This is a genomic window from Methylomonas sp. PHL2-19, from assembly GCF_059331595.1.
In genome coordinates this window covers 2,882,427-2,997,769 of sequence record NZ_CP196839.1, presented here as the reverse complement: position 1 = coordinate 2,997,769, position 115,343 = coordinate 2,882,427, and the positions used below count along the sequence as shown (strand labels likewise).

Genomic DNA, 115,343 nt, shown 5'->3' with positions numbered 1-115,343 from the left:
GCTAACCACAGTCTCCACCGCACCTGCCGCACCCAGGGTATGACCCAGCAAACCCTTCACGCCGCTGCAGGGCGGCGGGTTTGGAAACAGGCTGGCCACGGCTCTAGCTTCGGAAAGATCGTTCAGCGAACTGGCTGTGGCGTGCAGATTGATGTAATCGACCGAGCCAACATCGCGTCCCGCCAGACGCAAGGCTTGAGCCATTGCTGTAGCGGCACCGGCACCGTCCGGATGAGGGGCACTCATGTGGTGGGCGTCGGAAGATTCGCCTACTGCCAACAATCTAGGCCTGTCGTCATGGTCGGCGCGTGGCTTTTCCAGCAATAGCAAAGCAGCGCCCTCCCCTATGTTGATGCCTTGGCGCTCGGCATCCATTGGTCTGCAGGCGTCCGGCGAGATAAGCTGTAAACTGCTGAAGCCGTGCAGCGTCAGACGGCATAAACTATCCACGCCAGCCACCAACACCGCGTCGCAACAATCTACGTTAATCAATCTTTGCGCCGCCGCCAAGGCTTTGGCGCTGGACGAACAGGCCGTGGAAATGGCATAGCAAGGCCCTTGCAAACCAAACTCCAGCTTTAAAAACTCGGCAGTCGCTTGGGCCGTTTGCACCTTGGTAAAGTAAAAATCGTCAGGCATTACGCCGTCTTGTAGCAGATGAGAATACGCATTCTCGGAGTCGTAGATGCCGGAGGTGCTAGTGCCCAGGACTAAACCCACACGTGCCTTGCCGTAGCTTGCGATTGCCCGCTCCACGTTGGCGCGAAAATCGCCTTGCGCCAGCGCTTTTAAAGCCAGTCTGGCGTTGCGGCAGTCATAGGCCTGCAAGCTAGGGCGAATTTCCGGTAACGGTGAAGCCACCTCGCCTACCAAGGTATCAAAAGGAATAGCAAATAGCGTCAGCGGTTTCAGGCAAGTACGGTTGGCGATCAGGCTGGCATACAAGGCTTCTACATCGTCGCCACCGGCACTAACGCACTGGTAGGCCGTGACGGCGACTGGAGAAATCAGCGGGGAAATACTCATTAATTCTTCGGTTTCTGGATCAGTAAAGGGCAGAGAAGAAAACCCAAGGTCACCCCCAAGCTTACCGAGAGTGCCAGAATTGGCAAGGTCGGCGTCTTGCCCAAACCCAGCGCGCCGAATGAAGCGATTGTGGTCAGTGTGGATGAGGCGATCGCATGGTAGGTAACATCGGCATCCTTACCGCGATTATCGATAAAGAATATGCCATAATCCACGCACAACGATACCGACAATAACAGGCCGATCACGTGTAGAAAACTGACTTCTTCGCCCATCAGCGCCCACGTCGCGAAAATGAACAGAACGGATGCCACCGAAGGCAGCAAGGTCAAAAACACCTTGCGCAGATTGCGTTGTTGCAGCCAGATGAACAAGGCCATCACCGCGATGCCAACGCCCAGCATAAGCAAGGATCGGTCTCGGTATTTACCCGCCAAATGATCCAATTGATCTTTTTGACTGAAATAACGCGTACCTTCCAAACCGGCCAGGCCCGCTATCAGTTTCTCGGGATCGTGTTCTCCCAACCACAGCGACAACATCACCCCGGTTTGCCCACTGACTATTTGCCCGGACAGAATATGTCTGACCGGCGAGTCCATCACCGACTCAGGTTGCAGCGCTGCGGGGGACGCCGGGGCTAACGTCCCTAACTTCTCGACCGACAAGCCCGCCTGAGCTAAGCCGGCTTGCCAAGCTTGCTGAAATTCCGGCGTCAGGCCACGTTGGTAAACCTGGCTGTTCTCGGTTTGCAACTGCTTGGATACCAACCACGGAAACAGGCCGTGATATTCGCTAATGACTCCGGCTTGCTTTAAAGACTGCAACCGGCGTTCGGCGGCTTCGGACCGTTGCAGCGCAGTTTCCCAGTCGTCGGCTTGTATCAACACAAAACGGCCCGGTTCGATACTGGAAAAATGCGCGCGCACTGCCGCATCCTGCTGTTTTAAGCTATCCATATTGACCGCCAGTTGCTGCATATCGCTCATCCAACGAATTTGCGGCAGACATAGCACAGCCATGACGACGCTTGCGGCGAACAGGCCGAGCAAGATTTTCCGGTGCCGGCCGCAAAAATCCACCCAAGCGCCGATGCCCGGCAAATGTGCGGCGTGCAACGATGAATTGATCAGCAAAGCCGGCAATACCCAGCGGGTCAAGCCCAGCGAGCCGACGACGCTGGCCAAGGCAAATACGGCAATTTGCTCGAAGCCTGGAAAACCGGTAAAGCCCAAGGCGCCGTAGCCGATCACCGTGGTCAAGCCGCCCATCAACAGGCTGGGCCACAACAGCTTGGCCGCCGCTAGCGGAGTATTGCGATGCTTAGCGCAATGCACCATCACATGAATCGGGTAATCGGAGGAGATGCCGATCAAACTGGCGCCCAAGGCCAGCGTCAGACTGTGGACTTGCGGAAAGACTAAAGCCGTTGCCAGGGTGCCGATTACAAACGACGCGCCCTGCACCATCATCACCCAATGCAAAGCCGAGAACGAGTGAAACAGGAATAAAAATACTAAGGCCACCGCCAGACTGGACACCACCGACACCAGCGTCACATCCTGACTAATCTCGCTCTGCGCGGAGACGCTGAACACCGGCACCCCGGCCATCGACAACTTAAACGCGCCGCCGGCTTCTGCGTTCAAATTGTCGAAGCCGGCCCGAATCGCCGCTTGCAGGCGCGTCTGCGCTGCCGAATCCAGCGCCGCCGGCCGGCTTTGCAAGATTAACGCGCCACCCTGACTGCGTTTGGCTTGCTGCTGAAATTGCCCCTGTAACGCCTTGAAGCCGTTGAGCGACAGCAACAACGGATCTTGCTTGGCAATGGTTTTCACAAAGCTACCTTGCGGCGACAGCAAGGCTTGCTTCAATCCTGCGGCTTTGGCCGGCAACTGGGTTGGGTCGAACAAATCAGGCGCGTCTTGTTCGGGGTTTAGACTGAACAACCGGGCGTGGTATGGCGCATACGAAGCTACGGCATCGACCCAGTCGCGGGGCGGCTGATCGGCCGGCCACACTTGCTCCACGTCACCCAGCTTAGCTAACTGACTAAGCAGTCTGGCACTGAATGCGGCCAGGGAAATTGGGGTTTCGCCGCCAATCGTGGCGTCTGTCACTGGAGGGTGATCGGACTTTTCCACCACCAGCAAATAGCGCCGCGACAGCTCGCCTGACTTCAACAAGCCGGCCAACAGCCTGGAGTCTTCATCGTCGGTCGCGGTAAAAAAAGCGTTCAGGTCTGTCTCGACCTTGATCTGCCAGAACGTGATGGCCAGGAATAAGGGAAACAGCAGCACAAACCAGCGCTTTCGCCAGACAAAAGACATGCCCTATTCTCCGCTGGCTTCCCGCAACAAACTGGGGAGCGAATAGTCCTGTATTTGTGCTGCCGTGGCTTTGTGCATGCGGTATTCGGTGGATTCGCCGTCCGGCTGTTTGATTAAAATGCGCCGTTGCTGGTCTTGGTCATCGCCGGATAATTCAATGGAAGGGAGATCATCACCGCTCAACTCGGGTTTCGGCGTCAAGCGCAAAGTCCATTGCGGGCCTTGCTTGTCGGCGGCGATGGCATAATTAAGCTGCAAGTCTTCGGTGCGGCCTTGCAGGATGCTGCGAAACACTTTGATTTGCTCGCCCGCCGGCCCCGCCGAATCCAAAGCCGCGCTGTGACGCTGGTTTTGCTGCGGGTCCCAGTAAAGCATGCGCTGTTCGGCGATAGCCATAATCACCCGCGCCGGTTGCAGTTGCAATTTGACCAGGCTACCGTCGGTGCCGGACAGCATGACACCTTGTCCGTGCCATGGCGCGTCTGCCAGTTCCAGCACGCGGGTTTCCTCATACTGAAACTGCGCCTGACCTGTTTGGCGGATTCGAGTCAATAACTCGCTCAGGACCGCGTCATCAGTCCATCCAAGCACGGGTAATATGGCTAAAAGCAAACACAGCGTGCGCTTTATCGTCATCCCTTGAATACCTTATGGCCTTTCATGGCGATGCATTTGAAGGTCTCCAGAGCCGGTGGAATTTCCAAATCCGGAAAGCGCTTGTGCCGGTAAAACCATTCACCGGTTCCGAGTAACCCCATCAACCCATACACCACTACACCGGTGTAAAGTGCCCAAGCGGTCTGCCCAATGATAGCCGGCAGCGCGGCGCAGATCGCGATGTTGACGGCAAAGAACAAGGTCCAAACCCAGGTCAGGTTCCGGCAATATTCGGCTATACCCGGCACTAACTCGGGAAACTGCAAACGCACCAAGCGTTCAATGAAAGAAGGCGGCGACCACAGGGTATGCCCGAATAAAAAAGTCAGCCACAAATAGGCAAACGACGGCACCAGCCAGACAAAATAGGTCTTGGCAAAATAGGCGCCGGCCAGCAACACTGCTGCCAGTAAAAAACTAAGCAAACGCGAGATTAGCCCGGACGATGTAAAACCGCGCCACAAGGTCAGCGCAGCGAAGACGATGAGTTCAAAGCTGGCAAATCCCAGACCAGCCAGATAGGCACTCAAAAAAGGATAAGCGACGACGATACCGGCGATAATCAGCGGTTTGACGACCTGCCCCATGGTTAACGGGTGCGATTAGCGGCGACGAATTCGGCGAGCGAGCGGAGAGAGAGAAAGATCTGATTATTGCGTTCGTCGCCGGAGGTGATCTTGATGCCGTATTGCCGGTCCAGCATCACGCCGATTTCCAGCGCGTCGATAGAGTCCAAACCCAATCCACCGCCGAACAAAGCATCATCCGGTGACAGGTCATCCGGGACGATGTCTTCCAGGAGCAAGCCCTCGATAAGCATGGTTTTCAATTGGCTGATCAAGTCTTCTGACATGGCTGTTCAAGTTCCATTAACAAACGCCGGATTCTACACAAATTCCCGCAGCGGTTCAAAATCACTTGGATTGCGGCGTGGGGAATGCCAAAATTGCTGCGAGCTTAGCCCACCCGAACTTCCAACTCCGACAAACCGACACGTGCGTCCTTTCCTGGCCTTCAAAGTCCTGCTGTTTACCCTGATAGTCCCCGGCGCGGTGCTGATTTACCTGCCTTACTACTTACTTTCGGATCCGGAGAACTGGCAGACAGTAAATGCGGCATGGGCGATACCTGCCGGCTTGTGTATCATGCTGGGCCTAGCTATTTACCTGCGCTGCGCCTGGGATTTTGCTGTCGCGGGCTTGGGTACGCCAGCGCCTATCGATCCACCGAAGAAACTGGTAGTGAGCGGCTTGTATAGGCGAACCCGCAATCCGATGTTTCAAGGCGTATTGCTGGTGCTGCTAGCGGAATGTTTGCTGTATGCCGATCCGGGCCTGATAGGCTATGCCGGCTCGATTGCGCTGTTTTTTCATATTACCGTGGTGTTTCGCGAAGAACCGGATTTGACCAGCCGGTTTGGTGCGTCTTACAGCCACTATTGTCGGCAAGTGCCGCGCTGGGGTTTTGCGTTAAAAGCCTTTTCCCCGGAGCCGATTTAACGCACGTGCTGCGCTTTGACTAGGATTTGTTTTTAACTCACCCACCTTTTGCTGCCATGAAGGAAATACTCAAGCATTTCATCTTTGCCGAACTGATTTACCACGAAGACCCGGCCACATTCGGCGACGACGACAACCTGTTGGACGCCGGCCTGGATAGCATGGGCATCATGCGTTTAATCATGTTCGCCGAGAAAGAATTCGGCGTGACGCTGCCTGACACCGAAATCGAACCGGATAACGTCGGCAGTCTGAACTCGCTGGAAAGCTGGATCCGCCGTAGCGGTTACAGCGGATGACGGACTCCGCGGACAAACTGTTCAATCCTGGCGATTACTTTACTTACGTTCTCGATCAAGAAATTCGTAACGCAGGCATGCCAGGCGGCTATTGCGGCTTTGCCTTGCAATTGGCCCAAACGCCGGACTTGTCCGATCTGCAAAAGCGCCTGGATTTGCTGGTGGAGCGCTTTCCTCAATCTTCAGCCGTTATTCAGCCGCGCGGCAAGCGTTTTGCCTGGGTCGCCACCGGCGACCCGATACCGCTGGAACTACATCAGTGCCAACCCGGTGCGGATCAGGCGGACGAATCGCAGCGTTTGCTGTTGGACATTTTCAATCGCCCGGAATCCCGGCCGCTGACCGTGCACTGGATAGCCGGCGCTGAAGGCGGCACTTTGCTGCTGATCTGGCTGCATCCTCTGCTGGACGCGCGCGGTTGCAAGATATTGCTGGACTTTCTGTCGTCCGAGCGGCCGGAAAGTTTCAAGGAATCTTCGTCCTTAATCGAAGCCAAACTGGCGCAATGGAGCTTCTGGAAAAAACTGCAGTTATTCTTCAAAGCCAAACGCCACAATACCGCCGCCAATAGCCTGGATAGTTGCCTGCCCACACAAATTGAACAAGGCCCGCAGCGCCTGCACTTAAAAATACAGCGCTTCGATGCTGACCAATCGCAACGCATCGCCAAGTTGGCGCAACAAGCCACTGGCTTGACCGGGCGTACCTTGTACTATCTCGGCTGCTTCATGCGGGCGATGGAACTGGTCGGCCCGCCGGCCGCTAAAGACGGTTATTGCATCCCTTATGCGTTTAACCTGCGCCGCCAGAACGCTCCGACGCCGGTATTCGGCAATCATATCGGCTGCCTGTTCGCCCGCGCCACTCGCGAGCAAGTGCGGGATAGAACAGGCTTGTTTGCACACTTACTCAGCGAACATCAGCAAGTGGTGCGCGATGAACTGGACTTGGCCTACCTGCCGTTGATGTGGCTGGGCCAATGGCTATCGCCCGACAAATACGCGAAAGTGCTGCGTAAACAACACAGCGGCGGTGAGTTGAGCTCCTTGTGGTTTTCCGACATTGGCGAATTGTCCTGGAGCAAGAAAGGCTTTCTAGGTGTCCCAGTGACTGATCTATCGCTGATGTGCTGGATGACCTTGCCGCCCGGTCTGGCACTGCTGGCCAGCCAACTCGACGGCAAGCTGGTTTTGTCCTATAGCTACTTAGCGCCAGCGATCGATGAAGCGTGGTTGGATGCGGTGATCGCGCGGATGAATGTCGAGTTATTGGATAGCCCATAATACTCTCTCATCTCCACCTATCGTTCCCACGCTCCAGCGTGGGAATGCAGTTAGAACCGCTCCAGCGGTTCTGGACGCTGGAGCGTCCCTGACCGGGTTCCCATTTATGCCCCGTGGGTACGCGGGAGCGTGGGAACCATAAAATCGTCATTTTTTAGCGAAACCTAAACCGATGTTGCTAGCGCCTTTTCTACACCAATGCCAACTCCAGCCCGACGCCCCGGCTTTGCAAGAGCAAGACCGGCAAGTCAGCTATCGGCAATTACTGCAACAGGCCCAAACCATTGCCGCTGCCTTGCAAGCAAGAGGCGTCCGTCCAGGCCAGCCGGTCGCGGTACATCTGGATCGCGGCATAGATGCCGCCTGCGCGCTGTTCGGTGTCTTGTTGGCGGGAGCCTGCTATGTGCCTTTAGATCTGAAGAATCCGGCACCCAGACTGAGCTTTATCGTCGCCGATGCTCGGGTTTGCGCAGTAGTAGGATCGGATTCGGCGCCTGACTGGCTAGATGAAAATTTGTGGCTGGACATCGCCAACTGTAACGAAGGTGTGTCAGCTCCAGTTGAAACTCCCGCCGAATCGCTGGCGGCGATTTTGTATACATCAGGCTCCACCGGCCAACCGCGTGGCGTAGCGCTCAGCCATAGAGCGGTATCAGCATTCGCATCGTGGGCCGCCGATTTGCTGACTTTAACGCCTGCCGACCGCATCGCCAGCAGCGCACCGTTTTTCTTCGATCTATCCACCTTCGATCTTTACGCCGTGTTAGGTAGCGGTGCCAGCCTGCATTTCATCCCGGCCGGCTTGACCATGGCCCCAGCTCGGTTAAGCGCCTGGCTGAGCGAACACGCCATCAGCGGCTGGTACACCGTGCCCTCCTTGCTGGCCTTCCTCACTTACAAAGGCAATTTGGCACAAACCCCGCTGGCGGCTTTGCGCTTCATTATTTTCGCCGGCGAGGTGTTCCCCACCCCGGCGCTGATCGATCTGGCCGCCAGTTTGCCGCTGACCACCTTGTACAATTTCTTCGGCCCCACCGAAACCAATGTCTGCTGCTATTGGCCGGTACAACGCGAGCGTTTGATCGCCGAGCAAACCATCCCCATCGGCCTCCCTGCCGCCGGTTGCGAACTGCGCATAGCCGCCGACACCGGCGAGTTATGGGTTCGCGGACCGACGCTAGCCAGCGGCTACTGGCGCGACGGCGGTGTGCAGTCCTTTCTAAACCCTGACGATTGGTATCCTACCGGCGACCGCGCCAGCCAGGAGCACGGCGAATACCGCTTTCACGGCCGCTTGGGACGCATGCTGAAATGTTCCGGCTACCGCGTCGAACCGGCGGAAATTGAGGCGGTCATTAATGCCATCACTGGTGTCAAAGGTTGCGCCGTGATCGGTGTGGACGACCCAACCGCCGGCCAGCGCCCGGCTTTGGCAGTGGTTTTGGAACCGGGAATGAGCATCGCCGAGATTCGGAAGTTACTCAGCCGCCAATTGCCGGCCTATATGCACCCGAGTCGTTATCTGATTTTGGAAGAGTTGCCGCGATTGGCGAATGGGAAGGTGGATTATCGGCATTTGATGTTGCTAGAAACTCAAGGATGACTCCGAAATTCGCTAACCCTTGGATTGTCTAGGTTGCGGCAATCGGAGATGATATACAGAAACTTCATAATCACTTGTTGGGCATCGCTATGCCACTAGCCGAGAATTTCCTTGCTTCCCTGACATGCCCTCACCCGAAGTTCATCTTTGATCGCCTTCGGAAAGGGCCAACGCACAGGGGTATGGTGGTCTGGAAATGGCGGTCTGAGGTAAGTCCGGCTGATCTTTACTGCTACCTTGGTGCAAGATTTGGTAGGCCGAATGGTCCGCAAAACTTCTTACGCAATAACAGTTCCGACAACTTGATTCACTGGGAGTGGGTTCTAGATCACCCATCTGGGACTATCCACATTCAAGGGATGAACTTCAGAACCGAAATATGGGTTTCCAGTGGACTGAACGTATCTGATGTCGATAGCGAAATCTTCGCCGCGCAAATCAAGGCAGATTTTGCAAACTATGGGCAGAAAATCGGCGAGATTCGAAAGTCGCTTGAAAAGTGGACGGAATTTGTGAACCCCTATCAGCGGTTACGCCGCACGATCGAGAAGATGCTATCCGATGTTCACGCCTTGGACCTTCAGCCAGAAACGCAAGCGATCCCCGATATCACCGAGATCGATGACATCCAGCAAGACAGATGTGGAGAAATTCTCGGCAGATACAGCAAGGGGCTTGGTCTTTGCTTTGGTATTCGCTCTATGCTGCCAGTGATGGCAGAGGCGTATGTCAACTTTTTGCTGTTCGCACTAATGCGCCCAGAACTCAAGAGTGACGAACGGCTACGAGAAAACACAATTCGACAACCAATCGATGTCCGCGTGAAATCGCTGCATATAACTTGCGTTGGTTTTGAAAACCCAGTGGACTATACATCGCCAGCATGCAAGGCCTATCACACCCTTGTCAACGAACGGAACGATTTGTTGCATGGCAATGTTGTTCTCGAAAAACTCCGTTTCAATGACGTCTACTTCCACGGAAGAGTTCCGGTATTCAAGGAATATCGAAGCATGTGGGAGCGTACTGTGGGTGTTGAAATCAATGCGGTTGGGTTGCAGCGTCTCTCTGAAGAGGTGGCAACAGTAAATACTTTCATTGAATATTTGACATCCTGCATGAAGCCCGATGTTAAGAAGAACATCGACATGATGTCAAACAAGCGCAACCTTGGATTGAACCAGCAAAATGGAAGAATTGGCATCTTGTTCTCTGATCGGCTTGTCGACATGCACATGGGGATGGATAGCCAAACCACTGACCCTAACAGTGATGCCCAACCCTGCGACCCACCGGGCGCTGCGTGATAAAGCCGTGCAGTGCCCATTAATTCTACGTTTCCATCGTTCCCACGCTCCGCGTGGGAACGTAGCCCCGGACGCTCCAGCGTCCTAAACCAACAAACAGCCAATGGCCCGAAGTCGTTACATCATCACTGAACCCCAGCAAGCGCATTTCATGACCTGCACGGTCGTGGAATGGCTGCCGGTCTTTACTCGGCCGGAAACCGTGCAAATCCTGCTCGACTGCTGGCAATTTCAACGGCAACAGGTCGGCTTGAAACTGTATGGCTATGTGGTTCTGGAAAACCATCTGCATTTCATCGCGCAGAGCGCCACGCTGGATAAATGCGTTGCCAGTTTCAAAGCCTATACCGCGCGGCGGATCATCAATCATCTGCAAGCGAAACGAGCCGAACATTTATTGCAGAGATTACGGTTTGCCAAATGCGCTCACAAGCATGATCGGGAGTTTCAGTTCTGGCAGGAGGGTGTGCATGCGGAGCTGATTCTTAATGAAGCGATGATGCGGGAGAAGTTAGATTATATTCATGCCAATCCGGTGAAGCGGGGTTATGTAAATTTGCCCGAGCATTGGCGCTATTCCAGTGCTGCGAACTATGCGGGATTAGGCGGCTTGATCGAAATCGATACTTGGTAGCCGTGACGCTGGAGCGTCTGGGGCGGCATTCCCACGCTGGAGCGTGGGAACGATAAGAAAAACCGGCCGTCACGGATTCGCCATATAGTCAAAAAACTCCCGCAGCCAAGCCTCGCCACGCTTTTTTGGAAATTGGTTGGGGTGTTTCTTGACCCATTGCAAGGCGTAAATCATCGGCACCGAATCCAGGTCTTTGATATGGCTGGTGCGCCAAAGTTTGCGGACAATTTTGGACACCTGAAATTTTAACTCGATGTGCCTGACGTGTTCCTGTGTCGGGTTTTGGCAATGTTCGGCCGGCGATGTCACCAGATATTCTCGGCAAGCCAAGGGCCGGACCGGGTGGATGGAGCAGCTTTCTGCCTCCAAAAACGGACAGGGGACGCCTTGCTGAAAATAAGTCAGCGCGTGTTGCTCTACCGCTTCGTGGCTGGTGCCTTCAGCCAGCATCTGTTCGAGCCGGCTCAGCCACTGGATAGCGTCCAGTTTTTCGCAAGCGTCGGCAAAGCGCTGCTTGACCGTGGAACGCCTGGGCTCGGGCAATTGCTCGACCACGCCGGCGATTTGGTAGGCTTCGAATTCCGCCAACGGCACGACTTGTCGGCAGCAGGCGCCGCAGCCGGCTTGGCAGGAGATGGTCTCCTGGTCCGTAACAAAGGCAGCCACTGCGGTTTCGACAAAAGTGTTGTTGATGCGATGCAGTGCCGGCAGCATCGCTACCGGCGTCACTTTTTCCGTTGGCGCGCTGAATTTCAGCTCGATAGGCTTACCGTAAAGCGTTAGTTTGACGTTGGCGGGTGTGGTTTTGCTCATACGTGCTTTTAAGTTATTGATAATTTTCTAGCCAGGCTTACTCTGGTTGACCAATCGCAAGCGGTGGGACCTGGCGTTCCAAGCCTAACCAGCATAGAAGCTTTTGCGAAAAACAGAAACTTTGTCTTTGCAAGCTTGCCTCGACGCTGTATGCCTTCGTTCCCACGCCGGAGCTTGGGAACGATACAATAGAATGCAAATTCATTGCGTTTGCTCAAATCCTAAACCATGACTATAGCCACTGATTTTTCCGAGATCCTTGCTTACGCAGGCCGACCGAATGAAACCCAAATCAAAGTCCGTTTGCGTGCCGTCGCTGAACTTGGTGTATTTCGACATGCCCTGCCCTCTGCCGTCGGCGGTTTTGGCGATAACTTTGCCTCGTTAGTCGAAACCCATCGCCGCCTTGGCGAAACTTGTCGCGATCCCGGTCTGATGCTGGCGATCAACGCCCATCTGTGGGGTTCTGTATACCCTATCTTGTTGTACGGCTGCGAGGCGCAGAAAGAAAAATTTCTGCCGGCTTTGTTGAGCGGAGACTGGCTGGGCGGGCATGCCATCACCGAGCCGTCTTGCGGCTCCGACGTGCAAGCGATGACTACTCATGCCAAACAAGCGGGCGACGGTTATCTACTAAACGGCGAAAAGCGTTATATCACTAACGTGCCAATGGCCGACTGGTTGGTGATTTACGCCAAATTGGACGGCAAGATTTCCGCTTTCCTGGTGTCCCGTGAAGATGACGGCTGCCATTTCAGCAATGAAAGTGCATTGGATGGCTGCAGGGGCAGCGCCACCGGCAGCGTGAGTTTGCAAGATTGTCGAATCGATGCCGATCGCCTGCTCGGAAAAATCGGCGCCGGCACCCAGATGATCCAAAAGGCTTTGGAGTACGAACGGGCCTTCGTGTTCGCCGGCATCGCCGGGCTCATGGATTGGCAATTGGCGGAAGTGGTTCGTTATAGCCGGGAGCGGCGCTCCGGCGGCGTGCATTTGGGTAAGCATCAGGCCGTCAGCCATCGCATCGCCGAGATGAAGTTACGGCTGGACACCGTCAATTTATGGCTGGGGGAATGCGCGCGATTGTGCGACGCCGGCCAACGCCTGACGATGGCGTCGGCGCAAACCAAGTTGTATGCGGCCGAGGCTTTCTTGCAATCCAGCCTGGATGCGGTGCAGATCATGGGCGCGGCCGGCTTGGAATCGGGGGGCGCGATGGCTGAATTGGTCCAGGATGCGCTAGCCGGGCGGCTTTTTTCTGGCAGCTCGGAAGTGCAGAAAAATCTGATCGCCGCCCTGCTCGGTACCGGCGACGCTTACCGGTTAAACACGCACCCCCATTCATGATGAATTTTTCCGCTTACCGCAACTGGCAGCCTACGCCGCTAATGAAGGTTTCATTGGCAATAACAATAGCCGCTCCGCTGGCGATAGTTATTCAACCAAGCATTTGGCCTTGGGCCTTGATGACTTTTATTGCCGATCAGTTGGTTTTAACCTTTGCCGGGCTTTGGCCGCGTTGCTCTTGGGTAGGCTCGAACTGGACCTCGCTGCCGCCTGCCGCCGCCGCGCGGGGCGACATTGCCATTACCATAGACGATGGCCCCGATCCTGAAATCACCCCCGCCGTGCTGGACCTGCTGGATCGCTTCGGCGCCAAAGCCACGTTTTTCTGCATCGCCGATAAAGCCCAACGCTACCCGGATTTGTGTCGGGACATCGTCAAACGCGGCCACGCGGTCGAAAATCACAGCATGCATCACCAATATCATTTGCCGTTTCTGCTGCTAAATGGCTGGATGGCCGAACTAAACGCGGCCCAGGATACTCTGACTGAGGTGACCGGCATTCGGCCCCGGTTTTTTCGGCCGCCGGTCGGTTTGCGCAATCCTTTGCTTGATCCGGTGCTCAGCCGCCTGGGTTTGCAATTGGCTAGTTGGACCAAGCGCGGCTTTGACACGATTGAAGGCAATCCGCAAGTCGTCTTGGCGAAATTGTTGAAAGACCTGAAAGCTGGCGACATTCTGTTGTTGCATGACAGTAATGTTGCCCGCACAAGCAACAATCAGCCGGTAATTCTAGAAGTGCTTCCTCCCTTGCTGGAGGCCATTGCTGTCGCGAATTTGCAACCGGTCACGCTGAGTGAAAGCTTGGATCGTTGCCAAAATCCCTAACGCATTTGTCTGATTTCGGAGAATTAAGCCATGAAAAAAACCTATGCCAGTGCAGCTTTAAGCCTGTTCTTGAGCGGCTGCGCGTTTCAAGCACCCGATTATTTACAAATGGTCACCGCGCCGGAACTAAATCAGCTGATGCAACAGCAGGATATTTTTCTGGTGGACGTGCATACCCCGGAGCAGCGGCATATCAAAGGCACCGATGTGTTTATTCCTTACAACAATGTCGAGAAATACCTGGATAAACTGCCGCAAGATAAAACCACTCCGATTTATCTGTATTGCGAAGGTGGGCCGATGGGCAATGCCGCAGCTAGAACGCTACACGAACTAGGTTACGAGCATTTGCGCAATTTGGAAGGGGGAACCAAAGCCTGGGCTAAAGCCGGATTTGGGTTTGAATAGTCCAATGATCGCTACTGGAACCGGAACTGCAACTGCCGGCTCCAGTACATCAAAAGCCCCGGGCTTATTCGACAATGCTATCGACTTTGCCGTTTTTAAATTTCACCAAAAAGCGGTTGAATAGATTGGACCAGTAAGTCCAGTCGTCGCTATCGAGCGAAGGCGTGACATGCTGCGGCGGGTAGCCGATGGCGGCCAGCACGGCTTTTTTGCTCATGCCTGTCTTCACCTGCCCTGCCAAAATACTTTCGCGCTCGGTGGGAGTATATTGATTGAGGTCTACCTTACTGGTGCCGGCAATTTTACTGAAAGCAATCGGCATATCGTCTTTGGTAAATTTTTGCACGTTTTCGATGGTAATCAGTTGGCCGCTGGATTCCACTCTAAGCACCGCCTCGTCGGAGGTCAGTTTCAGCAGCGCTACTGGTGTATTGATTGGAATCAACTGGCCTTTACGGTAATTGGTGGTGCGGAACCGGTTCTGCTCTTGGAACAGGCTGAACTGCGTATAGTAAACCTGCGCGGGCTGGACAGCCGCTGCCGCACCTTCACCTGGCTTAAGCTCCTTCTTGCAGCCCACCGCCAACACAGCCAAGCAGAGCAACATCACAATGTAGTTTTTTCTGAACATAATCAAAATCCCTCGAGCAAAAGGTTAAGAACAGGCTGACGCTAGGCAACAGGCGACGCGACAGTACAACAAAGACGACAAACCGGAACAGCCCAAAACACAAACGCTACAGTAAGCACCTAGCTAGGGCGAATCAGATTTAATCCCGAGCTTTTCCAAAAACACCGCCGGCGAAGCGAAACACATTTCGCGGCTGTCCGCGTCCACAGCGGCCTGGATGGTATGGCCCTTGGCCAACACTTCGCCGGTTTCGGCGTCGGCGACCCGGTATTTAATCTTCATCCGGTATTCCCATTCCACCAACTCCGCTGATACCTTGATCCGCTGTTCGAACTGTGCCGGACGCACATAACGTAATTGCAAATCCACAATCGGCCAGACGTAACCGGTTTCCTTCATCGCCATATAACCGTAGCCGATTTTATCCAGCATCGCGCAACGGGCAATCTCGATGTATTTGCAATAATGGCCGTGCCAGGCAATGTTAAGTAAATCAATGTCGTGAAACGGCACAGTTAATTCCACTTCGGCGCGCAACATATTAGTTGTCCTCGACGGCTATCTGACTGGTATCGCCCGCAGTTGTCTTGCTCCAATACGGGTAAAAATTAAACCATTGTAGCGGCGCTATTCGGCAATAGGCTTCCAGTCGTTCGGCATATTGTCGCGCCAGATTTTTCAGCATGTCATGCCTTTTGGGTTCACCGCGCGGGATGCGAATAGATTCCGCGAAGTGTTCCAGATGGATCTTGAATCGACCGTTCACCGGAAAGCAAAACAAGGTATAGACCGGGCAACGCAACAGCGAAGCCAGCAGATACGGGCCTTGCGGAAATTCGGCGTCCTCACCCAGAAAGCCGGCCGACACCGTACGGCCGCCTTGCACCGGAATCCGGTCGCCAACCATCACCAGAAATTCGCCGCGCTCGATCTTTTCCTGCAAGGTAATCGCGATGGCGGGACTTAACTCCGTCACTTGAATTAGTTGGATGGTGGCGCTGCCGCGGCTGCCGAGCAGGCGGTTGAATTTCTCAGCATGTTTGGTATGCACCAAGATGTTGAGATGGATGTGGCCGCGCATCGTGGCGATGGCCTGGCAAATTTCCAGGTTACCGATGTGTCCGGACAGCAGCATGGCTCCGCGCTTTTGTTCGATCAAATCCAACAGGAGCTGACGATTGGGAAAGTCTACTTGCTCAGGCGTGATGTTACCGGTCCACACCACGATTTTATCCAGCAAGGTTTCGCCAAAGCTCAAAAAATGCAGGTAACTTTGCCAGAGTCCGCTGCCCAAACCCAACGCCGGGTAAAAATCGGCCAAGTGGCGCAAATATTCTCGGGAAGACTCGCGGGCAAGACGCCCGGCCAGAAAGTAGTAACTCACCACCGGCCGCAAAAATAGCCGAAACACCCAGCGTCCGAATTGCCGATACACCCATACCAAAGCCTGTATACCCCAAAGCAGGCTGTTTTCCTCCACGGCTGCCCAATGCCGGGCGGCGGTGTTCTCGGGCTTCATTGAAAATGCCTCAGTAGCAGTTTGGGCCAGCGTAACAACATACCGAAAAATAAACGGGCATGAGTCTGACTGAGCAGCAGATTGTCCTCCAAAGCCCGGAAATGCGATAAGCCGTCCAGCGGGTAGCGCACCTGAGTGGGAATGGAGATGACTGTCACGCCTTGCCAATAAAGCCGCACCAAAATCTCCGTATCAAAACCCATGCGATTTTCCATGGCTTGGCTTTGAATCAACTTTGCACAAGACTCAAGCGGGTAAACCCGGTAGCCGCACATCGAGTCGGGGATGGCGAAAGACAGTGTGTTGATATGTACCCAAATATGGGTCAGGTAGCGGGCGTAGTAGCGCAGTTTAGGAATCGATGCGTCAAATAGCGCTCTACCGATAACTGCCGCTTCCGGCGCTTGTTTGGCGGCGTTTAGAAATTTATTCACATCGTTTAAATCGTGCTGGCCGTCGGCATCGATTTGCAGCCCGTGCGAATACCCTTGGGTTTGAGCGGCCAGAATGCCGGCTTTGACCGCCGCGCCCTTCCCTTGGTTATTCTCCAGCCTGATACTTTGCACCCAGGCATATTGCTCGGCTAAGCCACGAATCACCTCGGCGCAAGACGCATCGCTACCGTCATCCACCAATAGGCAAGGCAGTTGATGCGCAGCCAAGCGCTCGATAATGCCGGGGAGCGGCTTTTCGTGGTTATAAACCGGAATCAGGATACAGGGCTTAAACGTCGTGGTCATGAAAGTAAATTCTACCCGAGCTGTATTCGCAGGCTGCCGAACGGTAACAAAAAGTGAGTTTGCCGGCTTGTTGCAGGTAGTGCAATGCCAGTTCCAGCTCTTGTCCAGGTAACAATAGTTCTTTGAATTTTACCGATTCCATATGACTGAAGTCGCGGCTTAAACCCAGGTATTGCCGGGCATAATGCACCGCCCATTGAATTTGCACGACGCCGGGTACCACCGCAATTTCGTCGAAATGACCGCTGAAATAAGTCAGATCTTTGGGAATGCGTAACACCAGCACCACGCCGTCGGCCTGAATTTGTTTGGTTAGCGTTTCCGGAAACAAAACGCCTGCTTCGCTTCGCTGATTTTCCATACTCAAAAGCTGGCCTTCACTTTGCGGCGTACCGCCATTTCTGCTGCCATCAACAAACCCATCAGCACATAAGAGATGCAACCGTTGTAAAGACTCCACAGCCAGCGGTCGCCATAGCAAATCGTCAGCAAGGAAATTGCTGCGTTGCCGAGAAAAAAACAGCTCCAAACCAGGGTGACTCTGCGGGTATACAGCACGCCATGGGCGGGCAGATCCGGAAATTCCAGCCTGGCCAGCCTTTCCACTACCGTCGGCGGATGGATCAAACTGAAGGCAAATACCGCAAAAAACAGCAGGCTGACGAACACCGGATAAGCCAGTAGCCAGCCGGCATCGTTGACCAGTGCGCCCAGCAACAGAAATAGCGCGCACGCCAATATCAACCTAGATTCGGCTAAGCCCGCCGATTTGCGCTGCTTTTGCAGCCAGTAACGCAGCAAGAACAAGCCTGCTAGCCCTAAAGCCATGGAACGGGGTTGAAAGTAATCGGCGGAAAACCAAATCAGAAAGGGATAGCTGACCGTCACGGCCCCGATAATCACATTCAGGATGATTTGCCGAGGCTCTGCTTTGGGTTTTGGACAAATACTGGTGTTTGAGTTTGCTTGGATCTTGGTCGGGACCCGATTGGTGAAAAAATCTTTAAACATCCAGGCTTATTCAGCACTGATCCGGTAAACAGTATCCACCACGTCCTGGATGGTGCGGGCATTTTTGAAATCCTCGGGATTGATGCGTTTGCCCGTAATCTCGCGTAGCCTGACCATCAAATCCACCGCATCGATGCTGTCTATGTCCAAATCCTGCCGCAAGTTAGCCTCCAAGGTGATCTCCTCGGGCGTTAACTCGAACATTTCCGACATCAACTCTCTTAAGGTGGCGAATACGTCTTCTTGGGTCTTCATACGGGTGTTATTTCCTGTTGCGATACTCGATTCGGCCTGACAATCGCTCTAAAGCCTCGATTTAGCGAGTATCGGTTTGCTATTGTATAGTCCTCTGGCACCACTCCAAGCGCCAAAGTATCTGTGCCAACCGCGCGATAAATTACTACGCCAAGCGTGGATTATACCCTGGGTTACGGCAGATCGCTCAGGCCGCTGGTAATCGAGTTATGAAACTCGTCCAAACGCCAATGCCAGATCGCCCTGTCCTGCCGACAATATCCGCTTTGCCGGCCGGACAGGACTGCTTGCACGAAATTGGGCAAGCCCTTTTCCGGCATTGCCGGGCCATTTGCCGGCTCGCGCGTCAGCTGCAATTGCGGCCCGGCACTGGCTGATCGCCCCAGCGTCATTGCCAAAGCCCAGGTCGTTTGACTGCCGGGCAGATAAGACAAATAAGCCTCCGGCAACGGCTGCTCATAGCAGACAAGCAAAACCTGAGGCACATCCAAAAGCATGCCGCCAGCCTCCAGAAAAGCCGCATACAACCCTTCCGTGCCACCGGCCAAGGCCACATACGGTAAATAACTTGCACTATGGAAACTGGACAAGCCGGCAATGGCATTATGCACGCACTGGCTGAAGCGGCTGGGCGAAACATGCTCGCCCTTTGCCAACTCTTCAAGCATCTCGAAGTAATACTGACTTTCGCCATGGTTTGAAAAAAATACCGAGGGCATGTCGCCGTTTTCACTGCGACTGCGCCAAGCCACAGCACAGGCGGCTCTGGCTAATGGCGATAATCTGCGCCTTTGCATCGCCGGTAAAAACCCCACATCGGCCTTACCTTGGTTATGCGGCAAGATTTCACCGTTAGGCCAGGCCTTGGTTTGGAGATACGGGGCCGATTGCCAGAAACACCAGTGTTTTAATGTGAAAGCCAAACGGCTCTCCCTAGCAGACTCGGCCATGCTCTGGGTCAACTCAGCTATCCCAGCGCTGTAAAACCAAGGATGTGTTGATACCGCCAAACGCAAAATTATTGCTGACGATGTAGTCGGCGTGGATATGACGGCCGTCGCCGGTCAGATAATCCAATTCAGCACAACGCGGATCGAGATTATCCAGATTCAAATTGGGATGAAACCAACCCTCCCGCTGCATCTGAATTGCCACCATGGCCTCCAGGGCTCCGCAAGCGCCCAAGGTGTGGCCGGTGAAACTTTTCAAACTGCTGATCGGCGTATTACCGCCAAACACCGCGGCCGTTGCATGGCTTTCGGCAATGTCGCCCTGCTCTGTGGCGGTGCCGTGTGCGCTGATATAAGCAATTTGATTGGCTTCTAGCTGGGCATCCTGTAAGGCCAAACGCATGACTACCTGCATCGTGTCGGCATTGGGTTGCGTGGCATGTACGCCGTCGGCATTGGTCGCAAATCCGCTTATTTCAGCGTAAATTCGCGCGCCGCGCGCCAAAGCCCGTTCCAGTTCTTCCAATACCAAGGTACAAGCACCCTCACCGATTACCAAGCCGTCGCGGTCGCGGTCGAAAGGCCGCGGCGTCAGATTTGGTTCAGCGTTACGGGTGCTGGTGGCGTAGAGCGCATCGAATAATGCCGCTTCGGTCGGGCAAAGCTCTTCCGCGCCGCCCGCCAGCATTACGTCCTGCAAACCGTATTTGATCGCTTCATAGGCGTAACCTATGCCCTGGCTACCCGAGGTACAGGCACTGACGGAGGGGATTACTCGGCCGCGCACTTGAAAAAACAAGGCCACGTTGGCGCAGGTGGTGTGGCCCATCATTTTTAGATAGGTGGTGGCATTTAGATTGCCGATGTCGTGATTAATCAGCATTCTGCCGAAATCGGCGATAGCCGGCGTCGATCCGACTGACGAGCCGTAAGCCACGCCGGTACGACCTCCGCTAATTACCGGATCGCCCAACAAACCGGCATCAAGCATGGCCAGTTCCGTAGCTCGGGTCGCCATTAGCGAAACCCGGCCCATACTGCGGGTGTTTTTGCGGGTGTAATGGCCCGGCAGCGTGAAATTTTCCACTGCCCCCGCTAAACGGGTCAGCAGGCCGTTATAAATTTCCCATTCCGGAATGTAACGGATGCCGGATTGCTTGGCTAAAAGGCTGCCGCGTATTTCCTGCCAATCGTTGCCAATCGGCGAAAAACCGGCCATGCCGGTCACGACGACGCGGCGGGTCAACACAAACCTCCATTCACCGAAATTACTTGGCGGGTAATGTAAGCGGCATCTTCGGACATCAAAAACGCCACCAAGGCCGCGACTTCTTCCGGTGTACCCAAGCGTTTGGCCGGTACGGCGGCCAGCGCTTCTTCAAGGGGCAAGCCTTCCAGCATCTCGGTTTCGATTAAACCAGGGGCCACACAGTTGACGGTGATTTTGCGCTTCGCCAACTCCATCGCCAGCGCTTTCGTTGCGCCGATGATGCCGGCTTTGGCCGCGCTGTAATTAACTTGGCCGCGGTTACCAACTAAACCGGACACGGAAGACAGCGTGACGATGCGTCCCGGTTTACGGCGTTGTATCATCGGCATCACCAGCGGATAAAGCACGTTGTAAAAACCATCCAGATTACTGCGCAATACTTGATCCCAATCCTCGCCGCTCAGCGCTGGAAAGGCATTGTCTCGGGAAAGGCCAGCATTGCAGACCGCGCCATAGTAGGCGCCATGGCTTTGAATATCGTTTTCTAAACTGTCTTTGGCCGCATGGCGGTCGGCCAAATCAAAGCTCAGCACGCGGGCTTGGCGGCCCATCTCGACAATCTGCTGTTTGACTTGCTCGGCTTCATCCAGCCGACTACGGCAATGCAGCACAATATCGTAGCCCTCGCGAGCAAGGCGCAGGGCGATGGCTTTGCCGATGCCTCGGCTGGATCCTGTGACCAGGATGGTTGGTTGGCTCATATTCCTTTTCCGGCGAGAAATTTTTGCGAATCCTGTGGCAGCAACACATTTAGCTTGGAGCTGGCCTTGATATTTTGCCCGGTTATCGTGCAGTCGAACACCGACATATCGTTAGCAGCCTCGATAATTTTTTCCGCCTCGACGATCAGTTTGGCGCCGCAGGGAAAACTGCCGACCGAGCATTCGAAGTAGCGCGTGCCTAATAAAAACCCCAAACCAATCGCTTCGTCTCGGCACTTGCGGTGATACCCGGAGTAGGCGGCAATAGTTTGCGCCATGTATTCCAAGCCCACCCAGGCCGGCACGCTGTGATCGCCACACGAAAACAGGCCGTCGTCGCGCACCTGCAATTCGACCACGATATGGCTGTCACTTACTTCCAGGACCCTGTCCAACAGCACCATACGCCCGGACTGAGGTACTAGGGATTCGATGGCATAGGGAAAAGCCGCTGGACTGTCAGGGATGTCCAATGAGCAGGGACACATTGTTTCCGCCGAATGAAAAAGAGTTGCTAAGGCAGTATTGTAGCGGCTTTGGCTGCTGGTTTTCCAGCCCGACCAAGTTTAGCCGAGTCATATCCGGGTCAGGTTCGCCATCCCACAGATGCATAGGTAAACGCCTTTCTTGATGTAAATCAGATAGTAGCAACCAACATAAACCCGCCTCCAGCGCACCGGCCGCGCCTAAACAATGACCGGTGGACGGCTTGCTGGAACTGCATGCTGTATCGCTACCGAACAATTGCGCAACCGCCCGATTTTCCATCGCATCGTTTTGCCAGGTTGCCGTGCCGTGCAGGTTGATGTAATCGATTTGCTCGGGCCTCAGCTGTGCATCGGTCAATGCCGCCTGCATCGCCAGTAACGCGCAGCTACCGTCAGGGCGCGGCGCAGAAATATGATAGGCATCGGCACTGGCCCCAACACCCAGCAAGGCGATGTCACCAGGTTCGTGCGTCATCAGAAATAAAGCTGCGCCTTCGCCTATCGTCGTACCATCACGATTTTTACTAAACGGATTGCAAGTGGTTTTGCTAAGGGCACCCAATGCAAAAAAGCCTTCCAGCGTGGTGCGGCATAAACTATCAGCACCGCCCACTACGACCGCATCGCAGACACCTAAGCGCAGCAGGCGGCGCGCGGAAGCCAAGGCATTGGCACTGGATGAACAGGTGGTGGAGACGGTGAAGGCCGGGCCGCGAACGTCCAGGTACGCCGCCAAAAACTCCGCTACGCCACCCAATTCCTGCTGCTTGTAGTGATAGTGACCAGGCATGCTCCCGCTTGCCCGCAACACTTGCACCGCACTTTCACCCTCGGCAATCCCCGAGGTACTAGTGCCTACCACTATGCCAACGCGATCTGCGCCGTAACGCGCTATGGCGGTGCTGATAGCGGACTCGATCTGGCAAAGCGCCGACACCAGCAAACGGTTGTTTCGGCAATCGTATTGTTTAAGCTTGGCCGGAATGAGCGGTAATTCTGTTAGCACGCCGAATGCGGGAATTGCCGAATCCAGCCAGGCCGGCGGAACGGGCTGAATTGAACGACCGGCAAGCCACCCGGCTAAAATGTCGGCCTTGCTGCTGCCCAAGGCGCAGACCATGCCTAAGTCATGTAAATACAAATGACACCGCTCAGGCAGTTTGATACGTTGCCAAGATGGCCTCGATTTTTTGGGCGGAGCGCTGCGTCATCGGGTTTTCCTCATCCCAGGCATAGCCGGCGAGAATGGAACAAATCATGGCCTTGACGCTGGCCAACTGATTTTCTTCGAAAATAATTTGCTGGAAACGGCCATCGTACCAAGCCTCCACATAAGCCCGAAATACCTCAATGCCCTTTCGTAAAGCCTGTTCGTATTCGACAGACCAGTTTACCGGCTCACCGCGTAATTGCCGGTCAACCAAGGGTACGGCCAAGGCGGCGGATTTCATCGCAATCGTCACGCCGGATGAAAACACCGGATCCAAAAATTCGCCGGCATTGCCGAGTAACGCAAAGCCCTGGCCATAGAGTTGCTTGACGTTGGCCGAGTAACCGCCGATGGTATTAGCGGGCGTATCGAAACGGGCGTTGGTCAATAACTCAGCGAGCCGAGGCTCCTCCATCGCCATTTCTTTCAGCACGTCCAACGGCTCGCCGCTGCGCTGGTCCAGAAAACCGGCTGGCGTCACGACACCCAGCGAGCTTCTGCCGTTACTGAACGGAATCAGCCAGTACCAGACTTCATGAAATTCCGGATGAATAGCAATTAGAATTTTATTGCGGTCGTAATCAGATACAGTAATCCGATCTTCGATATGCGTGAACAGCGCGCGCCGCGGCGACAACGAAGAAGGCGTTTCCAGATCCAACAATCTTGGCAAGACCCTGCCAAAACCGCTGGCATCCAATACCATTTTTGCGCGCCATTCCTTGTGTACACCGCTGGCATCCACGCTGGTCAGGCTGGCATGCCCAGGATTACTAAAATCGGCCGCCAGGATGGTTTGTTGGTAATGAATGGGCACGCCGGCCGCTTCGGCGCTGTCGGCCAACACCTTATCGAAATGGGCGCGCGGTACTTGAAAGGTGGTGCCCCAGCCTGGGCTGAATTTCTGGGTAAAATCGAATTCAGTCAGTTTGCCGGCTCGGGAAAAAGCGGCACCGTTTTTGAATTGGAAGCCTTCCGCCGTCACCGCCGGCAGCATGTCAGCGGCTTCCATAAAGGCCATGCATTGCGGCAGCAGGCTTTCGCCAATCGAAAAGCGCGGGAACTGTTCCTTTTCCAGAATCACCACCTGGTGACCGAGTTGTTTCAGCATCTTGGCAGCGACGCTGCCGGAGGGGCCGGCCCCGATAATCAATACATCTGCATCCATTTACTTACCAACCCTCTTATCCGGTTAAAATACGTCCAATACAAAATTCAGAAACAGCGAGTATGCCATCAAGTTAAATCAGTGTAATGCTTCTCCAGCAGGAGAACGACGATCTACGACAAGCCTCAACAAGATAGGCGTTAACTTGGCGGTATTGCCCCAATAACATCCCATTCAATGCTGGAAACCCAAAAATCTCCCGTTCCATCGACACCGCTATATCCTAACCACGCAACGCCGTTTGCCCTGCACAACGGCCAAGTAGTAAGCCGCGGCAATTTATGGGCGGACGTGACGGCCCTAGCCGCGCAATTGCCGGACCGACCCTATCAATTTAATTTATGCGAAAACCGCTACCTATTTTGCCTCTGCCTGTTAGCGGCAGCAGTACGCGGACAGATTTGCTTGTTGCCGCCCGCCGGGCAAATGGCGGTTATCCTGGAAATTCTGCGCGATTATCCCGGCGCGTATATCGCCAGAGAACACGCGCCGCAGCAAACGGGTTTGGATTGGTTCCAAGTCATCGCGCCAAACGCTGCAAGCGCAGCATCGCCACCCGATTTCGACTGGCAGCGCACCGCCGTGATTGCCTTTACCTCCGGCAGCACCGGCAAACCCAAGCCGTGTCCGCATAGCCTGCATACCTTTAAAACCTCCGCCGAAATGGCGGTCAGCAGCCTGGGATTAGCCAAGCAGCAACTATTGATGCTCTCCACTACCCCGCCACAACATATGTACGGTATGGAAACCTCGGTATTTTGGCCGTTGTTTTCTCAGTTGGTGCTGCACGACGACCGACCGTTTTTCGCCGAAGACATCCGGCAAACGATTAACACCGCGCCTTGGCCTGTTGTGCTGGCGTCAACGCCCACCCATTTGCGTTCCTTAATTAAAACCACCGGCGCCTGGGACAATCTGGCCTGCATTATTTCCGCTACCGACACCTTATCCGCAAAGCTGGCCGGCGAAACCGCGGCAATTTTAGGGCAATCCCCGCGCGAAATCTATGGCAGCACCGAAACCCTGTCGTTTGCCAGCCGCGAGACCTTGCTTGAGAACCCGTGGCGACCTTACGACGGTTGCCGCTTGCATCAAGATGAAAGTGGAAAAACCTATCTGCAATCTGGGCATTTGCCAGACGAAGTGCCTTTGCAAGACACTGTGCAGATCCAAGCCGACGGCTGTTTTACCGTATTGGGCCGGGATCAAGACATGGTGAAAATTGGCGGCAAGCGCGCGTCCCTGACCGAACTGAACCGTCGCTTGCTGGATATAGACGGCGTAGACGACGGTGTTTGTTTCATCCAGGATAATGGGCGACTGGCGGCTGTTGTGGTCAGCAGGCTAGACAACCACGCCATTCGGCGGGGTCTACAGCCCTATCTGGATGACGTGTTTCTGCCGCGAAAAATTCATTTTGTTACTAAGATTCCGAGAAACGGGACAGGTAAGCTGGCAAAAACCGAACTGGAAAATCTGTTAGAAAGTTTAAGTTAGACGACTTGCCAGGCGCGATGCGCAGGCCAGATTAATCATGCCGCTTTGCGTCTGCCGGCAGCTTATCGAACAAGGGGTTTTTGGCGATCGCATAATGCTCCGGGTAATACACGGCTGCCAGGTGCAGACCATGCGGGGGGGCGGTCATCGCAGCTTGGGAGCGGTCTTTAGTCTCCAAAAGTTCGGCAGTCCAATCCACCGGCCGCCGGCCCATACCGATTTCCATCAATACCCCGGCGATATTTCTGACCATATGATGCAAAAAGGCATTGGCGCAGAGATCGATGATCACCCGCTGTTCGTCGCGATACACATCAATAAAATGCATCAAGCGATTTGGGCTCACTGACTGACAGCTCTGCGCCCGAAACGAGGAAAAATCGTGCTCGCCCAATAGCGATTGAGCAGCCTGATGCATGGCTCGCTCGTCCAGCGGCTGGTAACACCAAGTGGCCTGCGTTCTCAGCAAAGCCGACTTCATCGGCCGATTCAAAATCACATACCGATAAGCTCTCGCTATGGCGCTGTAGCGGGCATGAAAGTCGCCCTGCGCCGCTTGCGCCCAGGTAATACGGATGTCATCCGGCAGATGGCTATTGCCGCCCATCAACCACCCGCGCATGTCGCGCTCCGTCTCGCAATCAAAATGCACCACTTGTTCCAGCGCATGCACGCCGGTATCGGTGCGGCCCGCGCAAAGTACGGTAATCGGTTGATTGGCGATTTTACTCAAGGCTTTTTCCAGCTGGCCCTGCACGGTCGGTTTACCGTCCTGCCATTGCCAGCCGGCGTAAGCGCTGCCGTCGTATTCGATGCCTAAAACGATGCGCGGCATATTAGTTGCTGATTATTCATGAATCCACACCCGGCAACCCACGGCGACCTGCTCGAATAAGCTGATCACATCGGCGTTAAGCATACGAATACAACCGTGCGATTCTGGTTTGCCTCGCATCAATTCGTCCGGCGTGCCGTGGATATAAATGTAGCGCCAGGTGCTGTCGACATCGCCGTAGCGGTTTTTGCCCGGTTCCAGGCCGCCCAACCACAGGATGCGGCTGAGAATCCAGTCGCGTTGCGGATGCTGCGCGGCCAGCTCCGGCGTGTAGATTTCGCCGGTTGGCCGCCTGCCTGCCAGCACGCTGTTGATCGGCAGGCCGGCGCCGATTTTGGCGCGGATCTTATGCCAGCCGGTCGGCGTGCAGTAGCTGCCTTTTTTTTCGCCGGGGCCATTTTTTGCGGTAGAGACCGGATACTCGGCCAGCACCTCACTGCCGTGTACTAAGCGCAGTCGCTGCTCAGCAATGGCGATGTCCAAATAAGGCGCTGCAAAGTGATAGTGCTGCGTTGCCGCAGAACCCTGAATCATTTTACAAACAAGGCTATCGATTCGACATGCGCGGTTTGCGGGAACATGTCCATCACCCCGGCCTTAACCAACTTGTAACCCAGCTCGTTCACCAAAATTCCGGCATCGCGGGCCAAGGTGGATGGGTTGCAGGATACGTAGACGATGCGCTCCGGTTGCCAGTGTTTCAAGTTGTGTAACACTTCCGAGGCGCCGGCCCTTGATGGGTCGAGCAGCACCTTGGTAAATTTTTGCTTGGACCAAGGTTGGTCTTTCAAATCCTTAGTCAGATCGGCGACATGAAACTCGACATTATCCAGATTATTCAATTTGGCATTTTCGCGGGCGTGTTTGACCAGCGGCAAGTCGCCTTCCACCCCGACGACCTGACCCGCCTGGGTTGCCAGTGGTAGTGTGAAATTACCCAAGCCGCAGAATAAATCCAGCACCCTGTCGTCTTTGCTTAATTCCAGCGCTGCCAAGGCCCGCGTCACCATTTTTTGATTGATTTGGTAATTAACCTGGGTAAACATCGCCGGGCGGAAATTGAACTTAACGCCTTGTTCGGCTAGCGCATAACTCGGAATGACTTCCGGCTCGCCGTCCAAAGGCACGATGGTATCCGGGCCTTTCGGCTGTAAACAAATGCTGATCTGATGCTGATGGGCAAATTCGCGCAGCCGTTGTTTATCGGCATCGGTCGGTGGTTCCAGCACCCGAAACGCTAGCACACATTCCTTATCGCCAATCGCCACTTCGATTTGCGGGATTTTGTCTTTCACCGTCAACCCGGCGATCATTTCGCCCAAGGCGATCAGCTTCTCGCCGACGATGGGGTTCATCACTTTACAGCTATCGATTTCCGCTAAAAACGGATTGCGCCGCTCGCGAAAACCCACCAACACCCGATTCTTTTTTGCCACCCATTTCACACCCATCCGCGCCTTGCTGCGATAACCCCAATGCGGGCCGGTCAGCGCCTCCCAAATTTGCGGAATCTCGACTTTACCGATGCGGCGGAACTGGTCGCGCAGTAAATCCTCTTTGAAGTTGATCTGCTCGGCGTCATCGACATGTTGAAAACTGCAGCCGCCGCAACTGCCGAAATGCGGACAAGCCGGTTCGACCCGATGCTCAGATCGGCTTATCAGATTGACCACTTTGCCTTCTGCATAGTCTTTACGACTGTCGGTGTAGACAAATTCCAGGGTTTCGCCGGGCAAGGCTTCGTCGATGAACACGACTTTGCCATTGACGTGGCTGACGCCACGGCCATCGTGAGACAGAGATTCTATGGTAACGGTGACGGGGTCTAACGGGAGTTTTTTCTTGTGGGCCATTGTGCTCGATTGGGTGGGTTGGGTTAGCGTGGTGTAACCCAATATAAAGCTGCGTTGTTTAGGTTGGAAAAATGCCGGTGGATAAATAGCGGTCGCCCCGGTCGCAGACTATCGCCACGATCAAGGCATTTTCAATTTGTTGGGATAATTGCAAAGCCGCGTAAACCGCACCGCCAGAAGATACGCCGGCAAAAATACCCTCTTGTGCAGCCAAGGCTCGGGTGGTGTTTTCCGCGTTCAGCTGATTGACTTCGATGATGCTATCCACCCGCACCGCGTCGTATATTTTAGGTAAATATTCCTTAGGCCAGCGGCGAATACCCGGGATTTTCGATTCGCCTTCCGGCTGCACGCCGATGATTTGAACCGCGGGATTTTGTTCTTTCAAATACCGGGAGGTCCCCATGATGGTGCCGGTGGTGCCCATGGAGCTGACGAAGTGCGTAATTTTACCGTGCGTGTCGCGCCAGATTTCCGGACCGGTGCCTTCGTAATGCGCCAAAGGATTATCGGGATTGGCGAATTGATCCAGAATCCGTCCCTCGCCGCGCGCTTCCATGGCCCGCGCTAAATCGATGGCTGCTTCCATGCTGCCTTTGGCCGGCGTCAGGATAATCTCCGCGCCGTAGGCTTTCATGGAGGCAATGCGCTCGGCGCTCATATTGTCCGGCATGATCAAGGTCATCTTATAACCCTTAATCGCCGCCGCCATTGCCAAAGCAATCCCGGTATTGCCGCTAGTGGCTTCGATCAAGCGATCGCCGGGTTTGATCTCGCCGCGCGCTTCGGCGTATTGAATCATGCTTAAGGCTGGCCGATCTTTCACCGAACCAGCCGGATTGTTACCTTCCAGCTTCACCAAAATAGTATTGCCGCCTGCGACCGGCAGGCGTTGCAAACGCACCAATGGCGTATTTCCGACAAAAGATTCTATGGTTGGGAAGTTCATGACTTTAACGTCCGGTTAAGTTTACGGCGGCGATTATAGCAAGTTCCAGACCTCAAGCGCCGCTGTAACCCAAGGCGAAAAAATTTCATTTATAATCGACTGACCCCAATCAAACCAGCAGCCGACATGGAATCCATCGATTTAAATAGTCCCGAGCTTTATATCAACCGCGAACACAGCTTATTGGAGTTTAACTTTCGGGTGCTCGCGCAAGCCCTGGACGAAACGCTGCCGCTATTGGAACGGCTGAATTACTTATGCATTTCTTGTTCCAATCTGGATGAGTTTTACGAAGTACGTGTCGCCAGCTTAATACAAATGGCGGAAATGGACCCCAATTTGGTCAGTTCCGACGGTTTAACCATTAACGAGCAATTCGACAAGATCTCGATCAAGGCCCACGAACTGGTCGCCGAGCAATATCGGGTACTTAACGAAGTACTGATCCCCTGCCTGGAAACCGAAAATATTCGTTTCTTAAGGCGCGACCGCTGGAGCCCGGCACAAAAAGCCTGGCTGGAAAAATATTTCAACGAAGAACTGTTGCCGATTCTGACCCCGGTCGGGCTGGATTCCGCCCACCCGTTTCCACGGATTTTGAATAAGAGTTTAAATTTCATTATCTCCCTGACCGGCAAAGACGCATTTGGACGTAACAGCGGCCGGGCGGTTTTGCAGGCACCGCGCGCCCTACCCCGCATCGTGCAATTACCTGTTACCGAGACCGATAGCGGGCCTTACGATTTTGTGTTTCTATCCTCCATCATTCATGCGTTCGTCAACGAGTTGTTCAACGGCATGATGGTCAAGGGCTGTTATCAATTCCGGGTCACCCGCAACAGCGATTTTTTCGTCGACGACGACGCGATCGACGACTTGATGCTGGCCGTGGAAGGCGAATTGGCGATGCGCAATTACGGTGATGAAGTACGCTTGGAAATCGACGGTAATTGTCCCGAAGAGACCGTGAATTTCTTGTTGGCGCGCTTTGATTTAAAACCGGACCGCTTATTTTTAGCCAACGGTCCGGTCAATTTAAGCCGGATGCAAACCATCTTGAGCATGGTCGAACGCCCCGATCTGAAATTTACGCCGTTCAAATCCAGCGTGCCGCCAGCGCTAGGGCGCAATAAGGATATTTTTGCCAGCATCCGCAAACAGGATATTTTGTTGCACCATCCTTACGAGTCGTTCTCGCCGGTGGTGGATTTCATTCGCCAGGCCGCTGCCGATCCGGATGTACTAGCCATCAAACAAACCTTGTACCGTACCGGCGTGGACTCGCCCATCGTCGCGGCCTTGATCAAAGCCGCCCGCGCCGGTAAGGAAGTCACGGTGGTCATCGAGTTGCGGGCGCGTTTCGATGAAAAGGACAACATTGGTCTGGCCGCAAAACTGCAAGAAGCCGCAGCTCACGTGGTGTACGGCGTGGTGGGGTATAAAACCCACGCCAAAATGTGTATGGTCTTGCGCAAGGAAGGCAGCACTTTGCGCAATTATGTGCATCTGGGCACCGGCAACTACCATCCTAAAACTGCCCGGCTTTATACCGACTACGGATTATTTACCTGCGAAAAAGAATTGGGTGAAGACGTGCGCCGGGTATTCATGCAATTGACCAGTTTGGGCAAGGTCAGCAAACTGAATAAGCTGCTGCAATCGCCGTTCACTTTGCACCACGGCATCCTGAAGATGATCGACAGGGAAATCGAGAACGCAAAAAAAGGCAAGCCGGCCAGGATTATTATCAAGGTCAATGCCGTAGTCGAGGAACAGGCAATTCAAGCACTGTACCGCGCCTCGCAAGCCGGCGTGGAAATCAAAATGATCGTGCGCGGCGTCTGTTGCTTGCGGCCGGGCGTGCCGGGGGTTTCAGAGAATATCGAAGTACGCTCCATCGTCGGCCGCTTCCTGGAACACACCCGCATCTATGCGTTTTGTAACGGCGGCGATTGGGCGGTTTACGCATCCAGCGCCGATTTAATGAACCGCAATATGTTCCGCCGCGTGGAGGTCTGTTTCCCTATCGCCGACAAACGGATTGCCGAACGCATTCTTAACGACCTGGATGCGTATCTCAGAGATAACGCCCAAGCCTGGCAATTGCAAAGCGACGGCCAGTACCGGCATTTGCGCGCCGACGATCAAGCCATTTATCAAGTGCAGAGCGAACTGCTCAAAGCGTTTTGCGGATAGGATAAGCCATGAGTCAAAAACCCCGCCAAATCCGGCAAGTGGTGCTGGATACCGAAACCACCGGCATCAACCCCAAGGAAGGCCATAAGATTATCGAAATCGGCTGCGTGGAACTGATTAACCGCCGTTTGACCCGTAATCATTTCCACGTCTATCTGAATCCGGACCGGGAAATCGATGCCGGCGCCATCGAAGTGCATGGCATCACCAACGAATTTTTAAAAGATAAGCCGCGCTTCGCCAATGTCGTCGAAGACTTTATGCGCTTTACTCAGGGTGCGGAGCTGATCATTCACAACGCACCGTTTGACGTCGGCTTTTTGAATCACGAATTGGCTCTGTTAGCCGGGGAGGAACGCCGCGTCGAAACCAATAGCACCGTGTTCGACACCCTGGCTTACGCCCGGAAAAAACACCCCGGCGCGCGAAACAGTTTGGATGCCTTATGTAAACGCTACGGCATAGACAACAGTCACCGCGAATTGCATGGCGCTTTACTCGACGCGGAAATCCTGGCGGACGTCTATTTATTGATGACCGGAGGCCAGGCTTCCTTGCTGGATGAAGGCGATCACACCGGCAATGGCGGCGAACAGGCTATCGTTAGACTATCGGCCGACAGAGCACCATTAAAAATCATTGCTTGTAGTAGCGAGGAAGAACTGGCGCACCAACAGCGCTTGGCAAAAATCGCCAAAGTCAGCGGCAATTGTTTGTGGCAACAGTAGTGTGGCCGTCTTTTAAACGCCTTGCTTTCAAAAGCCCCAGAATTCAGTGTCTTCAAATGAAAAAAGCGGTGCGCTCGGCGGTGGTTCGATGACCAACTCGCTGAGCGGCATTGGTTTATGCACGCCGTAGCCTTGGGCATAGTCGACGCCTATGGTTTTTAAAACCTCTCTGATCTCGCTGCTTTCGACGTATTCAGCGATGGTCGTCAAGCCCAGGGAATGAGCGATTTCATTCATGGATTTGACGATGGCAACATCGGCTTTGTCATTTAATATGTCTTTGACAAAGGCCCCGTCTATTTTCAGATAATCGATATTCAAGTTCTTCAGATAGGAATACGACGAATAGCCTGACCCGAAATCATCCAAAGAAAATTTGCAATTAAACTGTTTGATGGCTTTGATGAAACTATTTGTTAAATAAAAACTTTCTGCTGCAACCGTTTCCGTGACTTCAAACGTCAGTTTATTTGTGGGCACGCTGGTTGATTCCAATATTCCTTTAAGAAAGCCTAAAAATTCTTCGCTGTTAATAGATTGTCCGGACAAATTGATCGCAAAGCCATCAATATGATCGAAATAATGTCTATTATTTTCAATCCACATAAGCACATTGGTAACGACCCATTGATCAATTTCCGGCATACGCTTACAGCGTTCCACGGCAGGTATGAAATGATCGGGCGGAATAATATTATCGTTTTCGTCTTTAATACCCAGCAAAATTTCGTAATGTTGATGACTGGCACTGGTTTCATCGACCGCGGTAATCATTTGGCAACGTAAAAACAATCTATTCTCGGAAAACACCTTGTCAATATTGCCTATCCATTCGTATATTTTATTTTGACGTTTTAAATTCTCGTCATCATGCGTAAAAAGTAAAACATTATTCGGACCGGAACGCTCTGCCGACATGCTGGCGGTATCGGCATTTTGCAACAACTCGTTAACGTCAAAATTGTTCTGTTCGAACGGCACCAAACCGATACTCACACCGATGGTATAGCTTTTATCTTGCCATTGAAACCGCGATTCACTAATGACTTTTAACAGTTTTTTGGATAACTCATAAGCAGTTTGCGCGCCGCAATCTTTTAGCAGCACTGCGAAAGATTTATCGCCGATTCGCGCGAATAAGTCGCCATCACGCAACTGCTCGCTGATTAAATGCGTGAGCGTTTTCAAGAATTGTTTGCCGCCAGTGACTCCGCAAACATTAGTAATGACGCGAAAATCCAAAACCTCTATATGACCCAAGATATGGCCGGTACTATCGAGTTTAACGAGCTCGATTTTTAGCTGTTTAACAAACTCGTCTTTGGTGAGTAAATCGGTTTCCGCGTCATGCGTAGCGTTATAAATCAGCTTGCTATGCATGTTTTGCAACATTTGGTTAGTCGCGCGATCCATTAAAGGCACATCCAGGCTTTCTATTCTATTCGCTCCGCCATTTTCCAAAAGTAACGCCAATTCGGTCTTATTAAGCTCTAACTTAGTCAGTCCATCGCGATTAACAAAAACGCAAATTGGTAAAATATCTCCTATCCAAACCAGTTTCATCGGTTCAAAACCTTCGGAGCCTCTATAGATTATGAGCCATTCGCCCACCTGTAATTGTGAAACTTGTGCTTCCCATTCAGATTCTATAATGTCCTGCATGGATCTAGGCGCGGGAATTCTGACGGTATCCATCGGCTTCCTAACTTTTGGCACACCGCCACCCACCAGTAAAGCAAACAATTCTTCAATAACATTATCGCGTTTGAATAAGTTAGGACAAACCGTGCCTAGATTCTCTTCGATAAATTTGAGTGTGGTATGAATGCTGACCGATTGCATATTCAGAAACGAATCCTGTTCGTAAAGCCAAAATAGTAAATCGTCAATTACTTTCAGATAAGAGGCTTTTTCCTCAGGCTTAGCTTCCTTATTTAATTCGGCAATCACTAACAGGTCTTGCCATCCAGCGCTAAGTAGCGTGGGAATAATCGATGGTACAGAACGGCCGGCTATACGTTTATCAACTTCCTGCTGAATAGTTAGCCTTGCCGCCTCCAATTTTTGTTGGCCTTCGTAAGGCTCTATTATGCGTTTGACGTTGGTTTCATTGGATTTTGTCCACTGCTTAGTGACGCTATCCAATTCATGCTCGACTTCAGTGAAAACATTAGGATTGCTAATGGACTCAGCGGAAATCCGCGCTATTGCTTTTTCTACAGTATTTTTTATATTAGTATTTTTGATTACCCTATTGCTTTTAATCGCAGGTTCCAGAACAGCTAGTTGATTCAGTATTTTTCGGGCTGGGTGAGACTCGGAATCCAGAAAATCATTACCTTGCATGGGCAATGACAATAGAGGCAAATGAATACTTTCCAAATAATCTTTAATGTCTTTAGAAAACTCAAGCTCACCAAACAAGGCATCAAAAAACCTGCCATACAGCTCAAGACGCTGAACATCGTTTGCGGCCAACGATTTTGCCTCCGGATTATCAGCTTGTAATTTATCAGCAAGGTTTTTTTGCAGTGCTGTGGTATCTAAATGAAGGCCCGATTTAGCGGTAATATCCTTTTGGATTTTCGCAATCGCCGATAAAACTTCCGCTGGGTCAAATACTTGCTGGACATTATTGACCGGCAGGGTATTTTCCTTGCGCTGGGTATCGGTAGATACGGCCATTGTTTCAGTTAACAGGTTCAGTAATTTGCCTGTAACCTGGCTTAAAGGTTGAATGGCTTTGTGAACGACCAGCGGTTCGGCATCCAAATAGTCATTGAAATAAACTTGCTGTTTATCGCTATTTTTTGTATCAAAAGCGGAGCCGCTCTGCTTACTATGAACGGGCATTTGCAATCGCGCGGATTCAAACTTAGCTAAAGTCCCAGCTGCTTGCTTATAAAAACCCGGCAACTCGATAATTAAGATTTTTTCGAAGCAGTTATAAATTGCCTTTTTTATAGTGCTCCCCAGCTCTAACTGCAAAAATATTTCCCTAAAGCTATCACATAAAACCGCTGGACCAATTGGATTATTAACTGCATTATCAAATATACCAAACACCCTGCATAATTCTCTAACTAACAGATTAAGCTCGTCGTCAAAATAGTTTTTAAGCTTTCTGATAGTAGCCGACATATTCAACCAGTCTTCAAAGTCGTCTTTTTCGATTAATGAAAGCGAATCATGATATAAAGCATCTGAGTTTTTTTCGTTGTCACTGGAAATATAATCAACCTGATATATAACAGAACAACAAAATTCGCTACTAATAATCTCTCTATTCAGCTTTAGCGTGGTAATTAAGTCGTCAAAAGCCGATGGATTGGAAAAAAACTCAGCATGCGTGTTCGCAGCTTCCATGCAATCGCTCAGCGAGTCAAAAAACCTATCGATTAATAAAGGCAAGCTTTCTATTAGAAATTGTTTAAATGTGTTTTTATAATTTTCTTGATTTAAATTGTCTGGTGAAGTATCTAAATTGTCATTCGTTGAGGAAAGCGATCCAATATTTGCTATTTTTCTTAACGCATTAAACGTGGTGGCGGGCATCTGTTCAGTGACAAGACCTACTCCCGTCGAACCAATATGTGTTATTTGTGCATCTACTTCAAAAGTTTTTAGCTCGAACTCCAATTGAATAGAAAAGCGAATTTTTATATTTTTATGCAATGCAATCTGCGGATGAGTTTTATCAAAAACCAGATAAAATCCACCGCTACAAAAATCCAGAATACGGCATTCCAGTGTATCAGTTTGATCGATTATCAATAAAGCGTTTAGATCAATCGCATACCTGATATAGCGACGTCTTTTGCTTTTTTTAATACTAGCAGACATAAATCAGATGAAATAGTAAAAACTACCGTAGTAATAGACACCGACCGTATTCTTTAAAAAAGGCCGTTGTAAACTCCGTAAATAGACTAATTGAAATTATTTAACGAAGCGGATATGTATTTATTTAAGCACTATCTATCTAACGACAATACTGGTGTGGATACTATACCACGACAGGCCTGAGTGCTGTCCCGCTGGCTGTCAAGTTTAGACCACTTCGGGCGAATATTTAGCTCATACAAAGCCCGGTTTCAATGGCTACTGGCTATCGCTAGGCTTCAAAACCCCACCCCTATTCAGAGTCCACGACACTGCTGGTGTTTTCGGCCACTGTTTTGCGCGATTTTGCTTGCCGATTGTGTCTGAGTTTGGGATAAATGAAAAAACCTGACAACAAATCCCAAACTGGAAATCTATGAATTACTGGCTGATGAAATCAGAACCCGACACCTTCGGCATTGACGACTTGTTTAACCGACCCGAACAAACCGAGCATTGGGATGGTGTCCGCAACTACCAAGCCCGAAACATGATGCGCGACGACATGAAAATCGGCGATCAGGTGTTTTTTTACCATTCCAACTGCGACGAACCAGGCATCGTCGGCATCATGCAAGTTGTGCGCGAATCTTATCCGGACTTTACCGCGTTTGACCCGGACGACAAACATTTTGATCCGAAAAGTAATCCGGACAAACCTACCTGGTATATGGTCGATGTAAAGTTTGTCAGAAAGCTATCACGTAATATCAGTCTGCGCGAATTGAAACTGAAAACCGAACTGGCCGATCTGGCTTTGCTTCGCCGCGGGAACCGGCTGTCCATCATGCCGGTGAATGCCGAGCAATGGGACTTTATTCTCGGTTTGGAGAACGCCTAGTCTTCCGAAAGATTTAGCGTCACGCTCATCAGCGTGACGCGGTGACCACGATAAACTTCTTCGGCCATCGCAGTCCAGCCAAATTTTGCGTAGAAATTCGCCTGATCCGGTGTAAACAGATAGAGTTTGGCAAAACCGGCGGCCTGAGCTTGCAGCATGACATGTTGTACCAGCTTCGCACCTGTACCCTGCCGGCGGTATTCGGGCGCCACGTAAACGCTGGCTAACCATGGCGTCAGTTCGGGACGGGTATCCATGTCGCTTTCAATGATGGCTGCGGAGCCAGCCAGTTGTCCTTCATGTTTGTAAATGAAGGTGCTCGGAACTAATTTATCGCTTAAATAAGCTTGCATTCTTTCGATGCGGTGTTCCAGGGTTTGGCCGGGATTCAGGTTTGACCATTCGGCTTGGTGCCATTGGGCTAGGGTGGGGATTTGGTGGGGTTCTTGGGAGAGGTTGATGATGGTCATGTTTCTGTCTGTGGAATAGAGTAATCCCATCGAATCTAAGTATGGCAATTGGTGTCGCTATCGCGACGGATTGTTTTAAAGTCGGGTCTCGGCCCGACAGCCGAGATACTTTTCGCTACGAAAACCATCCTTGGTTTTCGCCCTTCGGGCCAGCCTATCGGCTGTTCAAATTCGCTCCAAGCGAATTTGTGCTTGTCCAAAGAAAAGTATCCAAAAGAAAAGACACCCGGATTTCGCCCTGATCCTGCGCTTCACAGTTTTTTGCAGGGGTTGGCGAAAGGGGCTTCCTGCCCCTTCGCCAACGAGCGGCATCCCTGCCGCTCCCCTAACGGGCTAATCCTGCAAAAAACTGCGATGCTCGGGGTCGAAATACGGGACCAAAACCCTCCTCTGACTAGCAAGCTGCTTCAGCTAAATCAAAAAAGACGGTCATGTCCGCCGGGAAGCGGGCATCCAGTGCCATGGATGGCAAGCTTCGAGCTATCCATGGCACTGGATTTCGGCATTCCCTGCCGAAATGACGATTTTGGCGTTAGCAATCAATTAATCTGAAGCACCTTACTAATCTCGGTAAACCTTCAAGACACTCTAAACGAATTTATTCAGTCCGAGCCAAACATCCGCTACACAGCGACGGTGTTTCCCCGTATGCCGCACCGAGCACCGGAGCTTTTATCGAGATCAGCCCGAAGGGGCACCGCAGGGATGCGGTGCGTCGGCGAAGGGGCTGGGAAGCCCCTTTTGCCGACCCTCGATAAAAGGTTCGGCGCGCAGGATAAAAGCCGCATCCGGGCCGCCTTTTCTTTGGATACTTTCTTTTGGCGGAGCAAAAGAAAGTATCTCGGTCGTCGGTCCGAGAACCGACATTAAAACCAGCCGTCGCGCCAGCGACACATTAAGCCCATCAGAGCTGATGAGCGCCAATTCTTGCTCTACTCGACTTCAGTAAAATCACCTGCTTGAGGCATAAATACCCGATTATATTTTCGATGTGTACCTGTCTTGCAGTCCTCCTCTTCGATATTGAATTCAACACGAACATTCTCACTTCCTTCACCGACTACATCAAAGCCCTTAATCGAAGTAGCAATATCCGTTAGTTCAACTCCATCACTTTCATGACCACAAAAACCGGAAACCGGATTTTCTTTCGCGAATAGAAGATCTTTCACAGCGAAAGATTCTAATTTTTTTCCTGGAACAAGATAAAGAATCCGGTAACCATACTCCCAATTGCCTCGATATAGATTCGACGTATTTATAAGAACGAATCGTTTTTGGTTACCTCCGAGAAACTCGCGTTTTATTGAAATTTCCGGCCAAGAATGTCCTCCCACAAGCTGGTATGAATTGGCATTTCCATCATAAAGATACAAACCCTGACCAACCCGTCCGCTATTGGTTACAGTAACCAAGAACTCGCTTTTGTTCAGTCGAAAACAATTATCTGGAAGCGGTTCATTAGGTCGGGATTTATAAAACAACTTCAACGGCTTAAAATCAGGTGAGTCTAAGGCTGAGTCACAATGTCTGAAATAGGGCTCTGAAGCATGAGTAATTTCAGAAACAAAAAGCAGCAAGGTCAAAACTCTGAAAGATATCCGCTGATTCAGCATAATGGTATTACGGATCAATTCGGACTACTTAATTGCAAACGCCTAGAAACCCTCACCAAATCCTCCTCCGTATCCACCCCCGCCTCCGGCGTCCGATCAACAATCTTCACCAACACCCTCTCCCCATGCCAAAGAATCCTAAGCTGCTCCAACGACTCGACACTTTCTAACGGCGACGCATCCCAACTGCAATACCGCTGCAAAAAGCCCACCGTATAAGCATACATACCAATATGCCTGAAATGCGGCAAACCAGACAACGCGATATCGTGCTTATCAGGAAAAGTGGAACGGTTCCAGGGAATCGCCGCCCGGCTGAAATACAAGGCATACCCGTTTTTATCCAAAACCACTTTAACCGCATTCGGATTGAAGATTTCCTCCACATCCAAAATCTTCGCCGCCAAGGTGGCTATGCCAGCCTGATTTTGCCTCGCCAAAGCAATAGCCGCATCGCGAATATAAGCCGGTGGAATCAACGGTTCATCGCCTTGCAGATTGACCACGATTTGCTCGTCGGCCCAGCCCATAATCCGGGCCACTTCGGCAATCCGTTCGGTGCCGGACTGGTGATTGGGATCAGTCATGACCGCCAGCAAACCTAAATCGCCGACCGCGTCGAAGATACGTTGATCGTCGGTCGCCACCACCACTTGCTCGGCATCGGCTTCCAATGCGCGCTCGCAGACATGGACGATCATCGGCTTGCCGGCAATGTCCAGCAAGGGTTTACCCGGCAAGCGGGTAGAACCGTAGCGAGCCGGAATGACGACTTTAAAACCGGCGCTCATTTACGTAGAGCGTCCGATTCTTCAAAACTCAGTTCGCGGGCTTCGTCTTCCAGCATCACCGGAATATCGTCGCGGATCGGGAAGGCTAAATTGTCGGCTTTGCAAATCAGTTCCTGTTTGTCTTTGTCGTAAATCAGGGAGCTTTTGCACAGCGGGCAGGCCAGAATCTCGAGCAGTTTTTTATCCATGAGCTTTGTCTTTGAGTAGTTTTAAAAGTTGTTGGGAAAATGCCTCGGGCAGTTCGGCATCGATAGGTAAATACCAATACTGGTCGGTAGCGAAGCGGGCGCATTTCACCGCGTCCTTTTCGGTCATAAGTACCGGGCGCGGCTCTTTAAATTGCAAGTCTTCGGCAGTAAACGGGTGGTGGTCCGGCAAGGCATGGGTTTGACAACTCAGGCCGGCGGCGGCCAGTTGCGCAAAGAAGCGCGCGGGATTGCCTATCGCGGCTATGGCATGGCAAGCGATGCCTTTGAATTCGCCAAGCGGTTTTCGTTCGCCGGTTTTTATGTTGATCAGTTGTTGGCCTTTGCAGTGCATAGGCAATTCGCCTTCCAACAATTCATCCGGGCCGTTAACGACCACCAAATCGACGTGTTTGACGCGTTCCTGCGGTTCGCGTAACGGGCCAACCGGCAGACAATAACCATTACCGAAACGACGCTGGCCGTCGATCACGACGATCTCGATGTCGCGTTCCAGCGCGTAATGCTGCAAACCGTCATCGGAAATCAGCACGTCGCAGGCGTTGGTTGACAGCAATTGCCTGCCCGCCGCTACTCGCTCCGCTCCCACCACAATCGGGCAAGCGCAACGTTTGGCTAACAACACTGCTTCGTCACCCACTTGCGCCGGATCGCTCTCGGCGGTTACGGCTTGCGGACCGGTGCTGGCGGCGCCGGCATAACCGCGACTAATCACGCCCGGTTTGTAGCCGTTTTGTTTCAGGAATTCGACCATCCAGATTACCAAGGGCGTCTTACCTGTGCCACCCACGGTAATGTTGCCGACGATGATCACCGGCACTGGCAGCCGGGTTTTTTTCAATACGCCGATGCGGTACAAAAAGCGCCGCAAGCGGATGGCATCGACATACAACATCGACCCGGGCATCAGCCAAGCTGAGATGTACATCTCCTTGTACCAGGCATCCTCAAACCATTTCACTAATTTCGGGTTCATTATTTTTCCGGGCGGTTGATAGCAAAAGTGATGTGGTGAAAGCCTAGTTGATTGGCGATATCCAATGCGCTGACCACGGCTTGATGCGGGGCTTTGCCGTCGGCGCTGATGATGAACGGCAACAATCTGGACTCGCCGGCAGTTTGTGCCAAAGCCGCTTTCAAGCCGTCCAGGTTTTGATTCACCAGCTCATGAAACTGGTTGTCGTCACCGGCCAAGGCATAAGTACCTTTGGCATCGACGTATAAATTGATGGTCTTAGCCTGCTCCGTGGCATCGCTGCCTTGGGCTTCCGGCAGGTTGATCTTCAATTCGGAGTGATGGCGAAAGGTGGTAGCCACCATGAAGAAAAACAGTAAAACCAGCAACACGTCTATCATTGGGATTAAGCCGATATCGACCTGCGTGCGGCGTTTGCGGCGGAATTGCATTAAATGTCCTCGCGCGCGCCTTGCATGATGTCGATCAGGCGCAGCGATTCTTCTTCCATGCGTACCACATGATCGTCAACCAGACGCTCGAAATAACGGTGGAAAAACAGGCTGGGAATCGCCACGGTCAAGCCCGAGGCGGTACAAATCAAGGCTTCGGAAATGCCACCGCTCAACACAGCTGGATCGCCCATGCCGCCAATCGCGATGTCGGAAAATACCCGGATAATCCCGTCCACTGTGCCTAGCAATCCTAATAAAGGCGTGATCGAAGCGATGCTGCCAAGCGCATTTAAATAACGCTCCAGTTCGTGTGTCACCTGCCGGCCGACTTCTTCGATACTGGATTTCATGATTTCCCGGCCATGTTTGCGATTCAGCAAGCCGGCGGCCAGAATCCTGCCCAACGGTGAACTCAGTTTGATGCGCCTGATCGTCGGTTCGTCTAGCTTCTTGTCCCGATGCAATTGCCAAATGTACGGCACCAAATCAACGGGAATGATGCGTTTGCGCTGCAAGGACCAAAAGCGTTCGCCGATGATCGCCATCGCCACGATGGAGCACAAGATGATCGGCGCCATCATCCAGCCGCCGTTTTTGATTACTTCAAACACGTTGTCTATCCCTCTTTCCTGAAACCTGTCAATTTTAACCCAATCCGAGGCGAGATTGCCGAGCCACACCGATATAGGTAATCAGCAAAGCCACGCAACACACCAGGGCGGCGATGATATACACCAGGCGGCCGCCCAGCATGTCCCAGAAATAACCGCTGTAAAGACTGCCTATCATGCCGCCCAAGCCAAAACTGATACTGCTGTACAGCGCCTGCCCTTTGCTTTGATGACGTTCGCCGAAATACTGAAACAGCAATTGCATAGCCACGACATGGGCGACCCCAAACGTGGCCGCGTGCAGCATTTGCGCGATGATCGTCAATGCCAGCGAATCAAACCCTTCGGCAATTAACAGCCAACGCACTACGCTGAGTGATACCGCAAAAAGCAGTAGCGTGCGTGGCGAGAGCCATTTCAACAATTGCCGCATCGCCATGAACAACAACACCTCGGCCGCGACACCGCTGGCCCACAACAAACCGGTTTGGGTTGCTGAATAGCCGTGCTGCTTTAAGTAAACCGAATAAAACACATAGTAAGGACCGTGCGCGACTTGCAACAGCATGTAAACCAGCAAAAATGCCAACAGCTCCGGCTTGAGGAGAATTTGTCGGATGCCGCCGGTTTCGGTGTGTACTAAACGCGGCTTTGCTTCCGGCGTGATTAAAGCCATCAGCCAATTCAGCAGCATCAAGCTGCCGATAATCCAGGGCAAATAGGCAATGCTAAATTGATCCAGAAACCGGCCTATGCCCAGAACTGCGGCAATAAAACCGATAGATCCCCACAGCCGAATTTGACTATAGCGCTGCGGTTCGGCTTGCAGATGAAACAGGGTCGCGGCTTCAAACTGCGGCAAGGTGGCATTCCAGAAAAAGCTGAAAACTACGGTCACCGCGGCAAACCACAGGTAATCGCTGCGGTACAAAAAACCGGCAAAGCACAGCACCGACAGCAGCGAGGTGATGCGAATCAGACGTAAACTACGACCGGTTTTGTCGGCCAGCCAGCCCCAGTAATTCGGCGCGATGATCTTGGTAGCCACCAAAAAAGCCGTCAGCTCGCCGATTTCGGTGGCGGCGAAGCCGACTTGCTTAAGGTATAAACTCCAAAACGGCAGGAATGCGCCCAGCGTGGCGAAATAGCAAAAATAAAAGCCGGATAAGCGCCAGTAAGGTACGCTCATTCAGCGCAGAATCGGCAATCCTGAATTTACATGCAGGTTTTGCGCGCGATGCCGTAATAAATGATCCATCAACACGATAGCCACCATCGCTTCGGCGATAGGCGTGGCGCGGATGCCGACGCAAGGATCGTGGCGGCCTTCGGTGACCACTTCAATCACTTCACCTTTGCTGTTAATGCTACGGCCCGGCAAACGTAGGCTGGAGGTGGGCTTCAACGCAATCCGGGCCACGATGTCCTGGCCACTGGAAATCCCACCTAAAATGCCGCCGGCATGGTTGCTTAAAAAGCCTTCCGGGGTGATTTCGTCACGAAATTTCGTGCCTTTGGTATCGATGCACTCAAAACCGTCACCAATCTCCACGCCTTTCACAGCGTTGATGCTCATCAAGGCATAGGCCAGTTCGGCATCCAGGCGGTCGAAAATCGGTTCGCCTAGGCCGGGCGGCACGTTGCTGGCAATCACTTCGATCTTAGCGCCTATCGACTCGCCTTCCTTGCGCAGTGCGTCCATGTATTTTTCCATTTCTTCCACTTTTCCTGCATCAGGACAGAAGAACGGATTATTAGGAATTTCGTTCCAGTCGAATGCGTCGATTTTGATCGGACCCAGTTGCGACAAGTAGCCGCGCACCAGGATGCCGTGTTCTTGGAACAGATATTTCTTGGCAATCGCGCCGGCGGCAACGCGCATTGCGGTTTCCCGTGCCGAGGAGCGGCCGCCGCCGCGATAATCTCTAAACCCGTATTTGTGCTGGTAGGTGTAATCGGCGTGGCCGGGTCGGAAGCTCTCGGCAATTTTCGAATAGTCTTTGGAGCGCTGATCAGTGTTTTCGATCATCAGCCCAATCGGGCAACCTGTGGTTTTGCCTTCGAATACGCCGGACAGGATTTTTACTTCATCGGCTTCGCGGCGCTGCGTGGTATGCCTAGACGTGCCAGGTTTGCGCCTATCCAAATCGATCTGCAAATCCGCTTCCGACAGTTCCAAACCGGGAGGGCAGCCATCGACGATAGCCAACAAGGCCGGGCCGTGGCTCTCGCCGGAGGTGGTGACGGTAAATAATTTTCCTATGCTGTTTCCGGACATGGTTATAAAGCGCTAACAAAGTGTGAGTGATAAAGAGAGACTTGTGCTGCGGTGAGCAGAAATACGCCGTCGCCGCCGCGTTCGAATTCCAACCATTGGAACGGCACGTCGGGAAACATTTCCTGCAAGGTTTCGGCGCTGCTACCGACCTCGATGATCAGGATGCCCTGCTCCGCCAGGTAGCGTTTGGCGTCAACCAAAATCCGCAACACCAAATCCAGGCCGTGCTCGCCGCCGGTAAAGCCCATCTCGGGCTCGGCATGAAATTCCGGTGGCAAACTTTCCCATTCGGCGATGGCGACATAAGGCGGATTGCTGACGATGATGTCGTAAGGCTTGGCCGGCAAGTCGTTGAATAAATCGGATTGATAGAGTTGGACTTGGCCGTCCAGATCATGTTTTTCAATATTTATCTGCGCTACCGCTAAGGCATCGTCCGACAGTTCTACTGCATCCACTTGCGCATCCGGGAAGGCATAAGCGCAGGCTATAGCGATGCAGGCACTACCGGTACATAAATCCAGGATGTTGAACACTTGGGTTTCTTCCACCCAAGGCTCGAAGCGTTCGGCGATGAGTTCGGCGATGGGCGAGCGCGGCACCAAGACCCGTTCATCGACATAAAACGAAAGGCCGGCAAAAATCGCTTCGTGGGTTAAATAGGCGGACGGTTTACGTTCGACGATGCGGCGTTCGATCAACGCCACCACCGCCTGGCGTTCGGCCATGGTCAGTACCGAATCCAGATAGCCGTGATCCAAATCGTATGGCTGATGCAAGGTATGCAACACAATCGCCGCGGCTTCATCCAAAGGCGTGACCGTGCCGTGACCCAGAAAAACCTGATGCTCGGCAAACCGGCTGGCAGCCCAGCGAATATAGTCTCTGATGCTGCTGAGGGTTGTGATAACATCCGGGCCTGTTATGTTCATAGCGTGTCTATACTTAAAAATACGTTTAAAAATGCAGCGGCGGATTTTAAACCAATCCCCCGCCGCTTGCCCGAATAAAGCACAGTAAATGACCGAGGCCCATTCTCAAGCGCTATCCGCCAAACTGGCAAAAAATCGTCTGTATCAGGATTGTTTCAAGTATATGCAATCCGATTCCTTGGCGTTACCGACCATCCCGGATGTCTCGGTAAAAATCCGCCGGGCAATTAACGAACCCAACGCCAACAGCAATAAAATCGCCCGAGTCGTGCAAATCGACCCCAGTATTACTGCGCGCTTGGTCAAAATCTCCAATAGTCCGCTATACCGGGGCCGGCGCAAGATCGAAAGCTGTCCGGAAGCCTTGACCCGTTTGGGCTTGAAAGCCGCGCAGGACATTATCACCGCCTTCGCGTTAAAAGCGGTGTTCAACGCCAAATCACCGGTGATTCGCCGTAAGATGCAAGAGCTTTGGGCGCATAGCAGTTACGTGGCGGCGATCAGCGCGGTATTTGCCCATAAAACGCCCGGCTTCGATCCGGACCGGGCCATGTTGGCCGGCTTGATTCACGATATTGGCGTGGTGCCGATTCTGGCTTACGCCGACCGGCAACCGGAGATTGTGGCTAATCCCGGCGACTTGGCTGAAGCGGTGCGCGAATTGCGCAGCCCGATTGGCGTGCAAATTATCCGCAAATGGGATTTTCCCAGCGACTTTGAAGACGTGATCATCCACGCTGAAAACTGGCACCGCGACAGCGGCGAAACCGCCAGTTACAGCGATATTGTGATGATCTCGCAATTGCATAGTTTCATCGGCAAGATAGACATCAAACAAATGCCCAAGCTGGACGAATTGCCTGCTTATAAAAAATTGGCCAAAGGCAATCTGGATGCGGATTTAAGTATCAATATACTCGACCAGGCTAAAGATGAGATCGAACATATCCGGCAGATGTTGAGCTAATCCGCTCAGTGCCAGCGTTGGCAATCTACTCAAGTTGCGGAATAATTCGGCCCTGATTGAATTGCGCAAATTGTAATTCTTAACCCTGAGTATTCTTGGATTTTTTCTTACCAAAGGAGTTAGCTAGATGAAACATACATTAACAATCGCCGCCTTGCTGCCCACCCTATTTGCAAACCCCGCGCAAGCCGGTAGCCTGACCAACGGCAGCTGGCAACCCAGCGGTTGCGGCGCCGTGCCCGAGTCACCTACTATCGATGCCGGCAATATCGATGCCTACAATAAAAGCATTGCGGCGATCAACGCCTGGCAACAAAAATCCCGCGATTATTTCGAATGCTTGATCAAAGAAGCCAACACCGATAACGGCATCATCGCTGACCACGCCAATCAGGCTCAGGCCAAATATCGGGAAACAGTCGAAAAAATCGGCGCACAAGCCGAGGCAGCCAAGAAAAAACTCGATAAAGAATAAGCTGGCGCGCACTGCAAGCTGCAGTTGCTGCGGCCGACACGTTATTTTTACCAGCGTTTACAATTCGCGCCCGATTAAGCCTCCCGAGCAACGGGGATTTATCATAAAATCTCCGCATGACATGCAGCAGCCATTCGCTTAACGCGGGGGCTGCGCTCCCAGACCACCACTCTCTAGCAATAAACACTAGCCAAGCCATGAAAAAAATCGACATCAAGCTGCTGATACTGGCGATCAGCGTGCTGTTAAACGGTTGCGCCAGTCTCGGCAAAGGGATTACCGAAGCCATTCTGGAAAAGCAGGAAGCGGAAGACACCCGCATTTGCGAAATCAAAGGCGATAAATTCGAAGGCATCAAACCGCAACTGGAAGTGCATGACCGGAAAATGAAGCTGCTGATGGTGCACGGAGTCGGCAACCACTTGCCGGGTTACTCCACCCAGTTCATGGAAAAGCTGGCCAAGGAACTTGATCTGACCGTCACCAGCAAAAATGTCAAAAATATCCGCTTGGCCGATGCAAAAGGCCTTGAGCGACCACTGGGCAATTTGCGTATCCACCGTTATCTGGATGCCAATAAATCCCAGGAAATGCTGTTTTACGAGCTAACCTGGTCGGAGATTAGTGCCAAGGAAAAAGAAGTATTGTCCTACGATAACTCCGGAGAGCAGTCGTTTCGCCGCGCCGAAGTCAACGATTTGTTAAAAAAATTCTCGAACGATACCGGACCGGACCCCATCATTTATCTGGGCGAGAAACGCGAGGATATTTTGTCGGCATTCGCGCAATCCTTCTGCTGGATGATCCACGGCGACTGGAACAACCTGCCGGACGACGTCAAGCAAACCTGCTCCACCAAGAACGTCACACCGTTTTACAACGACAGCTACGCCTTCATCTCCCACAGTTTGGGAAGCCGCATCACTATCGACGGCTTGCAACAAATTGCCTCGAAACTGGGTAACGGCGAAACGGCCAGTTACTACACCGCATTAACCAATGTTTTAAAGAATAAAGAGATACCTATTTACATGATGTCCAACCAATTGCCCATGCTGCAATTGGGACGGGCGCTACCGGAAGTCGCCAATCATGCCGACACTTATTGCCAAGCCGACGGCGCCAAATACAATGAACGGATCATGGCGAAAACTTCGGTGATCGCGTTTAGCGACCCCAACGATTTACTCAGTTATGCTATCCCGCACGATTTCGTGAATAAATATCTGGATTCGCGATTATGTGTCAATGTCACCAATATCAATATTAACGTCGCCAGAGTTTATGATGCGTTTGGCTTGGGTAAACTGGCGAATCCGATGGATGCCCATATCGGCTACGATACGGACGACCGGGTGATTGCCTTGATCGCCAAAGGCATCGCTAACGAACACACTGCGCCTATCGTCAAGGAACGCTGTCACTGGGTGGAAACCATCGATTAAGCTTTTTAGGGTGTGGCTGAAGGCTTAGCCATACCCTTCCCCTCGCATTAGCCCTCACGGCAGTCTCGCCCACTTCACCCTCGCTTCACATTCCTACCATCATCCGCTCACCGTGCCGGTGCATGCTATTCATCGTCTTTTAACTCCACGGAATAAACGCGATGCAAAAAAAACTCTGGCAAAAGATCTGCATAATGTTCGGTCTGACTTTGGTGCTGCTGATACCGATAGGCATGATAAAAAATCTGGTGGGCGAACGCGCCGAACGCCAACAACAGGCGGTGAGCGACATTGCCGCCAGTTCTGCCGGTCCCCAGCAATTGTTCGGCCCGTTGTTGACTGTACCTTACACCGAGCGCTGGACCGAGATTATCGAAACCAAACAGGACGGACTGCCCAAGCGTGAACAAATCGAACGTGTCGATAATCGGCTGCTGTATTTTCTTCCCGAGCACCTGAATATAGCCGGCGAGCTTGCTACGGAAACCAAGCAGCGCGGCCTGTTCAAAGTGCGCTCTTATGTACTGAATGTCAGCATCAAAGGCGATATGAAACTGCCCGGTGCTTACGGCAATCCCAAGCCGCTACATAACGGCCAGATCAGTTTCGGCACCCCTTACGCCAGCGTCGTGCTGGCAGATATGCGCGGGGTACTGGAAGCGCCGGGCATGGAATGGGGCGGCAAGCAATATGCCTTCGAACAAGGCGCGGAGTTACCCATACACAAAGCCAACGGCATGCACGTGTCATTGGATGCACCGCCGGTCGAGTTTGGCCCTATCAATATACCGTTTGCTTTCACGCTAAAATTACGCGGCATTGAATCGCTGGATTTTATTCCGGCCGGCAAGCAAACCCGTGTCGAACTGTCATCTACTTGGCAGCACCCCAGCTTTTACGGCCGATTTCTGCCTGATCCGCAAACCCAGCAAGTCGGCGAGGCCGGCTTTCATGCGTTATGGTCGGTCGATGCGCTGGCGTCGAACGTCGCCGAAAGTCTTGATAAGTGCGAAGCTATCAGTTGTTACGACAGCTTTGGCATCCGCTTGATGGAGCCTATCAATGTCTATTCCTTGTCTGACAGAGCCAGTAAATACGGTTTCCTGTTCGTCTGCCTGACTTTTGCGGCCATCTTTCTGTTCGAAATCCTGAAAAACCTGGCGATTCATCCGGCGCAATACGCCTTGGTGGGTTTGGCGTTGGCGATGTTTTTTCTGCTGCTGTTGAGTTTGTCGGAGCATTTGGACTTTGTGCTGGCGTATGTGATCGCCAGTGCTGCCTGCGTAATACTGATCGGCTTCTATCTCAGTGCAGTGTTGCGCAGCGCCAAACGCGGTATTAGCGCCGGCGCCTTACTGAGCGGCTTGTTCGGCAGTTTGTATGGCTTGTTGGAGTCAGAGGATAACGCGCTGATGCTCGGGTCTTTACTGATGTTTGTCTTGTTGGCCCTGGCCATGGTAATCACGCGACGCTTGGATTGGTACGGACTGAGTCAATCCGATACCGATAATTCGGCAATCATTTAAATCCCACCGGCTCGGGGCGTTGGCTGTCAGCAGCGTTCCGAGCAACAAAATCGAGGTAGTTATGATTGTTGCTCATCTTCCGGCCGGCTATATCGTATCGACGCTGCTGTTTAGGCGATTTGCAAAATATGGGGTCAGCGGGATAAATTTTCTGCGCGCCGGCTTGCTCGGCAGCATCGCGCCCGATCTGGATATGGTTTATTTTTATGGTTTCGACCACCGCGCTCATCCACATCACAGTTATTTCAGTCACTTCCCCAGCGTTTGGCTGCTGTTATTAACGCTGGCAATCCTATGTTTTCAGCATTGCCGGCACAAGAAGCTGCCGGTGTTGGCGCTGATTTTTACCGGCAACGGTATGTTGCATATGGTGCTGGATTATATTTCGACCAATATCTACTGGTTAGCCCCCTTCGTAAACAAGCCTTTTGCCTTGATTAAGGTGCCCAGTGTCTACCAGGATTGGTGGCTGAATTTTCTGCTGCACAGATCCTTTGTGCTGGAAATTTTGCTGGTAATTTGGGCTACCGGTTTATGGTTTAGGCGTCGGTTAAATAGGCTCGAATTGGTCGAATAAACCTTAATCCGGAAGACGGATCGTTCCCTCGGCAAACAACACGGCTTGGCCACCGACCCTAATAGTCAAGATCTCCAGGCCTTTATTATCCATTTCCAAGTGGATCAAGCTGCGGCGAGTGCTTTGATCACCGCGTTCCACCGCAAAAGTGTGGGTGCCTTTCTGAGTGTGTTCAAACGAACACAGGTAACAACAAAATGCCGGCATCGCGCTGCCGACCGGCGGATCGGCGTGGATGCCGATATTGGGTCCCAGCAAGCGGGCATTGAAGTCCGCTTCCGGGCTTGATGATTTCGGGCAAAACAGCAAGATTTCCTGCGCCGCGGTTTGCGGTGCCGTGGATTGCGCCCAAGCCGCGTAATTAAAGCGGGCTTTGCGCACCGATTCGACATTCCAAACCGGCACTACTAAATAAGGAAACCCGCAAGACACCAGGCGTGGCGAGTATTTTTTATGATCCAGCTCCGCGAGCTGCAAGCCTAAGAAACTGCAAATTTCATCGTCGCTGGGCGCAAAACGGTCGACTATCGAATCGACGCTACGGCTAAATTGCACCAAGCTTGGTTGGCCATCCTGACTGGACAGATTAACTTGAATAACGCCGATATTTTGTTCGAACTCGAGTTTAGTCAGCGGTTCGGTTAACGCCACACCGCCGGACATAGCCAACACGTAGGCCGCGGCAATAATCGGATGCCCGGCAAAATTGATTTCGCCTAAAGGGGAAAATATGCGCATCCGCCTGTGCTTGTCGTCATCGGCTTTGTGAAACAGAAATACCGTTTCCGACAGATTCAATTCCTTGGCAATCTTGGCCATTTGCTCGGCATTCAAGCCATCGGCCTTCGGTAATACCGCTATCTGCGCACCGTTGAAAATCTGGTCGGTAAAGACATCAGCGATATAATATTGGTAGTTCACACCTTACTCCATTTCACAGACAGCCAAAGACGGCGATTTTTGTTGCGCAGGCGACGACGCCGGCATCACGGCGACTCTGCCGTTTTCCAGGCGTACTTGATAGGCCGGCACACTGACCCCGGCATCTTCAAAGCACACACCTGTACGTAGATGGAAATGTTGTTTATACATCGGCGACGCGACCATCGGTTCGCCGCCTATGTCGCCTATCATACCGCGCGACAGAACGTTGGCGTGGCTAAACGGATCGAAGTTACCGATGGCATAGACTTCCTGCCGGCGTTGCAGGTAAAAAATCGCGATTTGTTTGCCTTTTACTAAGGCACACACCCCGGAATCGGCTTGCAAATCGTCGATGCCGCACACATCTATCCACGTACTCATTATGCCGCCTCCTCGATCAATTTGAAATGTTTACGTTCTTGGGCGTTGGCTGGCCTAACTTGGCCGCGTTCCTCGACAAACACCACGTTGTCGTCGGCCTGATCGCTGTTGACGAAATGCCGGAAGCGCTTCAGGCGTTGCTCGTCCGCCAGCGTGGTTTTCCATTCACACTGATAGGTGTCGATAACGTGCTGCATCTGCCCTTCCAATTGCGCGCCTATACCCAGCCGGTCTTCTATTACCACCGATTTCAAATAGTCCAAGCCGCCTTCCATATTTTCCATCCATACCGAGGTCCGCTGCATGCGGTTGGCGGTGCGGACGTAAAAAATCAACACCCGGTCGATGTATTTAATTAGCGTCTCTTTATCCAGATTGGTGGCAAACAAATCGGCGTGACGCGGTTTCATGCCGCCGTTGCCGCACACATATAAATTCCAGCCGTTCTCGGTCGCAATCACGCCGATGTCCTTACCTTGCGCTTCCGCGCATTCGCGGGTGCAGCCCGACACGCCGAATTTGATTTTATGCGGCGCGCGTAAGCCTTTGTAGCGATTTTCCAATTCAATTGCCAAACCGACGCTGTCATCGACACCGAACCGGCACCAGGTACTGCCGACGCAGGATTTGACCGTGCGCAAGGATTTACCGTAGGCATGGCCGGATTCGAAACCGGCGTCTATCAACTCTTGCCAAATCGCTGGTAATTGCTCGACACGGGCACCAAACAAATCCACGCGCTGACCACCGGTGATTTTGGTGTAAAGCTGATATTTTTTGCCGACTTGGCCTATGGCGATCAACATATCCGGCGTGATTTCACCGCCGGCGACGCGCGGCACCACCGAATAAGTGCCGTCTTTTTGCATATTGGCCAGGAAAATATCGTTGGTATCCTGCAAACCGATATGTTCTTTTTTCAGAATATAGTCGTTCCAGTGTGAAGCCAGGATGGAACCGACCGCTTGCTTGCATACTTCGCAGCCCAAACCCTTACCGTGTTTGTCCAGCAATTCGTCGAAGGTTTTGATTTCTTCCACCATCACCAAGTTATATAAATCCTGGCGGGTATGTGGAAAATGCTCGCAAATATCAGTGCTGACTTCCACACCCAATTTGGTCAATTCGCAATCCAATACCGACTTCAGCAGCGCGGAGCACCCGCCGCAACCGGTGCCGGCCTTGGTCTCGGCTTTCAGGCCGCCGAGCGTGGTGCAACCGGCTTCGATTGCGCCGCAAATCTGGCCTTTGCTGACATCGTAACAGGAACAAATCTGCGCCGATGCGGGTAAGGCATCCGGCCCGAGACCGGCCGATTCACCGGCAAGTTGCGGCAAAATCAAGGAATCCGGATGCTCAGGCAGCTCGATGCCGTTCAAGCAATATTGCAACAAAGTACTGTAAGCGGACGCATCGCCGACCAAAACCGCGCCCAACAGCCGTTTCTGATCCTGACTAACCACCAAGCGTTTATAGATTTCACTGGCACCGTTTTGATAGGTATACACCATCGCGCCTTGGGTCCTGGCGTGCGCATCGCCGATACTGGCCACATCGACGCCCATCAGTTTTAGCTTGGTGCTCATATCGGCACCGGTAAAACTGCCTGCTTCGCCTGCCAAATCAGCAACCACGGTACGCGCCATCGCGTAACCCGGCGCTACCAAACCGAAAATCTGCCCGTTCCACAGTGCGCATTCGCCTATCGCATAAATATCCGCGTCGGAGGTGCGGCATTGATTGTCGATGACGATACCGCCGCGCGGCCCCACTTCCAAGCCGCAACCGCGCGCGATGTCGTCGCGCGGTCTGATGCCGGCCGAGAACAGCACGATGTCTGTTTCCAGCGTTTCGCCGTCGGCGAAATTCATTTTATGCAGGCATTCGGTGCCGTCGTCGATCAGTGTGGTGTTTTTGTTTAAATGTACTTTCACATCCAGCGCTTCGATCTTGCGCTTCAACATCGCCCCGCCGCCTTCGTCGAGCTGTACCGCCATCAAGCGCGGCGCAAATTCAACCACGTGCGTATCCAGCCCTAAGTCTTTCAAAGCCTTGGCCGCTTCCAAACCCAACAAACCGCCGCCAATCACCACGCCCACTTTGGATTTGGCTGCCGCGGTTTTCATCGCTTCCAAATCTTCAATGGTCCGATACACCAGACACTGCGGTCTTTCATGCCCCGGCACCGGCGGTACGAACGGATAAGAACCGGTCGCCAATACCAGTTTGTCATAATCAACGACCACGCCATTAGCGGATGTGACTTGCTTACGTTCCCGGTCGATACTGGCCGCCTTGTCGCCTAAATAAATCTCGATACCGTGCTCGGCGAAGAAACCGTCTTCTACTAAAGACAAATCAGCCGCGGTTTTCCCGGAAAAATACTCGGACAAATGCACCCTGTCGTAAGCCGCTCGCGGCTCTTCGCAGAATGTGACAATCCGATAGCGGTCTTTGGCGTTGCTGGTGACCAATCCGGCCAGAAAATTCTGGCCAACCATACCGTTGCCGATAACAACCAGGGTTTGTTTCATATTCATCAGGGGCCTCTGTTTACTCAGAATTTATGCAAACGCGCTACACGGCCTAGTGGCGGTAAGGCGATTCAAGGAGCTACTGTCTGGTCGCTACCGCCCTTTTTCGCAGCCAAAAAAAAGGCATCCTGTTCGAATGAATGACTCATTCAAGCAGGACGCCTTTGTCCAGGTTTAATACGGGGGTAAAGTCTAACGACGAGACTTGCTAAATCTTTAACAAAATTTATGCCAACATTAAAAACCCTTTAAAAACGCCGCTTCCCGCCGACAGACATTATTTTTTTCGTAAAATTCGCACTCAAATAAGGCAAAAAAACCGGTTGTTTGCACCACTCTGGGGCTATCTGATCGCGAATTGCCGGGTTTGTCGCTATTGAATCATTGGCATATAAACTGCTAAAAAAGACCAAGGAACGACAACCACGGATCATTCATGTCTTTTACGCCTTTTAAATTACTATCCATGCGCGGCAAGACCAAAGTGCTGCACATGAGCTGGATCGCGTTTTTCATCAGCTTTGTTATTTGGTTCAATCATGCGTCTTTGTTAGTACTGATCCAGCAAGATCTGGGGATCAGCGAAACCCAAATCGAAATCCTGTTATTGCTGAACGTGGCGCTGACCATTCCTGCTCGGGTGATTACCGGTATGCTGGTGGATAGATTTGGCGCGAAAATCAGTTACAGCGTGTTATTGGCCGTTTGCAGCCTTCCCTGCTTCATGTTCGCTGCGGCCGAAAACTTCACCGAACTGGCCTGGTCGCGGTTTTTACTGGGCTTTATCGGCGCCGGCTTCGTGGTGGGCGTGCGCATCATCGGCGACTGGTTTCCAGCCAGCCAAGTCGGCACCGCAGAAGGTATTTATGCCGGCTGGGGCAATTTCGGGTCGGCGGTTGCGGCGATTTTCCTGCCGGGACTGGCATTTTATTTCGGCGCGGAACACGGCTGGCGTTCGGCGATTGCCTTGACCGGCGTCATCGCTTTGATCTATTCGGTGATTTATTATTTCAGCGTGGAAAACCTGCCGCCGGAAATTGCAGCCCTGAAAACCCGCCGACCCATGGCGATGGAAGTCACCAGCATCCGCGACTTATTTTTATACATGCTGAGTCTGGTGCCCCTGTACGCGACCATCTCTTTATTAGCCTGGAAACTGTCCACGCCGGCCACGCCAGTCCTAACCGACGGCTGGAATCTGACTATTCATGCAGTCGTCTGGCTACTGTTCCTGATCCACGTCTTTCAATTGGTCAACAACAACGCCGACCGCCTCAGCCAACCTATTGCCAGCATCCATCATTATCAATACCGGCAGGTATTCATTCTGGCGATAGCCTATCTGGTTACCTTCGGCTCTAAACTGGCCGTTTTATCGATGCTGCCGATGTTTTTCTTTAAGACATTCAACGAAACTCAGGGCACCAGTATGTTGGACGCCGGGTTCCTGGCTTCCAGTTTCGTGGTGACCAATGTCATCGCCCGGCCGGCCGGCGGCTGGCTTAGCGACAAGATTGGCCGCAAACTGTCCCTGTATTTATTCGTCGCCGGCCTGGCCGGCGGATATTGTTTAATGGCGATGATTTCTGCGCAATGGACTATCCTCGCAACCGTGGCGGTTACCTTGCTTTGCTCTATATTCATGCAAGCGGCGGAAGGCGCGATATTCGCGTTCGTACCGCTGATCAAACGCGCCATCACCGGCGAAGTGGCCGGCATCGTCGGCGCTTACGGCAACGCCGGCGCCATCGTTTATTTGATTTTGCTGACCTTCGTCTCCACCGGGCAATTTTTCTTGATCCTGGGCCTGTCCTGTTTCCTGTTGTTGGGTTTGATTTACTACCTGGAAGAACCTAAAAACTACATCACCGAAATCATGCCTGACGGCTCTTTGCTGAAAATCGCCCTGGATTGAACATGGCAGCGCTTAATGTCTTGGTCGTCGATGAATTCGACAGCGAACCCTTGCTGGAAACCAGCTTGCGCCAGCACGGCTGTGAGGTGGTAACCTTGAAACTTAAAGAACTGGACATGATGCAAATCGTCCAGACCCTGAACCCCGACGTGGTGGTCTTGAATTTGTACGCCCCAAACGAGGCCGTCTTGCGCACCATCGTTGACATCAATCATAACTGTTCGCTGCCGGTCGTCATTTTCGCCGAAGATCAGCAAACCGAGACCATCAACAAGGTCATCAAAGCCGGGGTCAGTGCTTATATAGTCGACGGCCTGGATCCGAAACGCATCAAGGCCATCATCGATATCGCCATAGCGCGTTTCAAAGAACAACATGCTTTAAAAGAAGAATTAAAAAAGACCAAGACTCAATTGGAAGATCGCAAGCTAGTGGATCGCGCCAAGGCGATTTTAATCAAGTCGCAAGGTTACACGGAAGACCAGGCCTATCACGCCCTGCGCAAACTGGCGATGGATCGCAACATCGCCATCGGCGAAATGGCCAAGAACGTCATATCAATGGCGGAGTTGTTCAACAAGTGACGATTTGCAGAGCGGTCGCGGCAGCTATACATCACGTCATTATTTATTACCCGGCCCTCGAGAGTACTGGGCCTGTCGAATGATACACAAGCCTCGGCTTCGACGCGCCCAGCCCGAAAGGAATACCCGCGACAGATAACTGCGGGTTAATAGTCCGGCATCGCAGCTTGCTCTGCGATGCCGTCAATACCAAATTTTACCGCTGCGTCTGCAAACACCCTATTTTGGTGAAGATGATGCCGAAATGTGCTTGAGTCGCTGAAAAAATCGTCTCCATTATTACTTCAAGCCGTACACCTTCAACTGACTGCAAACCGGCAATTGATTGTCCGGCACGGTGCAGTCGGAAGTACCGACTCGATAAATCATCACGTAGACCCGGCCATTCGCCACTACCGGCGGAATCATCCGCGACATCTTGCCCAAGCCGCCGTTATTGTCGTCGCCGGTGCGAAATAAGCGTTTCAACTTGTTGCCCGGCTCTATCGTGGTCGCATCGTAGGCAATCAGCTGACCTTCGGCGAATTCCTTGTTGGCGTCGCCGAATTTGGAAAATACCGCCCAGACGATAGCCGAATCAAAATCGATGGCGGGTGCAAAATTAGTGCTTGCGGACGGCTTGCCGGAGACCATCAACAGACCGCCGGGCATGCCTCCTGGCGATTCGACGCCCACCGAGGCCAGGTCCTCAGCTTCGGCGCGGAAGCTTGGTAAATTACCGTCAACGGTGGAGAAATTATAGGTTTTCAAGCGAGAGTTTTCGCCCCAGACATAGACGATGCCGCCGCTCTGATCGCGTTGGGCCAAGGCCAGCGAGTGGATGTGATGCATTTTGTTGTTTTCCGGGTCGCCGCATGGCACAAACCAGCCGTGATCGCTATGCCCGGATGCCGGGCACGGTAGGCTACGATTCAGATGCTGGGCCCGGTCCCAGTTTTCCTGAACACCGCCCGCAAAGTAGGTTGCCACTAATGGCGGTTTGGACATCAATTGATTAAAGCGGTCGTTCCGGCCCAAATTAAGTTTGTCCAAGGAATAAATGATGCCGTCTTTGGTACCTTGCAACAGCAGCCTTGAGCCAGGCACCAGCATTGGCCCGGCCGCACCGAAATCCCAGTCGGCGCCGGCGGCATGCGCTTGCGCCCTGCCGCAGGACACTTCGGAGTTATTGTCGCCCCACAGACACTTATCAGCGGGAACGCGCTCATCCAAAAACGCTTTGTAAAAATCCACCTTTTCCAGTTCGGGCCGCGCACCACCGACGCTGGGTTTGAAGCGGAGTTTGATCATGCTTTCAGCCAGATCGACTTCGCCGTTATTTGAAGTGCCGTTGGAGGTAGCGACATAAATCATGTCGTCTTCGGTGACCGGCGCACCGCCGGCATGCCAGATGCCTGCGCCCCAAGAATTGAATGACGTTGCGCAAAAGATGGCAGCTTGTTTGGAAAAGCCGCTTTGCCCGAGCAAGGCTCTGGTGTCGTAAGCCACTACGAAACCATGCGGATTTTTCCGGCCGCCTATCAGCGATTCGCCGTTGGCGGCGAATGCCATGACCAAGCCGTTGTTCTCTGTCAACGCCAGTCCGGCGCGCAGTTTGGGATAGACATATTGCTTGGTTTGATTATTTTGCTTATACGTCGCGCCGGCATCGTTAAACCAGCAGCCGTTGCCTTCCTGTGACTTGCCGAAGATACGTACCGGTTTACTTTTTTGGCTGCCGTTTAGCGGATTTAAGGCATACACCCAGTAATCACGGAACCGGTTGTCGTTGTTTTTCTTTTGCCAGGAAGCGACAAATAGCGTGTTGGTGGCTGGATCGATTATCGGCGTGGCGGAAATGCCCCAGGTGGGCGTGTGTTTCCACATATCCATGTCTTGCGAGCTGATTTCCGGGCCTAGTTTGACCTTATAAACGGTTTCGTTGGTACGGGCGTTAATGCCGATGACGTCATTCTTCATGGTGGTGATAATCACTAAATCATCGGCGCCTGCACCCTTTTCGATCACCAAGGGCTGGGTTTCGACTTTGGCGTTGAAATCGTAAGTGCGCAGCAACCCGAATTGCTCGGTATTCACGTTAGTTTTATTCAGTGTGAACTCTTGATTATTGGCCGCGGTACGAAAATTATTGCCGGCGCGTTGCGTCACGCTAACTGCCAGCGCGGCATTAACCCAAAAAACCGTAAAGATAAAACCCAATTGCAGCGTTTTCATGGCTCACTCCCCCAGTTGAATGTCAACTGAGCCTAGAGTGAGCGCAACTGGCTTGTCAAGTTCTTTAAAAATAAAAGTATTTACAGCCTCTAGCCTAACACATGGCTTATTTCCTGATACATGTATGCTTACCTGAGCGGTGGCATTAGGCTTTTATGGGCGAACACCGAAAAAGTTTGCCAAAACGCTTGCCACAGCGAATCGTAAGGGTGAGTTTTTTATAGTACTCTAGCCACACCGCGAACATTGCGCGGAACAAGCGTAAATCCCGATTGCGGCGAGGTGAGGATGTCATGGATATAAAGCTGCCTTTAGATGCGAAACTTGTGATGGCTTTGAACAAGTCGAGCGCGCCGCTTGCCGAGCTTAAATTGAATCAAGTGTTAGACGCCAAAATCATTACCAATCAAGTGATGCTGAACACGCTGACTGTCAGCGTTGCCGATAAAACCATGACTTTGCACAGCCAACAAGCATTGGCTTTGCCACCCGGCCAGACCTTGCAGTTGCAAGTGGTGAAACTTTTGCCGACCCCGGAGCTAAAAATTATCGCCCCGCCACCATTGCAAACGCCCAATACCTCAAACTCAGCGCCGCCCGAAGCACAAATACTTAAATTATTACCCTCCCCCACCGCAACTGTTACCGCACCTGTAGTCAGCAATCCGCTAGCGACGTTAAATACGGGCGAACAGATACCAGCACAGATTTTGAATATCGGCAAACATACCTTGACGGTGCAATTGACGCCGATACACAGCGAGCCCCAGCAAACCCAAAGCACAGCGCTGCCTGGCGGCGATAAGCGAGTCGTGCTGGATAGTAAGCAACTGCAATGGAGCGATCCGGCGGCTAAGTCCACGCTAACCGTCGGTAGCCGCATAGATTTACAAATTCTCAAGAGCGGTGAGCGCCCAGTGCTGAGCGCATCGTTACCGGCACCCTCTATTGACGAACAGATAGCGACGGTGTTCAAGCAGTTATTGCCCGTTCAAGTGCCGCCGCAACAATTTCTGGCGCAACTGGCGCCTCTGATAAAGCCTGCCGAAAGCGATAAAGCCGTAGGCCAATTACTCAAGCAACTGGCCCACGAAATATTGCAGCATATTCCGGACAAAACCAAGCTGTTCGAACCGGCCACTCTCAAGCAAGCCATCGCACAATCCGGCTTGTTTATGGAACGCAATTTGGTCGAGGCAGAGGCAAAACCCGCGTCATTCGTGTTGCCAGACGATTTTAAATTAAAACTGAGCAAGCTGATTGCGCAGTTGGGCTTGGAGCTGGCTGTGCCTAAGGATGAAAATGCGGCTCAGCAGACAGCAAGCGAACTACTGAAAGAAACCTTGCAAAAGGCCCAGGGCAATCTGGCCAAATTGACATTGGATCAACTCAATTCGCTGCCCAGGGACGATTCGCCGAAACAGGTTTGGATGCTGGAATTACCGTTCTTCAACAAAGCCGAGCCGGAAACATTGCAGCTGATAGTGGAACAAGACAAACAAGCCAACAGTGAGAACGGCCAAAAGAACTGGGTAGTGAGCATTACCATTACCCCTCCCGAACTTGCTACAATACATTGCAAGGTCTCCTGTTACGACGGCAGTATTAACACCCGTTTCTGGAGCGAGTCCACCAGCACCGTGGACAAAATCAATGCGCGTCTGGACTATTTAAGACAACAGTTCGAACAAAAAGGATTAAAACCCGGATTTATGGATGTTCAACAAGGGAAACCCTCGCAAACCCATCCACAAACGCTCCCGCCGCAAAGTCTGTTGAGCGAAAAAGTCTGATACCGGGACCGGAATACAGCAATTGGATAAACAAATCTGCCGCGAACCGGCAAACAATTTGACCCCAACAATTTACTCGCCAAGCCAGGCACTAGACTGCCGTGGCTGCCGAAACAACTTCTTACTTTAGCCAACGCTATGGAGAACTAACGCATGTCCCACCAAGTTACCCTAACCCAGTTCATCATCGAGCAGCAGCGCGGGTTACCGGACGCTTCCGGTACGTTCACACTGCTGCTGAATAACATCGTAACTGCGTGCAAACAGATCTCCCACCGGGTCAATTGCGGCGCTTTAATTGGCGTATTGGGCAGCGCTGAATCTGAAAACGTGCAGGGCGAAGTACAAAAAAAGTTGGATATTATTACCAACGACATCATGGTCAAGGCTTTGGACTGGAGCGGTTCCTTGGGCGGCATGGCATCGGAGGAAATCAACGATCCGATCAAAATCCCCAAACAGTATCCGAAGGGCAAATACCTGGTGTTGTTCGATCCCTTGGACGGTTCATCGAATATAGATATTAATCTGACTGTGGGCACCATTTTTTCGATTCTGCGCTGCCGCGAAGGCGTTGAACCGGAAACCGAGGATTTTTTGCGCAAAGGCACCGAACAAGTGTGCGCCGGTTTCGTGCTATACGGTCCCTCCACCATGTTGGTATTAACCACCGGCAATGGCGTGAACGCTTTTACGCTGGATCAGGATGTCGGCGAGTTCATTCTCACCCATTGCAACATGAAAATTCCCGAGGAAAGCAGCGAGTTTGCCATCAACATGTCCAACCAGCGTTTCTGGGAGCCGCCGGTGAAGCGTTACATTGACGAATGCGTGGCCGGTATGGACGGGCCGCGCGGCAAGGATTTCAATATGCGTTGGGTCGCTTCGCTGGTCGCTGAAGTCTATCGCATCCTCACGCGCGGCGGAGTATTCCTGTATCCGCACGATTTACGCGATCCTTCCAAGCCCGGCAAGCTGCGCCTGATGTACGAGGCCAACCCGATGGCATTCATCATCGAACAGGCCGGCGGGCTGTGTTCCACTGGCCGCGAACGAATCTTAGATCTCAAACCCAGCAGCATTCACCAACGAGTGCCGTTGATTTTAGGTTCTAAATCCGAAGTAGAACGGATAGTTGCCTATCACCAACAAGATTAACTGGTCATCCGTTGCTATGTCGCCGCTTCGTCGAGAAGCGGCAAATTATCAAACCCAATACTATGCTTTCATTGAAAACTCCAGCCCCTGAGCCGCTTAAAAATCAAGTCAGTTGCGTTAATTGCAGTCTGGATAATATTTGTTTACCGCGCGGCTTGTCGCAAGCCGAAATTAATAACATCAGCCAAGTCGTCAAGGCCCGCAAGACCTTGCAGCGCGGTGACTTTATCTACCGCGAAGGCGACAATTTCCGCGGTATTCTGGCGATAAAGTCCGGCAGCGCCAAGCTGGTGGCCAACGATAGCCATGGCAACGAGCACATCTTAAATATCCTGCTGCCCGGCGAATTACTGGGCTTCGACGGTCTATCCGCCGAAAAGCACGGCTGCGCGGCGATTGCCTTGGAAACCATGAGTTTTTGCATCCTGCCGGCCGACAATATGGAAGATTTGTTCAAGAACATGCCCAGCCTGACGCGCGAATTGTTTCGGCATACCGGTGAGAAAATGCTGGAGGACAAAAACCAGCTGGTATTGAGCAAGCGGCCGGCGGAAGAGCGTTTGGCTTATTTTTTGATCAGCTTATCCGAAAGATTGAAACGGCGCGGATTTTCGTCATCGGAATTCAAGCTGTCGCTTACTCGCCAGGAAATCGGCAATCACTTGGGCCTGGCTTTGGAAACGGTGAGCCGGCTGCTGAAAAAATTTCAGGACGATAATTTGATCGTGGTGCAGAACCGCTTTATCGCGATCAAAGATCTTACCGCTTTGCGCAATATGTTGGTGCCATTGGAATAAGGTACTAATTTTTAATACCGATACCTTTGTGCAACAGCAGCAAGCTCAGGGCGGTTAAAAACACGATAAAGCCACCCGTCATCGCAAAAGCCAGTTCGATCTCGACATCACTGACCCCGATCATGCCGTAACGAAAGGCGTTGATCATGTATAAAATCGGATTGGCTTGCGCGATTTTTTGCCAAATTCCCGGCAACATCGCTACCGAATAAAATACTCCGCCCAAGTAACTCAACGGCGTCAGTACAAAGTTGGGAATGATGGAAATATCATCAAAACTATCGGCAAACACCGCGTTGATGAAGCCGGCCAGCGCGAACAAGGTTGCCGTCAGCACAAACACCGCTGCCGCGATGTCCCAATGCAGAATGGTGGTGTGGGTAAACATCATCGAAATACCTGCCACCACTACGCCAACCAACACCCCGCGCGCGATGCCGCCGCAGACGTAACCGGCCAAAATCACATAATTCGGCACCGGCGCCACCAAGAGTTCTTCGATATGGCGCTGGAATTTAGTGGAATAAAACGAAGACACCACATTGGAATACGAATGGCTGATCACCGACATCAAAATAATGCCGGGGACGATGTAGTCCATATAGCTGACGCCATGCACCAGGCCTATGCGGTCGCCAATCAGTTTGCCGAAGATTAGGAAATACAGTGCCGTGGTAATAGCCGGCGGCAGCAGCGTTTGCGGCCAAATCCGAGTGAAACGGCGGATTTCTTTGAGCAAAATCGTCAAAAAAGCGACTGAGTAGTTCATTGCACCAGATCCAAAAATAATTGTTCCAGTCGATTGGACTTGTTGCGCAGACTCAGAACCTCGATACGTTGCTCAGATAGCGCTTGAAATAAACGGTTTAGACCGAGACTTTTCGGCACAGCGACGTCTAACACAGTATCGGCGCTCAGCACAATTTCACAGCCATCGATTGCCGGTGCTTGCGCTAATGGGCGAGCTATATCCAATACAAAATGATCGGTGTGCAAGCGACTCAACAAACTGCTCATCGCCGACTTCTCGATGATTTGTCCGTTATTGATGATGGCGATATTCCGGCACAGGCTTTCGGCTTCTTCCAGATAATGGGTAGTTAAAATGATGGTGGTACCTTGTTTGTTGACGTCTTGCATCATTTCCCACATCGAGCGGCGGATTTCAATATCCACGCCGGCGGTGGGTTCGTCCAGTATCAACAAGCGCGGCGAATGCACCATGGCTCTGGCTATCATCAAGCGCCGCTTCATGCCGCCGGACAAACGCCGAGACACTACGTCGCGCTTATCCCATAGTTCCATTTGCCGCAAACATTGTTCGGTGCGCTGTAAGGCTTGCTTGCGCGGAATGCCGTAATAGCCGGCCTGGTTCATCACCACGCTCATGCTGGTTTCGAATTGATTGAAGTTAACTTCCTGCGGTACCACGCCAATGCAGGTTTTGGCAGCGACATTGTCTTTATCCAAATCGTGACCGAAGATGCTGACCAATCCGCTGGTTTTGTTAACCAGCGAACTGATGATGCCGATCAAGGTCGATTTGCCGGCGCCATTAGGACCCAACAACGCGAAAAAATCGCCGCGCTGGACCTCGAGATCCACGCCTTTCAAGGCTGCAAAGCCGTTGTTGTAAGTCTTTTTTAGGTTTTGGATGGATAAAGCCGTCATGCTCTGATGTTATAATCCCGGGCAAAGAAATTGACGCGCTATTTAAATATGCGCCAATAAAGCTTTCGGATTTTATCAGAATTCACCGCTCCTCAGCAGCCTGAACAGGATTAGACTCTTGCCACATCAAATACCGACCAGTGTTGCTGCCGTCGATCTAGGTTCCAACAGTTTTCACATGATTATATGCAGCTTGCACAACGGCAAATTACAAACCATCGACCGCTTGAAAGAAATGGTGCGTCTGGCTGCGGGATTGGATCAGCATAAAAATCTCGACCAAATCACGCAAGAACGCGCCTTGGCCTGCCTGGAACGCTTCGGTCACCGCATCCGGGATTTTGCACCCAACAGCGTCTCCATAGTCGGCACCAATACGCTACGCATCGCCAGAAACTCGCAACAATTCATCAATAAGGCCGAAAAAGCTCTGGGGCATCCGATTCATATCATTTCCGGCATTGAGGAAGCGCGCTTAATTTACCAAGGCGTGGCCCACAGCCTGGGCAGCAATGCCAACAACCGTTTTGTGATGGATATCGGCGGCAGTAGCACAGAGTACATTATCGGCCGCGATGATATTGCCCACACTAAAGAAAGCCTGAACATGGGCTGCGTCACTGTTAGCCAGAACTTTTTCAAAAACGGCGAACTGACCAAAAAGGCCTTTCGTAAAGCGGTACTGTTTGCCGAGCAACATCTCGAACCCTTTCAAAACACGTTCAATTCCAAAAACTGGGAGGAAGCCATCGGCGCTTCCGGCAGCCTGAAGGCGGTCAGCAATGTGTTACAAACCATGGGCTGGAGCAATAACGACATCACCAATGAAGGCTTGGAACAGTTGGTCGCCCACCTGTTAAAACTGAATCGGATCGACGAAATCAGCTTTCCAGCCTTGAGTATCGAGCGGCGGCCGGTGTTTATCGGCGCGGTCGCTATTGTTTATGCCACGTTCAAGACCTTGAATATTCAGCAAATGACGGTTTCGGATGGCGCATTGCGCGAAGGTCTGGTGCAGGATTTACTCGGTAGAATTTACAACGATGACGTTCGTTCGCAGACTAGCCAGACCATTGCCGCACGTTACCACACCGACACATCACACAGCCAACAGCTCAAAGAAACCTTACGTTACATCGCTCAGCAATTAGACGACCACCCTTGCTTTAACGACAATCCTGCCAGTTTACAGTTTTTGGAATGGGCGGCGGAACTCCATGAAATCGGCTTTGAGATCGCCCACAGTCAGTATCACAAGCACAGCGCCTATATTATCGAAAATGGTGATTTGGCGGGGTTTTCCAAGCAAGATCAGCTGTTGTTGTCTAAGTTGGTGCGCAGCCACCGCAAGAAGCTTAATTTAAGCCGTTTTGAGGATTTGCCGTTTCCTTGGCGCCAACATGCGCCGATCATGGCAGTGGTATTTCGGCTGGCCGCTTTGCTACACCGCAACCGTAATAGCAAACGCCCGGACTTTAGCATCACGATTAATCGCCACGATATAAAAATCGATTTTCCGGAAGATTGGCTGGAACAAGCGCCTCTGACGCATGCTGATCTCAAACAAGAAATGTATTACCTCAAGGAGGCTCGCTTTAATCTGATCTTTGATCAATGCTGAAATTCCTGCTGTATATCCTCCTTTCACTGGCAATACTGTTCGTAGGCTTACTGTTTTTCGCAATCGACGATACGCCGTTGTTAAAAATCCATCAGGGTTTGAACCGCGAAGACATACAGCGCGCGAAGCAGTTATTGCATGTGGCACCGGAGGAAAGAGGCCAAATTAAAACCGTTAGTTTGGACCAGAAGGACTTGAATATTGCGGTGAGTTATCTATTAAACCATTTTGCGGAAAATACGACGCAAATTCAGATTGTAGATGACAGATTGATGATTCAGATAGCGATATTTGTCCCTAAAAGCCCCTGGGGCAGATATTTGGACTTTAGTTTTAATCTACGACAGGTAGATGACGCCATTGTTATCAAGTCTTTGAAAATTGGTGAAATTTCCATTCCCGATCCCGCTGCAAATCTCCTGATTCCCGCTATCGTGCATAACACGCCCCTAGAGCAGCATTGGCAATTGTTGAGCCTATACGTCAAGAAAGTCCGCATTAGCCCGCAAGCTTTGGAAATCAGTTATCTAGGATCCATCGTCGACGCGGCAAAGCAATTGGCTATCCAAAAGCATCGGGATTACCCAAACCTGCATCGTTATCAACAGCAAATCAACGAAATCGTCAGCCAACATGATCCTAGCTGGCGCTTATCTATTACTGATTTGTTGCAACCTTTATTTTTGACGGCGTATCAACAAACACCGACGGAGGACGCCGTTCAGGAAAATCGCGCGATCATCATTGCTGTCGGCAGCTATATCTATAAACAGGACTTACGCCGCTATCTGCCGCTTGGCCTGGTTTACAGCAAGGAATATCCTGTATTTGCTTATAAGCGAGTGGATATACCTCAGCATTTTATTGCTTCGGCATTATTGGCAATTCTTGATTCCTCATTACTCGGCGAGCAAATAGGCATAGATAAAGAACTGGGAGATGCGCAAAAAGGCAGCGGCTTTAGTTTCATTGATCTGACAGCGGATCGAGCCGGGACTAGGTTCGGTCAAATAGCCGTGGCATCAACCGAAAAAGCGAGGGCATTACAAAGAATAATGTCTAGCACTAAAGATTATTCGTCTATTATCCCGGAATTACAGGACTTACCGGAACATATGGACGAAGCGACATTTGTTGGCAAGTTTCATTCGGTAGGAAGTTCTGCATACAACGAACTGATCCAACTAATCGACGACAGGATTAACGGCTTGCCGGTGTATCGATTATAAGTACCTACAGAAGGCACCCAAACCAGATCTGACAAAGTCGCACTACTCTGGTTTGCCGCCTGTTAAATTTTAGTATTAGCTAAAAATCGATTCGAACGAATAGCCACTACTTTCAAGAATTTCTTTGAGACGCTTCAAACCGTCCATTTGTATCTGCCTGACTCTTTCCCGAGTGACACCCAATTCTAGCGCCACCTGTTCCAGAGTTGCGTTTTCGAAGCCGCAAAGACCATATCTGCGGCATATGACTTCGCGCTGTTTTTCGGCAAGCTGATAGACCCAGTAGGTGACGTTATTTTGGATAAAGTCGTCTTGCAAGATTTCAGCAGGATTGCGGCTTTCTTCTTCGGAAATTGTCTCAAGTAGGGGTTTGTCAAAATCCTTACCGAATGACACATCAACAGATGTGACGCGCTCGTTGAGTTTCAGCATTTTACTGACGGTTTTAGCCGGTTTATCAAGATGCCGCGCAATCTCGTCGACAGTCGGCTCGTGATCAAGCTGTTGCGCTAAATTCCGCTGCGCTTTCAAATAAATGTTCATTTCTTTAACAATATGAATCGGCAGGCGAATAGTTCTAGTCTGATTCATGATTGCACGCTCTATGGTCTGCCTGATCCACCAGGTTGCGTAGGTTGAAAATCTGAAGCCACGATCAGGATCAAACTTTTCCACTGCGCGGATCAGCCCCAAATTACCTTCTTCGATTAAATCGAGTAAAGGGAGCCCGCGATTTAAATAACGCCTGGAAATTTTCACAACCAGACGTAAATTGCTTTCGATCATAATTTTTCGGGCTTGTGGATCGCCCTGTTGAGTTCGTCTGCCGTAGATTTTTTCTTCATCCGCAGTTAACAGTTGGGATTTACTGAGTTCATTCAGATACGCTCGGGTGGCATCGAAAGTACTCTCATTTTGCGATTCGTTACTTTCTATTTCGGCCAGCTTAAAGGTTTCGTTCGGATCGATTTCGACAGCTTCTTCATCGACATCATCAAAAGAAATGAAATCTGGAATATCCATATCTTTAATTACATCTATCGTTTCTTCCATCATGATTAATCTCCCAGGTATTTTGGCTTGCTGAATCGTTTATTTTTATTGGTACGTGTCTCGCCAGATAACTATTAATCCCTTAAAACTATTTAAATGCAGATAAGATTGAAACCCAACAACGGAACCGATATTGCTCACTGCCAAAACCAATTAAGTCAATAGGCCAATCTTAACGACATCATGCCTCTTCGTGTATTTCCGATCCGATCTAATCGAGGGCATTAACCTTAACGGCGAGTGCCAGTATAACTTTAAAAGATTTATCTTATAAATTGAATTTACTGATATTTTTGTGGTCCACATCTCTTTTTTGATTTTTATTCACAACGACCTCTCAGGTCATTTTTGCGACTAAAATCAGCAAGATCAAACTAAAATCCGAACCACTTCTAAATTATGAAAATAAGAAAGTGATGCGCATCACATATATTTAAAAGAACTGCAAGAACATACAATTCTGAAAGGAGCTTTTTCTGATCGTGCTTCTCAACGACCTAACAATGTTTTTTTGGCTTGATTAATTTGGGCCGCCAAATAATCTGAACCGCCTCGATCAGGATGAAAGCGCGAAATGAGTTTACGGTGGGCCTGAATAATTTCTTCTTCCGTGGCGCCGGGATTAAGCCCCAAAACCTCAAAAGCTTCCGTTGTTGTCATACCCGCTTGTCGAGATGGCCCAGGACCAGGCTTACCATATTGTGGATTGCCGGCTTTGAACCGCAACCAAATGCTATGAAGCTGCGGCGCGTACCTTAATATTAGCGGCATCGAGCGCACTAAAAACGCGAATATTACGCCAAATATCGCCAGCAGACCGCTAAGTTTTCCACTCAACATCAGTACAAGCAAAATCAGCGCAATCGCAACCCAGGCCAGTTGTTTAAGTCGTTTGCTGCGCAATTCGGCTGGTAGCTTCATAAATCCCGGCAGCATTAAAACTGCCAGTACCAATGCCAACAATATCACTATTCGTATCACCCGCACTCCAAACGCTTTAACCGACGAGCGCCATAATAACTTAGAATACGGCCAGTTCGACAAATGTAGAGAAGTCCATGTCCAACCCTTCTGTCCTCGGCTTCGCGGCCGCCAGCGGCACCGGCAAAACCAGTTTATTGACAAAACTTATCCCGATACTGAAAGCATATAATCTGCAAATCGGTGTAATCAAACACAGTCACCACGACTTCGAGATTGATCAACCCGGTAAAGATAGTTTTCGGCTGCGCGAAGCGGGTGCCAGTCCGGTTATGCTGGTTTCCCGACATCGGCGTGCGGTAATTAGCGAATTGTCGGCAAACGGCGATATTTCGCTGACTGAACAGCTTGCCTTGTTTCCCAATGCAGGCCTGGATTTGATTTTAGTGGAAGGATTCAGGCACGAGAGCTACCCCAAAATTGAGCTGTGCAGACCAAGCCTAGGCAAGCCGCTGCTTTACCCTGAAGACTCCTCGATTATCGCAATAGCAAGCGATCACCCCCTATTAACACCACCCGGTTTACCGTGCCTTGATTTAAACGATGCAAAGGCCATAGCCAATTTCATTATCGAAATCTTTTTGAAGCGCCCACGTGACTAACATCTGCTACCCTAACAAACACGAGTTATTGAGCGTCGAACAGGCGCTGTTGGAAATCCGCAAAACGATCGAGACTGTCAACGAACGCGAGCATATCGATTTGCCGCAGGCACTGGACCGGGTACTTTCCAACAGCGTGGCGTCTCCTATAGACATTCCACCTCAACGCACGGCGGCCATGGACGGTTACGCATTTGCTGCTGGCGATGTGGCTGCCGGGCAAGCGGCTAAATTGCAAGTAATCGGCATCGCATGGGCCGGACGGCCGTTCTTGGCGCAGCAGACGCCGGGCCAATGCGTCAGAATATTTACTGGGGCGGTAGTCCCGGAATTTGCGGACAGCGTTATTGCTCAAGAACAAATTGAAATCGATGGTGACACTGTATCACTTCCCCTTGACTGGCAGCCGTATAAAAATATTCGTGCAGCCGGCAGTGACGTTAAACAACATGAAGAATTAATTGCCGCACCGAAAAAGCTGACAGCTCGCGATCTAAGTCTATTAGCCGCCGCCGGCATCGAAAAAATCAGCGTCAAACGCAAACTCAACATTGGCTTTTTTTCGACTGGTGACGAATTGGTCGCACTCGGAGGACCGCTAGCTGTTGGCCAAATCTATGACAGCAACCGCTATTTATTAGCCGGACTACTATCCGACCCAAACCACACAGTCTCGGACTTGGGCATCGTCGCAGACGATCCTTTGAAACTCGAACAAACTTTCAAGGACGCAGCCCAGCACTATGACGTAATCATTTCCACCGGCGGAGCATCGGTTGGCGATGCGGATTTTGTCAAACAAACGCTGGAAAAATGCGGGCAGGTGAACTTCTGGAAACTGGCAATCAAGCCCGGCAAACCGCTGGCTTTTGGCAAAATCGGCCGCTGCTGGTTTTTCGGCTTGCCCGGCAATCCGGTTGCCGTATTGGTCACTTACGAGAAATTCGTAAAGCCGGGTCTGGAACAGCTTGCCGGCTTACCAGCCAGACAAGCATTGCGCTTGCGAGTCCGATGCGACAGCCGGTTAAAAAAATCGCCAGGGCGGCAGGAATATCAACGCGGCATCCTTTACCAGCAGGCTGGAGGCGAATTAGCCGTCCGTCTTGCCGGCCAACAAGATTCTCATCAACTAAAAATAGCCAGTCAGTCCAACTGTTTTATTGTGCTGGATGCCGATAGTACGGGTATAGATGCTGGAGAAATGGTGACAGTAGAGCCATTTTCTGCGGTGTTATAAACAGCTGAATCCCCCAACCCAAGTAACAGCCGGAGTGTTCTGCGCGCTCCGGTTGGAAAACTCGAAACTCAAACAAATTGCCAGCCCATGCATGCGAACGGCAGAATATCTGATTACGCGGTGGCTTCCGCAAGATTACCTAAATAGCCATGTTTTCTAGCCAGATACTCGTCTACAAAGGCTTGCATCGGTTCGGCTTCATATTCGCGTAAACCGCTGACCGCTAGCTTCTTGAATCCGGAACCAACCACTTCGTCACCGCATTTAATTTGGAAATAAAGATACGCAGTGGCGCGCTTGCCGTTGACTTCCATTTTCGGTTCCAGCATTTCCAGACGCGGTTCGTGGAAGTCCATCCGGTTTAAGCTCAAGGTCATGCTTTCATAGATCACCAAAGGCCGGTCTATATTGAACATGACTTGCTCTTTGGCCAATAAAGGTACCAGCACATAAGGAAAATTCTGCCCGGAAAACGCCACGTAGTCACGAATTAACGCTTCGATTAAAGCCGGATCTCGGATCACATCGCCGGAGCGCTCGATCTGCAAATAAGTCTTGCCTTGGTTGTCGGTCACATCGATTTTTTCGGCGTCGTCATCGGGAAAATTCAACAACACGCCATGACCGACCATCCCGGAAAAAATGAAGTGCATGTTTCGGCTAAGGCCGTATTTGTCCAACACTAACGAGAATAATAAATCGCCCGGCACGCAAAAACGTTTTGCGTCTTCGTCGTGCAAGGGGTTGAAGTCATGGGCGACTTCCTTGGCAAACATACTGGCCTGCGCGGCGCTGATGGCGACACTGCCATCTTGAATGGCATAGTACTCTTTTAGAAACATAGCTTTATTAGTTGTTTAGTAACGAGGAACAGACGGATCGCAAATCACGGACCAGGCGTCGATGCCGCCCTTCAAGTTGAACAATCTTTGCAGTCCGGAATGCTGCAAAAAATGGCAGGCTTGCTGGCTACGCATACCGTGATGACAAATCACCACCACGTCTCGGTCAGCCGGCACTTCGTCGAAGCGCGCGGGTATTTGTTGCAGAGGTATTAACACGCTACCGGCTATCTTGGCATAGGCAAATTCGTGGGGCTCCCTGACGTCCAGTAAAAATACCGACGGATCGTCTTGCAAATGTTGTTTTAGCTGCTCTGGCGTGTATTGGTTTATGGGCATATGAATCTTTCCAGTCTTTGAAGCGCGGCGGCCATTCTATCGATTGAGGCAGTATATGCAAATCGAATGTGCTTGTGAGCCAAATACTGGCCAAAGTCTTTGCCTGGCGTTACCGCCACCCCTTCCTGTTCGAGCAGCTGCTTGGCAAACTCAAAACTATCGTCGGTAAACGCACTGCAATCTGCGTAAATATAAAAGGCCCCTTGTGGTTTGCAGGCAATTTTAAAACCCAGCCGTAACAGGTTGTCGTAAAGAAAATCCCGGCGTTTCTCAAACTCGTCACGGCGGCGATGCAATTCCGCCATATTTTCAGCGCTGAAACAGGCCAAAGCCGCGTATTGTGAATGGGTAGGTGTGGAGATAAAAATGTTTTGCGCCAGTTTTTCCACCGCATCGATAAAATCTTCCGGCACGATCAACCAACCGATACGCCAGCCGGTCATACCAAAGAACTTGGAAAAGCTGTTGATGATAAATACGTCATCGCTGAACGCCAAAGCGCTGCTGACGGTTTCGCCGTAAACCAGGCCATGGTAAATCTCGTCCGAGTAAAAACAGCCCCCTAAAGCATGCGTCTGCTGAATAGCAGCGCGTAGCGCATCGTTAACTATGACGGTACCGGTGGGATTGGAGGGCGAAGCGATCAATACACCCTTGCTGGCTGGCTGCCAGTGCTGTCGAATCAATTCGGCATTGAGTTGATAAGCTGTTTCGGCGCCAACATTCACGAACTGAGTCTTACCGTCGAACAATTGCACGAAATTATCGTTACAGGGATAACACGGATCGGCCATCAAGATTTGCTCGCCCGGATTCAAACTAATCCCAAACGCCAGCAAAAACGCGCCGGACGCGCCGGGGGTAATGAAAACCCGTTTCGGATCCAGATTTACTCCATATTGCGCTTGGTAATAATCGGCGATGCTTTGACGCAATTCCGGCAATCCGGCTGCAGCGGTGTACTTGACTTCCCTACCCTGCATGAACGCATTTCCAGCGGCTAATATTGCCGGCGGGGTTTCGAAATCCGGCTCGCCGATTTCCATGTGAATAATATCCCGGCCTTCTTGTTCCAGCTGTTTGGCGCGCTGTAATAATTCCATCACATAAAATGAGCTGATGCCGCGCATTCGCTCGGCGACGTGGTGTTTCATGTCCAAATTCCGTTAGTAGAAGGCACCAGCATCATAACAAACTTCTTGCTTGCCCCCGGCTATTCTGTTAAAAAGCCCCGATTTTTTTACAGACCGTCAGGAGTCATTGGATGAACAATTCTAACCCTGCCGCATCGGAATTTACTTTTAAGCCTTATGAGGAAAAAGAAGGCGAAGAGTACATGAACGAGGCGCAGTTGAGCCATTTTTCCGCCATCTTAAATAAATGGAAGTCCGAATTAATGATGGAAGTGGATCGCACCGTCCACCACATGCAGGACGAAGCGGCCAACTTTCCGGACCCCAACGACCGGGCTACGCAGGAATCAGAGTTCAGCCTGGAACTGCGCACCCGCGACCGCGAACGTAAGCTAATCAAGAAGATTGATGAGTCCCTGAAGGAAATCGAGTCCGGAAACTACGGTTATTGCGAAACGTGCGGTATCGAAATCGGCATTCGCCGTCTGGAAGCCCGTCCAACTGCTACCCTGTGCATCGATTGCAAAACACTCGATGAAATCAGGGAAAAACAATTGGGTTAATTCTGCCCGCGGCAGCATCTTATATCGGCCGGTTTGCGCCCTCGCCTACCGGCCCACTTCACCTCGGTTCTTTATACACCGCACTTGCAAGCTATCTGGATGCCCGTCAGCATGAAGGACTATGGCTGCTGCGCATCGATGATCTCGATACACCGCGCAATATGCCGGGAGCCAGCGACGAGATTCTGAATTGCCTGCAAAGCTTCGGATTATATTGGGACGGCGAGGTGGATTATCAAAGCCATCATCTTGAGCAATACGAGCAGGCGATTAGAGAATTGCAAAAGCAGCAGGCGCTTTACCCATGCACCTGTAGCCGCAGTTTATTGGCAAATTCGCCTTCGATTTATCCGGGCTATTGCCGTACAAAAGCACAATCGACTGCTGCACCCCATGCACTCCGGGTAAAAACGGCGGATATTTCGACGCGCTTTATTGATGACTTGCAGGGTGAAATCAGCCAAAATCTGGCGGTCCAGCACGGCGACTTTATCGTCAAGCGCAAGGACGGCATCATTGCTTACCAATTGGCTTGTGTCGTCGACGACCAACGGCAAAAGGTCAATCGGGTCGTAAGAGGTTGCGATTTATTGGATTCGACCCCCAAACAGCTGTACTTACAGCATTTGCTGGGTTACCCGATGCCGCAATACCTACATATTCCGCTGATTGTCGACCGCGAAGGCCAGAAGCTGAGTAAACAAACCCGCGCGGAAGCCGTCAATCCCAATCAAGCCGGACCAACCTTGTTTCTGCTGCTAACCTTACTCAAGCAAAATCCACCGCCCAATTTGCGGCTAGCCGCAATCGACAGTATTCTGGAATGGGCCATCGAACATTGGCAAGCTGATCGCTTAACTAGCACCCAAGCCGTCTCAGCCTTATAACACTATTAATAACGTTCAAAGAAGGAGGTTACGTTATGTCAGACCAAAAAATTTATCCGGTTAATCCGCAGATTGCCGCCAACGCGCATATCGACAGTGCCGAGTACCAGCGTCTATATCAGCAGTCGATAAACGAACCGGAAACTTTTTGGGCTGAACAGGCCGCCGAATTTTTGGACTGGCATCAGCCTTGGCAGCAGGTACTGCAATACGACTACCCCAAGGGAGAAATACAGTGGTTTCTGGGTGGCAAGCTCAATGTCACCGTCAACTGCCTGGACAGACACCTGGAAAAACGCGGCGACCAAGTAGCGATCATTTGGGAAGGCGACGATCCGGCGCATGACCGTACGCTGACCTACCGCGAATTACACACCCAAGTTTGCCAATTCGCCAACGTCCTGAAAGCCCATGGCGTACAAAAGGGCGACAGAGTCTGTATCTATCTGCCGATGATCGCGGAAGCGGCGGTAGTTATTTTAGCCTGCGCGCGCATCGGCGCGGTGCATTCCATTGTTTTCGGCGGCTTTTCCGCCGATGCCTTACGTGATCGCGTCATCGACGCCGATTGCCGGGTCTTGATCTGCGCCGACGAGAGCTTTCGCGGCGGCAAAATTGTGCATTCTAAATTGAATGTCGATAAAGCCGCCAAGCAATGCCCCAACTTGCATACCGTGATTGTCATCAAGCATACCGGCCACGACATCCCCTGGACCGCAGGTCGCGACATTGATTATCACGAAGCCATGCAAACCGCGTCAAGCGAATGCGAACCGGTGATGATGGACGCCGAAGATCCGTTATTTATCCTGTATACCTCCGGTTCCACCGGCCAACCGAAGGGTGTGCTACACACCACCGGCGGTTATTTGCTGTATGCGGCCATGACCCATAAATACGTGTTCGATTACCAGGAAGGCGATGTTTACTGGTGCACGGCCGACATCGGCTGGATTACCGGCCATTCCTACGTGCTGTACGGGCCATTATGCAATGGCGCCACCAGCTTGATGTTCGAGGGCGTACCGACTTATCCGCATCCCGACCGCTTCTGGCAAGTCATCGACAAACATCAGGTTAATATTTTTTACACCGCACCGACTGCCATTAGGGCGTTGATGGCGCAGGGCGACGATTTTGTCACCCGTACCAAACGCAGCTCGTTACGTATCCTGGGCAGTGTTGGCGAACCAATCAATCCGGAAGCCTGGGAATGGTATTACCAAGTGGTCGGCAACAAACGCTGCCCGCTGGTGGACACTTGGTGGCAAACCGAAACCGGCGGCATTCTAATCACGCCGTTACCTGGCGCGACGCCATTAAAACCCGGCTCGGCCACATTGCCGTTTTTCGGTGTAAAGCCGGCAATACTCGACCCGGATGGCAATGTTTTAGAAGGTGAAGCGGAAGGCGTCCTGGTCTTGACTTATCCCTGGCCAGGCCAAGCGCGCACCGTTTACGGCGATCACAAGCGCTTCATCGACACTTATTTCGCCAAGTTCCCCGGCTACTATTTCGCCGGCGACGGCGCCCGCCGAGACAAAGACGGCTACTACTGGATTACCGGCCGCATCGACGACGTCTTGAATGTTTCCGGCCACCGATTGGGTACCGCGGAAATCGAAAGTGCGTTGGTGCTGCATGACTTGGTGGCCGAGGCGGCAGTAGTCGGTTTTCCGCATCCGATCAAAGGCCAGGGGATTTACGCTTACGTCACCTTAAACGTCGGTATCGAAGGCAACAGCAGCCTGAAAGGCGAACTGAAGGACTTGGTACGCGAGGAAATCAGCGCGATCGCCCTGCCCGATCTGATTCAGTGGGCGCCGGGCCTACCCAAAACCCGCTCCGGCAAGATCATGCGCCGCATCCTGCGCAAAATCGCCGCCAACGAATTCCACGACCTTGGTGATACCTCAACCTTGGCCGATCCGTCAGTGGTTGAGCAATTGATCGCCAATCGTCTGAAATTGCCTTAAGGTGAAAACACGGCTGGCTTTAGCCTATTTCGGTGTCATTCTGGTCTGGACCACCACACCGCTGGCAATCAAATGGAGCAGCATCGGCGTCAGCTTCGTCTTCGGCGCTATGGCAAGAATGAGCACCGGACTGGCTTGCCTGCTGCTGTTATTGTTGCTTTTGCGCAGGCGTTTGCCTCTCAACCGCCCTGCGTTGATCACTTATCTGGCGGTGGCTATACAGCTTTACGGCAGCATGCTGCTTACTTATTGGTCCGCGCAATTCGTGCCATCCGGCTGGATCTCGGTAATTTTCGGATTAAGCCCGTTCATGACCGCTTTCATGGCGGCGGCATATTTAAAGGAACGCAGTCTGGGTTGGGGCAAGTTATTCGCTTATAGTTTGGGTATGGGCGGGCTGCTGGTTATGTTCAGCTCGGCGCTGGAATTGGATGAACTTGCTCTACAAGGCTTGATCGGCGTGCTGGTGGCTACCTTTATCCACGCGGCCAGCGCGGTTTGGGTCAAGCAGATTGACGCACGTCTACCGGCTTTACAATTGGTTACGGGCGGATTGTTAATCGCAGTGCCCTTGTATTTGGGCACCTGGTATTGGTTGGATGGCGGCTTATTGCCGGAAAACATTCCACCACAAACCCTGTATTCCATTGCTTATCTTGGCGTTATTGCCACCACCCTGGGTTTTGCTTTGTATTATTTTGTGTTGGCCAACATGCAAGCCACCAACGTGGCGATGATGAATCTGATGACACCTGTCATGTCATTGCTGCTTGGCTACAGCGTCAACCATGAACCGTTGACCGTAAAAACCATGGCAGGCACCGCACTGATCATGTGCGCACTATTGATTTACGAAATCGTCAATCGCCGACAACAACGGAACGGCGGGTAATCGCCATTCCGCCGCCATCTAAAAACTAAATTTTGCTGGCGCGTTGCTGCAAATACGCGGCGAACTCGGCCTTAATTTCCGGGTGCAATAAACCATATTCAACATTAGCCAGCAAGAAACCAAATTCGGAGCCGCAATCGTAGGTCAATTGAATTTCGCCGCCGGCGCCACGGCCGGTATTTTCGATTTTTTCAAAAATCGCCGGGGTCAGAATATAGCGACCAACAACGGCGATATTAGACGGCACCACTTCATTTTGTTTAGTTCCAAAGCTGATGCATTGTTGCCATATGATTATAATAAAGAATTATGCCGAACGGTAACTCATACGGGAATCAATCGGTTATCAGTGTTTTCTAACGTGGGGACGATTTTGGTAAAGGCTACGGAGTCGGATACCACAACCACAATCTCCACTATGGGCAGATCAATGGCCGTCTTTGGCGGCAAAGATAATTTCTTTGATCATGGCGGTTATCTGCAGCATTGGGTTGCCGCTATTTTCTCATCTGATGATTTTTTCGAGGCACCCAAAGTAGCTGTATTTTGTCCTATAATTAACTGTGCAGATAAATATTACAAAATTTTCAACATTAAAATTACAATACGATGCTATCAAACAACGATTTACAGCAAATTAGCGAAAAATGTATTTCAGAATCACAAATTGTTTATCAGCTTAAAAGTTTTGAAACGGGTTTCCCGTTTTTGAAAATTATTAATGCTGCATCACCAGAGCAGGGTATTACCATTGCTTCGGATGCACAAATTAATGATTTGTTGGAAACATGGGATGCTTATTTAAAAAGCGATGCTTCAATACTCAAATTTGTTCCTGCATCGGGTGCGGCCAGTCGTATGTTTAAAGATTTATATGAGTTTTTGGATGCCGATTATGCCGAACCAACAAAACCTGCTGAAATTAAATTTATTACTGAAATTAAAAACTTCGCGTTTTACAATGCTTTGAACGAATGTTGTTTGAAAAATAATAATAAAAGTATTGATGATTTGATTGAAAATGGAGAGACGAAAGCTATTGTGTCTAATTTATTAAACAGTAATGGCTTGAATTATGGTGCGTTGCCTAAAGGCTTACTTTTATTTCACACATATAACAACGAAAAACGTACTTCGCTACAGGAGCATTTGGTGGAAGGTGCATTGTATGCTTCTAATGCATCGAATGAAGTAAATATTCATTTCACAGTTTCAGCTGAACACCGGCAACTGTTTGAAAAACATGTAAATGATACGCTTCCTGAATACGAAAATGTACTGGGTAAAAAATTCAACATCAGTTTCTCAGAACAAAAGCCATCGACTGACACTATAGCTGTCGACGAACAAAATCAACCCTTTCGCGAAAATGGAAAATTAGTTTTTCGTCCCGGAGGACATGGCGCTCTTATTGAAAATCTGAACGATTTGAATGCAGATGTGATTTTTATTAAGAATATTGATAATGTGGTTCCTGATTCGCTCAAAAGCCAAACAGTTAAATATAAGAAAGCTATTGCAGGTTTATTGATTAAACTTCAACAAAAAGCGTTTGAAAATCTTCAATTATTGGAGAAAGAGAATATTTCTATTTCAAGCTTACATGAAATTGCTCTGTTTTGCGCAAAGGAACTTAATAATATTCACCCTGAAATTAATAAATTGAATGAAAGTGAATTAAAACAGTATCTGAAATCAAAACTAAATCGTCCGATTAGGGTTTGTGGTATGGTTAAAAATACCGGAGAGCCTGGTGGTGGTCCTTTTCTTACTGTAAATGCAGATGGAACCGTATCTACTCAAATTCTCGAAAGCTCGCAAATTGATTTATCAAATCCTGCTGAAAAAGCTAAAATGATGAATTCAACACATTTTAATCCTGTTGATTTGGTCTGTGGAGTGAAAAACTATAAAGGCGAAAAATTTAATCTTTTACATTATGTCGACAACCAAACCGGATTTATTTCATCGAAATCCAAGGGTGGTAAAGAATTGAAAGCTTTAGAGTTGCCCGGACTTTGGAATGGAGCCATGAGCGATTGGAATACAATTTTTGTTGAAGTTCCTATCGAAACATTTAATCCGGTAAAAACAGTGAACGATTTGCTTCGTCCTGAACATCAAAAATAAGATAATTTGTTTCCAATTAAAATTATTGAATCATATTTATTCAAAAGGTTTATCACATTATTTGTAATGAGCTTTGTTATCTGCACACTTATTTTCTCGATGCAGTTTCTTTGGAAACATGGCGAATTTAAAAGTGATGTGCGCGATCTTTCTTTAACCTGCAGTTGCTATTTTCTACTCCGTATAGGTTAGGATGATCAGTTCCTTAAGGTTTTACTTTGACGAACGGATAATGTGTGCCTAACCTTATGGCAAAATTAAATAAGCACTGTAAGGTCTTTATTTTAGGCGATAATGTAAGTTTATTCCCAACTCTCAGCACGAGATATAGCAATGATAAAACTGTTATGCACCTTTTTGGTAGCATTGATACCGGTAAAACTGGCTTTTAGTCAGGACTTGCTGGAAACCTATCAGCTAGCGAAAGCCAATGACCCGGAGTTTAAAAGCTCGGATATCAATAAGCTTGCTACCGCCGAGATCAAGTCGCAAAGCATCGCGCAGATGTTGCCGAATCTTTCCTTTAGCGCCAACAGCAGCCGCAATCGCCTGGAAAGTACCAGCTTTTTGGGAACCACATTGCAGCATTACTGGGACAGCAAATTGGGTATTAATTTGAAACAACCGGTGTTTCATTGGGAACATTGGGTGCAGCTCGATCAAGCCGATAACAAAATTGCTCAGGCGGAAGCGCAGTTTCAGGCCAAACAGCAAAGTTTAATTCGTAGAACCGCCGAAGCTTATTTCAATATATTGGCCGCGCAAGACAATCTGGAATTTGCCAACTCGGAAAAGAAAGCCATCGAGAAGCAATTGGAACAGGCCAAACAGCGGTTCGATGTCGGCATCATCGCCATCACTGATGTTTACGAAGCCCAAGCCGGTTATGACAGGGCTCTGGCCAGCGAGATCGAAGCACAAAACCTTTTGGATAACAGCAAGGAAGCCTTGCGGGAAATCATAGGCGAAAATGCCGCCGATCTGAACAGTTTACAAGCGCAAATCCCGCTTAGCCCACCAGCACCCGAGGACTTGGCGTCCTGGTCGAATACGGCGGAGAACAATAATTTCTCTATCGTCGCCCAAATTAATCAAGCCGAATACGTCCGCAAAAACATCGAATTACAACAATCCAAACATCTGCCCACTCTCGACATCGTCGCCCAATACAGCGAAATGGACACCGGTAACCGCTACGGCTTGCGCGGCGACAATGAAAGTTTCGGATTGCAACTCAACCTGCCTTTATACGAAGGCGGCGGCACCTCTTCCCGCAGCCGCCAAGCGGCCTACGAGTATGAAGCCGCCAAGGAAGATTTGACTAAAGTAAAACGCAGCATCAATCGCGGCGTTAAAGACGCATTTCGCGGCGTGGTGTCCAGCATCAGCCGGGTCAAAGCACTAGACGCCACCAGCAAATCCGCCGAAATGGCCGTGGAAGCTGCCGAAGCCGGTTTTGAAGTGGGCACCCGCACCATGGTGGACGTGCTCACCGAACAGCGCAATTTATACAAAGCCAAGAGCGATTACGCCAGAAGCCGCTACGACTATCTAATCAACGGCATCAAACTCAAAGAAGCGGCCGGCAGCCTGAATGAACAGGATCTGGAACAGATCAATCAATATCTGCAGGGAACATTGAGTAAGAACTAGCCCATCGGCGGAGTGTTCGAGGCCGCTCGCCAATGCCGGGCGTTATTGGCACAACCATGTGCTGACCATGTAGGTTTCGGCTATAAGCGGTAAATGTCCAGCCGAAAGCAGATTTAGGATGTAGTGAGTTTCCAAACTTTTGTTAATGCAGGAAACTACGCTTTAGTTCGTTTAGCGCATCCTCAACGACTAAGGCCGCATGCAGCCAAGATCCGGTGGCAAGCAGCCCACCGGAGCCTTAATCGATTCATGCAAGCCTCGGAATCATCCCGTCATCGCTTTTAGCCTTGCGCGCAAGCCTTTTAAGCTCGCGCACGAGACTTTTCGCTATCGTCGCAAGGCTTTTTGGGTTGCGCGCAATTCTAAAAGCCTTGCGGACTCACTTAAAAGCTTTGCGGGCAACACAAAATCATTTGTTCGCCGGGCACAACGCCTAGCGTGCAAGGCTATTAAGCTTGCGCACAAGCTATTTTGCTATCCTCGCAACGCTTTTGGGTTTGCCCGCAACCCACCAAGCCTTGCAGGCAAAGCAAATTGATTTGCTCGCCCGGCAAAATGCCTTGCGCGCAAGGCAGTTTGGTTTGCATGCAAGAGAATTTGGCTTTCGCGACTAGCAAAATGAGTTATAACTAAATCTGGTGTACGGCCCGACTTGATGAAAGGTGGCGCCCTCTGCTGAAATGAGATTGTCGAGATCGAATAACAGCAAAATGAGAGACGCCATGAACAAAGATAATGCAAAAGACTGGAATAATGCCAGTGGGATTAACGATCCTTTGACGGATTTGTTGAAGACGGGTGCTAGAGCCTTGATCCAACAAGCCGTTGAGGCGGAGCTACAGGCTTTTCTGGGCGAATACGCCAAGGTTACCGATTTACGGGGCCGGCAAACCGTGGTGCGTAATGGCTATTTGCCGGAGCGGGAGATCGTGACGGGCGTGGGTAACGTGACGGTCAAAATCCCCAAGGTTCGAGACCGTTCCGGCGGCAGGATCAAGTTCAACTCGTCGCTGGTGCCGCCGTATGTTCGCAAGACAAAACGGGTGGAAGCGGCCTTACCCTGGCTGTATTTGCGCGGCATTTCCACCGGCGACATGCAGTCGGCCTTATCGGTGTTGCTGGGTGACGATGCCAAAGGCTTGTCACCTGCCGTGGTTAGCCGCCTGAAAGCCCAATGGGCCGAGGATTATCTGGCCTGGAATCGGCGAGATTTATCGAAGGAGCGCACTGTGTATGTCTGGGCCGACGGCATCTATTCGACCCTGCGTGGCGAGGATGATCGGCTGTGCCTATTGGTCATCATCGGAGTCAACGAACAGGGTGAAAAGCGCTTGCTGGCCTTATCGGACGGTTATCGGGAATCGAAAGCCTCGTGGCTGAGTGTTTTGCAGGATTTACAAACGCGAGGTCTACAGGACGCGCCGAAACTGGCTACCGGCGACGGCGCTTTGGGTTTCTGGGCAGCCATCAACGAAGCTTGGCCCACCACACAACACCAGCGCTGCTGGGTGCATAAGACGGCGAATGTGCTGGCGACGCTACCCGATTCAATCCAAGGCAAGGCCAAGGCGGGGCTGAAAGAAATCTGGATGGCGGAAACCAAAGCCCTGGCCAATCAAGCCTTCGACACGTTCTTGCGTGACTTTGAAGCCAAGTACCCCAAGGCGGTGGGCGTGTTGGAAAAAGACCGTGAATCGCTATTGGCCTTTTACGACTTTCCCGCCGAGCACTGGATACACATTCGGACGACAAATCCGATCGAATCCAGCTTTGCGACGATTCGCCATCGGACCACCCGCACCAAGAACTGCGTGTCCCGCAATACCTTGTTGGGCTTGGTGTTCCAATTGGCGTTAACCGCCGAGAAGAGTTGGCGCAAGATACGCGGCTTTAAACGATTGCCGGATGTGATTGAGGGCATTCGTTTTCAGGACGGCATGGCTGTCATTATGGAACCGGAGAAAACAGAAGAAACACAGCAGATGGCCGCCTGATTCAAATCAGCCATACACCAGATTTGACTATTTCTCTAGCAAAATGCGATTCTCGTTTGGCTCCAAGGCTTACTAACGGGGAACAGCTAACCGCCCCTGCGGAAACTATGGCATCCGTTCGGGAATTGGATACAGTCGATCACGTTATTGGTGGTGGGGTTTGACGGCCATCGGCCAAGAGCGGACGGACAGCTATTTTTTAAAAACAAATTGAAGCAGACAACATTGATTCATTTGATTTTTAACAAATTGAAAGAGGAAGAGGATTTTTGAAGAAAAAAAAGGTTTTACAGCCTGATGAAATCTTTTCATCAGGCCCTATTCAAATTGCGCGGTATGGAAAAAATGTCGTATTTAGCTCCAACTGGGTGAAGGGGCAGCATGAAAAGATGCAGCAAGAATTGGCTAGGCAATACCCCGCTGTCGTTAAAGAAATAGACGAACTCGTTGATAGCATTGTATCTGTTGTGCAAAGGCAACCAGCGGAACAACTTCTACATCGTGCTTGGACTAATCGGCTTATGTCTTGCCAGCATATTGAAGTAGAAGCCGATGTTGGAATGGAAGATGCCCATGCGATGCGGATGGTCGATTATGTGCAAAGCATTATCGCCGCATCGCCCCCCAGTTTAGAGCAACAAGATGAAGTTTCCGAGGAAGACTGGCAATATCTCTCCGTTCAAGTTCAGAAGCTGTTTCAGAAAATCAATTTCGAATATCACATTTGCGCTACGGCTAAAAGGAAATTATCCGGCGATGATTTCGATTATGCTATGGAGACATTTCTCTTTAAATCGCAGATGCACTGGTGCAATGTGCGAGGCGATAACTATCAAGTTCATCAAGTTCAATCGCTCGCAGACTTATTAATTCCTCAGTCGGATATTATCCATAGAGCCTTTGGGATTTCTGGTGAGTATTTGATAGCTGAACTGGAAAAAATCTGGCATAGCCTAACCTTTGGAATTCAGGATGCCATGGAAACCTTTGATCGTCTGCGGTTAGAGGTTATGGATGATGTGCAGTTACTATTGGAGGATGGAGTATCTGAAAAGGGCAAAAGCATTCCTGAGCTAATGCAAATTTCGTGTGACCGCCTTGGTTGCAGAGAGGAACTTGAAAACAGCATGAGTTCATTGTTTGGGATGACTTTATTTGATGTTGGGCGACTCACTAATCTCCCCACTGTTTTTCTTGAAGAGTTCTCGTGGATGCCTGGTCAGGATCAAGAATTTCTGGCTGCCGGAGAGTTTAGAGGCTGGCCGCTAAGAATTTGGCCCACATACAAACGCCCCTTTATAAAGCTTGGTGGTCGATATTATTGTTTCGATATTCATAGTCTGTTTGATAATTTTTTTAGGCAAATTGAGAAAAAAATTTATCTTCAGTCGGAGGCGGAAAAGCAGGCTTGGATTGCTGGACGAAAGGCAGTATCCGAAGCATTGCCGATCCAATATTTCGAGCGACTACTACCAGGTGCTACAGTCTACCCAGAAGTTTATTACCAATCGCAAACAACCTCTGGTGGTTCAAAGAAGTGGTGTGAGGCCGACTGTCTAATTTTATTCGACGACCATCTATTTGTAATCGAAGTCAAAGCAGGAGCGTTCACGTATACGTCTCCTGCAACTGACCTACCGGCATACATATCATCTTTAAAGGCGTTGGTCCAAAGCCCAGTCGAGCAAGGAGAACGTTTTGTAAAATATTTGCAGGGTTCGGAAGAAGTTCCTATCTTTGATGTAAGGCACAGGGAAATTGCCAAGTTAAGGAAGGGAGGATTAAGGGTTATTACTATTTGCGCTGTTACGCTTGACTCATTTACGGAAATTGCTGCTCAGGCTCAACATCTTCGCAAAATAGGAGTAAAAGTCAGCAACGATCCGATTTGGTCACTCTCTCTGTCTGATTTACGAGTTTACGCAGACATATTCCAAGGGCCGCTTGAGTTTCTACACTTTGTAGAACAGCGCATGCTAGCTGCAATTTCCAATCGTTTAGAGTTGGACGATGAACTCGATCATCTCGGGCTATATTTAGAGCATAACAATTATTCCATGCATGCAGAGAATTGTTCGAAAGACAAATTGGACACGCTTCGCTACCACGGTTACCGATCAGAGGTGGATCGGTACTTCTCTAAAAAGCTAATTGGAGAAACGACACCGGTTTTACCAGTGCAGAAAATGCCGCCTCGGCTGCGTGAAGTATTAACTTTTCTGAACTCAAGCCCAATTCCTGGGCGCTCGAATATAGCGAGCTACTTGCTTGATCTCTCTGGCGATTGGCGAGAAAAGCTTTTTAACTGGATTGAGACAGAGTTAAACGACCTACCATCGCGGGGACGATGTTTGCCGATGTCAACCCATGGAGAGGTTCGGTTAACTATTTTTGTTAGTATGCCAAACGTTACTCAATATGACCGCGCTAATGCAATCCACCACGTTCGTACGGTCTTGATAAGTACCAACGATCCTGATCGTTCATTGCTGGAGCTTTCATATGACAACGATGGCACACTTATTGGTTTAGATTGGTCAATCATTAACCTTGAAGGTTTGTCAGTTACAGAACGTGACCGATTGAAACAAGCAGGGGAAAAGCTCAAAGAAAAGCGCATTACTAATGCAATTAGATCGTCAGGGAAAATTGGTCGAAATGAATTATGCCCTTGTGGAAGTGGACAGAAGTTCAAGCGTTGCTGTGGTACCAACAAATGAATTATTGCCTGTATTGATGTCGTTCTGTCATAGGTGAATCGCGGCAATGGGGCGGTTTCAACAATTTCCCATTTCCAAAAACCATCATTCGGCAGTGGCGTAAGCCTATGTGAATCCATGACCCAAAGTGTTACGAATAAACCCCAACACAATGGATTTTTGCTTTACCACTATTGTCGGCAGGTTAATATAGCTTTAGCAAACACCCCATCGCTGCTTTCCAGCAAACTAAAGTGTTGTTTGGCGCGGGTGATGCCGGTGTAAATTAATTCGCGGGTGAGCACCGGGCTGATATTTTCCGGCAATACCAAGGCCACGTGATTAAACTCCGATCCTTGTGATTTATGCACGGTGATAGCGAAAGCGGTTTCCACGTCTGGCAGGCGCATTGGCGAGATCCAGCGTATTTTCAGATTGGCCGATGGCTCGGCACTATTGTCGGCACTGGGAAATGCCACTTTAAGCTTACCGCTACTGTCTCGCAACGCAATGCCAATATCGCCGTTCATTAAGCCCAGGTTGTAGTCGTTGCGGGTGATCATCACCGGTCGGCCTTCGTACCACAGCGCCTGCTTGGCTTTGGCAAACAACCATTCTTCAATGCGCTGATTAAGGCCTTCCACGCCCCACGGCCCTTTCCGCAACGCCGACAATACCTGAAACGCATCGAAGGCGGTCAACACTTGCATGGCCCATTCGTCGTACCGCTCCGCACTGTCCGGCCGGCCATTATTGATTTGCGCCAAATAATAGCCATAACCTCGGCGAGCTGCGTCCCCGCTATTAAACACCAGTTTTCTTAACAAACTATTGGCGGCGTCCGGGCTGGGCTGTTGCCGTAAGGCGATATATTCTGCGCGCGGTTCGGGTAGCAAATCGGGGTACTGTGCCGTGTCAGCTAAGATGGCCTGAGCCTGCAAGGCATCGCCCTGATTCACGGCTTTAGCCAGTTGGCCGATGCCGCTATGTGCATCGAAACGATGACTGTGCCGCAACATGACGGTTTGTTGATTGATCGCAGAACCGGGCGCTACGGCAGGTTTGAGTTGTTCGCCGGCATAATCAGCAATCCAAGCCTGCGTTTCCGCATCATAAGCGGCGTGTTCGGCGCCGCGACATAAATCCCCCATCACCGAACCGGCCTCGACGGAAGCTAATTGATCCTTGTCGCCTAGCAAGATCAGCTGGGCGTTTGCCGGTAAAGCCTCCAATAGCGACGCCATCATTTCCAGATCTATCATCGACGCCTCATCGACGATCACGATGTCGGCGACGATAGGATTGTGACGATCATGCAGAAAGCGCCGCGAATTATGCCGGCTGCCCAGCAAGCGGTGCAAGGTGCTGGCCTTTCGGGGAATAGTTTGTTTAATGCTGTCGTCGATAGCCAAGTTATCGAGTGCCTTGGCAATCGATTCGCTGACCCTGGCCGCCGCTTTGCCGGTCGGTGCCGCCAGCAAGATATTCAGATTTTTGGGTTTATCGCTTTCCTGTTGCGCCAGTTCAATCAACAAGGCCAACAGTTTGGTCAAGGTAGTGGTTTTACCGGTACCCGGCCCGCCGGTGATGATGGCAAAGCGCGCGCGCAAGGCCAGGACGCAAGCGATTTTTTGCCAATCCGGGCTTTCCGAGCTGGCGGGAAACAGCGTTTGCAAGCGTTCCGCCAAGGACGCCGGCAAGCTATCCCGCGCCGGTTGCAAGCGTTGCATAATACAGGCTTGCGTGATTTGTTCGTAGTGCCAGTAACGCCGCAAATACAGCCGGTTACCCGCCAAAACCAACGGCGTATCGCCCGCTCCTGATGACACCAGTCTTGATTGCGATAGCGCCGCTTGCCAGCCTTCAAGGCTATACACTTTTAAGCGCGCCAACTCGACCACCGCCGCGTCCTGCTCGACTACCCAAGCGTCATCGGCCGGGATAGCCAGCGTCATCCCTGGCTGCTCACAGAGTTTTGCCAAGTCCAAATACACTTCGCCTCTATCCAGCTGATGGCTGACCAAGGCTCCTGCCCATAGCACTTGGTCAGACGCCGCTGGATCGAGATCCAACAAAAACCCCACGAAGGCCCGATTCAAATGACTCAACCAGCCTTTCGCTACCCAGTGCTGCATACTGTCTATTACCGCCGCTTGCCGGATCATGACGAGGCTCCAAACAACGCATCCAAGCGCTCAATCAATAGCCTGGGTGGTTTTTCGAATACCTGCCCTGCCCTTGGCCCTTTCGCGCCTCTTAAGAATAAATACAGCCCGCCTCCGATGTGCGTCTCGTAGTCGTAAGCATTACCCAGCCTGACTTTCAGCAAGCGATGCAAGGCCAGTAAATACAGGCAGTATTGCAGATCGTAACGTTTAGCCAACATCGCTGCCACCAAGGCCTCCTGCGTGTAAGCCGCATCGTCGGCACCCAAACTGTTGAATTTATAATCGACCACGTAGTACCGCTGATCGTGCACGAACACCAAGTCGATAAAACCTTTTAACAGCCCGTTTACTTGGCCGGGCAGTAAGCCCGGACGGGCTTGTCCGCCGAAGGTGTGGCGGCTGACCAAGCGATCCAGTTCCTCAGTGTCCACGGTATCGGCGCCCAGCAGAAATTCCAGCTCGGCTTGATAGGCATTAGCTTCTAACGCAGCCAAACTAACATTGGCGTCCTCCAGCAAGGGCATATTCAACCAGTGCGACAAGGCCGAAGCGATAACGGCATGTTTGTTCTCCCATTCGCCGCCGATAAATCGCTTTTGAATCAATTCTTGTCTTAAGGCTGGATTTGCCGAGACGCTGGCAAAACCGCGTTGCGCGCACTCCTCCAGCAGATCATGAATCAACACGCCGGGACCGGCGCCTCTGGGCAAAGCGTGGACACCGGACAATGGCTTACTGAGCGCAGCAGCAATTTCGGCTTCGTCGTTTTGCTTATCGTCATGAGCCGTTTCAAACTCCGGCAACGGCTGAGACGAATCATCCGCAGGCGTCAGGCGATCCGCGATGTGCAAGGCGCTATAACTGGCTATCCACCAATTACTGGAAATTTTGCTAAGCGGCACGCGCGCATCAAAGCCGCCCTCTTCAACCAAAACCGGGCTATAGCGCGCGTCGTCAATGTCCGGTAAGGGCGTTATCGAAATCGCGTCACAGCTGCCTTTCAGTTCAATCAATTGCTCCGCTAAGGCGCTGATGGGCATTTTGGCCTGCCAGTTAAGCAAGGCGCCCATCGCCGATTTCTCCAACTGGCAATCCTTAGTACTGCCGGATTTGACCGGCGCAATACCCAACCAACAAGCATGCCGGGCTCGGGTCATCGCTACATACAATAGGCGCAAATCTTCCTGTAACCGTTCTTCGTCGCTGATGGCTTTAATGCGTTCTTGTTTATGCAAGTCGATTTGCAAATCCTGGTTGTCGTCGTGATAACGGTAGTAAGCATTGAAACGGCCGCCGACTTCCCGAAAACTGCAAATAAACGGCAAAAACACCAACGGGTATTCCAGGCCTTTGGATTTATGAATGGTGACCACTTTAATCAGATTGGCATCGCTCTCCAGCCTGATGATGCCGTCATCGCCGGCTTGGCTGCCACCGGCCTCGATAGCTTCGGCCAGATACCTGATCAAGGCTTGCTCGCCTTCCAACTGAGTGCTGGCCCGTTGTAACAATTCGGCGAGATGCAGCAGATTGGTGATGGAGCGTTCGCCTTCGCTGTCGTCAGCCAGGCGGGCGTGTAAGCCGTAATCGTTAATCAATTGCCGCAGCGCGGGCAAAATGCCGTCGCGTTGCCAGCGTTGTTGATACGTCAGAAAGCGTTCCAGATGCAATTCCCAGCCGGGTTCGTCCAAGGCCAGTGCGTGCAGCGCTTGGTAAGACCAAGCGAAGGTCGCCGAACTTAAGGCCGCTCGCACCTTGCGCTCATTACGCGGCTCGGCCAGGGCATTTAACCAAAGCAACATGTCGACTGCTTCGCCGCTGGCAAAAATGGAATCGCGTTCGGACAGGTAGACACTACGCAAGCGGCGGCGCGCCAAGGCGTTGCGTATCGCCGCCGCTTCGGTGCCGCTGCGGACCAGGATAGCTATGTCGCCAGGCTGCAAGACCGGCATGCCGGATGCCGAACTAAACCCAGTTTGCCCCGCATCAGCTGACTTCAGTAATTTAACAATCTGGCTTGCCGTTACGTCCGCCAGCCTTTCCCGATAAGCCGGCATGCCGACCGCGCCCTCGGTTTCCCAATGCCAAAGCGTTAAGGCCGGGGCGGGTTGCTTATCGATAACCCAAACCTCATCGCGACCTTGGGCCTTGACCGGCAAAAAAGGTAAAGGATTGTCCTGTTCGGTTTTAAAGCGGAATGCGCCCCGCTCTTGCTGATCGGCTTGCAAAAACACCTGATTGACCGCATCGACTAACACCTGGGTGGAACGGTAATTGGTGCCCAGGGTGTAATGCCGGCCTTGAGTATCGCGGTGAGCCTTAAGATAAGTGTAAATATCCGCGCCGCGGAACGAGTAGATAGCTTGTTTCGGGTCGCCGATCATTAAACAAGCAAAATCTCCGCCGGCTAGTGTGGAGTAGAGCCTGGAAAAAATCCGGTATTGCAGCGGGTCGGTATCCTGAAACTCGTCGATCAACGCAATCGGATACTGCTCGCGAATCACCTGCGCTAGCCTGTCGCCATTGCGGCCTTGCAGCGCGTTATCCAAACGAATCAGCATGTCGTCGAAGGTCATCCTGGCGATGCGTTGCTTTTCAAAATCGTAACGCTGCCTGATCCAATGCACGGCGTGCTTGATCAGCTCGACTTTTAAACTAGGCAGCGCCGCCAGTTGCGCCGGTAATCTGCCTATCGCGGCAAAACCGGGATGGTCCGGCGGCGTCTGCCCTGGATTGGCTAATTGTGCCATGCCGGCCGGCGACAGATTCTCAAAGCCTTTACCAATGTCCAGCGTATCCTGCAAGGGGTCCAGGCTCCATGCCTCGATTTTGTCCAGCCAGTTGCGGCGGTTAGCGGCGTTGTAATTTTTCGCGGGCAGCACTTTGGTTTCTATAGCCGCTTCCAATAGTTCGCGCACTTCCGGCAGCCAACTTCGCCAAGGCGCTTTTAAAGCCTGTAGCTCAGTCTTCCGAATGGACACCACTGCGGCAATCAAGGCTTTGATGGGCTGACCGTCGGCCAAGCTAAAAGGTATCGGCTCGGCGTTACCCAGCAGCGAACGCACCGCCAGCAATAACTCGTCCGGATGTTTGAACAGCGCATACAGGCTAGCAAAATCGGCATCGTTGGACATGTCGTAATAGAAGCTGCGCCAATAATCCCGCACCACTTCATTCAACAATTCGGTATCGTCGGTATTGACCTCCTGCCGAAACAAACTGCCGCTATCGAAAGCATGTTGCTGCAACATGCGGTTGCACCAACTGTGGATGGTATAAACCGCCGCCTCGTCCATCCAGTTGGCCGCCAATTCCAACCGGCGGGCACAGGCCGGCCAGTCTACTTCAGGATAAGCGCCACGGATGTCTTGCAAGAAGGCATCCTTCGTCGGCAATTGCTGGCGGAAGAAGCGCGCGGTCTGGCGCAAGCGCTCGCGTATGCGTTCCCGCAGTTCCTTGGTGGCGGCCTCGGTGAAGGTCACCACCAAAATATCCGGCGGCAATAGATACCGGCTGGGTTCGACGCTATCGGGATGGTGTCCCAAAATCAAGCGCACATATAAGGCCGCGATGGTATAGGTCTTACCGGTGCCGGCACTGGCTTCGATCAGCCGCGTACCCGACAACGGAAATTCAAGGGGGTTGAGCGGGATAGCAGTGGTCATACCGACGCCTCCCCTGCCGCTGGTAATTCGCGGATATGCGCCAACATCGGCCGATACAAATTATCCGCCCAATATGCAAAATCCTTTTCTGCGTCAAACGCCGTCAAACTGGCAAAATTGGGAAAGAAGCGCGCCAGATAGGCGTCGTATTGCACTTCGCCGGCATTCCAGTCATCGCCGTCATATCTGGCTTGGGCTTTTTCCCGCGCAGTTTCCGGCGGGGCGGCAAGCCAACTAAATGCGGTGCGGCAAGCCACGGGCAATGGGGCTTGCACGCCCTCGTGATAAGCAGCAACCAGATCTTGCAACTGTTGGTAAGCGTCGTCTTGCTCGACAATGGGCATTTCAATCGCCGTGTCGGCACCGATAACCAAGGTGGTTACCGGCAAGCTATCGGCGCAAGCCGCCAAATGCTGTAGCCACTGCAACAATAAATTCGGATACTTGATGGATTTGTCTTTATTCAACAGATTTTGCGCCGTCAAATGCAGCAGACCAACTTGCTGGTTGTGCCGGCGCAGTTGACTAAGATCGCCGGTCAGTTGCACCGTCACGCCGCCGGCCAATACAAAAGGGGCTAACTGCAACACATGCGGCTCTAAAACCTCTGACCATACAAAAGCCAACTCGCGATAACGCTCCCAAGCCGCTGTGACCGGCTCGGCTAAGGCCTGGAAACTCGCCTGGGCAAAACCGCCCAAAGGCAATTGGCCTTTCTGCGTCATCACGGCCTGCTGCCTGCTTAGGTATTGTTCCAAGTCGTCCGGATGCTCTGCGGTTAAACCTTGCAGTAATTCATCGCTGAATAAATAGGCTTGCAGATTATCGACTCCAAACGGCTCGCAGTCTTCGCTGGTAACGGCCAGGCTATCAAAGCCAAATTTCAGGGTTTGGTTACAAAAACTTTTCACCGGCGCGCGTAAAAACCGCGCAAGTGATTCCAGGCTCAAGGCGTAGGTTTTATCATCCGAGCTGGGGACGATTTGCCCGTTAAGCGGCTGAGCGGCGGCTGGTACAAACCATTCCCTGGCATAGGTAAAAAGACAGGGATCGCGGTGCTTTTGCACATAGGCTTCGCTAAAAGGTTGCAAGGGATGCGCGACGGTAATTCTCTCCAACAACGCGGGCTTATCGGCAAGCGCCCAGCCCTGCGCCAGTACATCGCGCAATTGACTGATTAAAACCGAAGGCGGCCGCTCGCTGTTATCGCGGATACTGCGGCCTACCCAGCTGATATACAGCTGTTCGCGCGCCGACAGCAACGCTTCCAGAAACAGATATTGATCGTCTTGCCGGCGCGAGCGGTCACCTGGGCGGTATTGACCGCGCTGGCTCATCAAATCGAAACTGCGGGCCTGTTGATTGCGCGGATAGTCGCCGTCGTTCATGCCCAACAAGCAAATCAACCGAAACGGAATAGCCCGCATCGGCATCAAGGTACAGAAATTCACCCGGCCGCTGAGAAAGCGTTGATGCAAGGACGGTTCGTCAACGCCAGCCAGCCAAGCTTCGCGTACCACAGGGATGGGCAGGAAATCGGTCTCGCTTAAACCGGCTTGTGCGCAGTGTCTGGACCAGCTCGTTAAGGCACTTGTTAGAGTTTCCAGCGTTTTTCGCTCGCGCTCGTCGCTTACTTGAAAAAAATCGTTCAGCAATTCGGACAATAGCTGCTGCCATTGGGCCGGCGGATATTCCAGCCGTAATAGCTCTGCGTATTTTTCCAGGGTTTCCAACAGAAACGCCAGACCGCCAAGCCATTGCGCATCCAGGCCGCCAATTTCTTCGTAAGGTTGAATCTCATCGAATGCGGCACCGGCGCCAACCGCATAACCCAACAACATGCGCCGCAGCCCGAACTGCCAGGTATTGGCCTGCAAGTTTGCGGGCATATTCACCCGTTCCGCGCGCTGGCGGGCATTCAAGCCCCAGCGGATGCCGGATTCTTCGATCCATTGATGCAGTTTAGGTATAGCGGTTTCGTCAATCTCAAACCGCGCCCGCAAGGCCGGCACTTCCAGCAATCCCAGAAATTCGCTAACCGCAAACCGCGATTCGGGTAAGTTCAGCAAGGCTTCCACGGCAAGCAATAGCGGATTTTGTCCGCGCTGTTGCTGGTCGGCCAAGCTGTAGGGAATATAACGTGGATCGTCGCTTTGAATTTGCCCAAACACCGCATGGATATGCGGCGCGTAAGTATTGATGTCCGGCACCATGACAATAATATTGCGCGGATACAGAGGCTTGCCATTTTGTTGCGCACTATCGAAGCGCGCCAACAATTGATCGTGCAGAATTTCGACTTCACGCTGCGGACTGTGGGCGATGTGAAACTGGATCGACTCGTCGGCGTTGGCCAGCAAAACAGGTTGCTCGGGCAAGGGCTCCATATCCAGTATCGACTGTTGCAGATGTTGCAGCAAACTCCGTTGCCCCGCTTCGCCGTAATCCTTGAACATATCGATTTTGCTGTCGGGCCAATGCCAGTTGGCATAGGCTTGGGTTTCATCGAAATGATCCAACAAACGAATATAATCCCGACCCTGTTTGCCCCAGGCCGCCAATAAGGGCGGCGCCTGTAGATGCAGTTCCGCATCGCTTAATGCCGCGCTCATCCCCGATTTATACGTCTGACGGCGGCGCTCGGCTTTTAGCAGTTCCTTGTCTTCGATGATGTCGGCCCAATAGTGCTGACACGGGTTATGCACAAACAACACGATCTGACAAAACCGGCCCAATTTAGCCAGCACTTCCAGCGATTGCTGCGGTAGGGAAGACAGACCGAATAACACGACGCGGCGCGGCAGGCCGGCAGGCCGGACAGTCAATGTGTCGATTTTAGCCATGAACTGGGCATGCACCGCTGCCCTACTGGCGAACGGCGAGGACTCTTCACCCAAATCTTCAAGCACGGCCCGCCACAAAGCGGCTTGCCAAAGTTGCGCACTGGGTAGCGGTTTGCTTTCACCATGGCCGTTGCGCAACACATCCTGCCCCGCCGCCCAATCCGACACCCAATCGGAGCGATACACTTGATATTGATCGAACAGGTCCGCCAGTTGTTCGGCAAGTTGGTGTCGTTTGCGGCAATGGCTGTCGTCAGTCAAAAAACTGGCGAGGGTTTCGAAGCTGGGTTGTTGCAACAAGCCCGGCAACAGTCGATATAAGCGCCAGATCAGCGGGTCTTTGGCTAAGGGTTGCTCGGTGGGAATCTGCGTGCCCAATACTGCCCGGTAAACACTCCAGATAAACAAAGACGGCAATTGCATCTTCATCGCGGCGGCAATGCCCAGCGCGGAGTTTTGCGCCAGACTTTGCTTCAACCAATGCCCCATGCCGTTACTCTGCACCAGAAAAATCTCGTTTTCCAGGGGCAGCAAGGGATGTTGTCTTAGCCAGTACTCAACCACATCGCGGAGTTCTTCCAGTTGATTGGAGTGGATCACGGCAATGCCGTTATCTAGGGTGTGAGCGTGACCTGCTGCGGGCATGTAGGCTTAAATAGTTTAGGGGGCGTGCGTCTATTATCGCCGCTTTTGACCGGACCATCGAGACCTTGCGAATTAGCCGCAATACAGTCTTAGCTATCTATGCGTTTCATATCGGCATGACAAGATGTTGGATCGGACCAGACGAGGTATCGGCAACCACCCGATTGCGGCCTTGATGCTTGGCAAGGTATAGCGCCTTGTCGACGCGATCAAGGAATTGGCTTTCGTGCTCGGTAATGGAAAACTGTCCGACGCCTATGCTGATAGTGACTTGTATCTGCTCGACGAAGGAATGGTCTTCTATCGTGGTACGCAAGCGATTTGCAAACTCGACGGCATCCTGAAGAAGTGTATGCGGCAGCAAAATCGCAAATTCTTCCCCGCCCCAACGAATGGCATCGTCGCTGCATCTGACCACACTCATCAGTTTCAAACTGATGGCTTTCAAGATTTCGTCGCCAATCAAGTGGCCGTGTGTATCGTTAATGTGTTTGAAGAAATCGATGTCCAATAGCAACAACGAAAACGCCGGGGCATCATAACGCCGCATGCGGCCGATTTCATCGGCCAGCCTTTTATCCAGCATCCGTCTATTGCCAAGTCCGGTGAGGGGGTCGGTCAACGAGGATTTTTCAAAGCCCTTGGCCTTGGCGTCCAGAATAGCCACCAGCTCTTTGAGTTCACCGGCATGATGTTTGATTAAATCAATCCAGGTGCCATAGGCAAATCCCACCAGTTCACTCTGCGTAACGACACCTACCAACTGGTTTTCCAGATTCACCACGATGGAGCGTTTGATGTGACAGGTTTTTAACTGCGCGAGCGCGTCTTGAATGGTTGAACTGACCTGGGTGGTAATGACCGGACTCGTCATATACTCCCGGAGCGGTCTGTCGGTGGTATCCGCGGCGGAAATTAGTTTAAAAATATCCTTGGTGGTAATGATGCCTATCGGTATTTTGGCTTCGACCACAATGATGGAATCCTCCATTTTTTGCAGATGGTTCAGCACATCGTCCAAAATCCAGTCCGCAGTAAAGGTGACAGGCTCTATTCTGGTCACCAACTCGCCGATGGTTTTCTTCTGCACCAGAACGGTAGGATCGACCGCCGATAAAATGTCGGTATCGGTCAATATCCCGACCAGGCTCTCCGCGGAATCCACGACACCTAGATAGCGGTCGCCATTGTTTTCAAGGATTTCGAATGCGGTCAGAATACGTTCATTTTCGAAAACGCAGGTCATCTTGCGTAATGTCAATTCAGCCAAGGTGGCATCACTGCTGCCGCCCGCGTGCAGATGCCGCAGCAAGTCTTCAACGGAAAATACAAAATATTCGTCGCCGATCTCCAGCACCACGCTGCTGACGTTATGCTGGTCTATCAACTGCGAGACCGAACGAATAGTCATATTTAACGTCGCGCGCAAAAGTTGTTTTTGCGCAATCGACCCAACCGTTGGAAAAATTGTAAATTCAGTCACGAGCGTCTCAAATTTGGCTATGCCTTGCGGTTATTGCGGGCCGAAAAGGGTTTGTTGGGTAGCAAGGGGGGCTAAGCCGGGGATTTTTGGCGTTTCTCACGCTTGTTGCTTTGTTGGGTGTTCAATATTTTAAACGGCGGGATAGTGACCAAATCATTCGGTCCTTGGCGCGTATTTGACTTGAAGGTATCGTGCAACCTCAGAAGATCGGTAACCGTTTTGGCGTTGGTTTTACGCATTAAGTTAGCACGATGCACTTTGACGGTTTTTACGGAAATATCCAGTTTTTCGGATATTTCCTTGTTGGTGTGGCCCAGTACCACCAACTCGCAGGTTTCAATTTCGCGTTTGGTCAGATTTCGGAATTGATTGTTGATAGTGGTCGCGAACTCATATTCAAAAAACGCCAGTTCAAGGCATTTGCGGATCTGCTCCAGACTGAAAGGCTTTTCAATAAAATCAAACAAACCGGTTTTTATCGAACGTAAGGTGGTTGAGAGATCGCTTGAGCGGGTAATGCAAATCCGCGGGTATTCCAGTAACAAACCAAACTCGGAACCGGACGGCGATATTTCGACCACGTCCGGGTCAAATACCATTACAAAGGCGATATTTTTGCTGGTTAAATTCGCTTTGTTGGCGACGATCCATCGCGACAATTCGTCCCGGCTGGCAACATAATCCACATGAGTTTGCAGACTCTCTCTGACCCGATTGATCCCTTTAAAGGACGAGACCTCCCGGTCAGCAACCAAGATTAATCTATCGCTTTCCAAAATCTGCAGCGCCATAGTCTATAAAAGTTGATACAAAGTTTCGCGTTCCAAAGCTTGTCAAGTGTACGTAAGTCCTAAGTTTTGTCTATTGGGCTAAGGTCTTAGATACGTCATCCGCTTCCCTGCTGTTCAGGCTAATTAATGCTTTTACTGAACCGGGCTCCCCACTTATCATTGGCATTCGGTTCTGGCTCGTCGAAGCCCAGGCCGGTACGCATTAACTCAAACGGTAATTTAGTGGGCAACCCGGCGATCTTTGGCCTGCAAAGTCAATCCCCATGTGTTTCCAGGCTACGAAAACGACGCCAAATACCAAGCCCGAAAACAGGAAAAACTCGCCATTTATCAGAAGTACAATTTCAATTTGATTGAATTAACGGATACGGACGTGTTGAATCTGGACGATATTTTGCCGAGGGTTTGTTGAATTTTGGGGTGCAGGGAAATTGATTTTGAATATTTCGCTGATGAGTTTTCTCACCCAATGAACCGTTGCAACGAATCAGCTCTAGCGTTTCAAAACATTTCCAGGGCTTCGTGTTGCTCTGCCCAGCCTACCGCCCTTTGCGATATATGAATTTCGCTGTTATCGATAAATTTCGATACAGGCTTTGTCTTCGTCAACCAATGCCGCTTGTATAGCGTTCTGATTGGCTAATAAGCAGTTAATGGTTGCCGCTTTGGATTGATTGCCGGTTTTTAGCCAAATAATTTTTGGTGGTTGGCCAAGTAAATTCGAAAGCTCAAAAAAGTCCGCGTCTTTGGTGACAATGACAAAGCCGTTGGACTTTGCGTAACGCCAAACGGTTAAATCATCGGCGTTTTCCATACCCAATAACGCTATTTGTATCGTTTCTGGAAAGGCGTCCAGCAAAAACGCCACCGCCCGACGGGATAAATTTTCGTCTAATAGCAGTTTCATCAAACAATGGCGGATACATTACGCTCACGATCTGCGGCAAAAGCCAAGCAGGCACGAATGTCGCTGGTTTCCAGTTCCGGATAATCCTCCAATATTTCATCCTCGGACATGCCATCGGCTAACCAAGACAAGACATCGTAAACGGTAATCCGCAGCCCCCGGATACAGGGCTTCCCGCCACGTTTGCCTGGTTCAAGTGTGATGATATTTCGATAGTCTATGGTCATGGCTTACATCCAAATAACAGTTAACTTAGAGTACCACCAGGCGATTCACACGTCATCCGTGATCACGTCGGTGTTAGACGCTCGCGAACGTTATCGCGGTTTGGCCAAAAACGCGGCGCGTTTGGCCTTCCTGACGGCGATAGCCAACGTGCTGCGCGGTGACGCTTATGAACGCCGGAGCCTGATTGCGTCCGAAATTTGAAAATAAGCCCGAAAACGGGCGGGTTTGCGAGGAAAAACCACTTTTTTGATAATAAACCGGTCGAATATTGAAATTTTTGACTCACTTTGACAGTGACTGCCTCTCAAAATGTTTTTTTTCAGAGGTTCCTTAAGGCCTCAATGCTTAGCCAACTTAGCCGCCGCAAGCTCGAATATAATAATTTCCGCCTCGCCCTTACCAACGTTTTCCACGGTCATTTCCGCGCCGGTTTCCCAGAACACTTCGCCTTGGCTGTAGACTTTGGTCTGGCCGTCATCCACAACCTTCAGTTTTCCCATCACCACATATCTTGGGCCGGGCCCTTCGTGGGTATGCAATGGGGTTTGATACCCCTTGGGGAAGCGCACCCGCAGTACATGGCTCTCCACTTCTTTACTGGGTAAAGTCACCGGCTTGGTCATTAACAATTCCCGCGAGAATTTGCTGGCGGTCTCGTCGGCTTGCACCATCGGCGACACACACGTCAATAATCCCAACACAGAAAGTAAGTAGCAAACGCGGTTTGATTGTTTCATAAGGGTGGCCTCAGCGCTAAGGGATGGGTGATAAGTAACGAGTATACAAAAAACGCTAGTTACCGCGCCCACTGAATTGGCATGGCGGGCGCTAATAAGCTAGTCTTCGGCTGGCACTTGCTTGGGCATTTCGCGGTTGATTAAGAAATACACCAGGGGAATCACCACCAACGAAAACAAGGTGGACGCAATAATGCCAAAGATAAAGCTCCAGGCCAGGCCCGAAAAGATGGGATCGAGGACGATCATCACCGAGCCCAACACTGCCGAAGCCGCCGTCAAAAAGATCGGATTCAAACGGGTGGCGCCGGCTTCGATGATGGCATCGGCCAGACTGATGTCCGGATTTCCGCGATAAATGTTCTCGATAAAATCGATCAGGATTATGGAGTTGCGCACCACGATCCCGGCCAAGGCGATCATGCCGATCATGGCCGTGGCGGTGAAATACACGGGATCGGCATATTGACCCACATCGGACGCAAACAGGTTGATGAACCAAAAGCCCGGCATGATGCCGATTACCGTCAGGGGAATGGCGATCATCATGATCAGCGGCACACCCAAAGAGCCGGTCTGCCCGACCAGCAGGATATATATCATCACCATCGCCGCGGCAAAGGCCAGGCCCAAGTCGCGGAACACATCGACGGTGATTTTCCATTCGCCCTCCCCGGCCATTTCCGCGCTGTATCCGGCTGGTAGCGGTTGCTGTTCCAAGGCATCCTGCAGATCCCATACCGCTTCCACCGGGCTGCGTCCGGCCATTTCAGCTAGCACATACGACACCTGGCGTAAGTTTTTGTGATAGATGGTTTGATCGGCTATTTCGTGGCTGAACCGCCCGATCTCGCTTAAGCGGATCAAATCGCCTTTCGCCGATTTCACCGACAGGTTTAACAAATCAGCCTCTGAGGAACGCGCCGCTCTGGGGTATTGCAGTGTGATCAGCAAGGGCTGGCGTTCGCTGGCAATATGCAAGGTACCGGCTAGGCCACCTTCTACCGCCAGTTGCAAACTGCTGGCGACTTGCTGATTGCTGATACCCAATAGGGCCGCTTTGTCATGATCCAGCACAAACTGCCATTGGTCTTGCGGGGCTTGCACGTAATCGTCCACATCCACCACGCCCTCGGTCGTTTGCAAATGCTCACGGACTTGTTTCGACACCTTCACCAAGTCCTGATAACCGGCTTCCGGCGGCCCGTAAATTTCTGCGACCACACTGGACAGCACCGGCGGCCCTGGCGGCATTTCTACAATTTTTAAGTTAGCGCCATATTTTTGACCGATGCGTTCTATATCCGGACGCATCCGCAAAGCAATGGCATGCGATTGTTGCCCGCGGCGGGATTTATCCACCAGAATGATACGTATGTCGCCGACATAAGCACCCTGGCGCAAATAGTAATGCCGCACCAAGCCATTAAAATCCATGGGTGATGCCAAACCGACATAGGTTTGATAGCTACTGACTTCGTTTACCGTGGCCAGATATTGACCCAGGGCCGTGGCGACTTCATTGGTGGCTTCCAAAGAAGAACCGCGCGGCATATCAATCACCAATTGCAGCTCGTTTTTATTATCAAACGGCAGTAATTTCAACGGCACGACTCTGGTCACCGCCATCAAGGTCGACAACACGAACGCCACAAATACCGCCAGCAAAAACCACAAGGCTTTGGATTTGTGACTTAGTAGCGGCGCCATAATGGCCTGATACAGCTTGAAACCTCGGGATTCCTGTAACCGAAATTCCGGTCCATGATCTTTACCGTAATCGCCCTTTAACAATTTATAACTAGCCCAAGGCGTCACCGTGAAGGCGATCAGCAAGGACATCAACATCGCTATCGGCACGTTAAAGGCCATGGGTGCCATATACGGTCCCATCATGCCGGTAATAAAAAACATCGGCACGAAGGACATGATCACCGCGAAGGTTGCCAAGATGGTCGGCGGACGAATTTCGTTCACCGCAGTCAGCAAGGCTTGTAACGGTGGCTCTTTGCGCATTTTGTAGTGGCGATGGATGTTCTCGACATCGACAATCGGGTCATCGACCAGCAAACCCAAAGACAGAATCAACGCGAACAGCGTCACGCGGTTGATGGTGTAACCGAAAATCAAATCGCACAGTAAGGTAATCGCAAAGGTCATCGGCACCGCCAACGACACGATCAGCGATTCTTTAAAACCCAGCGCCAGCGCCAGCAGAACAATAATGGTCAGAATTGCGATGCTCAGATGCATCACCAATTCATTGACTTTGTGATCGGCAGTTTCGCCGTAGTTACGGGTGACTGTGACCAGCACTTCATCCGGAATCAGCGTGCCGTGCAATTGTTCGGTCAATTCCAACACCTGCTCTGCCACGCCGACCGCATTGCTGCCGCGGCGTTTGGCAATAGCGATAGTAGCCATTTGCCGCTCTTCGCCGACCATCGGTAGAGAACCACCTTTGTGCCCTACCGTTTGCATTTGCTCCACACCAGGACCGAAGCCGATGCGAGTGTAATAGTCAGTGTCTTGCGGGCCATCGACGATCTGCGCCACATCGTGCAAATACACCAGACGGCCGGCGACGTTTTTCAAGACCGTCGCCCCGACCTGCTCCGGGGTTTCATAGTGCGGGCCGGCTTCCAGCAGGATTTCGTTATTGTGCTGATTCAAATGCCCAGCCGGCAGATTGACATTGCTTTGCGCCAGAGCCTGTTGAATTTCCGGCAAGCTTAGGCCGCTGGCTTGCAACTTGGCGGGATCAGGGTACACCGAAATCTGCCGAGGCGCGGCGCCGATGACCCAACTTTTGCCGACATCGTCGATGGCGCGTAAGCGCTCGATCAGCTCTTCGGCGATGCGGCGTACCGCCATAATGTCTTCGTTGGCCTTAGGCATGGACAGGCTCAATAGCAAGATCGGCACGTCATCGATTTCCACCGGCTTGACGACCCAATCGCTGACGCCGGGCGGGATGATGTCCAGATTGGCTTGCAGCTTATCGCGGGTTTTGATCAAGCTGTCTTCGATACTCTCGCCCACCCGATAGCGCACCGTCACCAGCGCTTCGCCGGGGCGGGAGGCGGAATAGACATATTCCACACCCTGAATTTGCTTGAGTAATACTTCCAGCGGGGTGGTCACGCGCTTTTCCACTTCTTCGCTGCTGGCGCCGGGGTAATGCACGAACACATCCATCACCGGCACGATGATTTGCGGATCTTCCTCGCGTGGCGTCAAAGTCAGCGCCGCCGCTCCCGCCAACAGGGAAATCAATAAAAACAGCAGCGATAAATGCGAGGTGGTGAATAAGCGGACGATGGCAACCGTCAGGCTGTCTTTTTTCGCTTCCATGGTTTTGTTCAACTCGCTCATTGCTCCAACCCAGCGTTACTCAAGATGGTTTCGCCGGCGCGCAATCCGGAAAGTATTTCGACTTGGTCGCCATACTGTTTGCCGGTGCGAATATGTCGCGTCAATAGCCTTTGCCCATCCAGTACTTTAACCGCTTGCAGTTGGCCGTAATGCAAAATGGCTGCAGACGGGATCATCACGGCTTGTTGTGCACTGGCACAAGCCAGCTCCAGCCAACCGAATTGGCCGTGTTGCAAACCAGGCATGTTAGGTAATTTAACTTTTACTGCCAGGGTGCGGGTTTGCGGATCGATTTCCGGCGCTATTTCGTCTACCGTCGCCGCCAGCGTTTGTTGCGGCGTATCGAAGCGCACTTTCACTTCCATGCCTAACTTAATGACTGCGGCACAGTGGCTGGAAATGGCTGCTTCCAGGCGCAAGTCATCGGGTTTGTGCAAAGTGACGATGGCTTGATTGGGCAAGCCCATGTCGCCCGGCTCTTGTAAACGCTCACCGACTACCGCGTCGAACGGCGCATAGAGTACGTTCTCGCCCAGCATCACTTTGCTTTGTTGCGCGGAACTGGCCGCTTGATTGGCCATGGCTCTGGCACTTTGCGCTTGCGCCAGCACTGCTTCGTAGTTTTGGCGGGTGGCCGCTTGCTTGTTGTATAGATCGATAATGCGTTTTTCTTCGGCATTGGCCTGGGCCGCCTGGGCCTGAGCCGCCGCCTGCCCCGCGCTGGCGGCATTGTAAGCCGCCCGCAGATCGCGATCATCGAGACGGGCGATGACTTGGCCTTTTTTGACTTTGTCGCCCGGATTCACGGTTATTTCCAGAATGCGCGCATTCAATTTCGGGGCAATTTTCGCCGCCAGGCGGGATTTGACCACGCCTTGCCAAGACAAATTGTTCTCCGCAGTCTGCGTGCCTACTTTTAAGGTGTGTGCGCCGGCGGGTATGCTGCTCTCAGGCAGATCCGTGTTGCCGGGTTCGGTCTTATCCTGGCCACCCAAGATGCCCAGGGCAAATAAAATCACCAGCAACAGCGCCGTGATCGCTGCCGCAGGGACCAGCCATCTCGGCGCATTTGATTCAGAAAAATGTTCGGTCATCGTGACTCCTTTATTGCCAGTAACCGGTGGCTTGTTTCAGTTCCGCTTCGGCCCGCAAGGCATCGAAACGTGCAGTGATTTGTCGGGTATGCGCCTTATCGCGCGCCACTTCAGCTTCGATATAACGGGTCACGGTCACGACACCGGCTTGGCGTTGCTCATTCACTAAACGCAGGGCTTCTTCCGCCGCTTTGACCGCAACGGCGCTGACTTCGGCGCGACTCAGCGCATCTTGTAGTTTGATTTGGGCGGATTTCAGCTGTTGCTCGATGCGCAAACGGGTCTGTCTGGCTGCCTCTTGGGCGGCCGTCAGTTCGTGCTCGGCTTTCTTGATTTTTTCTTGCGTCGCAAAACCGGAAAACACATCCACTTCCACCATTACCCCGGCAGTGACGTTATCGCGGTTGCTGCTGAACGCCAGATCTTTGCTGTCGGAACCATAACTGACAAAGGCGTCAGCGCGCGGTAGGTGCGCGGCTTGCGCGACATCAAGCTGACGTTCGGCCATCGCCACACGCTTCTGCGCGGCTTGTAGTTCAGGATGGTTGCTGAGTGCTTGATTCAGTAATTCGTCAAAAACCGCCGGACTGGCCGGTAATGCGGCTTGCCGAGTTGTATCGATGGTAAAAGGTGCGTTAACGGGTAAGCCCAGCAAGGTTTTCAACATACTCTGCGCCAGCTCGATGGCGTTTGCAGCTTGTATTTCCGCATCCTTGGCTTCGGCCAATTGTACTTCCAAGGACAATACATCGGACTTTAATACCGTGCCGGCATCAAAGCGAATCCGTGACTGATCCAACTCGCTTTGCACAGCCGTAATCGAGCGCCGACTAATCTCGTGGGCTTCCATTGCCGCCAACTCGCCGTAATAGGCTGCGGTGACGTTATTCACCAACTGATTGCGGGTCGCGGCCTTTTCCAGTTCCGAGGTTTCGATACCCAGTTCCGCCGCCTGTTTGCGGTAGTAGTCCTGTCCACCGCGAAACAACGAATACGTCGCTGTCACTTGCGGCCGATAGTTATCAACACCGCCGGGATGATTGAAGTCGTTGCCGGCAAAGCTGAGCCGACGCTGGGCAATGATCATCGCAAAGGCCTGGGCCGGATTATCGCTGTGCTGATAGGACAAACTGGCTTTGATTTGCGGGTAAAAACTGGCCAAGGATTCGCCCAACTGCGCATTGGCCTGTTGAATACGCGCTTGCATGATGCCCAGCTCGGGATTGTTCGCCAGCGCGGTGTCAATGGCTTGTTCCAGGCTATATTGACTGGGTTCGGTATCGGCTAAGGCCGTCTCCAAAACCAGCATCAGCACGAAAACTAACCGCCATAAAGTTCGATGTATCATTGAGTAATCTGCATGCAATTAGGGCAAATGGATTGATAGAGAAGTCTAGACGCATAGCGCCATTGGTTGGCCAACGGCACTGTTGCGTTTGTCATCCCCTATCAGCGCGGCGCAAACCAGTGTCAGCCTTTCAACCGCATAATGCCAAACATTTTTAAGGTCAGTTTTTCATAGTAAGGCTCGCTAATACCCTTGCGAACTTTACGCATGAAGTATTTTTCATAACCAATTTTAGCCAAATGCACCCATTTACCGCTGGACGCCCACTGCACGTTACGTGGCGGAATTTGCGGCATGGCCAGGAAAGCGACGCCCGAATCGCCAAAGTCCGCCAGACATAGTGCATTCCAGGTGCCTTTTTCTTTAGGCTGCTTGCCATCAAGTTCTGCCCGTATGTTATGAGCCGTAGCAGTAACCATCGACTCGATCATGTAACCAGTCTTAGGCGTGCCGGTCGGCACCGGGGTTTGCTCGAGCGGTGGAATGGCGATGCAAACCCCAATTGAGTAGATATTTTTATACGTGGGATTACGTTGATTCTCGTCAACAATGACAAAACCGCGCGGATTCACAAGCTTGTCAATACCGGTCAAGGCATCGACACCTTTAAAAGCCGGCAGAATCATACTGTGTTTGAACGGTAACTCGTGTTTCTTTTTCTCCTGACCGTTTTCATCCACTTCCGTGACATACATCATGCCGGCTTCGATCTTGTCGATTTTGGCATTGCAAATCCAATTGATATGTTTGTTCCGCATCTCGGCTTCGAGCATCCCTTTGGTATCGCCTACGCCGCCTAAGCCCAAATGGCCGATATAGGGTTCCGAGGTGACATAGGTCATTTTCACCTTATCGCGGATTTTACGTTGCCGCAGATCGGTTTCGGCGATGAACATGTATTCATAGGCAGGGCCAAAGCAAGACGCCCCCTGGGCGGCACCGACGATAATCGGACCCGGATCTTCGACAAACTTGTCCCAAAATTCACCGGACTCGCCGGCATGATCGACGTGGCACACCGATTGGGTATGGCCGTTGGGCCCCAAACCCGGCACCTCGTCAAAGGCCAGTTTCGGACCGGTGGCGATTACTAAAAAATCGTAATCGACTTGCGAGCCATCGGCCAATTCCACGTGATTGTTTTCCGGGTGAAAACGGGTGACTTTTTGTTGAATGAAGCCGATCTTCTTTTTCTTGAACATCGGTGCCAATTCGACCTTGATATCTTCCGGCTTGCGCCAGTTGACCGCCACCCAAGGATTTGAAGGCACGAAATGAAAAGTCGGGGTATCGGCGATCACCACTACCTCGTCTTCTTTCCGAGCGTTTTCTTTCATTTCCAATGCCATCGGGATACCGCCGATGCCCGCGCCTACGATTACGATTTTTGCCATGAGACTACTCCAAATTGATAGATAATTATTTTTTTGCCGCTGTTATTGGCAGCTTTCTTTAATGCCCAATTTTTTAAGAATCATTTCCAGCGGGCAGAATCGGGTAAAACCGCTTTGAAACAAATTGGCCCCGACAAATGCGGTAAACCAAAGCCAATTGCTGGACTGAAATAGCGGGCTGCCTTCCACCCCCAGACTCAAGGAAAGCAACACAAACAAGCCGGCGACAATACGGACGATACGTTCGGTGGTCATGACAACCTCTCTTTGCTACGTTGCGCCAAGCTCTCGCACGATTGATCGATGCCGTGATGGTCGATGTCGCACACCGATTCCAGCCACATGGCGTTGATGATGGCGAAGGACGCCGCGAAACCGACGCCGAGTATCCAAGCGAAATACCACATGATGTGTCTCCTTAATAAAGTGTGTGACTGTCTTTAAGCACAGCCGCTTCGGTCACGCTGCCCCACATCACCCGGTACACAAAACGGGTGTAGAGCAAGACGATGGGCAGAAAAATGATGGTGATCCAAAACCCGAGTAATAAAGTGTTATGACTGGAGGTACCGTCCCACAACGTCAGGCTGGAACCGGGCGCGGTTGATGAGATCAGCAGGAAGGGAAACAAACCGAAACCAACCGTCAACGCCACACCGGTAATACCCAGGCTACTGAGCACGAATGCCCCCATCCTGGATTCGCCCTTGCCTAGCAACCAAGCCAGCCCGATACCGACAAACGCAGTCAGCGGCGCCAGCCACATCCAGGGATAGCTCATAAAATGTTGCAACCAGCTTGCGCCTTGAGCGATCACGGTTTTATGCAGTGGGTTGGACGGTGCGTCGGTAGCCGCCATTTGGGTAATTTCCGGGCGATCAATACCCACGAATACCCACACAGTAATCGTAGCCAATGCCAATAACAGCATCGGCCCCAAGGCATTGACGGTATTGATAGCGCGGTCATGAATCACGCCTTCGCTACGCCATTTCAGAAATAATGCGCCGTGGAAAGTAGTTAGCAAAAGGCCGGTGAACCCACACAACAAGGCAAACGGACTCAACAATGCCCAGAACGACCCGTCGTAAAACGCGCGCAGATCTTGGTCGAAATGAAACGGCAGGCCCAGAAGCAAATTGCCTACCAATACGCCGAGCAGTACCGGCGGTAAGCTGCTGCCGATGAACAGGCTCCAATCCCAACTGTTGCGCCAGCGCGGGTCTTCGATCTTGCTGCGGTAATCAAACGCGGCTGGGCGAAAGAACAGCGAAAACAACACCAATAGCATCGCCGCATACAGCCCGGAAAACAGCGTGGCATACACCGCCGGCCAAATCGCGAATATCGCCCCTCCCAGCAGCACCAGCCAAACTTGATTACCTTCCCAGGTGGCGCCGACGGTGTTGATGATCACCCGGCGTTCCACGTCGGATTGACCGATAAACGGCAGCAAGGTGCCAACTCCGAAATCAAAGCCTTCCGTCAATGCGAAGGCAATGCCGACGATACCGATAAAGACCCACCAAATCAGGCGGATGGTTTCATAATCAAACATAATGAACTCCTGTTGACGAAGGGGTTAGGCGGGTTGCTGTTCGAGACAGTAACGTCCGGTATGCAAGCTGCTAGGTCCGAGGCGCACGTACTTCAACATCAGATACATTTCGATGATCAGCAATATCGTGTAGAACAAGGCAAACCCGCCAATACTGAACCACAGTTGCCCGGCGCTGAGGCTGGAAACGCTCATGTGGGTGGGCAATACGCCGGATATAGTCCAGGGTTGACGACCAACTTCGGCAACAAACCAACCGGTCTCGGCGGCAATCCAGGGTAAGGGGATGCACCACACCGCCATCCGCAACAGCCAGCGTTTTTGATCGGCCACGCGGGTAGCGCAGTAGTAAAACGTCATCGCAAAGATAAACAGCATGATAAAGCCGCAAGCCACCATGATGCGGAAGGTCCAGAATAGCGGCGCGACTTTGGGAATGGTGTCGTTGGCCGCTTTTTGGATCATCGCCGGGTCGGCGTCGGTGACTTTGTCGGTGTACTTTTTCAGTAATAAACCGTAACCCAGGTCGGCTTTGTGGGCGTCGAACGCTGCTTTGGCACTTAGGTCACCGCCACGCAGTTTTTGCAAATTGTCGTAAGCCACCATGCCGCTTTCGATGCGCACCACACTCTCTTCACGCAAATCTTTTAGACCTTTAACGTCTTCGTCGATGGAGCGCGTGGCGATCAAACCCAGCACATAAGGCACTTTCAGCGCCATATCGGTTTTCTGATTGTCCTGATCCGGCAAACCAAACACGGTGAAACCAGCAGGGGCCGGGTGGGTATCCCATTCCGCTTCAATCGCAGCCAGCTTCATTTTTTGGGTTTCGCCGGAGGTGTAACCGCTTTCGTCGCCCAGCACAATCACCGATAAGACGGAGGCCAAACCAAACGCCGAGGCGATGGAAAACGAGCGCCTGGCGAAGCCGATGTCGCGCTTGTTCAGCAAGTACCAGGAGCTGATTCCTAGCACGAACATCGAGCCCGTGACATAACCCGCCGCCACGGTGTGCACGAATTTGACCTGGGCGACCGGGTTGAAAAACACATCAGCAAAGCTAGTCATCTCCATGCGCAGCGTTTCGTAGTTAAACGCCGCCCCAACCGGATACTGCATCCAGCCGTTGGCGATTAATATCCATAACGCCGACAGACTGGTGCCCACCGCCAGCAGCCACGTCACCACCAAATGCTGGACCCGGCTCAACCGGTCCCAACCGAAGAAAAACAGACCCACAAAGGTCGATTCCAGAAAGAACGCCATCCAACCTTCCGCAGCCAGTAAGGGCCCGAAGATGTCGCCGACATAATGCGAGTAGTAAGCCCAGTTGGTGCCGAACTGAAACTCTAGCGTCAATCCGGTGGTGACACCCATGGCAAAGTTGATTCCAAACAGCTTGCCCCAAAATTTGACCATGTCCTTGTACACCTCTTTGCCGGTCATCACGTAGACCGACTCCATGATTCCGAGGATAAAGGTCATGCCCAGGGTCAAGGGCACAAAGAGGAAATGATACAGCGCGGTTAGCCCGAACTGCATGCGCGACAGCATGACTATATCGTCACCGAACATGGCGAGACTCCTGGGTGGATGAGGAAGAAAGGGGATTTGTGGCGCCGGGTGTGGCCGGCAAAGCAAAGTGCGCAGCGATGTCCGGTTTGGCGACTGGGCGCTCTTGCCAGCGGAAAATCAGAAACCAGAGGCCGATGAGCAGGATCACTTTTATCAACAGCGCTGCGGCTATTTCCCAGCGTAGCAAGCCGGATTTTGGTAACTCAGTATGGGCAGTATCTGTCATAGCCACCTCTTTGTTTAGAGCCATGGAAATGCTTGCGGGTAAATCGGCCTTGTGCGGCTTACTCAGGGAAAACAACGTTTGCCGAATAGCTCGGCAATATTGGCTAGCAGTGGCCAGCAATCCCTCTTTATTTGTAGTGTAGTTCGGTTTTGAATTCGGCACCTGTCTTAGGCAGTTAGAAACCAAAAGCGCAGAAACGCTGTTTTTGATCGCCATCGTATCTTGGCGACGACCGCCTAGCGGCGGATGGTTGTATCTTGAGGTATCAGTTTCTGAGAGTTGACCGAAAAACATACGCACTTCACAAATATCATTAATCAATAATATTTCTATATCAATTTGCGTGCCAAGCGTGATTTCTCCGATTAATCAAGGTAGGTAAGGGCCAATCAGCTATTTAGAGGTGCAAAATACGTTTCAATATGAAACATTGAAACAATATCCAGGAGTCTGAAACAAAAATGAAACGTGGCACACCGATTCTGCAACAGTCTCCCGCTTTGATAAACCGACGCCCTAAATGCTGCCGCTCCATTGAGTATTGGAGCCCAAGGGCTTAAAGGGACTCCGCTCCTCGCCGGAACGACGATTCCAGAAAATTCAAAAGAGGATCAACCCGGCCCTGTTTATCACTGGTGTTTCGTGCGGATTGCGCGCGTCGAAACCCAAGCGGATGCGCCTATAGACACACCGATTTAAGCGCCGGGTTAATGCTATGCGACTGGCAATTCGGTGCTTCTGTTATCACCGAACCAACAGTTTATAGGTTTGCTCCACCATTTTAGTTAAGCCGCGCTCTTTAAAATGCAGCTCGGTCGCTAAGGCGTCGTCGCTAGTCAGCAATTCGATTTCACACCAGTGACTGTATAAACGCTCAACCTCGTCGGCTTGTACGCTAAACGGCGGCCCCGGCATTTCGTGTTGCGGATAATCGAATGCTATCAGCAACATTTGTACATTGGCGGGTAACAGCGAGGACAGTTTCATCACGTAATCGATGCGCATATCCGGCGGCAAAGCCACCAGCGCCGCCCTATCGTAAACCGCATCAAACTCGCCGACGTCGGCAGCTTGCAATGCAAAAAAATCCCCGCAGAAAATCTGCAAACCGTCCACCTCGCTGACCCAAAAATCGCCTTGGCGCCGCACCGTTGGTTGCAAATTGTTATCGGCGAAAAACGACTCGACAGCCAGCGGACTTAATTCCACCCCCACCACCTGATAGCCCATGGCCAATAGCCAGAGCAAGTCCTTGCTCTTGCCGCACAGCGGAACAAACACTCGCGCTTTTTTCGGGATAGACAAGCGCGGCCAATGCGTTTGCAGAATGGGGTTGAACTCATGCTTGTGAAAACCGATTTGGTTCTGTTGCCAACGCTGATGCCAAAAATCGTGATCCATAGCCTGCCCTCTCATTTGATATTGCACGAATAGCCATTCTATTTGACTTGCCGGTTTACTGCTCGGCATTGTTGGTAGCGAAAAAGCCGATTTTTTCGACAGCGGCGATAGCTGACAGCAATCAGCTCTTCATGTCCGCTGGCGCGGCTTATCGATACTGAACATCCTCTTGAATTTCCGCCGTTAAATGCCTCATTGACCTGCCGCCAGCCTGGGCTTCGAAGAGCTCAGCCCGAACGGGTAAAAAGGACCGGCGTAATAAATATAAGCTAACGTAAGAACCCATGGACGTAGATCCAACAAATCGTGATACATTTCGATGCGTCGCGCGGTCAAGCGAGCCGGAGCCGTTGCGAACGCTTCTTCTGCATGGGCAGAATAAAGAACCGGTTCAACACACGCTGCCGAGCAAGCCATGCGGGCTTAACTCGGTAGTCGACAATTTTTAAACCATCACAAGGAATTTTCATGGAACGTCGCGATTTTATTCGATTGAGTGCCGCCGGTGCGGCGATCAGCGCCATTGCCCCCAGTCTGGCCCAAGCCGCGGAAACCGGCAAACAACCTACACCGCCGGGCGATGTGTTTTACACCAAGGATGCGCAAGGCCGCTGGGCCGGCAAAGCCGCGACGCATTTGCCGGTGATTGAAGTCGTTAAAGCCGACGATAAAACCACCGTCAAAATCACCACCCCGCACGAAATGAAAGGCTATGAACATTACATCGTCAAACACGTATTGCTGGATAAAGACTATAAGTTCCTGAACGAGCGGATGTTCGATCCCAGCAAAGACCCGGTCGCCATTTCCGAATTCAGTCTGGCGGGATACAGCGGTACCGTTTACGCCTTGAGCCTGTGCAACAAGCACGATCTTTGGTTGAATAGCGCCGAGGTATAAAGCCATCAGATCGGCGATAACAAGGAGGTTATCGCCGTTTGATCAATCATTTGCAGTCAGAAGCTCTCTGAGAATAGTCTGCAATCAACCCTTTTCTGCCGGTCACATTGAAAAACCAGCTACGGCTGGGTTGAATTATTTAGCCGACATTCAGACCTTATTCAATACTCATACAAATCAAATGAGTGTCACACCCTTCGGGATTCTCCACACCGTAACAAAACATCCAGGTTTTCTATTGGTGCCGGGCGGCTGAACAAATAACCTTGGTAGTTTGTACAGCCAAGGCTCGAGAGAAGCTGGAGTTGCTCTTCAGTTTCCACCCCTTCAGCAATGACACTTAGATTCAAACTGGTCGCCATAGCAACGATGGTACGAACAATCGCTTGGTCCCCTTTATCAATGGTAATGTCCTTGACAAAAGACTGGTCGATCTTAAGCTGAGTCAACGGTAACTTCTTAAGATATTGCAAAGACGAATAGCCGGTACCAAAATCGTCCAATGAAAACTGAACACCGATTTCTCCCAAGGCATTCATAATATCGATAGTCTCTTCGATATTTTTGAGCAAAATACTCTCGGTGAGCTCCAACTTTAGTAACTTAGGATTGATGGCGTAACGCAAGATACAGGCTTGCACGTGTTCGGCAAAATCGACTTGGAAGAATTGTTTGGCGCTGACGTTCACCGACAACGCAAGATTGCTGGTCGCAGATTCTTGTCGCCATGCGCTTAGCTGGGCGCAGGCTTTCTCTAATACCCATTGGCCAATGGACAGGATTAATCCGGTTTCCTCCGCCAGAGGAATGAATTCCGAAGGCGAGACCATACCCCGTTCCGGGTGACACCAGCGAATCAATGCTTCCACTCCAGCTGGCCGCCCTGAATCTTCTACTTGGATTTGGTAATAGAGTTGAAGCTGCTGACCGACCAGCGCCTTGCGCAATTCATCCTCCAAAGAAACACGAGCAGAAATAATATGCTGCATGTGCGGATCAAAGAAACACAGCGCATTACGTCCCGACGTTTTGGCCTGATACATGGCAATATCGGCGCGCTTTAGCAGTTCGTCAGCGTGATCGTGACCTTCGAACAAGGTAACCCCTATGCTGGGCGTACTTATATACTCATGGGCGCCAAGCTGGAATGGCTGATTGATCGCCGCAAGGATCTTGGTGCCTATGGTCTCAGCCTGTTTGACTGCTGCAACGTTCTGTTCGCTCAGTCCTTCCAACATAACAACAAACTCATCACCACCTAGGCGCGCGACGGTATCATTTTCCCGAACGCAAGCATTGAGGCGGGCGGCAACCTGTTGCAGCAACAGATCCCCCATATCGTGACCCAGTGTGTCGTTAAGTGCTTTGAAATTATCCAGATCGATAAACAATAGGGCTCCCTTTCGACCATTGCGATGGCTTGACGCTAAAGCTGGTTTTAAGCGGTCCTGAAGTAGCCGTCGATTTGGTAGGCTCGTCAGCGGATCGTAGAACGCCAGGCGCTCAATTTCCTCCTCGCTCGCCTTCCTGAGTGTGATGTCGGTCAGGGTACCCACGTAGTGGCTAACACCACCTTCTTGATTTTTCACCGCCGTGATTGCGAGATATTCCGGATAAATTTCACCGTTTTTGCGGCGACTCCAGACTTCGCCCTCCCATGCGCCGGTCGTATGAACCGTTCTCCACATCGCCTCGTAGAAGCCATGGCTTTGTCGGCCGGACTGGAGAATGCGAGGGCTTTTGCCCACGACATCCTCCGCGCTGTATCCGGTAATTTGCGTAAAGGCCTTGTTCACCCTCAAGATAATCTGGTCGGCATCGGTAACCATCATACCTTCTTGGGACTCAAACACGGTGGCAGCGATCCGCAGTTGATGTTCGGCTTGCTTGCGTTCGTGGATATCGCGCGTCACTGCCAGGTGAACCATTCGCCCATCAGCATCTTTCATCGGTACGGCGTGGGTATCCACCCAGAGCCGTTTGCCTTTGATGCCGATGATTTCATATTCCATTTGCCGACTTTCCCCGGCGATGATGCGTTCGTGCATGTCGGCAAAAGCTTTTCGATGTTCCGGGGCGATGACACTGAACACCGATTTTCCGATAACCTGCTCCGCGCTTTCCGCTTCAATCATCATCAAGCCGGCGGGATTCATCTGATCCACACGGCCATCGGCATCCACGATTTTGATGCATTCCGGTTCGTTTTCTATGATGGCCCGCAAACGCGCTTCGCTATTTTTTAGCTTAGCTTCAATCTGTTTTCGTTCGGTAATGTCCCGAGCTGCCGCAAACACGCCCAGCACCTTGCCCGTGCTGTCACGGTAAACGCTGGCGTTATACAGCACATCGGTGACTTTGCCTGAGGCGTGACGGATAGCCAGCGGATAATCGGTAACGAAACCGTTTGAAAACGCCAGTTGGTAGCCCGCCCTGGCTTTTTTAGGATTGGTGAAGTAATCGGCAAAGTCGCTGTCGATCAGGCTGGACCGCTCGATGCCTGTTACCCGTTCGGTGGCGGTATTCACATCGGTGATTTTGCCTTCCGCACTGATGGTGACTAACGGGTCCAAACTGGCTTCTATCAGACTACGAGCATATTGCGATGCCAAATGGGCGAGTTCCTCCGCCTTTCTGCGTTCGGTAATATCGCGTGCCGCTGCAAATACGCCCAACACATTGCCGCGGCTGTCTCGGTAAACGCTGGCGTTATACAGCACATCGGTGATTTTGCCTGAGACGTGGCGTATAGCCAGCGGATAATCAGTCACGAAACCGTATAAAAACACCAGTTGGTAACCGGCCCGGGCTTTTTCAGGGTCGGTAAAATAATCGGCGAAGTCGCTGCCGATCAGACTGGCCCGCTCGATACCTGTTACGAGTTCGGTCGCGGTATTCACGTCGGTGATTTTGCCTTCCGCACTAATGGTGACCAAGGGGTCCAAACTGGCTTCGATCAGACTTCGAGCGTATTGGGAAGCTAATAACGTGGCATCGGCCGCTTTCTTGCGTTCGCTAATATCAACGAAGGTGGCAATGGCTCCCGTGACTACGCCGTCGGTGACGATGGGTTGAGACCAATATTCGACCGGGACTGCGCTGCCATCTCTACGCCAGAATACTTCATCCGCGACATGTATTG

104 protein-coding genes and 1 pseudogene (2 of these 105 cut by a window edge) are annotated in these 115,343 nt (G+C 51.5%); 38 read left to right on the top strand and 67 right to left on the bottom strand.

All coding sequences use genetic code 11. The features are described 5' to 3' along the window. The 5 genes in view from ACR02O_RS13760 to ACR02O_RS13740 are tightly spaced (at most 3 nt apart) and all read right to left on the bottom strand, a layout consistent with a single transcriptional unit that may run on beyond the window. Positions 1–1,026, bottom strand: the 5' portion of a protein-coding gene (locus ACR02O_RS13760) for a beta-ketoacyl-ACP synthase (protein ID WP_458137459.1). 177 nt of this gene lie to the left of the window's left edge; the window shows 1,026 of its 1,203 coding nt (coding positions 1–1,026); the start codon lies at positions 1,024–1,026; the stop codon falls past the left edge of the window. Further along, positions 1,026–3,356, bottom strand: coding sequence for an MMPL family transporter (locus tag ACR02O_RS13755; protein WP_494521848.1), 2,331 nt, complete (start codon positions 3,354–3,356; stop codon positions 1,026–1,028). Before ACR02O_RS13755 ends, ACR02O_RS13760 begins: the two co-directional genes overlap by 1 nt. A 3-nt stretch (positions 3,357–3,359) precedes the next feature. Further along, positions 3,360–3,992, bottom strand: a complete 633-nt coding sequence (locus ACR02O_RS13750; RefSeq protein ID WP_494521847.1) for a LolA family protein — start codon at positions 3,990–3,992, stop codon at positions 3,360–3,362. Next, a complete protein-coding gene (locus ACR02O_RS13745) occupies positions 3,989–4,600 on the bottom strand; it encodes a COG4648 family protein (RefSeq protein WP_494521846.1) in 612 nt (203 codons plus the stop codon). The genes ACR02O_RS13750 and ACR02O_RS13745 overlap by 4 nt, the downstream gene beginning before the upstream one ends. Before the next feature lie 2 nt (positions 4,601–4,602). Then, complete coding sequence (locus ACR02O_RS13740; protein ID WP_033156258.1) at positions 4,603–4,866, bottom strand: phosphopantetheine-binding protein; 264 nt, start codon at positions 4,864–4,866, stop codon at positions 4,603–4,605. 142 nt (positions 4,867–5,008) lie between these two features. Here ACR02O_RS13740 and ACR02O_RS13735 point away from each other — a divergent pair, with 142 nt between their 5' ends. The 6 genes from ACR02O_RS13735 to ACR02O_RS13710 all read left to right on the top strand — a co-directional run bounded on the left by ACR02O_RS13735 (position 5,009) and on the right by ACR02O_RS13710 (position 10,638). After that, on the top strand, positions 5,009–5,512 hold the full coding sequence (locus tag ACR02O_RS13735) for a methyltransferase family protein (protein WP_319963072.1): 504 nt from the start codon (positions 5,009–5,011) through the stop codon (positions 5,510–5,512). A gap of 56 nt (positions 5,513–5,568) precedes the next feature. Beyond that, on the top strand, positions 5,569–5,811 hold the full coding sequence (locus tag ACR02O_RS13730; RefSeq protein WP_494521845.1) for a phosphopantetheine-binding protein: 243 nt from the start codon (positions 5,569–5,571) through the stop codon (positions 5,809–5,811). Continuing rightward, entirely contained in the window at positions 5,808–7,094 is a 1,287-nt protein-coding gene (locus tag ACR02O_RS13725) for a hypothetical protein (protein WP_494521844.1), read from the top strand. The genes ACR02O_RS13730 and ACR02O_RS13725 overlap by 4 nt, the downstream gene beginning before the upstream one ends. Positions 7,095–7,266: 172 nt before the next feature. Then, positions 7,267–8,697, top strand: a complete 1,431-nt coding sequence (locus ACR02O_RS13720; RefSeq protein ID WP_458137453.1) for an amino acid adenylation domain-containing protein — start codon at positions 7,267–7,269, stop codon at positions 8,695–8,697. Between the two features lie 359 nt (positions 8,698–9,056). Next, positions 9,057–10,004 carry a hypothetical protein gene (locus ACR02O_RS13715; protein WP_458137452.1) on the top strand — a complete coding sequence of 316 codons (948 nt, stop codon included), beginning with the start codon at positions 9,057–9,059 and terminating at the stop codon, positions 10,002–10,004. A 103-nt stretch (positions 10,005–10,107) separates the two neighbouring features. After that, the gene (locus ACR02O_RS13710; protein WP_458137451.1) at positions 10,108–10,638 is read left to right on the top strand and encodes an REP-associated tyrosine transposase; all 531 of its coding nucleotides are present in this window, start codon (positions 10,108–10,110) and stop codon (positions 10,636–10,638) included. Positions 10,639–10,707: 69 nt separating this feature from the next. Here the strand turns inward: ACR02O_RS13710 and ACR02O_RS13705 are convergent, their stop codons facing one another. Next, complete coding sequence (locus ACR02O_RS13705; RefSeq protein WP_458137450.1) at positions 10,708–11,451, bottom strand: YkgJ family cysteine cluster protein; 744 nt, start codon at positions 11,449–11,451, stop codon at positions 10,708–10,710. 228 nt (positions 11,452–11,679) lie between these two features. Between ACR02O_RS13705 and ACR02O_RS13700 the strand changes: the two genes are divergently transcribed. The 3 genes from ACR02O_RS13700 to ACR02O_RS13690 are packed head-to-tail and all read left to right on the top strand — an operon-like array spanning position 11,680 to position 14,033. Further along, a complete protein-coding gene (locus ACR02O_RS13700; protein WP_319962838.1) occupies positions 11,680–12,798 on the top strand; it encodes an acyl-CoA dehydrogenase family protein in 1,119 nt (372 codons plus the stop codon). Continuing rightward, positions 12,795–13,625: a polysaccharide deacetylase family protein gene (locus ACR02O_RS13695; protein ID WP_225893098.1), complete on the top strand. Its 831-nt coding sequence runs from the start codon at positions 12,795–12,797 to the stop codon at positions 13,623–13,625. The genes ACR02O_RS13700 and ACR02O_RS13695 overlap by 4 nt, the downstream gene beginning before the upstream one ends. Positions 13,626–13,655: 30 nt before the next feature. Continuing rightward, positions 13,656–14,033 (top strand): rhodanese-like domain-containing protein, encoded by a 378-nt coding sequence (locus ACR02O_RS13690; protein ID WP_033156266.1) that lies wholly within the window; start codon positions 13,656–13,658, stop codon positions 14,031–14,033. 64 nt (positions 14,034–14,097) lie between these two features. Here the strand turns inward: ACR02O_RS13690 and ACR02O_RS13685 are convergent, their stop codons facing one another. From ACR02O_RS13685 to ACR02O_RS13625, 13 genes are all read right to left on the bottom strand, one after another. After that, positions 14,098–14,664, bottom strand: coding sequence for a hypothetical protein (locus tag ACR02O_RS13685; RefSeq protein ID WP_033156267.1), 567 nt, complete (start codon positions 14,662–14,664; stop codon positions 14,098–14,100). Positions 14,665–14,787: 123 nt separating this feature from the next. Then, entirely contained in the window at positions 14,788–15,204 is a 417-nt protein-coding gene (locus ACR02O_RS13680; protein ID WP_171695439.1) for an acyl-CoA thioesterase, read from the bottom strand. A gap of 1 nt (position 15,205) precedes the next feature. Continuing rightward, positions 15,206–16,183, bottom strand: coding sequence for a lysophospholipid acyltransferase family protein (locus ACR02O_RS13675; RefSeq protein WP_458137448.1), 978 nt, complete (start codon positions 16,181–16,183; stop codon positions 15,206–15,208). Next, complete coding sequence (locus ACR02O_RS13670; RefSeq protein WP_494521843.1) at positions 16,180–16,923, bottom strand: glycosyltransferase family 2 protein; 744 nt, start codon at positions 16,921–16,923, stop codon at positions 16,180–16,182. Before ACR02O_RS13670 ends, ACR02O_RS13675 begins: the two co-directional genes overlap by 4 nt. Further along, positions 16,907–17,284, bottom strand: coding sequence for an ApeI family dehydratase (locus ACR02O_RS13665; RefSeq protein WP_494521842.1), 378 nt, complete (start codon positions 17,282–17,284; stop codon positions 16,907–16,909). The genes ACR02O_RS13670 and ACR02O_RS13665 overlap by 17 nt, the downstream gene beginning before the upstream one ends. A 2-nt stretch (positions 17,285–17,286) precedes the next feature. Continuing rightward, positions 17,287–17,934, bottom strand: a complete 648-nt coding sequence (locus ACR02O_RS13660; RefSeq protein WP_494521841.1) for a COG4648 family protein — start codon at positions 17,932–17,934, stop codon at positions 17,287–17,289. 6 nt (positions 17,935–17,940) lie between these two features. Next, positions 17,941–18,189 carry an acyl carrier protein gene (locus ACR02O_RS13655; protein ID WP_494521840.1) on the bottom strand — a complete coding sequence of 83 codons (249 nt, stop codon included), beginning with the start codon at positions 18,187–18,189 and terminating at the stop codon, positions 17,941–17,943. Between the two features lie 173 nt (positions 18,190–18,362). Further along, the gene (locus ACR02O_RS13650; RefSeq protein ID WP_494521839.1) at positions 18,363–19,112 is read right to left on the bottom strand and encodes a beta-ketoacyl synthase chain length factor; all 750 of its coding nucleotides are present in this window, start codon (positions 19,110–19,112) and stop codon (positions 18,363–18,365) included. 40 nt (positions 19,113–19,152) lie between these two features. Beyond that, entirely contained in the window at positions 19,153–20,388 is a 1,236-nt protein-coding gene (locus tag ACR02O_RS13645) for a beta-ketoacyl-ACP synthase (protein WP_494521838.1), read from the bottom strand. Beyond that, on the bottom strand, positions 20,382–21,110 hold the full coding sequence (gene fabG, locus ACR02O_RS13640; RefSeq protein WP_494521837.1) for a 3-oxoacyl-ACP reductase FabG: 729 nt from the start codon (positions 21,108–21,110) through the stop codon (positions 20,382–20,384). Before fabG ends, ACR02O_RS13645 begins: the two co-directional genes overlap by 7 nt. Beyond that, entirely contained in the window at positions 21,107–21,598 is a 492-nt protein-coding gene (locus tag ACR02O_RS13635) for a hotdog family protein (RefSeq protein WP_494521836.1), read from the bottom strand. The genes fabG and ACR02O_RS13635 overlap by 4 nt, the downstream gene beginning before the upstream one ends. Continuing rightward, a complete protein-coding gene (locus ACR02O_RS13630; protein ID WP_494521835.1) occupies positions 21,570–22,739 on the bottom strand; it encodes a beta-ketoacyl-[acyl-carrier-protein] synthase family protein in 1,170 nt (389 codons plus the stop codon). The genes ACR02O_RS13635 and ACR02O_RS13630 overlap by 29 nt, the downstream gene beginning before the upstream one ends. Before the next feature lie 10 nt (positions 22,740–22,749). After that, entirely contained in the window at positions 22,750–23,976 is a 1,227-nt protein-coding gene (locus ACR02O_RS13625; protein ID WP_494521834.1) for an NAD(P)/FAD-dependent oxidoreductase, read from the bottom strand. 177 nt (positions 23,977–24,153) lie between these two features. Here ACR02O_RS13625 and ACR02O_RS13620 point away from each other — a divergent pair, with 177 nt between their 5' ends. After that, complete coding sequence (locus tag ACR02O_RS13620; protein WP_494521833.1) at positions 24,154–25,473, top strand: AMP-binding protein; 1,320 nt, start codon at positions 24,154–24,156, stop codon at positions 25,471–25,473. Positions 25,474–25,504: 31 nt separating this feature from the next. Here ACR02O_RS13620 and truA read toward each other — a convergent pair whose 3' ends face one another. Genes truA through cysM form a run of 4 tightly spaced genes read right to left on the bottom strand, consistent with a single transcriptional unit; the run spans position 25,505 to position 29,110 of the window. Further along, entirely contained in the window at positions 25,505–26,308 is an 804-nt protein-coding gene (gene truA, locus ACR02O_RS13615) for a tRNA pseudouridine(38-40) synthase TruA (protein WP_494521832.1), read from the bottom strand. Between the two features lie 12 nt (positions 26,309–26,320). Beyond that, entirely contained in the window at positions 26,321–26,842 is a 522-nt protein-coding gene (locus tag ACR02O_RS13610; RefSeq protein ID WP_494521831.1) for a L,D-transpeptidase family protein, read from the bottom strand. Further along, positions 26,839–28,161 (bottom strand): 23S rRNA (uracil(1939)-C(5))-methyltransferase RlmD, encoded by a 1,323-nt coding sequence (rlmD, locus tag ACR02O_RS13605; RefSeq protein WP_494521830.1) that lies wholly within the window; start codon positions 28,159–28,161, stop codon positions 26,839–26,841. The genes ACR02O_RS13610 and rlmD overlap by 4 nt, the downstream gene beginning before the upstream one ends. Positions 28,162–28,219: 58 nt before the next feature. After that, positions 28,220–29,110, bottom strand: coding sequence for a cysteine synthase CysM (gene cysM, locus ACR02O_RS13600; protein ID WP_205454352.1), 891 nt, complete (start codon positions 29,108–29,110; stop codon positions 28,220–28,222). Between the two features lie 126 nt (positions 29,111–29,236). Between cysM and ppk1 the strand changes: the two genes are divergently transcribed. Beyond that, positions 29,237–31,306 (top strand): polyphosphate kinase 1, encoded by a 2,070-nt coding sequence (ppk1, locus tag ACR02O_RS13595; RefSeq protein ID WP_494521829.1) that lies wholly within the window; start codon positions 29,237–29,239, stop codon positions 31,304–31,306. A gap of 8 nt (positions 31,307–31,314) precedes the next feature. Continuing rightward, complete coding sequence (gene dnaQ, locus ACR02O_RS13590) at positions 31,315–32,034, top strand: DNA polymerase III subunit epsilon (RefSeq protein ID WP_319962824.1); 720 nt, start codon at positions 31,315–31,317, stop codon at positions 32,032–32,034. A 27-nt stretch (positions 32,035–32,061) separates the two neighbouring features. Here the strand turns inward: dnaQ and ACR02O_RS13585 are convergent, their stop codons facing one another. Beyond that, positions 32,062–35,877 (bottom strand): DUF1631 family protein, encoded by a 3,816-nt coding sequence (locus ACR02O_RS13585; protein ID WP_494521828.1) that lies wholly within the window; start codon positions 35,875–35,877, stop codon positions 32,062–32,064. A 415-nt stretch (positions 35,878–36,292) separates the two neighbouring features. Here ACR02O_RS13585 and ACR02O_RS13580 point away from each other — a divergent pair, with 415 nt between their 5' ends. Continuing rightward, entirely contained in the window at positions 36,293–36,757 is a 465-nt protein-coding gene (locus ACR02O_RS13580; RefSeq protein WP_026600786.1) for an EVE domain-containing protein, read from the top strand. On the opposite strand, the gene ACR02O_RS13575 is transcribed toward ACR02O_RS13580, so the two are convergent. The 11 genes from ACR02O_RS13575 to prmB all read right to left on the bottom strand — a co-directional run bounded on the left by ACR02O_RS13575 (position 36,754) and on the right by prmB (position 45,071). Further along, the gene (locus ACR02O_RS13575) at positions 36,754–37,227 is read right to left on the bottom strand and encodes a GNAT family N-acetyltransferase (RefSeq protein WP_494521827.1); all 474 of its coding nucleotides are present in this window, start codon (positions 37,225–37,227) and stop codon (positions 36,754–36,756) included. The two genes, ACR02O_RS13580 and ACR02O_RS13575, sit on opposite strands and share 4 nt — an antisense overlap. A 681-nt stretch (positions 37,228–37,908) precedes the next feature. After that, positions 37,909–38,151, bottom strand: a complete 243-nt coding sequence (locus ACR02O_RS13570; RefSeq protein ID WP_494521826.1) for a hypothetical protein — start codon at positions 38,149–38,151, stop codon at positions 37,909–37,911. 8 nt (positions 38,152–38,159) lie between these two features. Next, the gene (locus ACR02O_RS13565) at positions 38,160–38,807 is read right to left on the bottom strand and encodes a hypothetical protein (protein WP_494521825.1); all 648 of its coding nucleotides are present in this window, start codon (positions 38,805–38,807) and stop codon (positions 38,160–38,162) included. A gap of 50 nt (positions 38,808–38,857) precedes the next feature. Continuing rightward, positions 38,858–39,634, bottom strand: coding sequence for a 3-deoxy-manno-octulosonate cytidylyltransferase (gene kdsB / locus ACR02O_RS13560; protein WP_494521824.1), 777 nt, complete (start codon positions 39,632–39,634; stop codon positions 38,858–38,860). Further along, a complete protein-coding gene (locus ACR02O_RS13555; protein WP_020481243.1) occupies positions 39,631–39,822 on the bottom strand; it encodes a Trm112 family protein in 192 nt (63 codons plus the stop codon). Before ACR02O_RS13555 ends, kdsB begins: the two co-directional genes overlap by 4 nt. Then, entirely contained in the window at positions 39,815–40,816 is a 1,002-nt protein-coding gene (lpxK, locus tag ACR02O_RS13550; RefSeq protein WP_494521823.1) for a tetraacyldisaccharide 4'-kinase, read from the bottom strand. The genes ACR02O_RS13555 and lpxK overlap by 8 nt, the downstream gene beginning before the upstream one ends. Continuing rightward, the gene (locus ACR02O_RS13545) at positions 40,816–41,247 is read right to left on the bottom strand and encodes an ExbD/TolR family protein (RefSeq protein WP_494521822.1); all 432 of its coding nucleotides are present in this window, start codon (positions 41,245–41,247) and stop codon (positions 40,816–40,818) included. The genes lpxK and ACR02O_RS13545 overlap by 1 nt, the downstream gene beginning before the upstream one ends. Next, positions 41,247–41,861 carry a MotA/TolQ/ExbB proton channel family protein gene (locus ACR02O_RS13540; protein ID WP_020481246.1) on the bottom strand — a complete coding sequence of 205 codons (615 nt, stop codon included), beginning with the start codon at positions 41,859–41,861 and terminating at the stop codon, positions 41,247–41,249. The genes ACR02O_RS13545 and ACR02O_RS13540 overlap by 1 nt, the downstream gene beginning before the upstream one ends. 34 nt (positions 41,862–41,895) lie before the next feature. Then, a complete protein-coding gene (locus tag ACR02O_RS13535; RefSeq protein ID WP_494521821.1) occupies positions 41,896–43,050 on the bottom strand; it encodes an MFS transporter in 1,155 nt (384 codons plus the stop codon). Then, on the bottom strand, positions 43,051–44,139 hold the full coding sequence (aroC, locus tag ACR02O_RS13530) for a chorismate synthase (RefSeq protein WP_415880775.1): 1,089 nt from the start codon (positions 44,137–44,139) through the stop codon (positions 43,051–43,053). It lies immediately after the preceding gene. Positions 44,140–44,141: 2 nt separating this feature from the next. Next, positions 44,142–45,071 carry a 50S ribosomal protein L3 N(5)-glutamine methyltransferase gene (prmB, locus tag ACR02O_RS13525; RefSeq protein ID WP_494521820.1) on the bottom strand — a complete coding sequence of 310 codons (930 nt, stop codon included), beginning with the start codon at positions 45,069–45,071 and terminating at the stop codon, positions 44,142–44,144. 88 nt (positions 45,072–45,159) lie between these two features. On the opposite strand from prmB, the gene ACR02O_RS13520 reads away from it, so the two are divergent. The 5 genes from ACR02O_RS13520 (at position 45,160) to ACR02O_RS13500 (ending at position 50,061) form a co-directional block, all read left to right on the top strand. Further along, positions 45,160–46,038, top strand: coding sequence for an HDOD domain-containing protein (locus tag ACR02O_RS13520; protein ID WP_445369330.1), 879 nt, complete (start codon positions 45,160–45,162; stop codon positions 46,036–46,038). A 127-nt stretch (positions 46,039–46,165) separates the two neighbouring features. Next, on the top strand, positions 46,166–46,513 hold the full coding sequence (locus tag ACR02O_RS13515) for a hypothetical protein (RefSeq protein ID WP_319962816.1): 348 nt from the start codon (positions 46,166–46,168) through the stop codon (positions 46,511–46,513). Between the two features lie 197 nt (positions 46,514–46,710). Continuing rightward, positions 46,711–47,958, top strand: coding sequence for a hypothetical protein (locus ACR02O_RS13510; RefSeq protein ID WP_033156297.1), 1,248 nt, complete (start codon positions 46,711–46,713; stop codon positions 47,956–47,958). A gap of 161 nt (positions 47,959–48,119) precedes the next feature. Further along, positions 48,120–49,484, top strand: coding sequence for a cell envelope integrity protein CreD (gene creD / locus ACR02O_RS13505; protein WP_494521819.1), 1,365 nt, complete (start codon positions 48,120–48,122; stop codon positions 49,482–49,484). Between the two features lie 61 nt (positions 49,485–49,545). After that, complete coding sequence (locus tag ACR02O_RS13500) at positions 49,546–50,061, top strand: metal-dependent hydrolase (RefSeq protein WP_319962814.1); 516 nt, start codon at positions 49,546–49,548, stop codon at positions 50,059–50,061. 3 nt (positions 50,062–50,064) lie between these two features. Here the strand turns inward: ACR02O_RS13500 and ACR02O_RS13495 are convergent, their stop codons facing one another. Genes ACR02O_RS13495 through nirB form a run of 3 tightly spaced genes read right to left on the bottom strand, consistent with a single transcriptional unit; the run spans position 50,065 to position 53,906 of the window. After that, positions 50,065–50,982 (bottom strand): PhzF family phenazine biosynthesis protein, encoded by a 918-nt coding sequence (locus tag ACR02O_RS13495; RefSeq protein WP_494521818.1) that lies wholly within the window; start codon positions 50,980–50,982, stop codon positions 50,065–50,067. A gap of 3 nt (positions 50,983–50,985) precedes the next feature. Next, positions 50,986–51,366, bottom strand: coding sequence for a nitrite reductase small subunit NirD (gene nirD / locus ACR02O_RS13490; RefSeq protein WP_171695470.1), 381 nt, complete (start codon positions 51,364–51,366; stop codon positions 50,986–50,988). Further along, positions 51,366–53,906: a nitrite reductase large subunit NirB gene (nirB, locus tag ACR02O_RS13485; RefSeq protein WP_494521817.1), complete on the bottom strand. Its 2,541-nt coding sequence runs from the start codon at positions 53,904–53,906 to the stop codon at positions 51,366–51,368. Before nirB ends, nirD begins: the two co-directional genes overlap by 1 nt. Positions 53,907–54,336: 430 nt before the next feature. On the opposite strand from nirB, the gene ACR02O_RS13480 reads away from it, so the two are divergent. After that, on the top strand, positions 54,337–55,815 hold the full coding sequence (locus ACR02O_RS13480) for an MFS transporter (RefSeq protein WP_494521816.1): 1,479 nt from the start codon (positions 54,337–54,339) through the stop codon (positions 55,813–55,815). A gap of 2 nt (positions 55,816–55,817) precedes the next feature. Further along, entirely contained in the window at positions 55,818–56,399 is a 582-nt protein-coding gene (locus ACR02O_RS13475; RefSeq protein WP_033156304.1) for an ANTAR domain-containing response regulator, read from the top strand. 279 nt (positions 56,400–56,678) lie between these two features. Here the strand turns inward: ACR02O_RS13475 and ACR02O_RS13470 are convergent, their stop codons facing one another. After that, positions 56,679–58,613: a hypothetical protein gene (locus ACR02O_RS13470; RefSeq protein WP_494521815.1), complete on the bottom strand. Its 1,935-nt coding sequence runs from the start codon at positions 58,611–58,613 to the stop codon at positions 56,679–56,681. A 293-nt stretch (positions 58,614–58,906) separates the two neighbouring features. On the opposite strand from ACR02O_RS13470, the gene fliK reads away from it, so the two are divergent. The 3 genes from fliK (at position 58,907) to ACR02O_RS13455 (ending at position 62,361) form a co-directional block, all read left to right on the top strand. Next, positions 58,907–60,406: a flagellar hook-length control protein FliK gene (fliK, locus tag ACR02O_RS13465; protein WP_494521814.1), complete on the top strand. Its 1,500-nt coding sequence runs from the start codon at positions 58,907–58,909 to the stop codon at positions 60,404–60,406. A gap of 153 nt (positions 60,407–60,559) precedes the next feature. Further along, positions 60,560–61,564 carry a class 1 fructose-bisphosphatase gene (locus ACR02O_RS13460; RefSeq protein ID WP_494521813.1) on the top strand — a complete coding sequence of 335 codons (1,005 nt, stop codon included), beginning with the start codon at positions 60,560–60,562 and terminating at the stop codon, positions 61,562–61,564. A gap of 62 nt (positions 61,565–61,626) precedes the next feature. Next, positions 61,627–62,361 (top strand): helix-turn-helix domain-containing protein, encoded by a 735-nt coding sequence (locus ACR02O_RS13455; protein WP_494521812.1) that lies wholly within the window; start codon positions 61,627–61,629, stop codon positions 62,359–62,361. Between the two features lie 4 nt (positions 62,362–62,365). Here ACR02O_RS13455 and ACR02O_RS13450 read toward each other — a convergent pair whose 3' ends face one another. Further along, on the bottom strand, positions 62,366–63,130 hold the full coding sequence (locus ACR02O_RS13450) for an ABC transporter permease (RefSeq protein WP_033156308.1): 765 nt from the start codon (positions 63,128–63,130) through the stop codon (positions 62,366–62,368). Continuing rightward, positions 63,127–64,032, bottom strand: coding sequence for an ABC transporter ATP-binding protein (locus ACR02O_RS13445; RefSeq protein ID WP_494521811.1), 906 nt, complete (start codon positions 64,030–64,032; stop codon positions 63,127–63,129). Before ACR02O_RS13445 ends, ACR02O_RS13450 begins: the two co-directional genes overlap by 4 nt. Positions 64,033–64,150: 118 nt before the next feature. On the opposite strand from ACR02O_RS13445, the gene ppx reads away from it, so the two are divergent. Together ppx and ACR02O_RS13435 are read left to right on the top strand one after the other, a co-directional pair. Continuing rightward, on the top strand, positions 64,151–65,653 hold the full coding sequence (gene ppx, locus ACR02O_RS13440) for an exopolyphosphatase (RefSeq protein WP_494521810.1): 1,503 nt from the start codon (positions 64,151–64,153) through the stop codon (positions 65,651–65,653). After that, entirely contained in the window at positions 65,647–66,882 is a 1,236-nt protein-coding gene (locus tag ACR02O_RS13435; RefSeq protein ID WP_494521809.1) for a hypothetical protein, read from the top strand. Before ppx ends, ACR02O_RS13435 begins: the two co-directional genes overlap by 7 nt. 75 nt (positions 66,883–66,957) lie before the next feature. On the opposite strand, the gene rpoS is transcribed toward ACR02O_RS13435, so the two are convergent. Further along, positions 66,958–67,938 carry an RNA polymerase sigma factor RpoS gene (rpoS, locus tag ACR02O_RS13430; RefSeq protein WP_494521808.1) on the bottom strand — a complete coding sequence of 327 codons (981 nt, stop codon included), beginning with the start codon at positions 67,936–67,938 and terminating at the stop codon, positions 66,958–66,960. A 486-nt stretch (positions 67,939–68,424) separates the two neighbouring features. Next, entirely contained in the window at positions 68,425–68,904 is a 480-nt protein-coding gene (locus ACR02O_RS13425; RefSeq protein ID WP_367650913.1) for a DnaJ domain-containing protein, read from the bottom strand. Between the two features lie 89 nt (positions 68,905–68,993). Here ACR02O_RS13425 and mobB point away from each other — a divergent pair, with 89 nt between their 5' ends. Further along, positions 68,994–69,518: a molybdopterin-guanine dinucleotide biosynthesis protein B gene (gene mobB / locus ACR02O_RS13420; RefSeq protein ID WP_494521807.1), complete on the top strand. Its 525-nt coding sequence runs from the start codon at positions 68,994–68,996 to the stop codon at positions 69,516–69,518. Further along, entirely contained in the window at positions 69,511–70,755 is a 1,245-nt protein-coding gene (gene moeA, locus ACR02O_RS13415) for a molybdopterin molybdotransferase MoeA (protein WP_494521806.1), read from the top strand. Before mobB ends, moeA begins: the two co-directional genes overlap by 8 nt. Positions 70,756–70,868: 113 nt before the next feature. Here moeA and ACR02O_RS13410 read toward each other — a convergent pair whose 3' ends face one another. Genes ACR02O_RS13410 through ACR02O_RS13400 form a run of 3 tightly spaced genes read right to left on the bottom strand, consistent with a single transcriptional unit; the run spans position 70,869 to position 73,090 of the window. After that, positions 70,869–71,597 carry a DUF3581 domain-containing protein gene (locus ACR02O_RS13410; RefSeq protein ID WP_171695482.1) on the bottom strand — a complete coding sequence of 243 codons (729 nt, stop codon included), beginning with the start codon at positions 71,595–71,597 and terminating at the stop codon, positions 70,869–70,871. A gap of 15 nt (positions 71,598–71,612) precedes the next feature. Next, the gene (locus ACR02O_RS13405; protein WP_033156317.1) at positions 71,613–71,936 is read right to left on the bottom strand and encodes a rhodanese-like domain-containing protein; all 324 of its coding nucleotides are present in this window, start codon (positions 71,934–71,936) and stop codon (positions 71,613–71,615) included. Further along, positions 71,927–73,090, bottom strand: a complete 1,164-nt coding sequence (locus ACR02O_RS13400) for a pyridoxal phosphate-dependent aminotransferase (RefSeq protein ID WP_494521805.1) — start codon at positions 73,088–73,090, stop codon at positions 71,927–71,929. Before ACR02O_RS13400 ends, ACR02O_RS13405 begins: the two co-directional genes overlap by 10 nt. Before the next feature lie 110 nt (positions 73,091–73,200). Here ACR02O_RS13400 and dksA point away from each other — a divergent pair, with 110 nt between their 5' ends. The 4 genes from dksA to ACR02O_RS13380 are packed head-to-tail and all read left to right on the top strand — an operon-like array spanning position 73,201 to position 77,387. Continuing rightward, positions 73,201–73,632, top strand: a complete 432-nt coding sequence (dksA, locus tag ACR02O_RS13395; protein ID WP_458137426.1) for an RNA polymerase-binding protein DksA — start codon at positions 73,201–73,203, stop codon at positions 73,630–73,632. Continuing rightward, positions 73,623–74,519 carry a tRNA glutamyl-Q(34) synthetase GluQRS gene (gene gluQRS / locus ACR02O_RS13390; RefSeq protein WP_494523470.1) on the top strand — a complete coding sequence of 299 codons (897 nt, stop codon included), beginning with the start codon at positions 73,623–73,625 and terminating at the stop codon, positions 74,517–74,519. Before dksA ends, gluQRS begins: the two co-directional genes overlap by 10 nt. A 35-nt stretch (positions 74,520–74,554) precedes the next feature. Beyond that, positions 74,555–76,495, top strand: coding sequence for an acetate--CoA ligase (acs, locus tag ACR02O_RS13385; RefSeq protein ID WP_494521804.1), 1,941 nt, complete (start codon positions 74,555–74,557; stop codon positions 76,493–76,495). A 1-nt stretch (position 76,496) separates the two neighbouring features. Continuing rightward, positions 76,497–77,387 (top strand): DMT family transporter, encoded by an 891-nt coding sequence (locus tag ACR02O_RS13380; RefSeq protein WP_494521803.1) that lies wholly within the window; start codon positions 76,497–76,499, stop codon positions 77,385–77,387. A 25-nt stretch (positions 77,388–77,412) separates the two neighbouring features. Here the strand turns inward: ACR02O_RS13380 and ACR02O_RS13375 are convergent. Next, positions 77,413–77,640: pseudogene (locus tag ACR02O_RS13375) on the bottom strand (UTP--glucose-1-phosphate uridylyltransferase); the annotation flags it as partial. Positions 77,641–77,996: 356 nt separating this feature from the next. Here ACR02O_RS13375 and ACR02O_RS13370 point away from each other — a divergent pair. Both ACR02O_RS13370 and ACR02O_RS13365 read left to right on the top strand, forming a co-directional pair. Further along, a complete protein-coding gene (locus ACR02O_RS13370) occupies positions 77,997–79,517 on the top strand; it encodes a DUF4301 family protein (RefSeq protein ID WP_494521802.1) in 1,521 nt (506 codons plus the stop codon). Between the two features lie 333 nt (positions 79,518–79,850). Further along, positions 79,851–81,170, top strand: coding sequence for a TolC family outer membrane protein (locus ACR02O_RS13365; RefSeq protein ID WP_494521801.1), 1,320 nt, complete (start codon positions 79,851–79,853; stop codon positions 81,168–81,170). Positions 81,171–81,619: 449 nt separating this feature from the next. On the opposite strand, the gene ACR02O_RS13360 is transcribed toward ACR02O_RS13365, so the two are convergent. Continuing rightward, positions 81,620–81,757, bottom strand: a complete 138-nt coding sequence (locus ACR02O_RS13360; RefSeq protein ID WP_165385952.1) for a hypothetical protein — start codon at positions 81,755–81,757, stop codon at positions 81,620–81,622. Positions 81,758–81,892: 135 nt separating this feature from the next. On the opposite strand from ACR02O_RS13360, the gene ACR02O_RS13355 reads away from it, so the two are divergent. Both ACR02O_RS13355 and ACR02O_RS13350 read left to right on the top strand, forming a co-directional pair. Then, the gene (locus ACR02O_RS13355; RefSeq protein ID WP_494521800.1) at positions 81,893–83,164 is read left to right on the top strand and encodes an IS256 family transposase; all 1,272 of its coding nucleotides are present in this window, start codon (positions 81,893–81,895) and stop codon (positions 83,162–83,164) included. 269 nt (positions 83,165–83,433) lie between these two features. After that, entirely contained in the window at positions 83,434–85,884 is a 2,451-nt protein-coding gene (locus ACR02O_RS13350) for a YecA family protein (RefSeq protein ID WP_458137420.1), read from the top strand. Between the two features lie 170 nt (positions 85,885–86,054). Here the strand turns inward: ACR02O_RS13350 and recD are convergent, their stop codons facing one another. From recD to ACR02O_RS13325, 5 genes are all read right to left on the bottom strand, one after another. Further along, complete coding sequence (gene recD / locus ACR02O_RS13345; protein WP_494521799.1) at positions 86,055–88,028, bottom strand: exodeoxyribonuclease V subunit alpha; 1,974 nt, start codon at positions 88,026–88,028, stop codon at positions 86,055–86,057. Next, positions 88,025–91,696 (bottom strand): exodeoxyribonuclease V subunit beta, encoded by a 3,672-nt coding sequence (recB, locus tag ACR02O_RS13340; protein ID WP_494521798.1) that lies wholly within the window; start codon positions 91,694–91,696, stop codon positions 88,025–88,027. The genes recD and recB overlap by 4 nt, the downstream gene beginning before the upstream one ends. Continuing rightward, positions 91,693–95,184, bottom strand: a complete 3,492-nt coding sequence (gene recC / locus ACR02O_RS13335) for an exodeoxyribonuclease V subunit gamma (protein WP_494521797.1) — start codon at positions 95,182–95,184, stop codon at positions 91,693–91,695. The genes recB and recC overlap by 4 nt, the downstream gene beginning before the upstream one ends. A gap of 106 nt (positions 95,185–95,290) precedes the next feature. Beyond that, entirely contained in the window at positions 95,291–96,667 is a 1,377-nt protein-coding gene (locus tag ACR02O_RS13330) for a GGDEF domain-containing protein (protein ID WP_494521796.1), read from the bottom strand. 71 nt (positions 96,668–96,738) lie between these two features. After that, the gene (locus ACR02O_RS13325; RefSeq protein WP_494521795.1) at positions 96,739–97,458 is read right to left on the bottom strand and encodes a response regulator transcription factor; all 720 of its coding nucleotides are present in this window, start codon (positions 97,456–97,458) and stop codon (positions 96,739–96,741) included. A 241-nt stretch (positions 97,459–97,699) separates the two neighbouring features. Between ACR02O_RS13325 and ACR02O_RS13320 the strand changes: the two genes are divergently transcribed. Beyond that, a complete protein-coding gene (locus ACR02O_RS13320; protein WP_494521794.1) occupies positions 97,700–97,870 on the top strand; it encodes a hypothetical protein in 171 nt (56 codons plus the stop codon). Positions 97,871–98,029: 159 nt separating this feature from the next. Here ACR02O_RS13320 and ACR02O_RS13315 read toward each other — a convergent pair whose 3' ends face one another. Both ACR02O_RS13315 and ACR02O_RS13310 read right to left on the bottom strand, forming a co-directional pair. After that, a complete protein-coding gene (locus ACR02O_RS13315; RefSeq protein ID WP_494521793.1) occupies positions 98,030–98,365 on the bottom strand; it encodes a DUF5615 family PIN-like protein in 336 nt (111 codons plus the stop codon). Further along, positions 98,365–98,592 (bottom strand): DUF433 domain-containing protein, encoded by a 228-nt coding sequence (locus ACR02O_RS13310; RefSeq protein WP_205450284.1) that lies wholly within the window; start codon positions 98,590–98,592, stop codon positions 98,365–98,367. Before ACR02O_RS13310 ends, ACR02O_RS13315 begins: the two co-directional genes overlap by 1 nt. On the opposite strand from ACR02O_RS13310, the gene ACR02O_RS13305 reads away from it, so the two are divergent. Then, complete coding sequence (locus tag ACR02O_RS13305) at positions 98,591–98,794, top strand: hypothetical protein (RefSeq protein ID WP_240347965.1); 204 nt, start codon at positions 98,591–98,593, stop codon at positions 98,792–98,794. The two genes, ACR02O_RS13310 and ACR02O_RS13305, sit on opposite strands and share 2 nt — an antisense overlap. Positions 98,795–98,931: 137 nt before the next feature. On the opposite strand, the gene ACR02O_RS13300 is transcribed toward ACR02O_RS13305, so the two are convergent. The 11 genes from ACR02O_RS13300 to ACR02O_RS13250 all read right to left on the bottom strand — a co-directional run bounded on the left by ACR02O_RS13300 (position 98,932) and on the right by ACR02O_RS13250 (position 111,301). Then, positions 98,932–99,330 (bottom strand): cupin domain-containing protein, encoded by a 399-nt coding sequence (locus ACR02O_RS13300; RefSeq protein WP_240347967.1) that lies wholly within the window; start codon positions 99,328–99,330, stop codon positions 98,932–98,934. Positions 99,331–99,429: 99 nt separating this feature from the next. Beyond that, on the bottom strand, positions 99,430–102,705 hold the full coding sequence (locus tag ACR02O_RS13295; RefSeq protein WP_205450285.1) for an efflux RND transporter permease subunit: 3,276 nt from the start codon (positions 102,703–102,705) through the stop codon (positions 99,430–99,432). Further along, positions 102,702–103,799, bottom strand: a complete 1,098-nt coding sequence (locus ACR02O_RS13290; RefSeq protein WP_205450286.1) for an efflux RND transporter periplasmic adaptor subunit — start codon at positions 103,797–103,799, stop codon at positions 102,702–102,704. The genes ACR02O_RS13295 and ACR02O_RS13290 overlap by 4 nt, the downstream gene beginning before the upstream one ends. Before the next feature lie 10 nt (positions 103,800–103,809). Beyond that, positions 103,810–105,147, bottom strand: coding sequence for a TolC family protein (locus ACR02O_RS13285; protein ID WP_205450287.1), 1,338 nt, complete (start codon positions 105,145–105,147; stop codon positions 103,810–103,812). 122 nt (positions 105,148–105,269) lie between these two features. Then, positions 105,270–106,541: an NAD(P)/FAD-dependent oxidoreductase gene (locus ACR02O_RS13280; RefSeq protein ID WP_205450288.1), complete on the bottom strand. Its 1,272-nt coding sequence runs from the start codon at positions 106,539–106,541 to the stop codon at positions 105,270–105,272. Between the two features lie 42 nt (positions 106,542–106,583). After that, a complete protein-coding gene (locus tag ACR02O_RS13275; protein WP_033156334.1) occupies positions 106,584–106,796 on the bottom strand; it encodes a YgaP family membrane protein in 213 nt (70 codons plus the stop codon). Further along, positions 106,793–106,948 (bottom strand): cytochrome bd-I oxidase subunit CydX, encoded by a 156-nt coding sequence (gene cydX, locus ACR02O_RS13270; protein ID WP_020481307.1) that lies wholly within the window; start codon positions 106,946–106,948, stop codon positions 106,793–106,795. Before cydX ends, ACR02O_RS13275 begins: the two co-directional genes overlap by 4 nt. 11 nt (positions 106,949–106,959) lie before the next feature. Further along, the gene (gene cydB / locus ACR02O_RS13265) at positions 106,960–108,099 is read right to left on the bottom strand and encodes a cytochrome d ubiquinol oxidase subunit II (RefSeq protein WP_458137412.1); all 1,140 of its coding nucleotides are present in this window, start codon (positions 108,097–108,099) and stop codon (positions 106,960–106,962) included. A 24-nt stretch (positions 108,100–108,123) separates the two neighbouring features. Then, positions 108,124–109,674, bottom strand: a complete 1,551-nt coding sequence (locus ACR02O_RS13260) for a cytochrome ubiquinol oxidase subunit I (protein ID WP_458137411.1) — start codon at positions 109,672–109,674, stop codon at positions 108,124–108,126. After that, a complete protein-coding gene (cydP, locus tag ACR02O_RS13255; RefSeq protein WP_458137410.1) occupies positions 109,664–110,221 on the bottom strand; it encodes a cytochrome oxidase putative small subunit CydP in 558 nt (185 codons plus the stop codon). Before cydP ends, ACR02O_RS13260 begins: the two co-directional genes overlap by 11 nt. A 423-nt stretch (positions 110,222–110,644) precedes the next feature. Then, on the bottom strand, positions 110,645–111,301 hold the full coding sequence (locus ACR02O_RS13250) for a thiopurine S-methyltransferase (RefSeq protein ID WP_033156460.1): 657 nt from the start codon (positions 111,299–111,301) through the stop codon (positions 110,645–110,647). Between the two features lie 468 nt (positions 111,302–111,769). Here ACR02O_RS13250 and ACR02O_RS13245 point away from each other — a divergent pair, with 468 nt between their 5' ends. Then, positions 111,770–112,201 (top strand): desulfoferrodoxin family protein, encoded by a 432-nt coding sequence (locus tag ACR02O_RS13245; RefSeq protein ID WP_458137409.1) that lies wholly within the window; start codon positions 111,770–111,772, stop codon positions 112,199–112,201. Between the two features lie 188 nt (positions 112,202–112,389). Here ACR02O_RS13245 and ACR02O_RS13240 read toward each other — a convergent pair whose 3' ends face one another. Next, a protein-coding gene (locus tag ACR02O_RS13240; protein ID WP_494521792.1) for a bacteriohemerythrin crosses the window boundary here: on the bottom strand, positions 112,390–115,343 show its 3' portion. 1,585 nt of this gene lie beyond the right edge of the window; the window shows 2,954 of its 4,539 coding nt (coding positions 1,586–4,539); the start codon falls outside the window, past its right edge; its stop codon occupies positions 112,390–112,392.

Bases quoted from the DNA above. Each gene is read 5' to 3' on its own strand.
- ACR02O_RS13755 (WP_494521848.1), bottom strand. From the start codon at position 3,356: ATGTCTTTTGTCTGGCGAAAGCGCTGGTTTGTGCTGCTGTTTCCCTTA.
- ACR02O_RS13750 (WP_494521847.1), bottom strand. From the start codon at position 3,992: ATGACGATAAAGCGCACGCTGTGTTTGCTTTTAGCCATATTACCCGTG.
- ACR02O_RS13745 (WP_494521846.1), bottom strand. From the start codon at position 4,600: ATGGGGCAGGTCGTCAAACCGCTGATTATCGCCGGTATCGTCGTCGCT.
- ACR02O_RS13740 (WP_033156258.1), bottom strand. From the start codon at position 4,866: ATGTCAGAAGACTTGATCAGCCAATTGAAAACCATGCTTATCGAGGGC.
- ACR02O_RS13730 (WP_494521845.1), top strand. From the start codon at position 5,569: ATGAAGGAAATACTCAAGCATTTCATCTTTGCCGAACTGATTTACCAC.
- ACR02O_RS13725 (WP_494521844.1), top strand. From the start codon at position 5,808: ATGACGGACTCCGCGGACAAACTGTTCAATCCTGGCGATTACTTTACT.
- ACR02O_RS13720 (WP_458137453.1), top strand. From the start codon at position 7,267: ATGTTGCTAGCGCCTTTTCTACACCAATGCCAACTCCAGCCCGACGCC.
- ACR02O_RS13715 (WP_458137452.1), top strand. From the start codon at position 9,057: ATGAACTTCAGAACCGAAATATGGGTTTCCAGTGGACTGAACGTATCT.
- ACR02O_RS13710 (WP_458137451.1), top strand. From the start codon at position 10,108: ATGGCCCGAAGTCGTTACATCATCACTGAACCCCAGCAAGCGCATTTC.
- ACR02O_RS13705 (WP_458137450.1), bottom strand. From the start codon at position 11,451: ATGAGCAAAACCACACCCGCCAACGTCAAACTAACGCTTTACGGTAAG.
- ACR02O_RS13700 (WP_319962838.1), top strand. From the start codon at position 11,680: ATGACTATAGCCACTGATTTTTCCGAGATCCTTGCTTACGCAGGCCGA.
- ACR02O_RS13695 (WP_225893098.1), top strand. From the start codon at position 12,795: ATGATGAATTTTTCCGCTTACCGCAACTGGCAGCCTACGCCGCTAATG.
- ACR02O_RS13690 (WP_033156266.1), top strand. From the start codon at position 13,656: ATGAAAAAAACCTATGCCAGTGCAGCTTTAAGCCTGTTCTTGAGCGGC.
- ACR02O_RS13685 (WP_033156267.1), bottom strand. From the start codon at position 14,664: ATGTTCAGAAAAAACTACATTGTGATGTTGCTCTGCTTGGCTGTGTTG.
- ACR02O_RS13680 (WP_171695439.1), bottom strand. From the start codon at position 15,204: ATGTTGCGCGCCGAAGTGGAATTAACTGTGCCGTTTCACGACATTGAT.
- ACR02O_RS13675 (WP_458137448.1), bottom strand. From the start codon at position 16,183: ATGAAGCCCGAGAACACCGCCGCCCGGCATTGGGCAGCCGTGGAGGAA.
- ACR02O_RS13670 (WP_494521843.1), bottom strand. From the start codon at position 16,923: ATGACCACGACGTTTAAGCCCTGTATCCTGATTCCGGTTTATAACCAC.
- ACR02O_RS13665 (WP_494521842.1), bottom strand. From the start codon at position 17,284: ATGGAAAATCAGCGAAGCGAAGCAGGCGTTTTGTTTCCGGAAACGCTA.
- ACR02O_RS13660 (WP_494521841.1), bottom strand. From the start codon at position 17,934: ATGTTTAAAGATTTTTTCACCAATCGGGTCCCGACCAAGATCCAAGCA.
- ACR02O_RS13655 (WP_494521840.1), bottom strand. From the start codon at position 18,189: ATGAAGACCCAAGAAGACGTATTCGCCACCTTAAGAGAGTTGATGTCG.
- fabG (WP_494521837.1), bottom strand. From the start codon at position 21,110: ATGAGCCAACCAACCATCCTGGTCACAGGATCCAGCCGAGGCATCGGC.
- ACR02O_RS13635 (WP_494521836.1), bottom strand. From the start codon at position 21,598: ATGTGTCCCTGCTCATTGGACATCCCTGACAGTCCAGCGGCTTTTCCC.
- ACR02O_RS13625 (WP_494521834.1), bottom strand. From the start codon at position 23,976: ATGGATGCAGATGTATTGATTATCGGGGCCGGCCCCTCCGGCAGCGTC.
- ACR02O_RS13620 (WP_494521833.1), top strand. From the start codon at position 24,154: ATGCTGGAAACCCAAAAATCTCCCGTTCCATCGACACCGCTATATCCT.
- truA (WP_494521832.1), bottom strand. From the start codon at position 26,308: ATGCCGCGCATCGTTTTAGGCATCGAATACGACGGCAGCGCTTACGCC.
- ACR02O_RS13610 (WP_494521831.1), bottom strand. From the start codon at position 26,842: ATGATTCAGGGTTCTGCGGCAACGCAGCACTATCACTTTGCAGCGCCT.
- rlmD (WP_494521830.1), bottom strand. From the start codon at position 28,161: ATGGCCCACAAGAAAAAACTCCCGTTAGACCCCGTCACCGTTACCATA.
- cysM (WP_205454352.1), bottom strand. From the start codon at position 29,110: ATGAACTTCCCAACCATAGAATCTTTTGTCGGAAATACGCCATTGGTG.
- ppk1 (WP_494521829.1), top strand. From the start codon at position 29,237: ATGGAATCCATCGATTTAAATAGTCCCGAGCTTTATATCAACCGCGAA.
- dnaQ (WP_319962824.1), top strand. From the start codon at position 31,315: ATGAGTCAAAAACCCCGCCAAATCCGGCAAGTGGTGCTGGATACCGAA.
- ACR02O_RS13585 (WP_494521828.1), bottom strand. From the start codon at position 35,877: ATGTCTGCTAGTATTAAAAAAAGCAAAAGACGTCGCTATATCAGGTAT.
- ACR02O_RS13580 (WP_026600786.1), top strand. From the start codon at position 36,293: ATGAATTACTGGCTGATGAAATCAGAACCCGACACCTTCGGCATTGAC.
- ACR02O_RS13575 (WP_494521827.1), bottom strand. From the start codon at position 37,227: ATGACCATCATCAACCTCTCCCAAGAACCCCACCAAATCCCCACCCTA.
- kdsB (WP_494521824.1), bottom strand. From the start codon at position 39,634: ATGAGCGCCGGTTTTAAAGTCGTCATTCCGGCTCGCTACGGTTCTACC.
- ACR02O_RS13555 (WP_020481243.1), bottom strand. From the start codon at position 39,822: ATGGATAAAAAACTGCTCGAGATTCTGGCCTGCCCGCTGTGCAAAAGC.
- lpxK (WP_494521823.1), bottom strand. From the start codon at position 40,816: ATGAACCCGAAATTAGTGAAATGGTTTGAGGATGCCTGGTACAAGGAG.
- ACR02O_RS13545 (WP_494521822.1), bottom strand. From the start codon at position 41,247: ATGCAATTCCGCCGCAAACGCCGCACGCAGGTCGATATCGGCTTAATC.
- ACR02O_RS13535 (WP_494521821.1), bottom strand. From the start codon at position 43,050: ATGAGCGTACCTTACTGGCGCTTATCCGGCTTTTATTTTTGCTATTTC.
- aroC (WP_415880775.1), bottom strand. From the start codon at position 44,139: ATGTCCGGAAACAGCATAGGAAAATTATTTACCGTCACCACCTCCGGC.
- prmB (WP_494521820.1), bottom strand. From the start codon at position 45,071: ATGAACATAACAGGCCCGGATGTTATCACAACCCTCAGCAGCATCAGA.
- ACR02O_RS13520 (WP_445369330.1), top strand. From the start codon at position 45,160: ATGACCGAGGCCCATTCTCAAGCGCTATCCGCCAAACTGGCAAAAAAT.
- ACR02O_RS13515 (WP_319962816.1), top strand. From the start codon at position 46,166: ATGAAACATACATTAACAATCGCCGCCTTGCTGCCCACCCTATTTGCA.
- ACR02O_RS13510 (WP_033156297.1), top strand. From the start codon at position 46,711: ATGAAAAAAATCGACATCAAGCTGCTGATACTGGCGATCAGCGTGCTG.
- creD (WP_494521819.1), top strand. From the start codon at position 48,120: ATGCAAAAAAAACTCTGGCAAAAGATCTGCATAATGTTCGGTCTGACT.
- ACR02O_RS13500 (WP_319962814.1), top strand. From the start codon at position 49,546: ATGATTGTTGCTCATCTTCCGGCCGGCTATATCGTATCGACGCTGCTG.
- nirD (WP_171695470.1), bottom strand. From the start codon at position 51,366: ATGAGTACGTGGATAGATGTGTGCGGCATCGACGATTTGCAAGCCGAT.
- nirB (WP_494521817.1), bottom strand. From the start codon at position 53,906: ATGAATATGAAACAAACCCTGGTTGTTATCGGCAACGGTATGGTTGGC.
- ACR02O_RS13480 (WP_494521816.1), top strand. From the start codon at position 54,337: ATGTCTTTTACGCCTTTTAAATTACTATCCATGCGCGGCAAGACCAAA.
- ACR02O_RS13475 (WP_033156304.1), top strand. From the start codon at position 55,818: ATGGCAGCGCTTAATGTCTTGGTCGTCGATGAATTCGACAGCGAACCC.
- ACR02O_RS13470 (WP_494521815.1), bottom strand. From the start codon at position 58,613: ATGAAAACGCTGCAATTGGGTTTTATCTTTACGGTTTTTTGGGTTAAT.
- fliK (WP_494521814.1), top strand. From the start codon at position 58,907: ATGGATATAAAGCTGCCTTTAGATGCGAAACTTGTGATGGCTTTGAAC.
- ACR02O_RS13460 (WP_494521813.1), top strand. From the start codon at position 60,560: ATGTCCCACCAAGTTACCCTAACCCAGTTCATCATCGAGCAGCAGCGC.
- ACR02O_RS13455 (WP_494521812.1), top strand. From the start codon at position 61,627: ATGCTTTCATTGAAAACTCCAGCCCCTGAGCCGCTTAAAAATCAAGTC.
- ACR02O_RS13450 (WP_033156308.1), bottom strand. From the start codon at position 63,130: ATGAACTACTCAGTCGCTTTTTTGACGATTTTGCTCAAAGAAATCCGC.
- ACR02O_RS13445 (WP_494521811.1), bottom strand. From the start codon at position 64,032: ATGACGGCTTTATCCATCCAAAACCTAAAAAAGACTTACAACAACGGC.
- ACR02O_RS13435 (WP_494521809.1), top strand. From the start codon at position 65,647: ATGCTGAAATTCCTGCTGTATATCCTCCTTTCACTGGCAATACTGTTC.
- rpoS (WP_494521808.1), bottom strand. From the start codon at position 67,938: ATGATGGAAGAAACGATAGATGTAATTAAAGATATGGATATTCCAGAT.
- mobB (WP_494521807.1), top strand. From the start codon at position 68,994: ATGTCCAACCCTTCTGTCCTCGGCTTCGCGGCCGCCAGCGGCACCGGC.
- ACR02O_RS13410 (WP_171695482.1), bottom strand. From the start codon at position 71,597: ATGTTTCTAAAAGAGTACTATGCCATTCAAGATGGCAGTGTCGCCATC.
- ACR02O_RS13405 (WP_033156317.1), bottom strand. From the start codon at position 71,936: ATGCCCATAAACCAATACACGCCAGAGCAGCTAAAACAACATTTGCAA.
- ACR02O_RS13400 (WP_494521805.1), bottom strand. From the start codon at position 73,090: ATGAAACACCACGTCGCCGAGCGAATGCGCGGCATCAGCTCATTTTAT.
- dksA (WP_458137426.1), top strand. From the start codon at position 73,201: ATGAACAATTCTAACCCTGCCGCATCGGAATTTACTTTTAAGCCTTAT.
- acs (WP_494521804.1), top strand. From the start codon at position 74,555: ATGTCAGACCAAAAAATTTATCCGGTTAATCCGCAGATTGCCGCCAAC.
- ACR02O_RS13370 (WP_494521802.1), top strand. From the start codon at position 77,997: ATGCTATCAAACAACGATTTACAGCAAATTAGCGAAAAATGTATTTCA.
- ACR02O_RS13365 (WP_494521801.1), top strand. From the start codon at position 79,851: ATGATAAAACTGTTATGCACCTTTTTGGTAGCATTGATACCGGTAAAA.
- ACR02O_RS13360 (WP_165385952.1), bottom strand. From the start codon at position 81,757: ATGCAAACCAAACTGCCTTGCGCGCAAGGCATTTTGCCGGGCGAGCAA.
- ACR02O_RS13355 (WP_494521800.1), top strand. From the start codon at position 81,893: ATGAACAAAGATAATGCAAAAGACTGGAATAATGCCAGTGGGATTAAC.
- recD (WP_494521799.1), bottom strand. From the start codon at position 88,028: ATGATCCGGCAAGCGGCGGTAATAGACAGTATGCAGCACTGGGTAGCG.
- recB (WP_494521798.1), bottom strand. From the start codon at position 91,696: ATGACCACTGCTATCCCGCTCAACCCCCTTGAATTTCCGTTGTCGGGT.
- recC (WP_494521797.1), bottom strand. From the start codon at position 95,184: ATGCCCGCAGCAGGTCACGCTCACACCCTAGATAACGGCATTGCCGTG.
- ACR02O_RS13325 (WP_494521795.1), bottom strand. From the start codon at position 97,458: ATGGCGCTGCAGATTTTGGAAAGCGATAGATTAATCTTGGTTGCTGAC.
- ACR02O_RS13315 (WP_494521793.1), bottom strand. From the start codon at position 98,365: ATGAAACTGCTATTAGACGAAAATTTATCCCGTCGGGCGGTGGCGTTT.
- ACR02O_RS13305 (WP_240347965.1), top strand. From the start codon at position 98,591: ATGGCTTACATCCAAATAACAGTTAACTTAGAGTACCACCAGGCGATT.
- ACR02O_RS13310 (WP_205450284.1), bottom strand. From the start codon at position 98,592: ATGACCATAGACTATCGAAATATCATCACACTTGAACCAGGCAAACGT.
- ACR02O_RS13300 (WP_240347967.1), bottom strand. From the start codon at position 99,330: ATGAAACAATCAAACCGCGTTTGCTACTTACTTTCTGTGTTGGGATTA.
- ACR02O_RS13295 (WP_205450285.1), bottom strand. From the start codon at position 102,705: ATGAGCGAGTTGAACAAAACCATGGAAGCGAAAAAAGACAGCCTGACG.
- ACR02O_RS13290 (WP_205450286.1), bottom strand. From the start codon at position 103,799: ATGACCGAACATTTTTCTGAATCAAATGCGCCGAGATGGCTGGTCCCT.
- ACR02O_RS13285 (WP_205450287.1), bottom strand. From the start codon at position 105,147: ATGATACATCGAACTTTATGGCGGTTAGTTTTCGTGCTGATGCTGGTT.
- ACR02O_RS13280 (WP_205450288.1), bottom strand. From the start codon at position 106,541: ATGGCAAAAATCGTAATCGTAGGCGCGGGCATCGGCGGTATCCCGATG.
- ACR02O_RS13275 (WP_033156334.1), bottom strand. From the start codon at position 106,796: ATGACCACCGAACGTATCGTCCGTATTGTCGCCGGCTTGTTTGTGTTG.
- cydX (WP_020481307.1), bottom strand. From the start codon at position 106,948: ATGTGGTATTTCGCTTGGATACTCGGCGTCGGTTTCGCGGCGTCCTTC.
- cydB (WP_458137412.1), bottom strand. From the start codon at position 108,099: ATGTTTGATTATGAAACCATCCGCCTGATTTGGTGGGTCTTTATCGGT.
- ACR02O_RS13260 (WP_458137411.1), bottom strand. From the start codon at position 109,674: ATGTTCGGTGACGATATAGTCATGCTGTCGCGCATGCAGTTCGGGCTA.
- ACR02O_RS13250 (WP_033156460.1), bottom strand. From the start codon at position 111,301: ATGGATCACGATTTTTGGCATCAGCGTTGGCAACAGAACCAAATCGGT.
- ACR02O_RS13245 (WP_458137409.1), top strand. From the start codon at position 111,770: ATGGAACGTCGCGATTTTATTCGATTGAGTGCCGCCGGTGCGGCGATC.